Source organism: Streptomyces coerulescens (assembly GCF_042657965.1).
GTDB classification, from domain to species: Bacteria; Actinomycetota; Actinomycetes; order Streptomycetales; family Streptomycetaceae; genus Streptomyces; species Streptomyces coerulescens.
The window spans coordinates 1-113551 of the sequence record NZ_JBHSKM010000019.1 but is presented as its reverse complement, the minus strand read 5'-3'; the positions used below and the strand labels follow the sequence as shown (position 1 = coordinate 113551).

The following is a 113551-nucleotide window of genomic DNA, read 5'->3' as shown; positions in this document are numbered from 1 at the left end:
GCTTCACCGGCAGGAACGGGGCCAGACGCGCTGCCATCGTCCTTCTCATGTGGCCATCCGTTTGAGGAGTTCCTCGTGCTCGTCGTCGGAGACCTGCTGTCCGGAGGCCGGCAGCAGCTGCGGAATGCCGTCGATGATCGGGTAACGGCGGTGCAGGCGCGGGTTGTACAGCGCCTCGCTCGCCTCCTCGGTGTCCTTCTCGGGGTCCTTCTCGGCCGGGGTGTCCGGTACGACGAGGTGCAGTGGTCCCTTGTCGAGCGGGCAGGCCAGGATCCGCAGGAGCGGGTCGTCGGGTTTCATGGGGGTGTCAACTCCTTGGCACCGATCGAGGGTTGCGGGGGTGGAGCGGGCTGCCGGTCGTGCCGGGGCATCGACATCAGTACGGTCAGGGCGAGCGCCGTACCGGCCACCCGCAGCGCCAGCCGCAGCGGGTCCTCGGGCAGCGCCTCGCCGAACGACAGCGTGCCGAGCACGGCCGTGTACACACAGGTCACCGTCGTGCACACCGGCACGATCAGCGAGGCCCGGCAGCGCTGCAGCGCCGCCTGCGACAGCACCAGACCGAACGCGCCGGTGAAGAGCAGGAGATACGGGTACGGCGAGCGCAGCAGACCGAGCACCGCACCGCCCAGCCCACTGGTCGTCAGATGGCTCGACACCCCCTTGATGGCGAGGGAACTGACCCCGTACAGCAGCCCCACCGCCACGCCGTACTCGACGCCGGTCGTCGGCAGCCGGTGCCGGTGCCGGGCCCTGCGCTCGGCGGAGCCGTACAGCCATACGCCCGCCGCCAGCGACGGCACGCACACCAGCAGGATCAGCGGATACGGGGCCTCCTGGCCGACCGTCTCGCCGCCGGGCCCTTCCCGCAGCGACAGCACGACCATCAGCAGCGCGGCGAGGATCGCACCGAGCGCGTACCGCTCCCGCCCGCTGGTCTCCTCGCCCAGCAGCCGCGCGGACAGCAGCACCAGCAGCACGAGCCCGGAGACGAAGATGCCCTGCGCGGCGGCGATCGGCAGGGTGCGGTAGACCACGAGCTGGGCGGCGAAACCGGCGGCGAGGGCGAGCGAGCCGCCGATCCACAGCGGGCTGCCGAGCACCAGACGCAGCAGCCGCGCGGGCCGGCGGATCGTCACCTCCGGGAGGGCGGTGAGCGCCCGTTTCTCCAGGACGAAACCGAGGCTGTACAGGGTGTTCGCCAACAGGGCCGCGGCCACTCCCCACCACATGGTCCCCCCTAGGTCCGCCGCGCGTGCAGAAGCAGGATCGAGGCGAGCGACGGTCTGGCACAGGCCAGCCGGTCGAGCGGGCGCAGCGCACGCGGTACGCCGTGGAAGGGCGCCCCCGCCAGCCGTACGACCTCGAAGCCGGACGCGGCCACGAACTCCCGCAGCGCACGGGCGGTGTAGAGCCGGAGGTGGCCGACGACCTCGCGCCCCGGCCTGCCGTGGATCGCCCGCAGGCTGACCTCCGAGAACACCGGCTGCACCCCTGCCGCCAGCAGGACGCGGTTGTACCAGGCGGCCAGGTTCGGGGTGGACAGCATCAGATGGCCGCCGGGACGCAGCACCCGGCGGATCTCGTCCAGGGCGGCGTCCGGGTCGACGAGGTGCTCGATCACCTCGCTGAACAGCACGGCGTCGGCGGAGCCGGTCCGCAACGGCAGCCCGCCGTCGGTGAGTTCACCGCGCACGGCGTACGGGATCCGGGTGCGGGCCCGGCGCAGGGCGTCCTGGGACCAGTCGAGGCCGACGATGCGGTGGCCGGTGAGGAAGGGGGCGGCGGTGGCCGCGGCGGTGCCGTCGCCGCAGCCGATGTCGAGGATCGTGCGTGCCTGTCCGGCGGTCGCCGGGCCCAGGGCTTCGGCGAGCATGCGGGCCTGGCGGCGGCTGCGGGGGGTGCCGGAGGCGACGGGGACGGCGGGGTTCTCGTAGAAGTCGCGGAGGTCCTTCGGGGGTGGGGCGGTCGTCGTCACTCGGTCACCTCCGTGGAGTGCAGGTAATGCTCGAACAGGTCCCGCAGATGGGCGCCGTCGCCGTGGCTGAGCAGGGTCCGCGACCAGCGCAGGGCGAGGTGGAGGCGGCCGGCCGTGGAGGCGGTGGTGACGGTCAGGCCGCGCGGCATCCGGGCCGGCGCCGAGAACCAGACCGCGTGCGCCCGTCCGGCGTCCGCGCCGAAGTCCAGGGGGTAGGGGATCCGGCCGATGTTGCTGAGCAGGGTTGTCGAGGTCCAGGGCGCGGCGGCTCTGCGCAGGCCCCGGGTGAAGGCGGCACGCCAGGCGACGGGCACGACCGGCGCGGTGAGAAGGGCCGCCCCGTGCCCGAGCTGGGGCCGCGGGAGGGACTTCAGAGCACGGGTGCGGGTGGCCGTGCGGTGCAGCAGGGCCGGCATGTCGGCCGGGGCGTGCGCGGCCAACTCCTCCGGGATGAAGGGGACTTCTACGAGCCGGGTGCCGTTGCCGATGGGCATGGTGGCGTCCCGGGGGCGGTCGTCCACGGGCATGGTGATGCGCAGCGGGCGGGGCCGGTCGCCGTGTTCCCGGTTCCAGTGGGCGATGGTCAGGGCCGTGGTGACCATCAGCTGGTCGTTGACCGTGTAGGGGGAGCCCTTGGGGCGGTGCGGGAGGGGGAGTTCGGTGACGAGCATGCCGTTGCCGGGGGACGGCTCGGGGGTGCCGGGCGCCACCCGGGCCGGGGGCGACCAGTTGGACGGAGCCTCCTCTGGCGGCGGCGGGGCCTCCTGCGTACGGACCGGCGCGGCGGCGGGGGAGTTGTCCCGGCCGCCGTAGAGCTCGGCGGCGGTGGCGAGGACGCGGAGGCAGGCGGGGCCGTCGAGGGCGGTGTGGTTGATGGTGAGGAAGAGGACGGTCCCGAGCGGCTCGACCGGCCCGGGATCCCCAGCGGGCGCACCGGCACGCGTCGCACCCACGGCGTCCGTCGCCTCGCTGCCCTCGACCGGCCCGCCCCGCTGGACGACCTCCAGCCTGATCGGCGGCGACAGGGACAACGGCGGCGCCTCGGTGAGCGCCCGCGTCCGCGCGTCCCGCAGGGCGTCCCGCCCCGGTGCCGGAAAACTCACCACCTCCACGTCGGGCTCCGCCGTCAGTTCCCACTCGTACCGGCGCCGGTACCACCGCCCCGGCGCCTCCCGCATCAGAATCCGCGGATGCCGGCCCAGCGCCCGCACGAACGCCGCCCGCAGCCGCCCCTCGTCCAGCCGCCCCGGCAGATGGACCTCGATATGCACTGTCTCCGGCTCCTCCTCCTGAAGACAGTGCCGGGCGACTTCGTCGACGACGGGGAACGGCACGCGAACCGGAGGCCGCAACGGCCCTTCGGCACGGGCGGGTTGCTGAAGTGCGGTCATGGGACCTGACCTTTCCCGGAGCGGTCCTTTCCGTTGCCGGCGGTGGCGTCGGGCGCCGGGGCTGGTGCGATCTCGGGGGCCGGCGGTGGGCACCGGCCCTCGGCGTGGGCCGGTTGGTGGGGTCGGGTCATGGGGCCTGGCCCTTCCCGGTGTTGTCCTTTGGGTTGCCGCTGGGGGCGTCGGGCGCCGGGATGGCTTCGGTCCCGGGGGGCCGGCGGTGGGCACCGGCCCTCGGCGTGGGCCGGTTGGTGGGGTCGGGTCATGGGGCCTGGCCCTTCCCGTTGCCGGTCGTGCCCGTGCCGGGTTCTCCGGTGGGCCCCGGAGGGTCCTCGGGGGCGGTCGCCCGCAGGCGTGGCTTGCGTGGGGCGATGCGTGTCGTCGGTGGGTCGGGGTCGGGTCCGCCGGGGCCGCGGGCGGAGATGGTCGGGCCGGACTCGGAGGTCGATGGCCCGGATGAGGGGCGTGGGTAGCTCGTACCCGGCTCCCACTCACCCTCGGGATCGGTCCCGAGCGGACTACGTCCGCGCACCCGATGCGGCAGCGGCTGCGTCGGCGCCTCCGGAGCCGTGCCGCCACCGCTCGTCGGCGCCCCGGCACTGCCGCCACCGCTCATCGGCGCCCCGGCACTGCCCGCGGAACCCATCGGCACCCCGGTACCGCCCGCGGCGAGCACCCCGGTCGCCCTCTCTCGGACACTCACCACGCCCGCGAACAGGCCGATCAGCGCCAGCACTTGGGCCGTGTGTCCGAACGCGCCGTCCCCGGCGCCCACCGGCTCCCCGGCCCCGATCGCCGCGGCGACCCCCGCCCCGGCGAGGGCCAGGAACGCGAGCGGTACCAGCAGGGCGTGCCTGCGCCGGGCCAGCAGGGCCAGGGCCGGCACCAGCAGGGCGAACCAGCCGGCGACGAACACGGCCACCACCGTCACCGCCACCGTGCCGAGCCACAGCCCCGGCAGCGGTGGTTCGGTCTGCGGCTCGTCGGTGCTTGGCGCCCGGCGGCGCCACAGCACCAGCCCGGCCAGCAGGGCGACGCCGACCGCGCCGCCGATCAGCCCGGCCTCGTAGGTCACCGCCGGCTCGTACGAAAGCTCGACCGTGCCGCCGGCGCCCGCCGGGATCCGCCAGCCCTGCTGCCAGCCGTCCAGCCGGACCGGTGTGAGCTCCTTGCCGTTCAGCGTGGCGTGCCAGCCGTCGTTGAAGTTCTCGTACATCGTCAGATAGCTCGCCGCGCCGGAGCCCACGGTCACCGCGCGCCGGTCGCCGAGCCAGTCCCGTATGCCGAGGTCGCGTCCCGCGGTCGTGGCCTCGGCGACCGTGCCGCGCGTCAGCGTCACCTCGGTCAGCGCGAGCGGCCCGCCGTCCCCGGCCTCCACCCGGTGCTCCCCGGAGTCCAGCCGCAACTCGGTGTCATCACGCCCCTGCTGGCAGAGCGTCACCTCCACTTGGCGGCGTTCGACCAGATCCCCGACCGTCCCGCGCACGCTCGTGCGGTACAGCTCCCCGTCCACCGACACGACCGGCCCCTTGCCGCACGGCAGCGAGAACGGCCGGGAGTCCCGTGGCTGCGGGGTCCGGTACTGATCGAGCGCCGGGACGTAGGCCTCCGTGAGTCCGACCGGCAGTTGCAGGTCCTCGTCCACCACGGGGTTGAAGAGGGTCAGCGGGGCCGTGTCCGTGATGGTGATGTCCAGGCGGTCGGTGGTGATCGGCGGGAAGCGGACGTTGCCGTTCTCATCGACGCCCGCGATCGCCGCACCATCCGGCGAGCTGATGTGCACCTCGGTGGGCCGGGTGGAGAGCCCGCCGGCCGGCGCCAGCACGATCTCGCCGACCGCCTGCTTGCCGGGCCAGCGCAGATGGATCGTGGGCCGGTCGCCCGCGATCCACGCCGTGGTCAGGTCGCCGTCGGTGAGGTTGCGCGGCGACAGCCCCGCACCCAGCCGCGCCGTGGAGTCGGCGGTCGCGACGATCCGGTTGCGCTGGTCCGGCGCCACCTCGTACAGCAGCTCGTCCAGCGCCTCGCCCGCGACCGGCACCGCGCGCGCCCGCATCTCGTACGTCCCCGCGCCCGAGGTGTTGAAGCGCCGGTGCAGACCCGCCTCGGTCCCCGTCGCCGAAAGGCCGGTCGGGTCGGCCGTACGGGAGAGGGAGACGATCTCCGAGGCGGCCCCGGATCCGTCGGCGTCCGTCGGCAGCCGCAGCAGCCGAGTCACCGTCACGTCCGGCAGGGCGATCTCGGAGAAGCCCGCCCCGGTCAGCCCGGCCTGCCGGGCCACGGAGTCCATGATCGTCAGCTTCATCCAACGCGTCCCGCCCGCGGGCGCCTTGACGCGCTGGGCCGTACCGTCCGGCCGCAGGAAGCTGCTCACCGCCCCCTTCTCCGTCTCCACCCGCACCCGCGTCGGCGCCGCCCGCACCGCCTCCTGTGGCAGCGGCGTCACCTTGAACGACGACGGCATGTCGTACGACCCGCCCGCGAAGGCGATCCGCAGCCACTCACCGTCCGGCGAGCCCTCCGAACCCTCTGTCCACGCCGTGTCCGGGTTGCCGTCGAAGGCGTTCACCGGGTCGAACTGCGGCAGATGGAAGAGCCAGCTGCCGTACGAGGACGCCGTCACGGAACGCGCCCCGCGCAGTTCAGCCACGGTCTGGTGGCCGGCGCCCGTGGTGGGCAGGATCTGGTGCGGTTTCTCGCCCGCGTCCTGGGCGGCGTCCGGCGCGTTGCGCTCGTCGCGGGTGTACGTGTACGAGGTGTTGGCGTTGACCAGCCCGAACCGGGTGTCCGCCCGCCGCAGCCCGTCCCCGGTCACCTGCACCTGCGGCGAGCCGAGCCCGGGGTGGTTGTCGCCGGTCAGCACGCTCGGCCGGCCCCGCAACTGCGACGCCAGCGGCAGCAGCGCCTCCGGGCCGCCGGAGACGACGGCCGTGTCGGCGACCGGCTGCAGTCCGGCCTGGTGCGGACGTGGCACGTCCGCGCCGGCCGGCCGGTAGATCTCCACCGCCCGCTGCCGTGGATACAGCCCCTCCACCTGGAGCGGGGTGCCCTCGGCGATCCGTCCGCCGGTCATGACCGGCCCGATGCCGGTCACCCGCTGGTATCCGGACTGCTCCAGGGCCCGCTTCACCGTCGTGGTCGGGACCGAGCCGATCTGGTCGGGGTCGAGGTCGTTGCGGACGACGACGTAGTACACGCCCGCCCGGCTCAGGAAGTCGGCCAGCCCCGGCACCTGGCCCCCGGTCATCAGGGCCTGCTCGACGGCGTCCATCGCGCGCCGGTTGCCGGGCGTGCCGAAGGGGACGTAGTCCCGCTGCGCCCAGCGGGAGTCGGCGAGGACGTCGAGGGGCTGGTCGATGGTGGAACCCCAGGTGTGGATGCCGTGCGCGGTCGCAGGGACGACCAGGGCACGGGCGTCGGGGGAGTACTTCTCCATCCAGTCGGCCGTGCTCTGCCAGTACTTGGGGATCTCCTTGAAGGAACCCGGGTTGAGGATCGAGCCGTTGAGGTACGGCAGCAGCAGACCGGGCAGCACCAGCACGGCCGCGATCAGCGCGGCGAACCGCCGCCCCGGCACCGGCCGCGCCCCGCGCGCCTGCGCCGCCACGCCCACCAGATGGGCGAGGCCGAGGACCAGCGCCAGGGCCAGCCCCGTCTGGAACTTGTAGATGTTGCGGAAGGGGACCAGCCAGCCGTTCAGCCAGTCCTGCACGACCCCGTGGAAGGGCGCGCCGAACGCGCCGCCGTACCCGGCGAGCAGGATCAGCGCCACCGTCACCACGGTCAGCACCAGCCAGCGCCGCTCCGGCATGTCCCGCCGGGCCAGCCCCGCGAGCCCGAGCCCGGCGGCGAGCGCCGAGCAGACGATCACGACGACGGAGGCGGCGACGGTCCAGCCGGCCGGCAGCCACGCCTCACCGAAGTGCAGATAGGCGACCCAGTTCCCGCCGCCGCGCAGCGCCTCCGTCGCCGACATGGTCTCGGTCGTGGTCTGCGAACTCTCCACGTAGGGAAGGAAGTTCTCCCCGTACGTGCCGAGCAGCAGCAGCGGGACCACCCACCAGGCGGTCGCCAGGAGCACCCCCGGCACCCACCAGGCGATCAGCTTCCGCTGCCGTGGCCCGGGCGGACGGGACAGCAGATACAGCCCCACGGGAAGCAGCGAGGCCAGCGTCGAGGCCGCGTTGACGCCGCCCATGAAGGGGATGACCAGCGCCGACCGCAGCGCGGCGACCCGCGCCGTGTACCGCTCGTTCGTCAGCGGCAGCAGCACCCACGGCAGGAACGCGCCCGGCAGCGCGGCGGCGGACGTCGACCCGACGACGATGGTGAAGACGGGCCACAGCGCATAGGCCACGGCCGCCACCAGCCGAGACCCCCCACTGCCCACCCGCAGCCGCTCCGCCAGCCGCAGCGCGCCCCAGAAGGCGACCGACACGATCAGCGACATCCACAGCCGCTCCGCCATCCACACCGGCAGCCGTACGAGATCGGCCAGCCAGTAGAACGGCAGCATCGGCCACAGATAGCCCGCGTACTGGTCCTGGATCCCGCCGAAACCGCCCTCGTCGTGCCACAGTTGCCCGAGGTCGGCGAGGAACTGCCCCGGGTCGACCGTCACACCCAGCTTGGTGTCGAAGGTCTGCCGCCCCGGCTGCGCCGCGAGGAACAGCACGAACACCACGGCCCAGAACCCCAGCAGCCAGCGCCGCGACCGCGGACCCTCCGGCGGGCCCGAGGCGGGCGCGGAGGTGGGCACCGCCGCCGGGGGAGGAGCCTGGACCGTGGTCGTCGTCATGGTGGACACCGCCTGAGGATGAGGAGGAGGTTCCAGGTGGCGAACTCGCGCAGGCCGGGCACCTTCACCACGGTCTCCGCGAGAAACGGCCAGTAGCGGGAGCGCGCCGAGACGACCGTCACGTCGTCGCGGGCACGCACCTGCCGCAGGGTGGTGCCGATGTGCACGGCGAACAGGTTCTCGCCGAGGGTGTGCTTGGCGTCCCGTCCGGTACGCCGCCGATAACGCGCGCGGGCCCGCTCGGCACCGAGGTAGTGCCAAGGGGCCCACTCATGACCGCCCCACGGGGACAGCCAGTTGGTGAACGACACATAGATCAGCCCACCGGGCCGCGTCACCCGCGCCAGCTCACTGAGAAACGTCTGCGGATCGGCCACGTGCTCCAGCACATTGGAGGAGAAGGTGACATCGGCGACGCCGTCCTGGAGGGGCAGCAGATAGCCGTCGGCGACGACGGCCCCTTCGGGCGGCTTCTCGCCGAGTTCGCGCGGGTCGGGCTCGAAGAGATAGGCGTACGCGCCACGCTGCCGGAACTCGTCGGTGAAGTACCCGCCACCGCCACCGACATCGACGACGACCCGCCCGTCGACGGATCCGCCGTAGGCCTCGACCTGATCGACGGCGTCACGGGCGAGCAGCGAGTAGCAGGCTTCGGGGTCGTCCTGTTCACGCATGAACGCCCGGAAGAGAGCGACGGAACGCCGAAGAGAGGGATCCTTCATACGCCGGTCCGGTGGCGCGCCCCAGAAGGGGCGCGGGGAACTGCGCGACCGGCCACGAGCGACCGGCACACGCGACACAGCCTCACCCCTACGGCGTATGGGCGCCACGCGCCACCGCCTCCCCGGCGACCGCCAGGAACTGCCGAACCGTCCGCTCCCACCGATACCGAGCAGCCCGATCCCGCGCGGCCTTCCCCATCAGCTCCCGGCGATGTCCCGACAGGGCCAGCGTGCACCAGGCGGCGGCGAACGACGACTCGCCCCGCGCCAGCACCCCCGTCTCCCCGTCCACGACGGAATCCCGAAGCCCGGGTACGTCGAAGGCGACGGTCGGCGTCTCCCGGGTCGCGGCCTCGGTGACGACGAGTCCCCACCCCTCCACCGCCGACGGATGAAGCAACAGCCACGCCGCACACAGCAGCCGATGCTTCTCCGCCTCGGAGACATGCCCGGTGAACTCGACACCCGGACCGGCGAGCGCCTGCAACCGCCCCCGCTCGGGCCCGTCGCCGACGATGAGCAGCCGGCCGCCGGTGACCGGCCGCACCCGCTCCCACAGCCGTAGCAGCAGATCGATCCGCTTGTACTCCACGAGCCGCCCGACGGCCACGAACAGCGGTTCCGGCGAGCGGTCACCCAGCGGCCCCGGCTCCTCGACCCCGTTGTGCACGACACGGATACGGTCCCGCTCGACACCGATCGCCCGCAGCGCGTGCGCGGTCGACGGCGACACGGCGACCAGCAGACCCTGCTGCTGCGCACCGGTCAGCGCCCAGTGCTCCAGTCTTCGTCCGAGCCGTGCGGCCGGCGCCAGCGGTCCGCCGAACCGCATCTGCCACAGATCGGTGTGCACATGGTTGACCAGGCACAACGTGGGCCCGCGATGCCACATGGGGGCGAAGTACGGCATCCCGTTGCAGACCTCGACCAGCAGATCGCAGTCCCCGACCTGACGGGCGAAGGCGGATCTGGCGCGCAGGTAGTGACCGTACGAGCCGCCGGCCGACACGACCCGGTAGTCGCGGTAGGCCGCGGGGCCACCGCACAGCAGGGTGACCTGGTGGCCGAGCCGGGTGAGGCCGTCGGCGAGTCGGTCGACCAGCAGCTCGGAGCCGCCGGCGGATCGGTTGCCCAGGTCACGATGGGCGAGAAAAACGATTCGGCGCGGTTGTGGGGGGTGCGCCGGGGAGTGCTGCGATGCCCATGGGGGAGCGGCTTGCAGCGGGGAGGGCACGTGCTGGGGCATGGGTGCTCCAACTCGTCTCAGGGTGCGGAACTCAGCGTGGGGGAGGGAGGGTTTGGGTTCCTGTGGGGGAAACGAAGGTTTTCGGACGTCTTACGATCGTTGTGCGTGGGGTGTGGACAGGCTGTGTCCGGGTGGGGTTGGACAGTTTTCGCCCAGCGGATCGCGACGGCTACTCACCGGCGTGACAATTTCCGGCTTTGTTAGAGCTGACGTCACGTCACATTGTGAGCGAGGGCTGGGGCATCTCGACCGTGCCCGGATTTTCCGGTCGCTTTCGCCCGCGTGCCACCAAAACCCCGCCCACCACCGCAAGGGCGAATCCCGCCACAGCCGTCCCGATGGGCAACGTCGTACCCACCAGCCGCAGCTGATCGGTGTCCTGACGCGCCTGCCTTACGGCCTCCTTCTGCGTGGCCGTCGTGAACGCGATCTTCTCGCTGTCCAGCAGCACCGCCGCGTCCTTGTCGCCGCCGGGCGCCCGCAGCGTACGGCGCGGCCCGGTCTGCGCGTAGATCACCCGGCCGGTGCGCTGGTCCACGACCAGCTGGAAGCCATGGTTGGAGTACCACTCCTCGGCCAGCACCTGCGGCCGGTCCGGCTGGTCGACGATGCTGCCGGGCACGAGCCGGGTGCCGACCTTGCGGGGCGCGACCGTGGCGGTGAACCGGTAGCCCGTGTATCCCTGCACCTTCGCGGTGCCGTCGTAGCGCATGGTGACCGTCGTCCCGCCGGTGTTGTCCCACCACTGGTAGGAGCGTTTCTGCACGTCGAACGGGAACTTCAGATAGGCCTCGCCCTCGATGTACGGCTTCTCGCCGCAGCAGTGCACGGGCCTGGTGGTGGTGCGGTCCATCACCCAGCGGTGCGGGGTGAAGTCCAGCGCGTCGTGCGGGTCCGCGGCCGGCAGCGACTTGTCGGTGTCGACGGTGGTGATCACGTCCCAGACGGCGTTGCCGCTGCGCTCGCTCGCCGCCACATCGCCCCGCACCCGCTGGGTGACGGTGATCCGCTGGTCGGGAACGGTCTCGATCTTTTCGGTGTCGAAGACACTCCCGGTGCCTTTGTAAACGGCGGTGGTGTCGATGTCGATGGGGTTCACGGCGGCGCGCGGGGTGACGTACCAGACCAGCAGCGGCGCCAGTACCAGCAGAAACGTGCCGAGGCCCAGCAGGATCAACGAGAGAGGTGAGGCTGTACGGCGCATCCGGCACTCCTGGGGGGTTGACGCACGGTCGATGCTCGGTCGATGCCTGGCCGTTCTTGGGCCGGGAACCGTAGGCGTCCATTGACGGAGTGTCAATGTCTTGACGCGCTGTCACGGCTTGTCGAGACTGGGCCGACAGGCAGGGGTCGGGATCGGGCAAGCGACACCGGGGTGGGGAAACCTCCGGGACCACCGGGACCGCCGGGACCTTCGAGTTCTCCGGAACCGTAGGGACTTTCGGGACCTTCGGACAGGAAGGCTGACCCTGCGATGTCCAGACTGCTCGCCGCCGCGCTGACCGTCGCGCTCGCCGCCGTTCTCGCGGTGGGAGCCGCGCTCGGTGTCGTCGCGCTGCTCGAAGCGACCCCCGACCAGCCGAACACCCCCTTGATCACCTACGAGCAAGCGGGCCAGGGGAGTTGACCGTGGCCGCCACCCGCTCCACGGCCGCGCCCGCCGCCTCCCGCTCGGCCTGGCGTGACGTACCCCGCTTCCAGGTCCGTCGTTTCGCGGAGCTGGCCATGGCCGACGCCCCCGCCCTCGCCGAGGAGATCCTGCGGGAGATCCAGCGCGAGTACCCGCATCTGCCGGTCGTCCTCAACGAGTCGGGCGAACCGATGGCGCTGGTCGGCATACGGCGTGCGATCGAGGTCTTCGTCCAGCATCTGGAGACCTCGGAGGGCCGCCCGAGCATGCCGCCGGGCGTCTTCCAGGAGTTCGGCCGCGGCGAGGGCCTGAACGGCAGATCGCTCGACTCCCTCCAGGCGATCTACCGGTTGGGCGTACGACTGGCCTGGCGCCGTTTCGCCGAGATCGGCCAGCGCGTCGACATCCCGCCGCCCGCGATGTACGAGCTGGTGGACGCCGGTTACGAGTATCTCGACGGCCTCGTCGACCAGTCGGTGCGCGGCTACGCCGAGGCGGCGGCGCGCCAGGCGGGCGAACGGCTGCGGCTGCAACGGCGCCTGATGGAACTCCTGCTCGCCGAGCACACCCGGGGAGATCCGGCGGACGCCCTCTCCGAGCGGGCGGCCCGGATCGGCTGGCCGTTGCCGGAGAAGGTCGCGGTGGGTGTGCTGCTGCGGCCGGCGCGCGAGGCCCTCGCCCCCGCCGTCGGGCAGGGCGTGCTGCTGGACCTGGAGTACGAGCAGCCGCGCATGGTCGTCCCCGAACCGGACGCCGCCGGCCGTCCCGAACTCCTGAACCGGGCCCTGTGCGGCTGGTCCGGGGCGATCGGCCCTCCCGTCCCCCTCTCCGACGCGGCGAAGTCGCTGCGCTGGGCCGAGGCCGCGGTCCGTCTGATGGAACGGCGGCTGCTGCCGGCCGGTGAGGTCCTGTACTGCACCGAACACACCGAGGCGCTGGTACTGCTCCAGCCCGAGGAACTCATCGACGACCTCGCGGTCAGATGTCTGGCCCCGCTGGAACAGTGCGGCCCCACCCACGGCCGGCGCCTGGCGGAAACCCTGCTGGCCTGGCTGGAGACCAGGGGCGGGGCACCGGAGGTGGCGGCCCGCCTGGGCGTACACCCCCAGACGGTCCGCTACCGGCTGCGCCAGATCCGGGAGCTGTGGGGCGAGGAGATGGACGACCCGGACCGGCGGTTCGAGCTGGAACTGGTGCTGCGTGCACAGCGGTTGAGGGGGGCGTTGGGCGAGACGCGCCGTCAGTGAGCGGGTGGCCGCGGAAGCCGCCGAGGCCGGGGCGGGGCACTTGTGCGGGCCGGGCCCGTCACGCATGGTGGCCGTATGTCCGCGAACCCGGAGTTACACATCTGGCTCCAGCCCGTGAAGGGCGAACCCCTCACGCTGCGCACCGGCGACTTCCCCACCCTCGACTCGGCGGTCGCGGCCCTCAACGAGGCCTTCGACGAGTCCCGCACCCTCCGCTTCGAGCTGACCGCACCCGACGACGCCGAGAACGGCTTCGCCCTGGTCAACTTCGCCCACGTGGCGGCGGTGAAGGTGTGGCCGGGGGCGGGGAAGGGGACGGACGACGGCCAGTACCTCTGACCGTCGCTTGACCATCAGCCGCCGAGCCGCGCGGGCTCGGCCGGCTGCGCGGCGGTGCCGGACCGCCGGCCGGTGGCCTCCCGCAGCCTCCGTCCGCGCTTGGTCGGCCCCCAGGGCTTGAGCACGGAGATCACCGTCATGAAGACATACGCCGACAGGGACACGATCGGCCCCATCATGACGTCCCCTGCGTCCGGCAGCGGCCCGCCCGCGGCGACGGCGGCGACCGCGGAGTTCACGCCGGGGCGCAGGGCGAAGACCGTGGCGGTGGTCGTGGCGAGCGTCAGCCAGAACTTGACGTAGACCCACCGGTGCCGCGCCAGCCCCCACTGCGTCCCCAGGGCGAGCACCAGCCCGCTGGCCAGCGTGAGGAACGCGACCGGCAGCAGCAGCCAGTCGGCGAACAGCTTCATGGCCCGCACCGACGCCTCCACGGTCACCGCGGACCCGGTACCGGCCGCGGTGACCCCGAGCGCGAGCAGCCCGAGCGTCAGCCCGACCCAGCTCGCGGAGGCGACGACGTGGACGACGAGGACGGCCCGGCGCGCGGGCCGGCTCAGCCTCTTGGCCGAGGCGGACGACGTGTTCTTCGAAGGCGTGGAAGACATGGACATCACGGTGCCGGTCACGGGCGGCGAGCACGTCTGACAGCGGGAGTAACCGCGCGTACTGAGGTCGGCGTACCTGCCCCACCCCCGCCTGCTCCGCGAGCCGCGCAGGACCGATTACTTACGGCCCCGCCCCCGGTCACCACTGCACCCGGACTGCACCCGGACCCGAAGCAGGAGGAACCCGATGCGCCAACCGACCCCCCACCCCGCCCTGCGCCGACTGGACGTCATGGTCGGCGCCTGGGACCTGTGGGCCGCCGGCCGCACCGTCGGCCCGATCCGCACGGAGTTCGCCTGGACCGAGGGCGGCGCCTTCCTCGCCCAGCGCGCGGACATCGGCCCCGACACCGCCCTCCCCGGCGCCTGGGCCCCGAACGCCCCCTTCCCCACCCTCGCCCTGATCGGCTACGACGACACCTCCGACGAATTCACCGTCCTCTACGCCGACGGCCGCGCCGTAGCCCGCGTCTACCAGGGCACCATGACCGACCGCACCTGGCACCAGTGGCGCGAGGCCCCCGGCTTCCACCAACGCCTCACCGCCACCGTCAGCCCCGACGGCACCACGATGGAGGGCACCTGGGAACGGTCCCCGGACGGGGAGCACTGGACGACGGACTTCGACATGACGTACGTCCGGGTGGGGGAGCGGCGCGACTGAAGGGTTTCGAGCCCGGTCCACGCAGGGCCATTGCCGGGGGAAACGGACTTTGAGTAGCCTGTGTTCGTTATCCCGATCGGCTGTTGAAATATCGAACGCAGCCACATTGACCCAAGGGAAGGGGCCGGACGTGGGACGCCTCGTACCAGCCGTGACGCGGGCTCTCGACATACTGGAGCTCTTCCTCGACGGGGACGGCACGCTCTCCGCCCCCGACATCGTGCGCAAGCTCCAGCTGCCGCGCACCACCGTGCACGAGCTCGTCACCACCCTCGCAGCCCGGTCGTACATCGTCCAGGTTCCGGGGCAGCCGGGACGGTACCGCCTGGGCGTACGGCCGTACCAGCTCGGGAGCCGCTATGCGGAGCAGCTCGACCTCGCGGCCGAGGGGCAGCAGGTCGCGCGGTCCGTCGCCGAGACCTGTGACGAGACCGTGCACGTGGCGATCCTGGAGGGCACGGACGTCATCTACATCGCCAAGGTCGACTCCACGCACGCGGTGCGGATGGTGTCCGCCGCGGGGCGCCGGCTCCCCGCGCACTGCACGTCGGTCGGCAAGATGCTGCTGGCCTCGCTTCCCGAGCCGGAGCTCAGCTCCCGCGTCCCCGACGGGGCCGAGCTCGTCGCCATGACCCCGAACAGCATCACCGACCCGGGCGCCCTGCGAGAGGCCCTCGCCGTGATCCGGGAGCGCGGGATCGCCGTGGAGAGCCGGGAGTCCAACCCGGACGTCTCGTGCGTGGCCGCACCCGTGCGGGACCGCACCGGGCAGGTCGTCGCCGCCCTCTCCATCTCCGTCCCGATGATCCGCTGGAGCGACGAGCGCCGTGCCGAGCTGGAGCAGCTCGCCGCCAAGGGCGCCGCCGAGCTGTCGGAGCGGCTCGGACACCGGAGCGTGGCATGAGCGCGGGCTACGAGGTCGCGGTCCGGGCGGAGGCGGAGCTCGGCGAGGGCCCGACCTGGGACGCGAAGAGCGGTCGGCTGCTGTGGATCGACATCCTCGGGGCGAGGGTGCACACCTTCGATCCCGTCTCCGGGCGGCGGACCGTCCGCACGACTCCGCAGCACGTCGGCGCCGTCAAGCCCCGTGTCGGCGGCGGACTCGTCCTCAACCTCAGGGACGGCGTCGGGCTGCTCGACCCGGACGACACCTTCCGCTGGCTGCACCACGAGCCCGTCCCCGGCCGCCGCGCCAACGACGCCGCCGTCGCCCCCGACGGCTCCCTGTGGGCGGGCACCATGCGCTACGACGAGGCACCCGGCGGCGGCAGCCTGTCCCGCTTCACCGGCGACGGTTCGGTCCAGGTCGTCCTCGACGACGTGGCCGTCAGCAACGGCACGGGCTGGAGCCCGGACGGCAGCCTCATGTACTACATCGACTCGCCCACCCGGCGCGTCGACGTCTTCCGCTACGCGGACGGACGGGTCGGCGACCGGCGGCCGTTCGTCGAGATCGAGGACGGCGCCGGGTTCCCCGACGGGCTGACGGTGGACGCCGACGGCTGTGTGTGGGTGGCCCTGTGGGACGGCTCTGCGGTACGCCGCTACACGCCGAGCGGCAAGCTGGACCGGGTCGTCGAGCTCCCGGTGCCCCGGGTGACCGCGTGCGCGTTCGCCGGACCCGACCTGACCGACCTGTACGTCACCACGGCCCGCGTCGGACTGACGTCCCCGCTCCCGCTGGCGGGCTCGCTGCTCGTCGTCCCCGGCGCGGGGAAGGGCCTGGCCCAGCCCGCGTTCAAGGGCTGAGGCCGGCTACCGCAGCCCCACCGCCTTCAGCTCCTCCACCGTCAACGGCGGCCCGCTCAACGCCGGTTTGAGCGGGCCGACCAGGGCGGCGAGCGCGACGGACGGCGTCAGCAGCACCTCAGCCCCGCGCTCCAGCGACGTCACATCGGTGACCCTCCGGGCGATCCGTCCGTTCCCGGTGGCGGTCTGCAGCAGCCTGCCCACATACGCCGCCACGATCCGGTCGCGCGGGGTGGGACCGTTCGGAGTGGCCCCGGGATAGAAGACGTCCATCCCGAGGGCCAGGTCCCACGCCGCCGCGGCCGGCCGGGCCACCGCCCGCTGGATCCGGCGCGCCAGACCCGGCGCCCGCCGGCCGTGGCGTCGTACCGTGTCCCGCAGGGCGACCGCCTCCTGGGCCGCCACGGACATGCCGTGCCCGTAGATCGGGTTGAGCGCGCACAGGGCGTCCCCGAGCACGGCGAAGTTCTCGGGCCAGGCGGGCATGCGCTCGTAGTAGTGGCGCCGATTGGCGGTCGTTCGGGTGTAGGCCACGTCGGTCAACGGCTCCGCGCAGGAGAGCAGTTCGGCGATGACCGGGTGCCGGAGGTCCTCGCGTGCGTAGCGCAGGAAGTCCTCCGGCTCGACGCGGGGTTCGCCGCCCCGGGAGCCGAAGAGCGTGACGAGCCAGCGCCCGTCCTCGATGGGCTGCAGCACGCCCCCGCACCCCGGTTTCCCGGCGCGGGGATCCGGCTGGACATTGACCACCGGGAAGCCCTCACGAGCCGCCTCGGGTGCCCGGAACACCCGACTCGCGTACGCCACACCGGAGTCGACCTCGCGTCGCCGGACCGCCGGCAGCCCGAGCCCCGTCAGCCAGCTCGCCGCACGCGAGCCGCGCCCCGTGGCGTCGATGACCAGATCGGCGGTCAGGATCCGTTCGAGAGAGACGGAGCGGGAGGTGGAGGGGGAAGGGGACCGGGACGGGGAGGCGGGGGCGGATCGGTGGGGGGCTATCCGTACGCCCCGGACCGCCTCGTGCGTGCCGATCAGCCCCAGCACCTCGGTTCCCTGCAGCAGTTCGACGCGTTCGCAGGCCAGGACCGCCTCCCGCACGCTCGCGTCCAGCAGGTCGCGACTGCACAGCAGCATGTGGTGCGACTCGTCCCACCGCCGGTACCAGCCGTGCGGCGACAGCGCCACCATGTCCGTGGTCACCGGCAGCCGGTGCGCGCCCGCGTCCCGCAGCCGGTCGACGATGCCCGGCAGCAGCCGCTCCAGGGCATGGGCCCCGCCCGACCACAGCTGATGGACGTGCCGCGCCTGCGGCAGGCCCCTGCGCGGCTCGGGACCGGTGGGCAGTACGTCGCGTTCCACGACGGTGACGTGGTCGGCGACGTCGGCCAGCGCGCGTGCGGCGAGCATGCCGGCGAGGGAGCCGCCGAGGACGACGGCGGTGGTGGTGCGTTCAGTCATGTACGGGCACGTTTCCTCTTCGGGCGGCCGTACGGGCACGGACCGCTTGGATCTCGTCGCGGTGGCGGAGGGCGCGGGAGACGTCCCCGATGTCCCGCAGCAGCTCCGCGGTGCCGGTGCCGCCGTCGCTGCCCTCTTCCGGGGCCCGGGTCCTGCGCTCGGCGGCGTCCTGGATGGCGACGGCGGCGGCGATCGCCTTCGCCCGGCCGGGCTCACAGCCGAGTTCGAGCGCGGCGTCGTAGGACCGCCTACTCAGATCCTCGTCGATGTGCCGGGCCAGCGGCAGCAGGACGTCCCGGATGAAGGTCTCCCGCCGGATCAGCCGCAGTTCGGGCGACGCGCGCAGCACGAACGGCAGTCCGTAGCCGTTGACGGACCGCATCAGCAGATACAGCGGCCGCAGCTCGTGATGGGCCAGGCGGACCCGCCAGCGGTCGTGCAGGTACTGGCCCGCGTGCGGCAGGATGAACCCCACCGCGATCAGGATGGCGGACAGAGCGGCGACCGGCGGGGCGAGGTCGGTGCTCAGCCAGTCCAGGTCGTGGCCCGTCCAGCGGGCGGCGACGGCGGTCAGTTTGGCCGCGTCGAAGATCAGGTTGAGCGCGTAGCCGACCCCCAGGCACACCAGCCCCCAGCGCAGCCAGGCGTCGAGTCCGTCGGTGCGCACCCAGTTCCAGATCAGCCGGGACGTGATGAGGACGGCCGTGCAGTGCGCGAGCAGGTAGAGCAGCGTCTCCTCGCGCATGAACGGCGTGTTGGCGTAGTAGGTGTCCAGATCCCGCACCCGCTCCACCGACGCGTCCGCGAGGGCGAAGAGCACCCAGAGCGCGACGATCACGCCGGAGTACGCGAAGACGACGAGGCGCATCACACGGCGGGTCTCGGCACTGCGGTCGGACAGGCCGTTGCGCCAGGCGATGATCAGCAGCAGACAGGACCCGCAGAACGCGGTGATGAGGGAGTACACCAGGGGCGCCGCGATGTTCGGCACGCCCGTGACGCGGTTGACCCATGCGATGGTCGCCGGGGCCGCGAAGACGAACACGCAGCAGGCGATCACCAGCAGGCCGCCGACGGCGCGCAGTAACGGGTCGCGCCACAGCCGGATGATCGTGGGCAGCTTGATCGCCAGGGCGGCGGTCAGCACGACGGTGGGGATCCAGAACGATATGTACAGCCCGCCGAGAACACTGGAAGGGTCCTGTGCCAGCACCGTGTTCACCGCGTAGTCCTCCCGGTCCCGCGATAGCCCAGCGAACGTTGAAGGGGGCCCGGCGCCCCGTCCGTGGCCCGTTCCGCCAGCAACGGCCGGAACGCCGCCGCCAACCGGTGCCCGAAGTCGTCGGCCTCGGCCTCGTCCCGCTGCCGCGAGCCGTTGCGCGCGGCCACCGCGAGGGCCGTGTCCGGCCAGCCGGGACTGCCCGCGAGCGCGTGCGCGGCGGCGCTGCCGTCGGTGTGATGGTGCCGGTGGCCGGCGTGCAGATGCCACAACTCATGGCCGAGGACGACCAGCCGCTGCACCGCCTCGGCCCGCTCCTCGACGATGACCAGGTCGAAGTCCTGGAACTCCACGCACAGTCCGGTCACTTCGATCTCGTCGGGGAACCGTTCGAACCGCAGCTCCACGGGCCGTCCGCCGCGCCGCGCGCTCATCTCCGCGCACAGCGCCTGGCACAACTCGCCGATGTCCACCGGGGGGTGGGCTCCGGCACGCACGGCCGCGCTGAGATCGGAAGCAAGGTCCCGCATCGCGGCGGCGACGGGAGAACGCCGCAGCCGTAACGCCGCCGCGGCCACCCGGGCCGCCCTCCTGCGCGCGCCCGCGATGTCCATCGCACCCCCTGTTCCCCCGCCGTTCGGCAGGCCGTTCGAGCCTACGCGGCGCGAAGTGGTCACGTCATGCGATCCGACGACCGTCGTTCAACCGAGAACCATGCGGTCGGGGGTGAGCCGGGAACGGTTCGTCGTTGCCTGCGGGCCGGTGGGGACCGGTCGCGCAGTTCCCCGCGCCCCTTCGGGGGTTGCTGTGCTCGGTGCCGACAGGCTCGGTCGGAATTCGTGCAGGAGGCATTGACTGGAAAGCGCTTCCATCCTACGGTCCCGTTCGAAGTTACGGGCGTAATTCGATATCTCGAACAGTAAGGGCAGGCAATGGGACGACCTGACCTGAAGCGCAGGCAACTTCTGGCCGCCGCCGGGGGATTGGCGGTGGCCGGCAGCTTCGGCTTCGCGGCACTGGGTACGGGCGCCGACGCGCTCGCCTCCAGCGCCGACACCCGGGTGCGCTACTGGAACCTGTTCAGCGGCGGCGACGGCTCCAACATGATCGCGATGCTGGACGCCTTCCGCGCGGCGAACCCCGGCATCGACGTCAAGGACTCCACCCTCCAGTGGGGCAACCCCTTCTACACCAAGCTCGCCATGGCCGCCGCCGGCAACCGCGCACCCGACCTCGGTGTGATGCACCTCGGCCGGGTCACCGGCTTCTCGCCCGGCCGCCTCCTCGACCCCTGGGACGTCGACCTGCTCGCCGAGTACGGAGTGCGGGAAGCCGACTTCAACCCCGCCCTGTGGCAGCGCGGCGTCATCGACGGCAGGCTCTACGCCCTCCCGCTCGACATCCACGTCCAGCTCTGCTTCTACCGCAAGGACGTCCTGAAGAAGGCGGGCCTGCTCGGCGCCGACGGCCGGCTCGCGCCGGTCACCTCGGCCGACGACTGGTTCGGCGTGCTCAAGGAGGCCAAGAAGGCCACCAGGAAGGGCCTGCAGACCATCGGACTGTGGGTCAACGACCAGAACTTCCAGTGGTGGTTCTTCGTCGCCTTCTACACCCAGCTCGGCGGCACCTGGTTCGACAAGGACAACGCCGAGGTCACCTTCGACACCGACAAGGCCACCCAGGTCCTTCAGTTCCTGCGCCGGCACATCACCGACGGGTACGCGGACCCGGGCATGGGCTCCGTCGGCGCCGAACAGTTCATCAACGGCGCCCCCTTCGCCTGGGAGGGGAACTGGTCCGTGCCGGTCTACTCGGGCGCGGAACTCGACTACGGCGCCGTCCCGCTGCCGCCGGTCTTCGGCGGGCGGGCCACCCACGCCGAGTCGCACGCCTTCGTCCTGCCCCACCGGTCCGACCGGGGCGGCGCCGCGAACGACGGGGCCCACCGGCTCGCCGCCTACATCGTCACGCACGCCCAGCAGTGGGCGGCCGGCGGCCACATCCCCGCGTACACCCCCACCCTTTCCACCGCCTCGTACCGAAAGCTCGAACCGCAGAACGAGTACGCCTCGGCCATGGACCACCAGGCCACCGAGCCGAAGGTGTGGTTCGCGGGCTCCACCGGCATCCTCGCCCAGCGCGTCGGCCCGATCGTCGTCTCCTCGACCATGGGCTCCGCGAAGCCCGACGCCGTCGCCCGCCGTATGAAGAGCGAACTGGCCGCGCTGCTCGCCATGAAGAACCCCATGGACGGCAGGACCGCCGCGCAAGGAGGTACGGCAGCATGACGACCGCCGAGTCCGTCCTCGCACCGCCCCGCGTGACGACCGCCGCCGACAGCGCGACCATCCGCCGCAAGCAGGGCTTCCAGCACGGCGGCTGGTTCGTGGCGCCGTTCCTGGTGCTGTTCACCCTGTTCGTGATCTGGCCGCTGCTGCGCGGCGTCTACCTCAGTCTCACCGACGCCGACATCACCGGCGACGGCGAGAGCTTCGTCGGACTCGACAACTACCGCGAGGCCCTCGACGACCCGCTGATGTGGGACGCGCTCGGCCACAGCGCCTACTTCACGCTCCTGGTCGTGCCCTGCATCACCGTCCTCGCCTTCCTCCTCGCGATGCTCGCCCACCACATAGAGCGCGGCAAATGGCTGTGGCGGCTCTGCTTCTTCGCGCCCTTCCTCCTGCCCTCCACGGTCGCGGGCAACCTGTGGCAGTGGCTGTTCAACCCCGGCACGGGAATGATCAACCACGTCCTCGGCCTGGACACTCCCTGGCTGACCGACAAGTCGTACGCGATGCTCGCCATCGTCATCACCACCCTGTGGTGGACGGTCGGCTTCAGCTTTCTGCTCTACCTCGCCGCGCTGCAGTCCATCCCGGACCACCTCTACGAGGCCGCCAAGCTCGACGGCGCGAACGCCTGGCACCGCACGGTCCACATCACCCTGCCGATGCTGCGCAACATCACCGGTCTGGTCATCACGCTCCAGATCCTCGCCTCGCTCCAGGTGTTCGACCAGGCGGTCGTGATGCTGGACTTCGGCCCCGGACCGGAGAACGCCACCCGCACCTTCGTGCAGTACACCCTCGAAGCGGGCTTCACCAGCTATCGCGTGGGCTACGCCTCGGCGATCTCCGTCATCTTCTTCGTGATCATCGCGGTCGTCGCCCTCGCCAGGATGTGGCTGCTGCGCAACCGTGAGGAGGCCACCCGATGAGTACGGCCGTACAGCCCCGCAGGCCCTGGACCCCGGGCCAGATCGTCCTCACCCTCCTCGGCACGGCGGTCTCCGTCGTCTTCCTCGCGCCCTTCGCCTGGGGCCTGTTCACCTCCCTGAAGTCGGAGACCGAGGCGGTGGAGGTGCCCCCGCACTGGCTGCCGGAGGACTGGACGGGCCAGGCGTGGACGGCCCTGTTCGAGACCGGCAACATCACCGACTGGTTCGTGAACTCCCTGGTCGTCTCGGTCTGCGTGACGTCCGTCGTGCTGCTGGTGAGCGCACTGGCCGGATACGGCTTCGCCCGCACGGAGTTCCGCGGCAAGGGCGTCCTGATGGGTGTGGTGATGGCGGGCCTGATGATCTCCCCCGCGGTCCTCGGTGTCCCGCTGTTCACCACGGTCCAGCAGATGGGGATGGTCGACACGTACTGGGGCATGATCCTCCCCCAATGCGCGCCCGCCGCCATGGTCTACATCCTCTACAAGTTCTTCCAGGGCGTCCCGCGCGAGCTGGAGGAGGCCGCGTTCATCGACGGCGCGGGCCGCTGGCGGGTCTTCTTCACCATCGTCGTCCCCCTGGCGCGTCCGTCGTTGGCGGCGGTGGGCATCTTCACCTTCATCGCGTCGTGGAACAACTTCCTGTGGCCCTACATGGTCACCAACAACCCCGACCTGATGACCATGCCGAACGGCATCGCGACCGTCATGAACTCCTACGGCATCCAGTGGGCCCAGCTCATGGCCGGCGGACTGATGGCAGGGCTTCCGCTGATCGTCGTGTTCGTGTTCTTCCAGCGGCAGATCGTCGCCGGAGTGGCCCATACAGGTCTGGCGGGCCAGTGACAGGTCGCTGCGCGGCCGGGCCGTCGTTCGTCTGCGGGTCAGCTGTGGTTGATCGCGCAGTTCCCCGCGCCCCTTCAGGGCGCCTCCAGTGCACGCACCTTTTCAGGGGCGCGGGGAACTGCGCGATCAGCCCCCACGCACCCGCACCCGCCAACAATTCAGAACCACCCCCTTCGAAAGGCGCACATGCACACCGCCCGCTTCACCCTCGATCCCGCCTTCACCATCGGCGACGTCAACCCCCGTCTCTTCGGCAGCTTCGTCGAACACCTCGGCCGCTGCGTCTACACCGGCATCTTCGAACCCGGCCACCCCACCGCCGACGACAAGGGCCTGCGCCAGGACGTCCTGGACCTGGTCCGTGAACTCGGTGTCACAGCCGTCCGCTACCCCGGCGGCAACTTCGTCTCCGGCTACAAGTGGGAGGACTCCGTCGGCCCCGCCGAGGACCGCCCCCGCCGCCTCGACCTCGCCTGGCACTCGACGGAGTCCAACCGCTTCGGCCTCTCCGAGTACATCGACTTCCTGCGCAAGATCGGCCCGCGGGCCGAGCCCATGATGGCCGTCAACCTCGGCACCCGCGGCGTCGCCGAAGCCCTCGAACTCCAGGAGTACGCCAACCACCCCGAGGGCACCGCCCTGTCCGACCTGCGGGTCTCCCACGGCGACAAGGACCCCTTCGGCATCCGGCTGTGGTGCCTGGGCAACGAGATGGACGGCCCCTGGCAGACCGGCCACAAGACGGCCGAGGAGTACGGCCGTGTCGCCGCCGAGACCGCACGCGCCATGCGGCAGATCGACCCGCACGTCGAACTCGTCGCCTGCGGCTCCTCCAGCCAGTCCATGCCGACCTTCGCCGAGTGGGAGGCGACGGTCCTGCAGGAGACGTACGACCTCGTCGACCACATCTCGCTGCACGCCTACTACTGGCCCGAGAACGGCGACATCGACTCCTTCCTGGCCTCCGCCGTCGACATGGAGTCCTTCATCGAGAACGTCATCGCGACGGCCGACCACGTCGGAGCCCGCCTCAAGTCCAAGAAGAAGATCAACCTCTCCTTCGACGAGTGGAACGTCTGGTACCTGCCCGAGTGGCAGGCGCACGCGCAGACGGTGACGGACTGGCCGGAGGCCCCCCGCCTCCTGGAGGACAACTACAGCGTCACCGACGCCGTCGTCTTCGGCTCGCTCCTCATCGCGCTGCTGCGCCACGCCGACCGCGTCACCGTCGCCTGCCTCGCGCAGCTCGTGAACGTCATCGCCCCGATCATGACCGAGCCGGGCGGTCCGGCCTGGCGGCAGACGACGTTCTTCCCCTTCGCGCAGGCCGCCGAGCACGGCCGCGGCCAGGTCCTCGACGTCCGGGTCGCCTCCCCGACGTACGGGACGAAGAAGTACGGCGAGGCCGATCTGCTGCACGCCACAGCCGTACGCGCCGACGACGGGACGGTCACCGTCTTCGCCGTCAACCGCAGCCGCACCGAAGCCCTGCCGCTCGACGTCACCCTGAATCGCCTCGACGTCACACGGGTCGTCGAGCACAGCGCCCTCGCGGACGCCGACCCGGACGCCCGCAACACCCTCGACGACCCCGAGCGGGTCGCACCGCACCAGGTCGAGGGCACGGCGCTGCAGGACGGCCGGCTCACCGCCGTACTTCAACCGCTGTCGTGGAACATGATCCGGCTGGGCTGACCGAGCCGGATCAGGTGGTGACGGGCCGGATCAGGTGGTGACGGGACGGCTGTCAAGGTCGCCTTGTAGCCGTCCGCCACCGTGTCACCGCGTGCCGTGAGCGTGCCGGGAGCGCCGGCAGACCGGAGGGAATGCCCCCGTTTTCGCAGATGCCGTCGTACTCCGACCGGGTCGAGTCGTCCGGTGTGAATGACTCGCCTTCTGTGTACGGGTCGTCGGTGAGCGTCACGCCCGTGTGCACTCGCACATGGGCGCGTGTCGTGCGCGTGTCGTGCTCTGCGTTTCCCGTCATGTGAAGGAGGTTGATAGGGGCGGCCGCGTAACGGTCTGATGTGCGACTGTGAACGGGCTGAGGGTGCTCCGCTCAACTCGCCGTTAAATGGCTGGAGTTGGACCCTGTCGGCAACTCTCGTGGCTCCTACGATGCGGTACGCCTCCGGCCTTCACAGGAACCCCACTGTTTCTTCAAGGATTCAACTTCTTCAAGGATTCAACGAAGACGCGATGGGGCCGAAACGGGCCGGAGGCGCAGCCACCCCCCATCCCCAAGGAGAGATCCATGGCACGTGGACTCCTGCGCCTGCTGCTGAGCGGCGGCGCGCTCGCCGCTCTGCTCACCGGGGCGTTGCCCGCGCAAGCGTCGCCGGCGTTCGAAGACCCGCCGCCGGACAAGATCGTCATCAAGGTCGCCACCGTGAACGGCTCCGGCTGCCCCCAGGGCACGACGGCCGTCGCGGTCTCCGAGGACAACACCGCGTTCACCGTGACGTACAGCGACTACCTCGCCCAGGTCGGCGGCAACTCCGACCCCACGGCGTTCCGTAAGAACTGCCAGCTCAGCCTGGTCGTGCACGTCCCCGGCGGCTTCACCTACGCCATCGCCAGCGCCGACTACCGCGGCTTCGCCGCCCTCCAGCCCGGCGCGAACGCCATACAGAGAGCCTCGTACTACTTCCAGGGCTCACCGAACACGCAGTTCCGCAACCACCCGTTCAACGGCCCCCTCAACGACAACTGGCAGGCCACCGACGAGACCGACTGGGCCCAACTGGTCTGGGCGCCCTGTGGAGTTCAGCGCAACTTCAACATCAACACCGAGCTGAGGGTGAACCTCGGGTCGTCCTCGCCGAGCAAGGTCAGCTTCATGACCATGGACTCGACGGACGGCGACATCAGCACGGTGTACCACCTCGCATGGAAGCAGTGCCCGGAGAAGTAGCAGGAGCGCACCTGCCGTGCCGCGCCCGCTGGGAAGCGGGCGCGGCACGGTCGGTCGAACCGCTACTTGGAGTCCGCTCGCCCGACGGCGTGCGGGCCGGTGAGCAGTGCCTCGCTCGTCGTGCGCCAGGCGTGGTCGGCGGGGTCGAACCGGGTGCGGAGGTAGGCCGGGACGAGTCGGCCGAGGGCGGCCACGAGCGCGGGGTTCTCGTCGGTGGTCTCGGCGGCGTCGTATCCGGCGATCCCGCCGAGTCCGTGCTCGGCGCCGAACAGGGTGAGCAGGGTCTTGGGGCCGGGGGCGAGCGTGTAGGGGTCGGTGTGCCACTCCGGTCCGATGTCCGTGAAGTGCCGGGAGTCGTCCTTGTCGCCGGCGACGACCAGGGCGGGGGTGGTCATGGTGGAGAAGTCGGACGAGTGGACGAACGAAATGGCCTCCGCCATGGGGCCGTTCAGGACGTCGCCGCCGCCCCGGCCGGGCGCCGCGAGCAGCACGCCCGCGGTGATGCGGGGTTCGAGCAGGTCCACCGCTTCTCCCGTGTCGGGGTCGGCGTTGCGGGCGCCCAGCAGGAGGCCGGCGGTGTGGCCGCCGAGCGAGTGCCCGGCGACGGCGACCCGGGTGCGGTCCACGCGTCCGGCCAGCCCCGGCACGGCGGCCTCGAGCGCGTCGAACCGGTCGAGGATGTGCGTCATGTCCTCGGCGCGGGCGCGCCAGAAGAACGGCGCCCCCGGGGCGTCGGAGACCAGGTGGCTCAGGGTCCTGGAGCTGAGGTGGGTGGGCTGGACGACGACGAAGCCCCGCGCCGCCCAGCGGTCGGCGAGCGGTGCGTAGCCGTGCAGCGAGGAGAGATGGTTCGAGGGGCCGTGACCGTGCGAGAGAAGGATGACGGGCAGGCCGGTCCCGGTCGCCGGCGCGGTGACGCGCAGCTGCAGGTCGACGGGGCGTCCGGGAACGGACAGCACCACCGGGCCGTACGACAGCACGGGTGCGGCCGGGTCGATGGCGGTGTTCTGTGTGGATGCGGGCATGACGCGTTTCCCTTCCGGGGCGGGCAGGGTGGTCGAAGGCGCCCGGCTCGACTAACCTGAACCGGAACGTTGCTCCATTTAGTATCCGGAACGCTGTTCCGCTTTGTCAACGGCGCCAGAGGAATGCCTGATGTCCACCGAGAAGCCGGCCGGGAAGACGCCGGCCCGAAACAAGCGGGCCGACGCGCAGCGCAACCAGCAGACGCTGCTCGCCGCGGCCGCCGAGGTCTTCGTCACCTCGGGCGTCGACGCGCCGATCCGCCAGATCGCGGCCAAGGCGGGGGTCGGGATGGGGACGATCTACCGTCACTTCCCGACCCGGGCCGACCTTGTGACCGCCGTCTACCGCCACCAGATCGAGGCGTGCGCCGAGGCCGGCCCTAGGCTGCTGGCCACCGCCGACTCCCCGTACGCCGCGCTCCGCCAGTGGATCGACCTCTTCGTCGACTTCCTGGTCACCAAGCATGGACTCGCCGCTGTGCTGCACTCCGACAGCGCGGGCTTCGAGACCCTGCACACCTACTTCCTCGACCGCCTGCTCCCCGTCTGCACCGACCTGCTCGAAGCAGCCGCCACCGCCGGCGAGATCCGCTCCGGCATCGAGGCCTACGAACTCATGCGCGGCGTCGGCAACCTCTGCATCGGTGCGGACAGCGACCCCCGCTACGACGCCCGCCGGCTCGTCGAACTCCTCGTCACGGGACTGCGCCGACCGCTCTGACCGGTTTCGGGCGAACCGATGGCGGCACGGTCCAACGGCTCTCTAGCGTGGGGCACATGACGGACCATCGGATTGAACTGGCCGACGCCGTGCAGGCGGTACGGGACGAACTGATCACCGCCGCGGCCCGTTCGTCCGGGCAGGATGTGATCTTCGAAGTGGGCGACATCGAGTTGGAGTTCGGCGTCGAGCTGCGCAAGGACGTCACCGGTGGAGTGAAGGTGAAGGCGTGGGTCGTCGAGGCGGGTGCCGACGGCGGCGCGGGCTCGACCCGTACGCATCGGGTCGCCATGACGCTGAAGGCGCTCGACTCCCGGACCGGGCAGCCGTGGAAGGTGCGCAGCGAGAACCGGGGCAGCGTCGGGCGCTTCGGCGAGGGTGACAACGGGCGGTGATCGGGGAGCAGGCCCTGCAACGGGCCGTCGTGGTGTGGGGGAACGGACAGGGCAGCGGTGTGCTGCTGGACCAGCGGACAGTGCTCACGGCCTGCCACGTTGTCGCGACGCACGAGACCGTCGAGGTGGTCCACCCGTCGTCGGGCAAGCTGGTGCCCTGCCACACCGCCTGGGCGAACCAGAAATACGATGTCGCAGTGCTGGTCGCCCTCGATGACGTGATCAGCGTCGAGAGCGCCGCGCCCATGGGCCGTCTCCGGCTCGGCAAACTCGGCACCGACTCTCCCCTCCCGCACTGCCAGATCGTCGGCTTTCCTGAGATCCAGCGCTATGGGGAGCTGGGCGAGGACCTGGAGTACGACCAGTACCGCGTCACCGTGCTACCCATGGCCGGACGGATCAAGGGCGCCCTCACCTGCCAGCTGGACCAGCTGGCCGCCGACGAGGGGGCGCACCGGAACTCACCGCTGAGCGGGCTCTCCGGCGCTCCGGTCTTCGCCGGGCCGGTGCTGCTCGGCGTGGTGACCCAGGTGCCCCAGGGCCGTCACCACCTCAGGATCGAGGCGGCGCCGATGACGGGCATCATCCGGGAGGGCGCCATGGGGTTCCTCCACAGTCACCTGCAAACGGTCGTGGAAGTAGACCCCCGGGACGGGACCTTCGAGAGCCGGTATGCGAAGGACCTGAGTTCCCAGTACCGCAAGACGGAGATCTTCGGCATCGAGGAACTCGGCCGCAGCGAGTCCCGCTGGGACCTCGACACCGCCTATCTCAGTCTGCGAGCCGAAGCCGCCGTCTACCCGTCGTCGTTCCCCGGCCCGCGTCGGCACGGCCCGCCCTGGGACAGAGCTCAGCGCATCGAGAACCTGCTGACCGACCGCCCCCTCGCCCTGCTGCGCGGCGAGGCGGGCGCAGGCAAGACGACCCTCGTGTGGTGGCTCGCCGCCCATGCCGCCAACGGCACGCTCACCGACGATCTCGCCGAACTGAACGGCCTGGTCCCGTTCGTCGTCCCGCTGCGCGAGGTGCACGCGCGCGGCGGACGCTTTCCCACGGTTTCCGAGCTCCTGTCCGCCGGACGGGTCAGCACGGACGGTCAGCCCGACGGCTGGGCTCGCCGGGTACTGGAAGCGCAGCGCGGACTGCTCCTGGTCGACGGCCTGGACGAGGTTCCGGCGGAGGAGCGGGAGGAGGCCCGGCGGTGGCTGTGCGCGCTCCTGGACCGGTATCCCGGCACCCGGTGTCTGGCCACCGTGCGCCCCAACGCGGTCGAGGAGCGGTGGCTCAGGAGCGACGGCTTCGCCGAGCTGACCCTTCTGCCCATGAGTGACGACGACATCCGCACCTTCGTGCGGGCATGGCACAACGCGGCGCGTCTGGAATGCCGCGATGAACACGAGCTTCTGACCTCCCTGGAACTGGATCTGGCCCACCACCTGGAGCGAAACCCCGCGCTGCGCGACCTCGCCCGTACCCCGTTGCTGTGCGCCGTGATCTGCGCGCTGCACCGCCGTCGCCGAGGGCTGCTGCCCACCACACGCTGGCAGCTCTACCGAGCCGCGCTCGCCATGCTCCTCGGGGGCCGGGACGCGGGCCGGGGCGTACGCAACGCCGATCACGTCCGGCTGGACTCCGACGAGCAGCACACCCTCCTCCAGCGGCTGGCCATCTGGCTCGTCCGCATGGGGCTCCAGCAGCTGACACATACTCAGGCCGTCCGCCAACTGGCCCTGGCCATACGGGACATGCCACAGGTCCAGGAACACGGGTCGCCCGAGAAGATTCTGCGCTTCCTGCTCGACCGCAGCGGACTGCTCCAGGAACGGGCGGACGACGCCATCCAGTTCATCCACCGCACCTTCCAGGACTTCCTGGCGGCCAAGGAGTTCCACGAGAGCGGCTACCTGGAGGAACTCCCGCAGCACGCCCTCAGCGAGAACTGGCAGGACGTGATCGTGCTGGCCGCCGGGCACGCCTCCCGTCCGGCCGCCGGCCATCTCGTCACCGACCTCCTGGGCCGCGGGGACGCCGCCGAGGACCGCGCCGAGCTGTACCGTCTCTACGCCCTTGCCGCACGGTGTGCGCTCAACGTCCAGTCGCTGAACTCCGGCCTGATGGACATGGTGAAGGACCGGGTCGGCTCCATTCTGCCGCCCCGGGACCGTGAGGAGATCGAGGACCTCGCGGGCCTGGGCGACTGGGTCGTTGGACTGCTGCCCGACGCGGAGGAACTGCGCGACCGAGTGGCCCTGAACACCGTACGGCTCCTCGGCCGTGTACGCAGCGCCAAGGCCCGGCAGAAGCTACGGCAGTGCGCGGCGCATCCGGACCCGGCCGTCCGCAGCGAGGTCGCCAAGGCCTGGGACCTGCATCCGGTCGAGGACTACGCCGCCGAGGTCCTGGACGGCGCCCACCTGCCCGACCTCCTCGTCGACAAGCCTGCCCAGTTCCTGCGACTGTCGCGTCTGGGGTCCGTCACCAAGCTCACCGTGCGCGGCTCGTACATGGCGGAGGAACTGGACGCCCAGCTCCCGCCCCAGCACCTCGAATCGCTGGCGATCTGGGACAACGAGGCGATCGAAACCCTGGACTTCCTGCGCGGCCGACCCGATCTGAGGGCCCTCGAACTCCAGGACTGCCCGGCCCTGCGGGACTTCTCCGCCGTGCGGGACCTCCACCTCACGGCGCTGAGGCTGACCGGCGTCATCCAAGGAGGCATCGCCCCGCATCCCGGCGTACGCCACCTGGAGGCGGGCATCGAGAACGTCGGATGGCTCGGAGACCTGGAGACTTGGCCGAGTCTGCGGGCGCTGACGGTCGAGGGGTACTGTCGGAACCCGCTCTGGATCCTCCGCTCCGCGCGCAACGCACCCCAGCTCACCAGAATCGCGCTGGGCATCGACTCGCTCCGCGAACTCCAGCCCGTCGACCCGCTCCCCCGCATCGAGCGGCTGATGCTCACCGGCTTGTGGGACTACCGGGACACGGGGGAGCTGCGCCGCGTCTTCCCCGGCCTGAGAAGGCTGGCCCTGGGACTGAGCGGCACGCCGGGCACGCTCGACCTACGAGAACTGCACGGCATGCCCGACCTGCGGGTGGAGCTGTGGAGTTCAGGCCCGAGCGACCCCGACCTCGTGGGACCGGAGACCTTCGGCGAGAGGCTGCGGTTCCATCAACTCCCGCACGCGTAGGGGAGGAAGCCGGTCCAGGTGGCCGTCGCTGCTCGGTGTTCGCGCGACCCATTGACGCGCAAGGGGTTCGATTCTACGGTCCCGTTCGAACTTGCGAGCACTGTTCGATATTTCGGTCAGCCTGTCACCCCCACCGCAAGGAGGACCACCCGCATGAGCCGCACCAAGCGCACTACCCTCCTCGCTCTCCCCCTCGCCACGCTTCTCGCCCTCGTCCCCTCCTCGGCCTCGGCCTACCCCAACCCCGGCCGGGTCACCGGCGATGTCGTCACCCACGACCCGACGATGATCCGCACCGCCTCCGGCCAGTACCTGCTGTACGCCACCGGCGGCGGCATCGCCCACAAGACCTCCGGCGACCGCACCGCCTTCAGAAACGGCGGCGATGCCTTCGCCGGCCGCCCCGGCTGGTGGTCGGCGTACTCCTCCGTCCCGGAGGCGTGGGCGCCGGACATCTCGTTCCACGGCGGGAAGTACCTGATGTACTACTCCGTCTCGAAGTTCGGCTCGAACACGTCCGCCATCGGCCTCGCCGGCTCCACCACCGGCCGGCCGGGGAGCTGGACCGACTACGGCACCGTCTACACGTCCGGCTCGTCAAGCGACTACAACGCCATCGACCCGAACCTCTTCGTCGACGACGACGGCAAGTGGTGGCTGTCCTTCGGCAGTTGGTGGACCGGGATCAAGATGATCCAGATCAACCCCGCCACCGGAAAGCAGCTCTCCTCCAACACCACCCGCTACTCGCTCGCCTCCCGCCCGACCGGCACCAAGGCCGTCGAGGCCCCCTTCGTCGTCAAGCGGGGCGGCTACTACTACCTCTTCGCCTCCTACGACACCTGCTGCGCCGGCACCGGCAGCACCTACAAGGTGAAGGTCGGGCGGGCCGCGAGCGTCACTGGGCCGTATTACGACCGCAACGGCGTCCCGATGATGAACAACGGCGGGACGCCGGTCCTGGAATCCCACGGCAGCGTCATCGGCCCCGGCGGTCAGTCGATCATGAACGACGTCGACGGCGACCTGATCGTCTACCACTACTACGACGGCAACGACAACGGCACGCCCAAGCTGGGCATCAACTTGTTGAGCTGGAGCACCGGTTGGCCGATCTCCTATTGACCCCGAGATCTGCGACGCCCTCAGGGGCGCGGGGAACTGCGCGACAAGCCACGACGGCGCAGTACTCGCCACCCCCACAGCACCCGTATGGCGAGTAGGCGCTACCCGGCCTGCATCCCTGCCGCATTCGGCCAGCTCTGGCTGTTCGGCCAGCCGGTGGCCGGCGCCGGGGTCAACCCCGGCCCCGTAGTACCCCGCACCTGCGCCGCCGTAAGTCCGCCACGGGCCGGTACCCCCGGCGGCGTGGGCCCGCTCGGCGGCACCACCGCCGCAGCCGGTGCCACGGGCGACGGGAACGTCATCGGCGCCGGGGCGGCGGGTGCGGGGACGGGTGCCGGCGCGGGCATGGGCATGGGAGCGGGAGCGGGAGCGGGAGCCGGTGCCGCGGCCGCCGCCGGGGCCACCGGAACCGGCGCCGGCATCGGCATGCCGCCCCCCTGCGGCACCGCCTGCGGCTGCGGCGCCGCGGGCATCGGCGCCGCCATGGCCTGCGCGGCAAGCCCCGGCGTACCGGCGCCGTTGGTGGAGCTGACCAACCGGTCCACGGCCGCCGTACCCGAGCTGTAGTTGGTCCCTGTACCCAGCTCGGGTACGGCGGCTCCCCTCCTGGACCCGTAGAGCACCTGCTCCAGGCCGGACACCAGGCGACGCACGTCCACCTGGGGGCGCACCACGAGTCGCAGGAAGCGGCTGGACGAACCGATCTTGTTGCCGCACTCGCGGACCAGGATCCGGTGCTCGGTGAGCAGCCGGTCGCGGACCACGGTGCCCTCGGCGCCCACGGGGAGGCGCACGAAGAGGAAGTTGCCCTGCGACGGGTAGACCGTCAGGCCGGGCAGCTGGGCCAGGTGGCTGGCCATGTCGAGGCGGTCCCGGCGCACCTGGTGCAGGCTCTGCGCGTACTCGGCGCCGTGGTTCTTCAGCATGAACACCACGTGCTCGGCGAACGCGTTGAGGTTCCACTTCGGCAGCATCGAACGGACCATGCCGGCCAGGGCCGGGTTGGCGACGAGGTAGCCGAAGCGGATGCCGTGCAGGCCGAAGTTCTTGCCGAGGCTGCGCAGCACGATCACGTTCGGGCGCAGCATCGCCTCCTGAACCACCGACGGCTCCTGCTCGGCGTCGGCGAACTCCAGGAACGACTCGTCGATGATGACCAGGTCGAGGTCGGCCATGGCGTCCATGAACTGCACGAGCGCGTGCTTGTGGAGGTAGCCGCCGTCGGGGTTGTTGGGGTTGCAGATGACCGCCACCCGGGTCCCCCTGGCCCGGATGAACTCGGCGTACTGGGCGAGGTCGAGCGCGAAGCCGCTGGACTCCTGGAGCGGGAACATGTCGACGCGCTTGCCGGTCTCCATGGGCTGGTCGGTCCAGCGGCCGAACGTGGGGACGGGGATGGCGAGGGACTCCCGGACCATCAGGTGGTCGATCCAGGTGATCAGCTCGGTGGAGCCGTTGCCCATCGCCACGCACTGCGGCGGAAGCTGGAGCAGGCTGCACAGTTCGGCCGTGATCGTGTCGGCGCTGCTCGGGTAGAAGGTGATGATGTCCCGCAGCTTCCCCGCCATGTCCTGGAACATCTCGGGGGTGGGGAAGTACGGATTGCAGGGAATGCAGAAGTCCACCGGACCGGCCCCGTCGCCGCCCTCACGCGTCAGCGCCGCCATCGACGGGCTGTGTGCCGCGGTGCTGCGGAACAGCGAGGTGACGTTGTCGGCCATGGAACCTCCGTATGGGGCGGGCCCGGTGGGGACGACCGGGCCCGTCGTCTTTGGGTGGCCCGCGCGGGGGAGCACGGGCCGCCCTTACATACGGAGACTGGGGTGGCGCTGTTCAACAACTGAGAAACCGCTGAGAACTTGTGTGCCACCTGTGAAGAACCGTCGTATGGGACTTACCTGCTGAACGAGTGGACCGTCGTCGACCGGTACGTCTGACCGGGTCGCAGCACCGTCGACGGGAACGACGGCTTGTTCGGCGAGTCCGGGAAATGCTGCGTCTCCAGGCACAGCGCGTCCCCCTGCCGATAGACCTTGCCGCCCGTGCCGACGAGCGTGCCGTCAAGGAAGTTGCCGGAGTAGAACTGCAGGCCCGGCTCGGTGGACGCCATCCGCAGGGTGCGGCCCGAGGAGGGGTCCTTCAGGGTGGCGATCCACTCGGGGCGCGGCGAGATGCCCTTGTCGAGCACCCAGTTGTGGTCGATGCCCTTGCCGTACAGCAGCTGCTGGTGTGCCTCGCGCAGGTCCTCGCCGATGCGCTTGCTGCGGCGGAAGTCGAAGGGGGTGCCCGCGACGGGGGCCAGCTCACCGGTGGGGATGAGGCCCGAGTCGACGGGGGTGTAGCGGGAGGCGTCGATCTTCAGCTCGTGGTTCTCGATCGTGCCGCTGCCCTCGCCCGCGAGGTTCCAGTAGACGTGGCTGGTGAGGTTGACGACGGTGGCCTTGTCGGTGGTGGCCGCGTAGTCGATACGCCAGTCGCCGTACTTGGTGAGGGTGTACGTCACCTTCACCTTGAGCGTGCCCGGGTAGCCCATCTCGCCGTCGACGGACGTGTAGTACAGGTGCAGGCCGACGTCGGAGCCCTTGGTGAACGGCTCGACGTCCCACACCCGCTTGTCGAAGCCCTTGGCGCCGCCGTGCAGGCTGTTCGCGCCGTCGTTGACGTTGACCTGGTACGCCTTGCCGTCGAGGGTGAACTGCCCCTTGCCGATCCGGTTGCCGTACCGGCCGATCAGCGCCCCGAAGTACGGGCTGGAGGCGACGTAGTCCTCGATGTTGTCGAAGCCGAGGGAGACGTTGGCGTAGTGGCCGCGCCGGTCCGGGATCTCCAGGGACTGCACGACGCCGCCGTAGGAGAGGACCTTCATCCGCGTGCCGCCGTTGGCCAGCGACCAGCTGTACACCTTGGTGCCGTCGGCGAGCTTGCCGAAGAGCGACTTCACCGGCGTCCGGCCTCTTGTGGCGTGCGCGCTGCCGATGGTCGCGGCGGTGATCCCCGCCGCCGCGGCGCCGGCTATGACCGTACGTCTGCTCATGTCCATGTGCGGCTCCTGCTCAGGAAGTTGAACTGGAAGTGGAAGGGCCCCGCCTTTCGGCGGGGCCCTTTGGACCTACGAACCGACCTTGCGCTTGTTCCACACGTCGAATCCGACCGCCGCCAGGAGCACCAGGCCCTTGATGACCTGCTGCCAGTCGGTGCCGATGCCGACGAGGTTCATGCCGTTGTTCAGCACGCCCAGGACCAGGCCGCCGATGATCGCGCCGAGGACCGTGCCGACGCCGCCGCTCATCGACGCGCCGCCGATGAACGAGGCCGCGATGGCCTCCAGCTCGAAGTTGAGGCCGGCCTTGGGAGAGGCCGCGTTGAAGCGGGCGGCGAAGACCAGACCCGCCAGGGCCGCGAGCATGCCCATGTTCAGGAAGACCAGGAAGGTGACCTTCTTGTCCTTCACACCCGACAGCTTGGCCGCGGGCAGGTTGCCGCCGATCGCGTAGATGTGGCGGCCGATGATCGCGTTGCGCATGACGTAGCCGAAGCCGACGAGCAGCACACCCAGGATGAGCAGCACGATCGGGGCGCCCTTGTAGCTGGCCAGCAGCAGGGTGAGGGTGAGGATGGCCGCGCCCAGCGCCACCAGCTTCAGCAGGAAGAGGTTGAACGGCGGGACGTCGAGGTGGAACTCCTGCTGGCGGCGGCGGTCACGGAACTCCTGGAAGACCACGAACGCGATCATCGCGAAGCCGAGCAGCAGCGTGAGGTTGTGGTAGTTCGTGTTCGGACCGACCTCGGGCAGGAAGCCGTTGGCGACCTTCTGCAGGCCCTCCGGGAACGGGCCGAGGGTCTGCCCTTCCAGGAAGATCTCGGTGAGACCGCGGAAGATCAGCATGCCCGCGAGGGTCACGATGAACGAGGGTATGCCGCCGTACGCGATGAAGAACCCTTGTGCCGCGCCGGCCAGCGCGCCCATGGCGAGGCAGAGGATGACCGCGACGGGCCAGGGCAGATCGTTCTTGACCATGAACACGGCGGCCATCGAGCCGATGAACGCCGTCAGTGATCCCACCGACAGATCGATGTGGCCCGCGATGATCACCAGCATCATCCCGATCGCGAGGATCAGGATGTAGCTGTTCTGCAGCACCAGGTTGGAGACGTTGCGCGGCAGCAGCAGGTCGCCGTTGGTCCACACGGCGAACAGCACCACTATCAGGCCGAGGGCGAACAGCATGCCGTACTGCCGCATGTTGCGGCGCATGCCGTCCATCACCAGCTGGAGCAGGCCGCCGCCCGCGGCCCCTCCGCTCTTCCCCGGCGGCGCGGGGGCCGGGCTCTTGGCGGTCACATCCGTGCTCATCGGGTTACCTCTTTGTCCTTTGTCATCTGACGCATCAGCGATTCCTGCGAGGCCTCGGCCCGCGAGAACTCACCGGTCAGCCGCCCCGCGGCCATCGTGTAGATGCGGTCACACATGCCGAGCAGCTCCGGCAGCTCGGAGGAGATGAAGACGACCGCCTTGCCCTGGGCGGCCAGCTGGTCGATGACCGTGTAGATCTCGTACTTGGCACCGACGTCGATGCCGCGCGTGGGCTCGTCCAGGATCAGGACGTCCGGGCCCGCGAAGATCCACTTGCTCAGGACGACCTTCTGCTGGTTGCCGCCGGACAGCTTGCCCACCGGCTCGAAGACGGTCGGCGCCTTGATGTTCATGGACTTGCGGAAGCCCTCGGCGACCTGCCGCTCCCCGTGCTCGTCGACCACGCCCCGCTTGGCGACCTTGCCCAGCGCGCTGAGCGAGATGTTGCGGTTGATGGTGTCGATGAGGTTCAGGCCGTAGTGCTTGCGGTCCTCGGTGACGTAGGCGATGCCGTTCCTGACCGCCTCGGGGACGGTCTTCGTACGGATCTCCTGGCCGTCCTTGAGGACCGTGCCGCCGTGGTAGCGGCCGTAGGTCCGCCCGAAGACGCTCATCGCCAGCTCGGTGCGGCCGGCGCCCATCAGGCCCGCGATACCGACGATCTCGCCGCGCCGCACCTGGATCGACACGTCGTCGACGACCTTGCGCTGCTGGTCGATCGGGTGGTGCACGGTCCAGTTGCGGATCTCCAGGGCGGGAGCGGCGCCCGCCTCCGGCTCGTGCGGCGTGCGGTCGGGGAAGCGGTGCTCCAGGTCCCGGCCGACCATGCCGCTGATGATCCGGTCCTCTGTGGTCTCCGGGGCCTTCACATCGAGGGTCTCGATGGTCTTGCCGTCGCGGAGGATGGTCACCGAGTCGGCGACCCTGCGGATCTCGTTGAGCTTGTGGGAGATGATGATCGAGGTGATGCCCTGCTTCTTCAACTCCAGGATCAGATCCAGGAGTTTGCCGCTGTCCTCGTCGTTCAGAGCCGCGGTCGGCTCGTCCAGGATGAGCAGCTTCACCTTCTTCGACAGCGCCTTCGCGATCTCCACCAGCTGCTGCTTGCCCACGCCGATGTCGGCGACGCGGGTGTCCGGGTGGTCGGAGAGACCGACCCGGCGCAGCAGTTCCGTGGCGTGCCGCAGGGTCTCCCGCCAGTCGATGAACCCGCCCTTGGCGTGCTCGTTGCCGAGGAAGATGTTCTCCGCGAGGGAGAGGAACGGCGACAGCGCCAGCTCCTGGTGGATGATGACGATGCCGCGGTGCTCGCTCGCCCGGATGTCCTTGAACTCGCAGACCTCGCCCTCGAAGAGGATGTCCCCCTCGTAGGTGCCGTGCGGGTGGACGCCGGAGAGGACCTTCATCAGGGTCGACTTACCGGCGCCGTTCTCCCCGCAGATGGCGTGGACCTCGCCCTGCCGGACGGTCAGCGTGACGTCCGACAGCGCCTTGACGCCGGGAAAGGTCTTGACGATCGAGCGCATTTCCAGGACGGGTCCCGCCATGGTCGTGCCTTCCAATCAGAGTGGGCCGGCGGTTACTTGAGGTCGCTTTCCTTGATGTAGCCGGAGTCGACGACCTCCTTCTGGTAGTTGGTCTTGTCGACCGCGACCGGCTCCAGCAGGAACGCCGGGACGACCTTCGATCCGTTGTCGTAGGTCTTGGTGTCGTTGACCTCGGGCTTCTTGTCGTTGAGCAGGGCGTCGACCATGCCCGAGGCGACCTTGGCGAGCTCGCGGGTGTCCTTGTAGACGGTCATCGACTGCTCGTCGGCGATGATCGACTTCACCGAGGCGACCTCGGCGTCCTGACCGGTGACGACCGGCAGCGGCTTGCTCTTGGAGCCGTAGTCGTCCGACTTCAGCGCCGAGAGGATGCCGATGGAGATGCCGTCGTACGGCGAGAGGACCGCGTCGACGCGCTCGCTCTTGTAGGCCGAGGTCAGGATGTCGTCCATGCGCTTCTGGGCGGTGCCGCCGTCCCAGCGCAGGGTGGTGACCTGGGTCAGCTTGGTCTGGCCGGAGCGGACGACGAGCTGCTTCTTGTCGATGTAGGGCTGCAGGACCTTCATCGCCCCGCCGAAGAAGTAGCGGGTGTTGTTGTCGTCGTTGGAGCCGGCGAACAGCTCGATGTTGAACGGGCCCTTCTTGGAGCCGTCCTTCAGACCGAGCTTCTCGACCATGTAGGTGGCCTGGAGCTCGCCGACCTTCTCGTTGTCGAACGACGCGTAGTAGTCGACGTTCTCGGTGCCGAGGATCAGGCGGTCGTAGGAGATGACCGGGATGTTCGCGTCCTTGGCCTGCTGGAGGACGTTGTTCATCGACTTGTTGTCGATGGCCGCGACGATCAGCGCCTTGACGCCCTGGGTGATCAGGTTCTCGATCTGCGAGACCTGCTGGTCGGGGTCGTCCTCGCCGTAGACCAGCTTGGTCTTGTAGCCCTTGGACTGAAGGTCCTTGACCACGTTGTTGCCGTCGGCGATCCAGCGCTCGGAGGACTTGGTCGGCATCGCGATGCCGATGGTGGCGCCCTCGGAGCTGCCCGAGTCCTCCTTGGAGCCGCCCTCGCCGCTCTGGCCGCAGGCGGTCAGGGTCAGCGCGAGGGACGCGGCGGAGGCTATGGCGGCGAGTGCGGCTCTGCGTGTACGCATGATCATCATCCTTGATGTGGGTGAGCAGGGCTCGGTCTGGGCGATTGCGAGGACGCGTGTCGAGGGCTGTTCGGGTAGCGGTGAGAGTAGACCGAGGGTGTGTGGGATTGTGTTCGACTGCGTCTTCTTCTGTGAAGGGGGTTTGTCCGGAACGTTATGCGGGAGTTTCGAATCGCTTCAGCGTCCCGGGCAGCCGTGAACCGAGAGGCGCCATGTCGCCGTCAGCTCCGTGCCGTGCGAGCAGGTCCAGTGCCAGCCGGCCGCGCCGTACGCGTTCCCGGGCGGTGGCCAGCGTCAGGTCCCGCATGTGGTGTCCGTAGGGGTAGATGCCGGGGGCCTTGGAGAGCCCGAACTTCAGATAGATCGGTGCGCCGCGCCGGATCAGCTCGGCGACCTCGTACATCCGGACATAGCCGCCGAGGTCGTCGGGGGCCTCGATGTACATGTCCATGGGGGCGGCGGAGACCCGCCGAATCTCGGTGAGGTGATCGAGGGTGAGATCGCTCGGCACGTTGATCGAGTCGGCGCCGAGGTTCTCGTGGAGCGCGTAGGCGGCCGGGTTGACCGGGCCTATCAGCGCGCTCACCTTGAGCGTCGTGTCGGCCGGAATGAGGCCTGCCAGGCGGGCCCGGTGCAGTGTCCACAGCACCCCCTCGTCGGCGACGAGCAGGCACTTCACGCCCAGCTCCGTGGCCCGTACGGCGTCCTCGACACAGCCGGCGACGGCGTCGTGGCCGCGGGCGCGCAGTCCGGCACCCCGTGAGTCGGTGCGCGTGGAGCCGCCGATGTCCCAGGTGCCGCGCGGGCCGGTGAACAGGCAGAGCTCGATGTCGCGTTCGTTCGTCGCGTCGACCATCTCGGCGATCTCGGCGTCGGTGAGCATCCACACGCCGCTGCCCTGGCTGATCCGGTGGATCGGCACGTCCAGCAGCGAGGCTTCCTTGAGGACGACGCCGAGCGCTTCGGGACCCTCGCACGAGGGGATCTCGGTGCGCCAGCGGCCGCCGCCCGGGAACGTGTGGGGCGAGGCGTCGGCGGGGGAGAGGTCGGGCGCACCCAGGCCGAGGGCGGCGAGCACCTGCTCACCGGGTCGGCGGGCTGCGGAAGCGTCGGTCACAAGCTGTCCTTCTGGTTCGAAATTTCGGACGAGGTTCGCGGCTCAAGGCGTGCGGGGCTTGGGTGTACGCCGGTACGGGGACCGTCAGGTTGCCCCCGTACCGGCGTACGTCTAAGGACGGAGCAGGACCTTGCCCACTTTCGGATCGCCGGATCCGACGAGCTCGATCGCCTGCGGGAACTCCGTCAGCGGCAGCTCGTGCGTGACCAGCGGCAGGGGATCGAGCAGCCCGGCCGCGAACACGCGCACCGTGTGCGCCCAGGCGTCCGGCGGCGCCCCGAAGACGGTGTGCACCTCCAGCTGCCGTACGACGAGATCGGTCGGGTCCAGCCCCTGCGCGCCCGGCGCCGGGATCCCGGTGAGGGCCAGCCGCCCACCGCGCCGCAGCAGGGCGGCGGAGACCCGCGCGGCGTCCGCGGACCCGGCGGTCTCGATGACGACGTCGAAGTCGTCGGGGAGTTCCTGGTCCTTGGTGCGGAAGTCCGTGGCGCCGTACTGCCGCGACAGTGCCTCGCGGTCGCGTCGCGTGCCCACGACCAGCAGCTCACCCGGCGAACCCGCCCTCAGGAACTGGACGGCGAACATCCCGAGTGTCCCGGTGCCCACCACGGCCACCCGCTCACCCGGCAGCGCGTTCGCCTTGATCGCCGCGGCGGCGATACAGGCGGCCGGCTCCAGAAGGGCGGCGGCGGTCAGGTCGCAGTCGTCCGGCAGGACGTGCAGCAGCCGGGCGGGGAGCGTCAGGGTGGCCGCCATGGCGCCGGGCTGGGTGAACCCGGTCTCCTCGTAGCCCGCGCCGCACAGCGTCGTCTCACCGGCGTGACAGCGGTCGCAGACCTGGCAGTTGCGGAAGCCCTCGCCGACGACCTTGCGGCCGACGAGCGAGCCGGGCACCCCGGCGCCGACCGCCGCGATCGTCCCGGACCACTCATGGCCGGGCGTGAGCGGGTAACGGACGTACCCCTCGGGCCGGTTGCCCTGGTACACCTCGCGGTCGCTGCCGCAGATGCCGACCGCGTGGACCCGTACCAGCGCCTCACCGGCCTCCGGCTCGCGCGGTGTGTGCGCGGCGAGCCGGTGCTCGCCGGGCGCCTCGATGACGACGGCGGTGCTCACTGCTCGGCGCCCTTCGGCCTGCGCTGCTCCCAGCCCTCGGCCCACAGGTCGAAGCGGGCCTGCTGCTGCGGGAACTCGGCGGCGGCGTCGGCGTCGAACTCCACCCCGAGGCCGGGGGCGTCGGAGAGGTGGAAGCAGCCGTCCTCCGGGTTCACCTGCGGCGCGCCCTTGACGACCTTCTTGATCTCCGCGTCGGCGAAGTCGTTGAAGTGCTCCAGGATCTTGAAGTTCGGGGAGGTGAAGCCGACCTGGAGGGAGGCGGCCGTGAGGACCGAGCCGCCGACGTTGTGCGGGGCGACGAGCACGTAGTGGGTCTCGGCGGTGGCGGCCAGCTTCCGCGTCTCCCAGATACCGCCGATGTGACCGACGTCGGGCTGGATGATGTCGGCGGCCTGGCTCTCGAAGAGCTCGCGGAACTCGATGCGGTCGTGGATGCGCTCGCCGGTGGCGACCGGGATGTCGACCTTGGCGGCGACCTTCTCCAGCGCCTTCAGGTTCTCCGGCGGGCAGGGCTCCTCCAGCCAGGCCGGCTTGAAGGGGGCGAGCTCGTGCGCGAGCCGTACGGCGGTGGCGGGGGAGAAGCGGCCGTGCATCTCCAGCATCAGCTCGGCGTCGGGGCCGATGGCGTCCCGCACGGCCTCGATGAGGGACACGGCGTAGAGGGTCTGCTCGTGGTCGAGCTCGAAGTGCCCGGTGCCGAAGGGGTCGATCTTCAACGCCCGGTACCCGCGCTCCATGACCCCCTGGGCGGCCTTGTGGTACGCCTCCGGAGTCCGCTCCGTCGTGTACCAGCCGTTGGCGTACGCCTTCACCTTGTCGGTGACCTTGCCGCCGAGCAGCTGCCAGACCGGCACCCCGAGGGCCTTGCCCTTGATGTCCCAGCAGGCCATCTCGATCACGGCGATACCGGACATCACGATCTCGCCCGCGCGGCCGTAGTCGCCGTACTTCATGCGGCGTACGAGGTCCTCGACAGCGAACGGGTCCGAACCGAGAATGTGGTTGGCCTCGGCCTCCCGCAGATAGCCGATCAGCGCGTCGGTGTGGCCCAGCATCCGGGTCTCGCCGACTCCGGTCAGCCCTTCGTCGGTGTGCACCTGGACGTAGGTCAGGTTGCGCCACGGCGTCCCGACCACGTGTGTGCTGATTCCGGTGATGCGCACGGCAGTTGCCCCTTGCTGCGTCGTCGGCTCAATTTGTCGTCACATCCGAGCGTGTTCGATATTTCGTCAGACGTTCGAAATGCTGACGTGACAGTAGGGAGATGGCGGTGGGGGTGTCAATGGGTCGCACGCATAACGGTTTCGACACTGCTTTCGATACGGATTTCGGGCGGCCCGTAGCGGAGCGTGGAGGGCGTCTCTGGCGTGTCGTGGCATATCCGTCAACTCGCCATGCGGGAAAGGTTTGTTTCCTACAGAACTTTCACAGCTGTGACTAGGAACTGTGCGTCTGCGGAACCTAGTCTTCCCGCGTCATGGACTACTGCCACCCGTGCCGACGGCACCTGAATGGCGCCCTCGCCTGCCCGGGGTGCGGCGCCACGGTCGAACAACCCCGGGTGTACGCGGGTGCTCCGAACCAGGCGTATCCGCAGATGGCCGAACGGCCCACGGCGGCGGGGGGCCAGGGCGCGTACGAGGGGTACGCGGGCGCGGGGCAGTACGGCGGCGGGTACGGCGCGAACGCGTACGGCGGGCACGCCTACGACGGCCGGTACGACGAGCGCCACGACGAACCGGTCGCTCAGCGGGCCGAGTCGGCAGCGGACACCGAGGACACCGCCCCGGAGGCCGAGCCGGTCGCCGCGGACGCGCCGGTCGGCGGACGGGCCGCGCGTCGGGCGGCGCAGCGGCGCGGCCGGGGACGCAGGCGCGGCCACGAAGAGCCCGGCGCGTACGCCGAGGACGACGAGTACGCCGAGCACGAAGCCGCCGGGCACGACGAATCCGCCGGGTACGACGACGAGGACGACGCGGACGACGTGGACCCGGACGAGGAGTCCGGGGCGGGCGGTGCGAGCCGTCGCGATCGCAAGGCCGCCGCGCACCGGCGCCGCCGTCGCCGGGTGTTGCTGGTCACCGCGGGGTTCGTCCTGGCCGCCGGCGGCCTGAGCCTCGCGGAACTCGGCATGGACGCCCCGGGCAGGAACTCCAGGCCGGCCGCCGCCGGGGACGAGTCGGCGGAGGGCGCGGCGGAGTCGGAGGTGTCGCCCTCGCCGGACACCACGGACGGGACCACCGGCGCGGGCGCTGGCCAGTCGTCGAAGGACCCCTCGGCCTCCCCGTCGGTCTCCAAGTCCCCCAAGGACAAGGACAAGAAGGACGAGGACGACAAGACCCCGACGAAGGACCCCCAGTCCTCGACGGCGGGCGGCGGCTCCGGCCCGTCCACCCCTGACCCGGCGCCCACCCCCACGTCCGCCGGGGACCCGACCCCGACGACGGAGCCGACCACCTCGGACCCGACCCCGGACCCGTCACCGTCGGAGACGTGCAACCGGTTCCTGTGGTGGTGCACGTGAGGTCGTAGTTCGGGTGCGGGCCGGTGGGGGCTGGTCGCGCAGTTCCCCGCGCCCCTGAAAGGGCGCTGCGGCAACGCCCCTTCTTTGGGGGCGCGGGGAACTGCGCGACCAGCCACGACGCACCCGCAGACACAATCCGGCCATGGTCACCATGCCAGCCGCCCCAGCGCCCGCCAGTCCACCGGAGGTCTCGCCTCGGGTACCCCCGGCCGGTCGCGCGGTACGCGCACGCGCAGGGCGCCCGGCATGACGCGGCACACCACGGGGGCGGGCAGCTCCAGGGCCTCGCCGTCGACACCGACCGGGACGTCGGGCGCGTCGGCGTGGACGACCACCTCCTCCGCAGCCAGTGAGATCAGTCCGCGCGACTGCTGGCCGCGCAGCAGCCCGGCCGCCTGGGCGGCGTTGTCGACGCTGACCCCGAGGACACCGAGGGCGCCGGAGTCCAGCCGGGGCCGCCGGCCCAGACCGGCGGCGTCGCCGAGGCCGTACGGGTTGTTGCTGATCAGCACCCCCTGGGGAGCCTCGATGGCCACCTGCCCCGCCCGCACGGTCAGCCGGGGGCCCATGTGATGGGTGAGCAGGTCGGGGAGCTCTCGCAGGACGGTGCGCACCTTGTCGTCGCGGTACGCGGGGCTGCGCACCACCGTCGCGTACGCCCCGAAGGACGCGGTGTTCACGAACACGCGCTCACCGATGAGGCCGAGGTCGACGCGGAGTTCGACCCCGTCGGTCAGCGCGTCGAGGCACTTCGAGGGGTCGTCCCGGTCGAGGCCGAGGTCCATGGCGAAGTGGTTGCGGGTGCCGGCGGAGATCACCATGAACGGCAGACCGTGCCCGGCGGCCACCCCCGCCACCAGCGCCTGGGTGCCGTCACCGCCCGCGACCCCCAGCAGGTCGGCCCCCTCGGCCACGGCCCGGCGGGCGAGCTCCTCGACGTCCTGGGGATGCTCCGGGTCGAGCACGACGACCTCGGCGCCCCGGGCCCGGGCCTTCGCCACGAGGTCGAACCTGCCGACCTTTCCGCCGCCCGAGCGGGGATTCATGATCAGGTACGGCGCCTTGGGCGGGGGCGTCGAACGCTGCCGCCGCTCCGGGCGCCCGGCGTCCGCGGCGAGGGCGGCCCGCCCGATCAGCGCGGCCACGGCCCACAGGGCGAGGGCCGACAGCACGGCCCACAACAGCCCCACGATCGCGTAGGCCAGCAGCACCGCGCCCGGTGTCAGCAAGGCGAGGGCGGCGGCGAGCACCCGCACCAGGCCCCGCCGGGAGAGGGTCCACCACAGCGCGGCAGCGGTGACGACGAGCCCCGCAAGACCGACGCCCAGCAGCCCGAGGCTGCTGACCCCGGCCGCGGCCAGGACCAGCGCGAGCGCACCGGCGGCGACGAGCAGGGCCAACCGCGCCGCCCATCGCCCCGCCGGGGCCCGATCGGCCGGGCCGGACGCCTGACCGAGCCTCCGCTCACCGCCCACGGACACATCCCACCGCTCACCCCTCGGCCCCACATCACCTGCACGGGGTGATCCGCCGGGGGATGTGCCGCGGCGGGTCATCCGGCGTCCGCGGGTTCGCCGTGGCTGGTCGCGCAGTTCCCCGCGCCCCTGGGGCACTGCAGAACCCGCCACCCGATTCGCCGGCCCAGGCCAACCGTCCTCGTCAGCCGCGGTTCAGCAACGCCTCAGGGGCGCGGGGAACTGCGCGACCAGCCACAGCGGACCGGCACCCGAACGACGGCCTACTGCGGCACGTCCCCCCGCGGCCCCTCCAGCGAAGCGCCCAGCATCCGCCGCAACAGATCCCGCAGCGCCAGCCGCTCCTCCTCGGACAGCCCCGCAAGCGGCTCCCGCGCGAACCGCAGCGACTCACGCAGCCCCCGCGCCACCGTCCGCCCCTCCTCGGTCACCGCCGCCAGCTTCACCCGCCGGTCCGCCGGATCCGGCCGCCGCTCCACCAGCCCCCGCGCCTCCAGCCGGTCCACGATCCCGGTCACGTTCGACGGCTCGCACCGCAACCGCTGCGCCAGCTTGCGCATCGGCAGCGCCTCCAGCGACAGCAGGCTCAGCAGCCGCGCCTGCGCCCCGGTCAGCGTGTGCTCGGCGGCGGCCTCCTCGTACTCCTCGTGGTAGCGGGCCACGACCGCGCCGATCAGATCGACGACTTCGAGGGTCAGTTCATCCGGACGGCGGGTCTTGTGTGGAGTGGCCATGCTCTCAGGGTACTCCCGTTACTTGACATCCTGAAATATTCAGGAGCATGGTTGTTTCAGACACTGAAGTAAATCTGGCAGTACCTCTCTCGCAGTACACGGAAAGGCGCACCCCCCATGAGCAACCGCGAATGGCACCTCCTCTCCCGCCCCGTCGGCTGGCCCAAGGCCGAGGACTTCGCCCTGGTCGAGACCGAGGTGCGGACGCCCCGCGAGGGCCAGGTGCTCGTACGGAACAAGTACCTCTCCGTCGACCCGTACATGCGCGGACGCATGTCGGCCGCAAAGTCGTACGTCGCGCCGTTCGAGCTCGGCAAGGTCATGCAGGGCGGTGCCGTCGGCGAGGTCGTCGCCTCCAACGCCGAGGGCTTCGCGGTCGGCGACCACGTCCTGCACTTCCTCGGCTGGCGCGAGTACGCGGCCGTGGACGCGCAGAACGCCGTCAAGGTCGACCCGGACGCCGCGCCCCTGTCCACCTACCTCGGCGTCCTCGGCATGACCGGCCTCACCGCCTACGCCGGCCTGTTGCGCACCGCTTCCTTCAAGGAGGGCGACTCCGTCTTCGTGTCCGGCGCCGCCGGTGCCGTCGGCAGCCAGGTCGGCCAGATCGCCAAGCTCAAGGGTGCCTCGCGGGTCATCGGCTCGGCCGGCTCCGACGAGAAGGTCAAGCTCCTGGTGGAGGAGTACGGCTTCGACGCCGCGTTCAACTACAAGGACGGTCCGGTGGGCGAGCAGCTGCGCGAGGCCGCTCCCGACGGCGTCGACGTCTACTTCGACAACGTCGGCGGCGATCACCTGGAGGCGGCCATCGGCTCCCTCAACCAGGGCGGCCGTATCGCCGTCTGCGGGATGATCTCCGTCTACAACAACACCGAGCCCGCCCCCGGCCCGAAGAACCTCGCCCGCCTCATCGCGACCCGCGGGCGCATCGAGGGCTTCCTGGTCGGCGACCACTACGACCTCCAGCAGCAGTTCGTCCAGGAGGTCGGCCCCTGGGTCGCGTCGGGGCAGCTCAAGTACCGCGAGACCGTCGTCGAGGGCATCGAGAACAACCTGGAGGCGTTCCTCGGGGTCCTGCGCGGTGACAACACCGGAAAGATGATCGTCAAGCTCTGACGGTCCGGGGCGTCTTCTGCGATTTTCCGGTATGCGGTAACTTCTTTCCGAAACCGTCGTCGATCGTGGGCGCGAGTCGCGGCGGACCGAGGAGGAGAAGACACCGCATGTCCAGCACCCCCATTGGTCGTTCTGAAGTCCTGTACACGGCCGTCGCCACCGCCGAGAACGGCCGCGACGGCCGGGTCGCCACCGACGACGGCAAGCTCGACGTCGTGGTGAACCCGCCGAAGGAGATGGGCGGCAGCGGCGCCGGCACCAACCCGGAGCAGCTGTTCGCGGCCGGCTACAGCGCCTGCTTCCAGGGCGCCCTCGGCGTCGTCGCCCGCCAGGAGAAGGCCGACATCTCCGGCTCGACCGTCACCGCGAAGGTCGGCATAGGCAAGAACGACGACGGCTTCGGGATCATCGTCGAGATCTCGGCGGCCATCCCGAACGTCGACGCCGCCACGGCCAGGGACCTGCTTGAGAAGGCCCACCAGGTCTGCCCGTACTCGAAGGCGACGCGCGGCAACATCAGCGTGACGCTGTTCTGACGCCGTTCGTTGCGCAAGCGGAGGCCGCACCCCTGGACGTGGGGTGCGGCCTCTGTCGTCGTCCGTCAGCCCGCCAGGGCCGCCCTGTGCACCGTCCTGACGAACCGCTCGTTCTCCGGCGCCGCCCCGCCCGGACAGGCGAACCGGCGCCGGGTGTAGCCGTAGGCGAGCCCGCCGCGGGGGTCCGCGAAGGCCTGGGAGCCGCCCGCGCCGCTGTGGCCGAAGGAGCCCGCGCCCAGGTACGGGTAGACGTAGTCGGAGATCGCCTGGAAGCCCAGGCCGAAGGACTTGTGGATCCGGGCCACCAGGTCGTAGCCGGTGGAGTGGATCTGGCCGACCTCGGCGATCGTGTCCGGCTTCAGCAGCGGCGGGCGCTCGTCCACCTCGCTGATCGCCGCCGCGTACATCCCGGCCAGCCCGCGCGCGGACGCCACGCCACCCGCCGAGGCCGGCCCGCTCGCGCGCACGGCACGGGAGTTGGGGTAGTCCACGAGCTCGCCCGCCCCCGGCACATGTGTGTTGTAGGCGATCGAGGCCAGTGTGTGCGGCCCCGTCGGCGTCGCGTCCAGCACCGCCTGCTGCTCCGGCGTCGGTGCCATCGGCTGCACGGAGCGGTAGCGCGGCTCCAGCGCCTCGGGGAGTCCGAGGTGGAACTCCAGGCCGTACGGCGCCCGGATCCGCTCCTCGTACACCTCCTGGAGCGTACGGCCGGTGGCCCGGCGTACGACCTCGCCGACGAGCGCGCCGATGACGAACGCGTGGTAGCCGAAGGCCGTGCCCGGCCGCCAGAACGGCCGCTGGTCGGCGAGCCGCTCGGCGATCGCGCGGTCGTCGGCCAGCTCGGACCCGGTGAACCCGGCGTCGAGCCCGACCACCCCGGCCCGGTGCGAGAGCAGATCGCGCAGGGTCAGGCCGCCCTTGCCCTCGGCCCCGAACTCCGGCCAGTAGTACGTGACCTTCCGGTCCGGCTCCAGCGTGCCCTCCTGGACGAGCAGCGCGACCACGAGGAACGCGGCGCCCTTGGTGGAGGAGAACACACCGTGCAGGGAGTCGGCCTCGCAGCCGTCACCGGCCCACAGGTCGACGACCTTCCGGCCGTGCACATAGGCGCACAACTGTCCCTCGTAGTCGGGAAGTTCACCTGCCACGAAGGCGGCGAACTCCGCGCGTACCGGCTCGAAGCCGTCCGCGACCGTGCCGTGGATCTCTTGCGTCATCCGCTCTCCTCATCTGCTGGCGCCGGCCTGGGCTTCCCGAGATCGGTACGGCGAGGTGTACCTGTTCGACTCAACCGCAACAAGAGGCAGTCGGTGTCACGGATGCCCCGGACGGCGCAACTCCGGGCAGGCGGAGGGGGCATGCTGTGGGCACCGGGTGTGTGCGAGCGACCCACGAAGGGGAGATCCCATGGCAACGATCCCTCCGCTGCCCAGCAGGGACGATGTACTCCGCATGGCGCGCAGCACGACCGACATCACCGGCCAGCTCCTGGACACGGCCGGGAACCTCACCCGGATCGCGCTCAACACCTTCGACCCCAGGGACGGATCGGGCGCCGAGGTGCTGCGCGTCCTGCGGCAGACCACCGCCGAACTGGCCGAGGCCAGCGCCTCCCCGCAGGCCCAGGAGGCCTTCTACCGCATCGTCGAGACCCTGACCCGTCTCGGTACCAGCGGGGCGCCCCTGGCCGTCCACCCGGTGAGCGAACCGGCACAGGCCCTGCTGGCGGCCCTCGGCGACAGCCTGCTGCCGGTGCTGGACGCGGTGGAGCCGGCGATCGAGGAGTTCGCGGCGGCGCTCGGCGAACTCGTCGAGGCGACCTCGCCCCTGCTGCCCGCGACGGCGGGCGTGGCAGCGGGCGCACTGCTCGCCCTGACGCCGCTGCTGCGCGGCGCCGCCGAGGTGCTGCGCGAGTCGTCCCCGGAACTGCGCCGGATCGCGGACGCGCTGACGGCCGCGCTGGCCCCGCTGATGCCGCTGCAGGTCGCCCTCGCCGAGCGGGCGGCCGCCGCCGGCGCGAACGTCGTCCGCGCCACCCTGCCGCCGCTGGCCGACCTCACGGAGGCAGCGGCGGCCACGGCCAAGGCCGCCCGCCCCGCCCTGATCGCCGGCGAGGAACTCCTCGTGGCCGGGCTGGAACGCCTCCAGCCGGTGCTGCTCGCCGGGGCCTCGCACGCGGGACGCCTGGCACGGGGCGTCGCGATACGGGTGTCCGCGGCGGTGAACCCGGCGGCGGAACCGGGGGTCGTGGTGGCCATGAGCCCGGCGTAGCGGCCACGGTGACCCGGCCCCGAAGCGGCTGTGACTGAGGTGTGACACGCCCCGACTAGAGTGCGGTGCATGCGCGATCTCGGTGCCGGTTTCAGGTATTTCCTCAAGGGCCAGCGATGGGTGGCCCGGCACGGCAAGCAGTACGGCTTCGGACTGATCCCGGGCCTGATCACCCTGGTGCTCTACGCGGGCGCGCTCGTCGCCCTCGCGCTCTGGGGCCAGGACTTCGTGTCCTGGTCCACGCCGTTCGCCGACGACTGGTCCAGCCCCTGGCAGGGCCTGTTCCGCGGCTTCCTCACCGCCGTGCTGTTCACCCTGGGCCTGCTCCTGTCGGTCGTCACCTTCACCGCCGTGACGCTCCTGATCGGCCAGCCCTTCTACGAGAACCTCTCCGAGAAGGTCGACCGGGACGTCTCCCCGGACGGCACGGCACCCGAGTCCGGCCTGCCGCTCTGGCGCGAGCTGTGGATCTCGGGCCGCGACAGCCTGCGGATCGTGCTGCGCGCCGTCCTCTGGGGCGTGCTGCTCTTCGCCCTCGGCTTCGTCCCGGTCGTCGGGCAGACGGTCGTACCGGTGGTCGGCGTCGTGGTCACGGGCTTCTTCCTCACCGAGGAACTCACCGCCGTAGCCCTCCAGCGCCGCCGCGTCGAACTCCGCGACCGCCTCACCCTCCTGCGCTCCCGCAAGACCCTGATCTGGGGCTTCGGCACGCCCCTCGCCGCAGCCTTCCTGATCCCCTTCGTCGCGGTGTTCCTGATGCCGGGCGCGGTGGCGGGGGCGACGCTGATGGCGCGGGAGCTGCTGGGTGAGGAGACCCGGGAGGAAGCGGCGCCCGCGCCCGACCGGCAGAGCGTCAGCTGGTGACCGGGCTGCCGGCCGCCACCTTCAGGATCGTCCGTACCTGGGCGATGATGTCCAGCCGGTTCCGCACGAACTCGAGGTCGGTCACCGACCCCGTCGCCGGGTCGGTGTTGCCCGCCCCGAACTGCAGCACCGGCGTGTGCACATGCCCGCCCGGCAGCGTGTCGTGCAGCCCCAGCCGGTCCCGCAGCAGCGTCGCCCGGTAGGCGATCTCGTTGGACAGGTAGTCCCCGCCGCCCCCGGCCCGCGCGGTCGAGCCCGGCGTCGGCCCGTCCGGCCGCACGACGGCCTGTGTCCCGCCCGCCGGGATCTCGGTCACGCTGGTGTTGTCGTACACCGGGAACCGCCCGGTGTCCGCGGCGACGATCTCGGCGTACGGCAGCGTCGTGGTCGTCCACTGCGGCTGCGAGGCCGGGTCGTCGACCGGCACGGTCCCGGTGCGGGAGACGTTCTCGTTGTCCCCGAAGCCGCCCCGCCAGGCCCCGTTGGTCCGCTCGACGTCGAACCGCCCGACCCGGCCCTGGCTCACGGTCGTGAACAGGTCGGCCTGCTTCAGATACGGCCGCAGCGTCCGCTCCACCGTGCCGTCGGCGAAGTCCCGCCAGCGCACCGGGAACACGGCCGTCTCGACCCGGGCCGGCCCGTCCGGCGTCTCGATCACCGTGCCGTCGAGGGCGAGCGCGGTGGCCCCGGACGGGTTGGAGATACGGATGTCACGGTCGAGCGTGAACGGATCGAAGCCGGTGAGCAGGATCCGCCCGACCCCCTTGCCGTGCGGGAGCCGGATGTCGCTCTGCCCCCGTGAGGTCCGCTCCAGCGCGTCCAGCAGCGCGCCCCGCTGCCCGTCGCTCAGCCCGAACCCCGGCTCGAACGTCCGCACTTCGCGCGTCATCGCCAACCGCGCCCAGTACAACGGCCGGTCGTCGTCCCGGCTGAGGTCACCCCCGGCCGGCCCTCGCCCCTGCGCCCGGTCGACGGCTCTGCGCCACAGCGCCGACCCCGTCCGCTCGACGACATGGCGGGCCTGCGCGTACGAGTGCGCCGCCCCGAGGTCGCGGGCGAACCGCGCGGCCGGGGCGTCGAATCCGGAGCGGCGCAGTATCTCCTGGGGCACGGCCCTGTCGAGCCGTTGCTCCTCGACGGTCGGCGGCGCTGCTTGAGTCCCGGCGGCAGCGGTACCCGCCGTCGGGGCCGAGAGTCCGGCCAGCAGGGCCAGTCCGAGGACGCCGATCCGAACACGTATGGAATTCAAAGGACTTCCGGTCCTTCCGTCACGGTGGGGGCGCATCAAGTGCGTCGTGCGGGACGCCGGAAGTATCGCGTGACGGGAGTGGTCTACGCCATGGCGCCGGACATCTTCACTGCCGTGCACCGCCCGCGCCGGGCCGCCCACGGTCAGTCCGTCCCTTCCCGCCTCTCTCCCAGCAGGGTGAGGAAGTCCCGGAACGCGCCCGGCATGTCCACCGACTCCGGGTCCAGGAGCCACTGGTACTGCAGACCGTCCATCACGGCGACCAGCAGCGGAGCCGTACGCTCCGGGGTCAGTCCGTTCGGGAGCCGGTCGCCGTACTCGGCGCGCAGCATCTCCGCCATGTTCGCCCGGACCTGGAGATAACGCCCGGTGAAGTAGGCGCGCGCCGGATGACCCTCCGTCACGCTCTCGCCGAGCAGGGCCGAGAAGGTCTGGATGATGCCGGGCCGCATCGCGTTGTACTCCACCAGCGAGGCCAGCAGGTCCATGCGCCAGCGCGTGTTGGGCACCGCGTCCCACTGGTCCCGCTCCTGGAGCACGGCGACGAGCAGCGCGTCCTTGGTCGGGAAGTAGTGCAGCAGCCCCTGCTGGGTGAGCCCGACCCGCTCCGCGACCGCGCCCAGGCTCGCCCCCCGGTAACCGCGTTCGGCGATCACCTCCAGGGCCGCCCGCACGATCTCGGCGCGGCGCTCCTCGCTCCTGACCCTCGCGTTCATGGCGTCACCGTACGACATCGACGTACCCCGAATATTACAGCAAGATAACGAAACCTACCGGTCTACAGGTGACCGATGCAGGATGGAGGCACACCAGGCACGCGACGAGGAGGCACCGCCATGGCGGGAAGGCGCACCCAGGACGATGAAGCACGTGAGGCGGTCGTCGAGGCGGCCCTCGCCCGGCTCGACCTCGACGCGAAGGCGCGGCTGCTCTCCGGCCAGGACATGTGGACCCTGCCCGCGCTCCCCGAGATCGGCCTGAAGTCCCTCGTCATGTCCGACGGCCCGATCGGCGTCCGGGGCGTGCGCTGGACCGCCGACGACCCGTCCGTCGCGCTGCCCTCGCCCACCGCGCTCGCCGCGACCTGGGACCCGGCCCTCGCCCGCCGCGCCGGCACCCTCCTCGCCCAGGAGGCCCGCCGCAAGGGCGTGCACGTGCTCCTCGCCCCGACCGTCAACCTCCACCGCTCCCCGCTGGGCGGGCGCCACTTCGAGGCGTACAGCGAGGACCCGTATCTGACGGGGACGATCGGCGCGGGCTATGTGAACGGCGTCCAGGCCGGCGGCGTCGGCACCACCGTGAAGCACTTCGTCGCCAACGACGCCGAGACCGACCGCTTCACCGTCGACAACACCGTCAGCGAACGCGCCCTGCGCGAGCTGTACCTGGCGCCCTTCGAGATCATCGTCGAGAACGCCCACCCCTGGGGCATCATGACCGCCTACAACACGGTCAACGGCACGACGATGACCGAGCACCACCACCTCGTGAACGAGATCCTGCGCGGCGAATGGGGCTTCGACGGCTTCAACGTCTCCGACTGGACGGCCGCCCGGTCCACCACCGGCGCCATCGGGGGCGGCCTCGACGTCGCCATGCCGGGTCCGCGCACGGTGTACGGCGAGCCCCTCGCCCTTGCCGTGCGGAACGGCGAGGTCGCCGAGGCCGAAGTCGACGAAGCCGTCCGCAACGTCCTGCGGCTCGCCGCCCGCGTCGGCATCCTCGACGGCGCCGAGCCCGTGGTCACCGACCTCCCCGAGACCGTCGACGGCCGTGCCCTGGCCCGCGAGATCGCCCGCCGCTCCTTCGTCCTGGTCCGCAACGACGGCGCCCTCCCGCTGCCCCCGAACGGCACGGTCGCCCTCATCGGCGCCGCCGCCCGCGACGCCCGCGTCCTCGGCGGCGGCTCCGCCACCGTCTTCCCCGCCGCCGTCGTCTCCCCGCTCGACGGCCTCACCGCCGCACTCCCCGAGGGCTCCCTGACCTACGCCGTCGGCGCCGACCCGAACACCGAACTCGCCGTCGCCGACAAGGGCTTCGAGCTACGCGCGGTGTGCCGGGACACGGCCGGCGACGTCATCGGCACGGGCTCCGCGCCAAGCGGCCACATCCAGTGGATGGGCTCCGACCTCCCCGAGGGCGTCACCCACGAGGCCCTGCACTCCGTGGAACTGACCGGCACCTTCACCCCACGCGAGACCGGCGCGCACACCTTCGGCATCAAGGGCTTCGGCGGCTTCAAGCTCGTCATCGACGGCACCACCTACTACGACGACGTCCAGCGCCCGGCCAAGGACGACCCCTTCATCACCTTCTTCGGCGCACCCGTACCGCGCGCCCAACCCGAACTCACCGCCGGCGAACCGGTCGAGGTCTCCCTCACCCATCTCGTCGAGTTCCCCGAGGACGTCCCGATGAAGGTCGTCGGTTTCACGCTCGCCCACCAGGAGCCGCAGCGCGACCCCGACGAGCTGATCGCCGAGGCCGTCGAGGCAGCCCGCCGCGCCGACACGGCCGTCGTCGTGGTCGCCACCACCGACCGCGTCGAGTCCGAGGGCTTCGACCGCACGGACCTGAGGCTCCCCGGCCGCCAGGACGAGCTGGTGCGGGCCGTCGCCGGCGCCAACCCGAACACCGTCGTGGTCGTCAACTCCGGCTCCCCGGTGGAACTGCCCTGGCGCGCGGACGTCGCCGCCGTGCTGCTGAGCTGGTTCCCCGGCCAGGAGGGCGGCGCCGCCCTCGCGGACGTCCTCACCGGCACGCACGAGCCGGGCGGCCGGCTGCCCACCACCTGGGGATCCCTGGCCGACGCCCCGGTCACCGAGGTCGTCCCCACGTCCGGCGAGCTGCCGTACACCGAGGGCGTCTTCATCGGCTACCGCGCCTGGGAGAAGGACGGCCGGCTCCCCTCGTACCCCTTCGGGCACGGCCTCGGCTACACCGACTGGACGTACGAGTCCGCCGAGGTCAAGGGCGGCACGGTCACCGTCCGCGTCCGCAACTCCGGTGAGCGCGCCGGGCGCGAGGTCGTGCAGGTCTGTCTGGCGCCGAGCGAGCCGGACGCCGACCGGCCGGCGCGGTGGCTCGCCGGGTTCGCCGCGGTGGAGGCGGGGCCGGGGGAGCGGGGCGAGGCCGTCGTCGAACTGCCACGCAGGGCGTTCGAGGTGTGGGACGAGAAGACCAATTCGTGGACCTTTGTGAAGGGTTCGTACGAGATCCAGGTGGGGCGCTCGATCGCGGACCGCAGGCTCACGGCGACGATTAACGTCTGACCCGGGAGAAGTACCCAGGAACAGCCCCGGTCCAGGACCCTGACAACACCTGGACCGGGGCTCGTGGGTTTCGCCGCAGTTCAGCGCGCCGAGAAGCCGTACACCGTCTCCGACCGGAACACCTCGCCCGGCCGCAGCACCGTGCCCGGGAAGTCCGGCCGGTTCGGGGAGTCCGGGAAGTGCTGGGTCTCCAGCGCGATGCCGTCGCCCGGGGCGAACGGCTCGGGCAGATGGTCGGCGGTGTAGAGCTGGAGGCCGGGCTCGGTGGTCGCCACCGTCAGCGCCCGCCCGCTCGACGGGTCGTACAGCTCGGCGACCTCCTGCGCGCTCGCCGTCACGCCCTTGTCGAGCACGAAGTTGTGGTCGTACCCGGAGCCGACCTTGCGGGCCTGCCGGAAGTCGAAGCGGGTGCCCTCGACCTCGTCCAGGGCGCCGGTCGGAATGAGGTCCGCGTCGACCGGCGTGAACCGGGAGGCCGCCAGCCGCAGTTCGTGGCCGCCCGCGCCGCCGGACCCGGCCCCGGCGAGATTGAAGTAGCTGTGGTTGGTCAGGTTCACCACGGTCGGCGCGTCCGTCACCGCCTCGTACGTGATCCGCAGCGCCCCGCCGGCGTCCAGCGTGTAGGTCACCGAGACCTCCAGCCGGCCCGGGAAGCCCTCCTCGCCGTGCGGGCTGACCCGGTCGAGCCGCAGCCCGTGCTCGACCGGGGTCACGTCCCACACCCGCTTGTCGAAGCCGCGCGCGCCGCCGTGCAGGGAGTTGGGCGGGGTATTCGGCTCCAGCGCGTACGTCAGGCCGTCCAGCGGGAAACGGCCGCCCGCGATCCGGTTGGCGTACCGCCCGATGAGGGCGCCGAGATAGGGCCCCGGGTGGGTCAGATAGTCGTCGAGCCCGGCGAAGCCCAGCACCACGTCCGCCCGGTGCCCCTCCCGGTCCGGCGCCTCGAGCGACTGCACGATCCCGCCGTACGACAGCACCCGCACCCGCACACCCGCGCGCTCCAGGGTCCAGCGGTGAACCTCGGTGCCGTCGGAAAGTGTGCCGAAGTGTTCGCTCATGAGCGGAACACTAGTTCGTCACCGTCCGGTAGGCGATCTCGGCCAGCCGTGCCTGACCGTCGACACTCGGATGGAACCAGTCCCACCGGCTCAGCTGCCCGGTGCCGAACCGGAAGTCGTACACCGCGCCGTCATCGAAACGACACCGGCGGTCCTTCTCGCAGACCTCTTCCAGCACCTCGTTGTACGCCTCGACCCGCCCCTGCACCGTCGCGCGCCGCTGGTTGGACTGCGTGGTCAGGGAGTCGGGGTCGCTCAGCATCGACGGGCAGATGCCGAGCTTCCACACCTGCTTGCCCATCGGGTCCGTACGCCCCTGTTCCCACAGCCGCTTCAGGTTCGGCACGCTCGCCACGAACACCTGGGTCTTCGGCAGCGACTCCCGCAGCGTGCTCATCGCGTCCTCGAACTGGGTCCGGAAGTCGGCCACCGAGGTCATCGCGTCGACCGACGCACGGCAGGCGTCGTTCGCCCCCGCCATCACCGCCACCAACTCCGGCCTGCGGGTCGCCGCCTGGGCCATCTGCCCGGGCACGTCCGCCATCCGGGCCCCGGTCACCGCGTAGTTCCAGCTGCTGCGGGCCGCCTTCGCCTTCCCCAGCAGCCGTACCGCCAGGCTGTCGACCTGCGGGCTGCTGCCGGTCGCCCAGGAGACCTCCGGACAGTCCGAAAGCACCGAACAGGCGTCGAAGCCGGTCGTGATGGAGTCACCCACGGCCGCGATCGAGGCCGGGGAGCGGTCCCAGGCCGGCGTCGGCCTCGGCGACGGCCGCGCGCTCCTCGCCTCGGTCCCGGACGGCTCCGGAGAGTTCCCGCCCACGGCGTCACACCCGGCGACACCCACAACGGCCGCACTCACGACGGCGAGAACAGCGCGCGAGACGTGCCGCCGCTTCCGCATGCCCGGTCCATCCCCTCACTCGGCGCTGTCACCGTTTCCAACCCATGACAACGCGCGAGGGTTCCCACCCCGCTCATGCAACGGCTCACACCCGTACAAGCGTCCCCCTGGGTGAATGGCGGGCGTTTGACGGCACCTGGACGGACGGTACGTCACACTCCTTGCGCCGCCGCACGGTAGCCTCGCCATCAACGTGGTCGCCCGGCCACTATCGTCCGCCAGTTCGCAAGATGTCCGCTCTGCCCGGAGGTCCCGGTGACGACACGTGGAGTTCTGTACGTGCACTCCGCGCCGCGCGCGCTGTGCCCGCATGTCGAGTGGGCCGTCGCCGGGGTGCTCGGCACGCGCGTCAACCTCGACTGGATCCGGCAGCCCGCCGCGCCCGGCACCTGGCGCTCGGAGTTCTCCTGGCAGGCCGAGGCGGGCACGGCCTCCAAGCTGGCCTCCGCCCTGCGCGGCTGGCACCTGCTGCGCTTCGAGGTCACGGCCGAGCCCTGCCCCACCGCCGAGGGCGAGCGCTACAGCTGCACCCCCGAACTCGGCATCTTCCACGCGGTGACCGGCATCCACGGCGACATCCTCATCCCGGAGGACCGCCTGCGCGCCGCCCTGGCCCGCTCACAGCGCGACGAGACGGACCTGGAGGCCGAGATCGCCAAGCTCCTCGGCAAGCCGTGGGACGACGAACTGGAACCCTTCAGATACGCGGGCGAAGGCGCCCCGGTCCGCTGGCTGCACCAGGTCGTCTAGAGAGACCTGGCGAGCAACGCCCTTGTTCTTCAGGGGCGCGGGGAACTGCGCGATCAAGCCCCACCGGCTCGCACCGGGCCGACAACAGACAGCGAAACGGCGAGTGGCCCGCCCCCAACCCGGGGTGCGGGCCACTCGCCGTTCACGGCAAGAAATCAGACCGTCCTGAACGCCAGCACAACGTTGTGCCCACCGAACCCGAACGAGTCGTTCAGCGCGGCGATCCGCCCCTCGACGGGCAGCTTCCGCGCCTCACCGCGGACGACGTCGGCGTTCGCCTCGGCCTCCGGGTCCAGGTTCTCCACGTTGATGGTCGGCGGAGCCACCCGGTGGTACAGCGCGAGCACGGTCGCGACCGTCTCCACACCACCGGCGCCACCGAGCAGATGACCGGTCATCGACTTGGTCGCGGACACCGCGAAGTGGTCGGCGTCGTCCCCGAACACCTTCCGCAGCGCCTTCAGCTCGGCGATGTCACCGGCCGGCGTCGACGTCGCGTGCGCGTTGACGTGCACGATCTCCGCCGGGTCCAGGTCATTGCGGTCCAGCAGGTTCTGCAGGGCGTGGCTGATGCCACGGCCTTCCGGCTCCGGCTGCACGATGTCGTGCGCGTCGGCGGAGATGCCCTGCCCGACCGCCTCGGCGTACACCCGGGCCCCGCGCTTCGCGGCGTGCTCGGCGGACTCCAGGACGATCACACCGGCGCCCTCACCGAGGACGAAGCCGTCGCGGGCGACGTCGTAGGGACGCGACGCGCCCTGCGGGTCGTCGTTGTTCTTGGACATCGCCATCATGTTGCCGAACGCGGCGATCGGCAGCGGGTGGATGGCCGCCTCCGTGCCACCCGCGACGACGACGTCGGCGCGGCCGGTGCGGATCATCTCGATGGCGTAGCCGATGGCCTCGGCGCCCGAGGCGCACGCGGATACCGGCGTGTGCACGCCCGCACGGGCGCCCACGAGCAGGCCCACGTTGGCCGAGGGGCTGTTCGGCATCAGCATGGGCACGGTGTGCGGGGAGACGCGGCGAACGCCCTTCTCCTTGAGCACGTCGTACTGGTCGAGCAGGGTCGTCACGCCACCGATGCCGGAGGCGATGACCGCGCCGAGGCGGTCCGGGTCGACGTTCCGGTCCTCGCCGGCCTTGGCCTCGAAGCCCGCGTCGGCCCACGCCTCCTTGGCCGCGACCAGCGCGAACTGCGCCGAGCGGTCCAGCCGGCGGGCCTGCGGCCGCGGGATGACCTCGGTCGGCTCCACGGCTACGGGCGCGGCGATACGGACCGCCTGGTCGGCGGCCCACTCCTGCTCCAGGGGCTTGACGCCGGACTTGCCGGCGATCAGGCCCTCCCAGGTAGAGGCTGCGTCGCCACCCAGCGGTGTGGTTGCGCCGATACCGGTGACGACCACGGTGCGATTGGTCGGGCTCACGGGAATTCTTTCTCCAACGGATACGAGGATTCAGCGGCGCCACCGCCGGGTGGCGGGGCAGGCAGCCCCAGGGGGATCGGAGGATCAGCCCTGGTGCTTGAGGATGTAGTCGGTCGCGTCGCCCACGGTCTTGAGGTTCTTGACGTCCTCGTCGGGGATCTTGACGTCGAAGCGCTCTTCGGCGGCGACGACGACCTCGACCATGGACAGCGAGTCGACGTCCAGGTCGTCGGTGAAGGACTTGTCCAGCTGGACGTCCTCAACCGGGATGCCGGCGATCTCGTTCACGATGTCGGCGAGACCGGCGACGATCTCTTCCTGAGTGGCGGCCATGTCGGCGCTCCTTCGTAGATATCTCAGAGGGTTTGGCGCCCGCCGCGGCAGCGGCAGGTGGTGCGTTTCCCGTGCCGGCTCACATGATCCGGCACGGAGTGCCTAGGGGAGAGTAACGACCGTCGCGGCGTACACGAGACCCGCCCCGAATCCGATGACGAGCGCGGTGTCGCCGCTCTTCGCCTCGCCGGTCGCCAGGAGCCGCTCCATCGCGAGCGGGATCGAGGCGGCCGAGGTGTTGCCGGTGGTGCGCACGTCGCGGGCGACCGTGACGTGTTCCGGCAGCTTGAGTGTCTTCACCATCGAGTCGATGATCCGCTCGTTGGCCTGGTGCGGAATGAAGACGTCCAGTTCGTCCGGGGTGATCCCGGCCGCGTCCAGCGCCTGCTGGGCGACCTTCGCCATCTCGAACACGGCCCAGCGGAAGACCGCCTGGCCCTCCTGGGTGATCGCGGGGAACTTCTCGACCGAGCCCTCGCGGTAGTCCGTCCACGCCACGGTCTGCTTGATCGTCTCGGACTTGTCGCCCTCGGAGCCCCAGACGGTCGGGCCGATGGCGGGCTCCTTGGCGGGGCCCACGACGACCGCCCCGGCGCCGTCACCGAACAGGAAGGCCGTCGCGCGGTCCTCCAGGTCGGTCAGGTCGGACAGTCGCTCGACGCCGATCACGAGGACGTACTCCGCGGAACCCTCGACGATCATGCCCTTGGCGAGGGTGAGGCCGTAGCCGAAGCCCGCGCAGCCGGCCGAGATGTCGAAGGCGGCGGCCTTGTTCGTGCCGAGCTTGTCGGCGATCTCGGTGGCCACGGCCGGGGTCTGCTTGAAGTGCGACACGGTCGAGACGATCACGCCGCCGATCTGCTCGGCGGAGATCCCGGCGTCGGCGATGGCCTTGCCGGACGCCTCGATCGACATCGCGGCGACGGTCTCCTCGTCGTTCGCCCAGTGCCGCGTCTCGATGCCCGAGCGCGAACGGATCCACTCGTCGGACGAGTCGATCTTCTCCAGGATCACCTCGTTGGGCACCACACGCGTGGGGCGGTAACCGCCCACGCCCAGGATGCGCGCGTACGGGTGGCCCTTGCTGGGCTTCAGCTTCGCCATGCTCCGGGCTCCTTGTCAGGCGTGCTCTGCGATGAGCTCGCGAGCAGCGTCCAGGTCGTCGGGGGTCTTGAGAGCCAGGGTCTTCACACCCGGCAGCGCGCGCTTGGCCAGACCGGTCAGCGTGCCGCCCGGGCACGCCTCGATCAGGGCCGTGACGCCGAGCTCCTTGAAGGTCTCCATGCACAGGTCCCAGCGGACCGGGTTGGCGACCTGCCCGACGAGCCGCTCCAGCACCTCGGCGCCGCCGGCCACCGTCCTGCCGTCCTTGTTGGAGACGTAGGTGACCTTCGGGTCGGCCGGGCTGAGCTCCTTGGCGGCCTCGGCCAGCGCGTCGACCGCGGGGCCCATGTGATGCGTGTGGAACGCGCCGGCGACCTTCAGCGCGACGACCTTGCGTACGCCCTCGGGCTTGTCCTCGTTGAGCGCGGCGAGCTGCTCCATGGTGCCCGCGGCCACGATCTGGCCGGCGCCGTTCATGTTCGCAGGGGTCAGACCCAGCTTCTCCAGGTGCGCGACGCTCACCTCGGGGTCGCCGCCGAGCAGCGCCGACATGCCGGTCTCGGTGATCGCGGCGGCCTCGGCCATCGCCAGACCCCGCTTGCGCACGAGGGTCAGAGCGGCGGTGTCGTCGAGGACGCCCGCGTAGGCGGCGGCGGTGATCTCACCGACGCTGTGGCCGGCGACGGCACCGGGGGCAATGTCACCGAGTGCCGCGGCGGACAGGAGGCCGGCCGCGACCAGCAGCGGCTGCGCCACGGCGGTGTCCCGGATGGCGTCGGCGTCGGCCTGCGTCCCGTAGTGGGCGAGGTCCAGTCCGATGGCGTCCGACCAGGCACCGAGGCGGTCGGCGGCACCGGGCAGTTCGAGCCAGGGGGTCAGGAAGCCGGGCGTCTGGGCGCCCTGGCCGGGAGCGACGAGTACGAGCACTCTCACACTCTCTCTTGGGGACGGGCAGCGCCGCCCGTGGGGACAAGGACGAAGAACACGAGGGGGTTTTGTGGGGCCCCGACAAAAGCCTAGAGCTGAAGATCGCCGTCGACCAGACGCCCCAGGATCAGCGCGATCCGCAAAGTGAACGCGGAGCGTACATCGGACGGCGACCAGCCGGTGACGTCAGTCACACGTCGAAGCCGGTAGCGCACGGTGTTGGGATGCACGAACAGCATCCGCGCCGCACCCTCCAGACTGCTCGCCTGTTCGAGATAGACGGAGAGCGTCTCCAGCAGAGCGGACCCGGCCTCCTCCAGCGGTCTGTAGATCTCCTCCACCAACTGCTCGCGCGCACTCGGATCGCCCGCGATGGCACGCTCCGGCAGCAGATCGTCGGCGAGCACCGGCCGGGGGGCGTCCTGCCAGGCGGAACACGCCTTCAGCCCGGCCGCCGCGGCCTGCGCGGACCGCGTCGCGGCCAGCAGATCCGGTACGACGGGGCCCGCGACCACGGGACCGGCGGCATACGGCCCGATCAGCGACTTGGCGACCGCGAGCGGATTGTCGCTGCCGCCCGCGATCACGACCAGCCGGTCCCCGAGCACCCCGGTCAGCACCTGGAGCTTCGCGTGCCGGGCGGCCCGCCGGATGGCCTCCACGGTCAGCTCGCTGTCCCCGTCGGGCGCCGTCCCGAGCACCACGCACACATGGTCAGGAGAGTTCCAGCCGAGCGCCGCGGCCCGTGACACGGCCCCCTCGTCGGCCTCGCCGCTGAGGACGGCGTTGACGACGAGCGACTCCAGACGCGCGTCCCAGGCACCGCGTGCCTCGGCGGCCTGGGCGTAGACCTGCGCGGTGGCGAACGCGATCTCCCGGGCGTAGACCAGCAGTGCCTCGCGCAGCACGCTCTCGTCGCCGGGCGCGGCGACCTCGTCGATCGCCGACTCCATGACCTCGATGGTGGTGCGCACCATCTCCACGGTCTGGCGGAGGGTAATGGCGCGGGTCAGCTCGCGGGGCGCTGTTCCGAAGACGTCGGTGGAGATGGCCTGGGGCGCGTCGGGATGCCGGAACCACTCGGTGAAGGCGGCGATACCGGCCTGGGCGACGAGACCGATCCAGGAACGGTTCTCCGGGGGCATCGCCCGGTACCACGGCAGTGTCTCGTCCATCCGCGCGATGGCCTGCGCGGCGAGGGAACCGGAGGATTTCTCCAGCCGCTTCAGGGTCGCCGAGTGGGCATGGACGTCGTGCGCGGCGGCGGGGGACTTACGGGCTTCGGGTTCGGGCACGGGGACAAGACTGCCTTATCCGGACGCGAGTGCGTGCCGGAGGGTCGCGGCTGAGGCCCCCGCGGTGCGGCTACCGTGGTCCCCGTGATGGATGTACGGCGCGCCGCGGAGCGCTATCCGGGAGGGGATCCGGCCTCGGGCATCGAGTCACGCCACGCCTTCTCCTTCGGCCCGCACTACGACCCCGACAACCTCCGCTTCGGCGTGCTGATCGCCTGCAACGAGGAGCGGCTCGCGCCCGGCGCCGGCTTCGACGAGCACCCGCACAGCCACACCGAGATCGTGACCTGGGTCGTCGAGGGGGAGCTCACCCACCGCGACTCCACCGGTCATGAGACCCGGGTCGGCCCCGGGGACGTCCAGCGGCTGAGCTCGGCGGGCGGCGTGCGGCACGTCGAGCGCAACGACGCCGATACGCCCCTGACCTTCCTCCAGACCTGGCTGGCCCCGCTCACGCCGGGCGGCGAACCGGCGTACGAGATCGTCCACGGCATCGCCGACTCCACGCCGTACGCCGTCCCGGAGGCGGGCGCCCTGCTGCATGTACGCCGGCTGGGCGCGGGGGAGCGGACGGCCGTGCCGGACGGGGCGTACCTGTATGTGCATGTGGTGCGCGGTGCGGTGCGCCTGGACGGCGAGGAGCTGGGCGCGGGGGACGCGGCGCGGATCACGGATGCCAAGGACGTGGAGGCCGTCGGGGTGAGCGCGGCGGAGCTGCTGATGTGGGAGATGGCCGGGTAGCGGGTGTGACGGGTGAGGTTCGAGATGCCCAAGTGGTCGGGGCAGCGTCAAATGGAGGTCTGAACCCGCCCGGCAGAGAAGAGCCGAGCCCATGGCAAGACGCGAGACCGAGGGGGGACGGGGCGACGCCCCGAAGAAAGGGGGGCTGCGACGGCTCGGTGAGTGGTGTGCCCACCACTTCGTGATCGTGATCGTCGCCTGGGTCGTGGCGCTCGGTGTGCTCCAGGCTCTCAACCACATCCATGGCGGGGAGTACTCGGACAACTTCGCCCTGTCCGACGTGCAGTCCGAGAAGGGCCTCGACGTCCTCAAGGCACACGATCCGCAGGCCGGGGGCTACAGCAGCCAGATCGTCATGCACGACGCGGACAAGCCCCTGACCTCGTTCGGCTCACAGATGTCGACCACCGTCTCCGACCTTCAGAAGCTGCCGCACGTGCTGAGTGTGCAGAACCCGCTGGAGGCCACCTCCTCGAAGGTCGGGCCGCTGTCCTCGGACGGCAAGACCGGCTACATCACCATCCGCTTCGACGAGCAGCCCTCCCTGCTCGGCGACAGCTATCTGAACGGCGTCGACAAAGCCGTGGAGCCGCTCAGACAGGCCGGCGTGGACGTCGAGTACGGCGGATCGCTGGGCGAGCTGGAGCGGCCCGCCGGCAACGACCGGATCAGCGAGGCGATCGGGTTCGGCGTCGCCATCGTCGTCCTGCTGATCGGCTTCGGCAGTGTGATCGCCGCCTTCCTGCCGCTGATCTCCGCCCTGATCGCCGTGGTCGGCGGACTGGCCTGCCTCGGGCTGCTCGCCATCGCGTTCACCTTCGCCACGGTCTCGCCCACCCTGGCCACGATGATCGGCCTCGGCGTCGGCATCGACTACGCCCTCTTCCTGCTCACCCGGCACCGGCAGAACCTCATGGACGGCTCCGACCCCGTGCGGGCCGCCGGTCACGCCGCCGCCACCTCGGGACGCGCGGTCCTGGTCTCCGGCACCACGGTGATCGTCGCCCTGATGGGCCTGTGGGTGTCCGGCGTGAGCTTCATCGGCCTGCTCGGCGTCGCCGCGGCCGTCACGGTCGTCTCCGCCGTCCTGGGCGCGCTGACCCTGGTCCCGGCGCTGCTGGGGCTGGTCGGCCGCAACGTCGACCGCTGGCACGTGCGCAGGCCCATCGCCGAGACCGAGGCCGGGGGCGACACCTCCCAGGGCACCTGGCACCGCTATGCCAAGCGCGTGGAGCACCATCCCTGGCGGTATCTGTCCGCCGGCGTGGTCACCGTCGTGGTGCTGGCCATCCCGGTCTTCTCGATCCAGCTGGGGCACATCGGCGACGGCGCCGACCCCACGTCCTTCACCGACCGGCGCGCCTTCGACCTGATGACGGACGCCTTCGGCGCGGGCTCCAACGGGCCGCTCACCGTCGTCGTGGACCAGACGAACGTACCGGAATCGCAGCGCTCGGACCTGGCCTCGAAGACCCAGCAGGCACTGAACGACGCGTCCGGGACCTCCTTCGTCAGCCCGCTGCAGCCGACGCAGGACGGCGACGTCCTGGTCGGCACGGTGTACTCGTCGGTGTCCCCGCAGAACAAGGACACCACCGACCTCGTCAACCGCCTCTACGACCACACGCTCCCCGACGCGGCCTCCGGCACCGACGCCAAGGGCTACGTCACCGGGACCACGGCCGCCCAGGTCGACTTCCGCAACATCGTCGCCGAGCGGCTGCCGCTGATCATCCTCGTCGTGGTGGGCCTGGCCTTCCTGATCGTCCTCGCGGTCTTCCGCGGCCTGCTGGTCGCGGTGAAGGCGGCCGTCCTCAACGTCCTGTCGATCGCGGCCTCGTACGGCGTGGTGGTCGCCGTCTTCCAGTGGGGCTGGGGCGGGCCCGCGCTGGGCGTGCACGGCAAGGTGCCCATCGAGAGCTATGTGCCGATGATGATGTTCGCCATCATCTTCGGCTTGAGCATGGACTACGAGATCTTCCTGCTCTCACGGGTGCACGAGGCGTGGCTGCGCACCGGGAACGCCGAGGACTCGGTCGCCCACGCGCTGGAGATCACCGCCCGGGTGATCACCTGCGCGGCGCTGATCATGGTGAGCGTCTTCGCGGCCTTCATCATCAGTGACAACATCGTCGTCAAGATGCTGGGCCTGGGACTCGCCGTCAGTGTGCTCATCGACGCCACGGTGGTCCGGCTGCTCATGGTGCCCGCCGTGATGACGCTGCTGGGCAAGCACGCCTGGTGGACGCCCCGCTGGCTGGACAGGATCCTGCCGCACATCGACACCGAGGGCGCCGGCGAGAAACTCGGCGCGCTGCCGGAGCCCGGGTCGCCCCGGGACAAGTGACCGGGCCTACAGCCCGGCCAGCACCGCGTCCGTGAACGCCGGCCACACCTCGACCGCCCACGGCCCGAACGCCCGGTCCGTCAGCGCGACGCAGGCCGCGCCCGCCTCGGGGTCGATCCACAGGAAGGTCCCCGACTGCCCGAAGTGCCCGAAGGTGCGCGGCGAGGACGAGGCGCCCGTCCAGTGCGGGGCCTTGCCGTCGCGGATCTCGAAGCCGAGGCCCCAGTCGTTGGGGTTCTGGTGCCCGTACCCCGGCAGGACGCCCTTGGTCCCCGGGTACTGCACGGTCATCGCCTCGGCGACGGTGCGCGGGTCCAGCAGCCGGGGCGCCTGCACCTCCGCCGCGAACCGCAGCAGGTCCTCGACACTCGACACGCCGTCCTTGGCCGGGGAGCCCTCCAGCGAGGTGGCCGTCATGCCCAGCGGCTCAAGGACCGCCTGCCGCAGATACTCCGCGAACAGAATGTCCGTCGCCTTCGCGACATGGTCCCCGAGCTGCTCGAACCCCGCGTTGGAGTACAGCCGGCGCTCCCCGGGCGGAGCCGTCACCCGGTGCTCGTCGAAGGCCAGCCCCGAGGTGTGCGCGAGCAGATGCCGCACCGTCGACCCCTCGGGTCCGGCCGGCTCGTCGAGCTCGACCGCGCCCTCCTCGTAGGCGACGAGCACCGCATAGGCGGCCAGCGGCTTGGTGACGGAGGCGAGCGGGAAGCGGTGCGCGACCGGCCCATGGGTGCCCAGTACGGTGCCGTCCGCCCGTACGACACCCGCCGCCGCGGTGGGCACGGGCCAGTTCTCGATCAGTGCGAGGCTGCTCAAAGACATGCGCTGAGCCTATGCGGCTCTCAGATATGGCCGCATCGAGGGCAACGCCCCCAGGGGCGCGGGGAACTGCGCGACCAGCCCCCACGGCGCGGCAGCCCAACCGACACCCTGACCGGGCACTTCCGGTTTTCTTACCGTTCCGGCTTGCTTGGAGCGCACTCCAAGGTCATAGCGTTGAGGTCATGACGGTGATGGAGACCACGAGTACCAGGACCGACAGCTGCGCCGCCCCGCCGCACCCCCACCGGCGCCCGGCAGGCCAGGACAGCTACACGATCAGCGAGGTCGTCGCCTTCACCGGTCTGACGGCCCACACCCTGCGCTGGTACGAGCGGATCGGTCTGATGCCGCACGTCGACCGCTCCCACACGGGCCAGCGCCGCTACAGCAACCGGGACCTGGACTGGCTCGACCTCGTCGGCAAGCTGCGGCTGACCGGCATGCCCGTCGCCGACATGGTCCGGTACGCCGAGCTGGTGCGCGAGGGCGACCACACCTTCGGTGAGCGCTTCGAACTCCTTGAGACGACCCGGCGTGATGTCCTCGCCCGGATCGCCGAGCTCCAGGACACGCTCGCCGTGCTCGACCGGAAGATCAGTTTCTACGCGGACGCCGGGCGTCTGTACGAGCAGGAGAAGACGGAGAAGGCTGGATGACCGACAGCAGGATCGCGACGGCACGACTGGGCGCAACCGGACCCGAGGTCGGTGTCCAGGGCCTCGGCTGCATGGGCATGAGTTTCGCGTACGGCCCCTCGGACGCGGACGAGTCCAGGGCGACCCTGGAGCGGGCCCTGGAGCTGGGCGTCACGCTGTACGACACGGCGGACGCGTACGGGGCGGGCGAGAACGAGACGTTCCTCTCCCCGTTCTTCCGGGCCCACCGCGACGAGCTGGTGATCGCCACGAAGTTCGGTCTGGCGATCCACCCGGACGACCCGACCAAGCGGATCATCCGCAACGACGCGCCCTACATACGCCAGTGCGTCGAGGCGAGCCTGAAGCGCCTGGACGTCGAGGCGATCGACCTCTACTACATGCACCGCCGCGATGTGAGCGTCCCCCTGGAGGAGACCGTCTCCCTCATGGCGGACCTGGTCCGCGAGGGCAAGGTCAAGCACCTGGGCCTCAGCGAGGTGACGGCGGCCGAGCTGCGCACCGCGCACGCCGTGCACCCGATCGCCGCCGTGCAGTCCGAGTGGTCGCTGTTCAGCCGTGACATCGAGGCCAAGGTGGTGCCGGCCGCCCGTGAACTGGGCGTGGCCCTGGTGCCGTACTCCCCGCTGGGCCGCGGCTTCCTCACGGGCTCCTTCGCCAAGGCCGAGGACCTCACGGCCGGCGACTTCCGCCGCCAGCAGCCCCGCTACACCGGCGAGAACGCCGCGGTCAACGCCGCCCTCCTGGCCCCGATCCGCACGGTCGCCGAGGCCCACGGAGCCACGCCGGGCCAGATCGCCCTGGCCTGGGTCCAGCAACGCGCCGCGGTCCACAACCTCCCGATCATCCCGATCCCGGGCACCCGCAAGCCGTCCCGCGTCGAGGAGAACACGGCTGCGACCCGGATCGTCCTGACCGAGGAGGAACTGGCGCTGCTGGAGCCGCTCGCATCAAAGGTGGCCGGAGACAGGTACGCAGACATGCGCTTCGCTTCGGCCGGCCGAGAGTAGGAAGACCCGCCGGGGCGGAGAGGCGCGGCCTTCCGAGGCAGGGAGACGCGGCGCTCAGAGGCGCCGGGATCTGCAACTCCCCAAGGGGCGCGGGGCTGTATCGATATGCGGCTCCGCCGCGTGGGCGTGACCAGCCCCCACCGACCCGCAGCCGCCGACACACCGCACATACCCCGGCAGACGCGGAGCGCTAAAGCTCCGCCAACAACTCCGCCTTCTTGGACGAGAACTCCTCGTCCGTCACGAGCCCCGCTTCATGCAGCTCGCCCAGATGCCGGATCCGCTCCGCGATGTCGGCCGGATCGCGCCTCGGCGCACTGGCCGGCACCGCGGCGACCGGCCCACTCCTGCGGACCGCCGAGAGAACCGCCGCCGCAAACGGCAACGACTCGTGCACCGGCCCGTATCCGAGCCCGAACACGACGGCCGCCGGATCCTGATCCGCCTGCGCGGGCTGCGCGTCCGCCGAGTCCCGCCGCAGCAGCCGTAGATGTCCCTCGAACACCTCCGGCGACCGCCACTCCACGCCACTCAGCTCGGCCACGGGGAAACGCTGATCGCCGGCCTTCCACTTCGCCGAGGACGCACCCGTCCAAAACCACCTGAAACGGACCATACTGCCGTCAAAGTATGCTTTCGCGTCATACGCCTTGAAATGCATCGGCGCATCCGGCGCCCCCACGAGGAACTCCTCGGCCGGCCCGGACTCCGTCAGCTGCGCCCGCAGTTCGTCGCCGTAGTACTCCGCCAGAGTCTCCCGCTCCGCCGGCAGCACCAGCCGGTACGGATCGCCGCTCTCCTTCAACTGCCCGGCCGCCGCCTCCAGCAGCGGATCCGCGCCAGGCCTGGGCTCGATGCGCAGCGCCACGGTCCCGCGTCGGCCCGGCGTGAGCGTCACACCGGCGATCGCCGCAAAGGGAACACGACGCTCACCCAGCGCCTGAAAGAGCTTAGGTGTTCGAATCCCCCGTTCGTAACGGATGAGCACGGAGTCGGACTCGAACTCCCAGGCGGCATGAAATCCGGCCAGTACGTCACCCATGCGGCTCATCGTATGCGGCACGTGCTCCTCCGTCGCCACCCCGCGCACACCGCAATTCCTGCGCCTCTACGCGCGTCCGGCCGGTGCCGTGTCGGACAAACCCGCCCGACAGGCCTCGGCATCCTGCGCGCAGCGCACCGCGTGGTACGCGCCAACCCCGATCTCGGCGAAGTTCGCCACACTCTCCGTACCCGGCTCGAAATAGCCGCCGTGGCCCTTCGCGTCCCACGCCGACAGCACCCGGGCGCCGAACGCCGAGGACACCGGGTCCTCGCCGTGTCCCAGCCCGCCGACCTCCAGATACGGCACGTCCTGCACCCAGTCGTCCGCGTCCCGCATCGCCCACACATTCGCGGACGTACCCAGCTGGGAGGCCTTCGCGACCCGCATCCCGGGGCTGCCCGCCACCGCTATGTCGGCCACCCGCCGCGGCAGCTCGGGTGCGGCGAGGCCGCACAGCACCGAGCCGTAGCTGTGGCAGAAAAGGGAGACGGGCGAGCTGCCGGGCAGTCCCCGCAGCAGCGCGTTGAGACGTACGGCACCCGACTGGGCCCGCATCGCCGTGGCCGAGTCGATGCCGAGCCCGTTCGGCGCGGTGTAGTCGGCCCAGGCGATCACGGCGGTGCGCGTGGTCGGACCGGCCTCGCGCTCGGCCGCGTACAGCGACTCGGCCATGCCGACCGGTGCCGTGTACTTGCGGTTGGTGCGCTGGAAGGTGAGCAGGTCGGTGTCGACACCGGGGACGACGACCGAGATCCGCTCGGCCCTGGTCAGATCTCCGAACACCTCGGCGGCGCGCCCGGAGCCGTCCGGGTCGAAGGCGAGGATGTGCCGGTCCGGGTGCATCATCGCCTCGAAGCGGTGCATACGGCGGCCCGCCTCGCGCTGCCCTTCGGGCGTGAGCCCTTTGTCGTGCATGCGTTTGCGCTCGACCTTGCGGGCGTCGTCGAGTGCGACGCGGTTCGCGCGGTAACGCAGTTCGACCGGCGCGCCGTTCATGTTGCCCACCGCGAGCGAATAGCGGTCGACGAGGGTCGTGCGCTGCGCGTCGGTGAGCGAGGCGAAGAACCGGGCGAGCCGCGTGGGGGAGGAGTCCGCGGCCGGCAGCCGATGCCCGGCGATACTGCCGTGCTCCCAGGCACTGAGCGAGGCCTGGAGCGGAGCGGTGCTGCGATGGTGGCGCAGAGCGGTCCAACCGGTGGTCGCCAGCATCACGAACACCACGGCCAGCGCGAGAAGAGCGCGCCAGACGTTCAGTTGCGGGGAGGTATCGAAGGAAGTCACTGGGAGGACACACTAGGAGAACGGGAGGGTCTCGCGTTAACCAAGTGACAGGTATCACGTTTCGATCACAGCGCTGCGAACACGCCCATGACCTCAGCGTGTTCGCCAGCTGTCGCTGAGTGCGGGGCCCACCTGCTCGAGATACGAGACGGTCAGTGCCCGCATCGCGTCGAGGCTGAAGTCCTCTCCCGTGCTCCACTGACGCTCGGTCAGCCGCATGACCCCGCCGAACACGGCCACCGTCAGGCGCGGCCGCGGATCCGTTTCGAGGTCGACACCCTCGCGCTCGGCGAGGATGACGGCGATGGCCTCCTCGACCTCGACGGACTTGCGCAGATGGGCGGCGAGCAGCACAGGTGTCGACTCGACGACCTGGTACATGCGCAGATACAGCTCCACCGGCGCGACGGCCTCGATCACGTCGTTCAGCGTGTCCCAGCCCTCCAGGACCGCCTGCCGCAGCGCCTCCATGGGCGGCTCGTGGAGCGGGCGGGCGCGCACCGCGTCCAGGAAGTGCGCCACCGTCATGTCCTGGAGCGCGAGTGCGGCCTCCTCCTTGCCGGCGAAGTAGCGGAAGAAGGTGCGCTGCGACACGTCGACGGCCGCGGCGATGTCGTCGACGGTCGTGTGCTCGTAGCCCTGGCTGGTGAAGAGCTCCAGCGCGGTACGCAGCAGCGCGTCCCGGGTGCGCTGCTTCTTGCGTTCGCGCAGTGTTTCCATAGGTGTCAGTTACCGACTTGTGAATTGGTTTGTCAATTGTCAGCGGCTGTCATTAACCTCGAACACATGACTAGTCAGACCACCATCGACAAGACGGGGTCGGGGGGCGACGCGCCGGCACTCCCGGCGGACGCGACACCGGGCAAGGGACTGCGCGGGCACCCTTGGTTCACCCTGATCACCGTCGCGGTCGGGGTCATGATGGTGGCCCTCGACGGCACCATCGTGGCCATCGCCAACCCGGCCATCCAGAAGGACCTCGGCGCCACCTTCGCCGAGGTGCAGTGGATCACCAACGGCTACTTCCTCGCCCTCGCGGTCTCCCTGATCACCGCGGGCAAGCTCGGTGACCGCTTCGGGCACCGCCAGACCTTCCTGATCGGCGTGGTCGGCTTCGCCGCCGCCTCCGGTGCCATCGGCCTGTCCGACAGCATCGCGCTGGTCGTCACCTTCCGTGTCTTCCAGGGCCTGTTCGGCGCGCTGCTGATGCCGGCCGCGCTCGGCCTGCTGCGCGCGACCTTCCCGGCCGAGAAGCTCAACATGGCCATCGGCATCTGGGGCATGGTCATCGGCGCCTCGACCGCCGGCGGTCCGATCCTCGGCGGTGTCCTCGTCGAGCACGTCAACTGGCAGTCGGTGTTCTTCATCAACGTGCCGGTCGGCATCCTCGCCGTCGTCCTCGGCGTGCTGATCCTGCTCGACCACCGTGCGGAGAACGCCCCGCGCTCCTTCGACATCCTGGGCATCGCCCTGCTGTCCGCCGCGATGTTCTGCCTGGTCTGGGCGCTCATCAAGGCCCCCGAGTGGGGCTGGGGCGACGGCAAGACCTGGGCGTTCATAGCCGCCTCGGTGATCGGCTTCGCACTCTTCGCCTTCTGGGAGACGAAGGTCAAGGAGCCCCTGATCCCGCTCGCGCTGTTCCGCTCGGTCCCGCTGTCCGCGGGTGTCGTGCTGATGGTCCTGATGGCCATCGCGTTCATGGGGGGCCTGTTCTTCGTGACGTTCTACCTCCAGAACGTCCACGGGATGAGCCCGATCGACGCCGGCCTGCACTTGCTGCCGCTCACCGGCATGATGATCGTCGGCTCCCCGCTCGCCGGCGCGATGATCACCAAGTTCGGCCCGCGGGTCCCGCTGGCCGGCGGCATGGCGCTCACCGCGATCGCCATGTACGGCATGTCCACGCTTGAGACGGACACCGGCAGCGGCATCATGTCGGTCTGGTTCGCCCTGCTCGGCCTCGGCCTCGCGCCGGTCATGGTCGGCGCCACCGAAGTCATCGTCGGCAACGCGCCCATGGAGCTGTCCGGTGTGGCCGGCGGACTCCAGCAGGCCGCGATGCAGATCGGCGGCAGCCTCGGTACGGCCGTCCTGGGCGCCGTCATGGCCTCCAAGGTCGACAGCGACCTCGCCGGGAACTGGACGGACGCCGGGCTCCCGGCGCTCACCCCGGCCCAGGAGGCCCAGGCTTCCGAGGCGGTCCAGGTGGGTGTGCCTCCGGTCGCACCGGGCACTCCGGACGCCATCGCCGCGAAGATCACGGACGTGGCGCACGACACGTTCATCTCCGGCATGAGCCTCGCCTCCCTCGTCGCCGCCGGTGTGGCGCTCGTGGCCGTCGCGGTCGCGTTCCTCACCAAGCGCGGGGAGAACGCGGAAGCGGGAGCGGGCGCGGCGCACATCTGACGCGCCCGAGGCGCCGGTTGGACTCGTCGGGAGGGATCCGGGCGTTGGTTCCCCTATCAGGGTGACAACGCCGAAGATCCCTCCCGATCGGCATTCGCCGCAGGTCACAGTGGGTCAAGCCAGGGCCTGCGGCGCGCTGCCGGAGGGGGTCAGCGCGCCGGGGCCCGGACATCGAGGCATGAAGCGCGTGCCGGGGGTACCCGCCAAGTCGAACGCCGACTCAGGGAGTTGACGATGGCAGGCTTCGGACACAGCACGCGCAGGCACCCCCGCTCACGTGGCCGGACGTGGTCACGGACCGGGCCGGACCGCGCGACTCTGGGGATCATCGGAGCCATCTGCGCGATCGCCGGTTTCTTCGTGCTGGGCATCATCCTCGGCCCGGTGGCGATCGCCTGCGGCTGGCTGTCCATGGGCCGCACCTGGTCCGGAGCCCGCCCCGTCCCGGCGTTGGTCGCGGTGGTCCTGGGTTCGATCGACACACTGCTGGCGATCATCTGGCTGGCGGGCGCGACCTCGCCGGGCGGCGGGTTGTTCTGAGCCGTTCTGGTGAACTCCGGTGCGGTAGCGCGCCCTGAAGGGGCGCGGGGAACTGCGCGTCCGGCCCCCACCGGCCCGCAGATGCATCACAGTCCTCGGGGCTGTACGTCCGAGGGCGGCTGCGGGTCCCTGGCTGATCGCGCAGTCCCCCGCGCCCCTGGGGCCGGCACGTTCACGTCGGCCCCAGCCACCGCACCCCCGGACAGCGCCGCGACCTCCGCCCGCAGTGCCCGGACCTCGTCCGTGAGCAACCGAATCGCCTCGGTCTGGCGGCGCTCCTCGACGTCGTCCTTCTCGAAACGGGCTATGAACCACGCGGCGATGTTCGCGGTGACCACACCGAGCAGGGCGATCCCGGAGAGCATCAGCCCGACGGCGAGCATCCGCCCCACCCCCGTGGTCGGGGCATGATCGCCGTACCCCACGGTCGTCATCGTCGTGAACGACCACCACACCGCGTCACCCAGCGTCTTGATGTTCCCGTTGGGCGAGTCCCGCTCGACGGAGAGCACGGCCAGGGAGCCGAACATCAGCAGCCCGACCACCGACCCCGCGACATACGTCGTCAGCCGCACCTGCGAGGCCATCCGGGCCCGTTGCCCGACGAGCAGCAGCGTGGAGACCAGCCGTAGCAACCGCAGCGGCTGCAGCAGCGGCAGCAGCACCGCGCACAGATCCAGCCAATGCGTCCGGACGAAGTCCAGCCGCCGCTCGGCGAGCGCCAGCCGGACCACGTAGTCCAGTGCGAACGCCCCCCACACCACCCACTCCACGGCGAGGCACACGTCCACCACCGCGCGGCTCGCGTCGGGCCGGACGATCGGCACCGCATAGGCCACCGCGAACGCCAGGGCCAGACCGAACAGCGGCCGTTGGGTATGCCGTTCCCAACGGATCTGCGCCACCGCTTGCTTCATGCGCGCATCGTAGGAAATGTGAAGGGGCGGTGCGCCCGCAGGTCACCCACCGGCACACCACCCCATGACGACGGCCGGCGCTACGCGTCGCCGCCCGCGGCCCCCGGGTCCGCCGCCGACACATCGAGCAGCTGGTAGCGGTCGATCGCCTGCTTCAGCGCCGACCGGTCCACCTTCCCCTCCTTGGCCAGCTCGGTCAGCACCGCCACCACGATCGACTGGGCGTCGATGTGGAAGAAGCGGCGGGCCGCGCCACGGGTGTCGGCGAAGCCGAAGCCGTCGGCGCCGAGGGACTGGTACGTCCCGGGCACCCAGCGCGCGATCTGGTCCGGCACCGAGCGCATCCAGTCGGAGACGGCCACGAACGGCCCCTCGGCCCCGCTCAGCTTCCGCGTCACATACGGCACCCGCTGCTCCTCCTCGGGGTGCAGCAGATTGTGCTCCTCGCACTCCACGGCGTCGCGCCGCAGTTCGTTCCAGGACGTCGCCGACCAGACGTCGGCCTTGACGTTCCACTCCTCGGCGAGGATCTTCTGCGCCTCGACCGCCCACGGGACTGCGACACCGGAGGCCATGATCTGCGCCGGGATCGACCCCGAGGTGCCCTCGGCGATCCGGTGGACGCCCTTGAGGATGCCCTCGACGTCGACGTTCTCCGGTTCGGCCGGGTGCTGGATCGGCTCGTTGTAGACGGTGAGGTAGTAGAAGACGTCCTCGCCGTGCGGGTGCTCGGCGTCGCCGCCGTACATCCGGCGCAGACCGTCCTGCACGATGTGCGCGATCTCGTACGAGTACGCCGGGTCGTAGGCGACACAGCCCGGGTTGGTGGAGGCGAGCAGCTGCGAGTGGCCGTCCGCGTGCTGCAGTCCCTCGCCGGTCAGGGTCGTACGGCCGGCGGTCGCGCCCAGTACGAATCCGCGCGCCAGCTGGTCCGACATCTGCCAGAACTGGTCGCCGGTGCGCTGGAAACCGAACATCGAGTAGAAGACGTACACCGGGATCAGCGGCTCGCCGTGCGTGGCGTAAGCCGAGCCCGCCGCGATCAGCGAGGCCGTGCAGCCGGCCTCCGAGATGCCGTCGTGCAGCATCTGGCCCTGCGGCGACTCCTTGTACGCGAGCAGCAGATCGCGGTCGACCGACTCGTACTGCTGGCCGAGCGGGTTGTAGATCTTCGCGCTCGGGAAGAACGAGTCCATGCCGAACGTGCGGTACTCGTCCGGCGCGATCAGCACGAACCGCTTGCCGATCTCCTTGTCCCGCATCAGGTCTTTCAGGAGCCGGACGAACGCCATGGTCGTGGCGATCGACTGGTGACCCGAGCCCTTCTTCACGGTCGCGTACGTCTTGTCGTCCGGCAGCGCCAGCGGCTGGGAGCGCACCACACGCGTCGGGACGTAACCGCCGAGCCCCTTGCGGCGGTCGTGCATGTACTGGATCTCCTCGGAGTCGCGCCCCGGGTGGTAGTACGGCGGCGCCCCGCTCTCGAGGTCCTTGTCGGCGATCGGCAGGTGCAGCCGGTCGCGGAAGCGCTTGAGGTCGTCGACCGTCAGCTTCTTCATCTGGTGCGTGGCGTTGCGGCCCTCGAAGTTGGGGCCGAGCGTCCAGCCCTTGATCGTCTTGGCGAGGATCACCGTCGGCTGGCCCTTGTGCGCCTTGGCCGCCGAGAACGCCGCGAAGACCTTCCGGTGGTCGTGACCGCCGCGGCCCAGGTGCAGGATCTGGTCGTCGGTCATGCCCTCGACCATCGCGCGCAGCCGCTGGTCGTCGCCGAAGAAGTGGTCGCGGATGTACGCGCCGGTCTCGGTGGCGTACGTCTGGAACTGGCCGTCCGGCGTGGTGTTCATCCGGTTGACCAGGACGCCGTCCCTGTCCTGCGCGAGCAGCGGGTCCCAGGTGCGGTCCCAGATGAGCTTGATCACGTTCCAGCCGGCGCCGCGGAAGATCGACTCCAGCTCCTGGATGACCTTGCCGTTGCCCCGCACCGGACCGTCGAGGCGCTGGAGGTTGCAGTTCACCACGAACGTCAGGTTGTCCAGGCCCTCACGGGCGGCGATGGACAGCTGGCCGAGCGACTCCGGCTCGTCCATCTCGCCGTCGCCGAGGAACGCCCACACATGCGACCTGGAGGTGTCCGCGATACCGCGCGCCTCCATGTAGCGGTTCATCCGCGCCTGGTAGATCGCGCCGATCGGGCCGAGGCCCATCGACACGGTCGGGAACTCCCAGAAGTCCGGCATCAGCCGCGGGTGCGGGTACGAGGACAGGCCGTACGGCGCCTTCGACTTCTCCTGGCGGAAGCCGTCCAGGTTCTGCTCACTGAGGCGGTCGAGGAGGAACGCGCGCGCGTAGATGCCCGGGGAGGCGTGACCCTGGAAGAAGACCTGGTCGCCGCCGTCGCCCTCGTCCTTGCCGCGGAAGAAGTGGTTGAAGCCCACGTCGTACAGCGAGGCGGAGGACGCGAAGGTGGCGATGTGACCGCCGACGCCGATGCCGGGGCGCTGGGCCCTGGACACCATGACCGCGGCGTTCCACCGGGTCGCGTTGAGGATCTTGCGCTCGATCTCCTCGTTGCCCGGGAAGAACGGCTCGTCCCTGGTGGCGATCGTGTTGACGTAGTCCGTGCTGCGCATCTCGGGCACGGCCACGCGCTTCTCACGCGCACGCTCGATCAGCCGCAGCATCAGATAGCGGGCCCGCTCCCGGCCGCGCTCGTCCACGGCGGCGTCGAGGGAATCGAGCCACTCCTGGGTTTCCTCGGGATCGAAGTCAGGAACCTGACTCGGAAGGCCGCCAATGATGATCGGGTTGCGATCTGATCCGGAAGCCACGCTGTTCCTTACCTGTCAGAGGGCCGTATTTCTGGGTGTCTGCACCGCTCCCCATCGTGTACCTCGGGGCGCCAAACGTCATCTCTACTGTGAGGTAACCGGCGCTTCGTGAACGGTGGAGTACCCACGCATGGTTCCCAAACGCACAAAGGGGGCAGATTGGTGTGGTGCGCGTCACCTTGAGACCATGAGGGTGTGCCTGGAGTTGCGGTGACACGTTCAGGATCGTCACCGTTTCGGCGGTCTGAACGGCCGGGTACTTGCGCGATCCGTCCCGCCCGTGTGGACTACGGCCAATGCTTCGCGCACGCGCGTGGCTGAGTTATTCCCAAGACATGATCAGGAGGCAACCCGTGAGCGCGACCGCGGACCACGCGGAGGAGCGGACGAGCCCTGCCGTCAGGCTGGGGTTCCAGCCCGAGCAGGTGGTCCAGGAGATCGGCTTCGACGACGACGTCGACCAGGAGCTCCGCGAGGCCATTGAGGAAGTCATCGGCGGCCAGCTGGTGGACGAGGAGTACGACGACGTCGCCGACGCCGTGGTGCTGTGGTTCCGCGACGAGGACGGCGACCTGACGGATGCGCTGGTGGACGCCACCACGTACATCGAAGAAGGTGGCTCGATCCTGCTCCTCACGCCGAAGACCGGCCGTGACGGCTACGTGGAGCCCAGCGACATCTCTGAAGCCGCGACCACGGCGGGTCTGTCGGCGTCCAAGAGCGTCAGCGTCGGCAAGGACTGGAGCGGCAGCCGTCTGGTGACGCCCAAGGCCGCCAAGTCCAAGAAGTAACCGGTGGCTGTGCCGGGTCGGGCCGAGGAGCCCGGCCCGGCCTCCTGCGCGGGGCGCGGTGGCCGCTGCATAGGGTGGGTTCCACCCGAACAGCCCCACCGAAGGGACATTCACGACGATGGCGATCCAGGTCGGCGACAAGGCCCCCGACTTCGAGCTCAAGGACAACCACGGTGCCACCGTGAAGCTCTCCGACTTCCGTGGTTCGAAGAACGTCGTCCTGCTCTTCTACCCCTTCGCCTTCACCGGTGTGTGCACCGGCGAGCTGTGCGAGGTGCGCGACAACCTCCCCAAGTTCTCCGACCGCGACACCCAGGTGCTGGCCGTCTCCAACGACTCCATCCACACCCTGCGCGTCTTCGCCGAGCAGGAGGGCCTGGAATATCCGCTGCTCAGCGACTTCTGGCCGCATGGCGAGGTCAGCCGCGCCTACGGCGTCTTCGCGGAGGACAAGGGCTGCGCGGTGCGCGGCACCTTCGTCATCGACAAGGAGGGCGTCGTCCGCTGGACCGTCGTCAACGCCCTGCCGGACGCGCGCGACCTCAACGAGTACGTCGCGGCGCTGGACACCCTCTGATCCCTCTGGTGACCGACACCTGTGATTCTTCGGCACCAAGCCATGCGAGCCACGGGAACCCGTCACTAGGATCGACACGTTGATCCGATATCAAACGCACGGCGGGGCTCCCCGCCCCTGGACACCAATGGAGGACTCGTGGGAGTCAGCCTCAGCAAGGGCGGCAACGTATCACTGAGCAAGGAGGCGCCCGGCCTGACCGCGGTCATCGTCGGTCTGGGGTGGGACGTCCGCACCACGACGGGCACGGACTTCGACCTCGACGCCAGCGCGCTGCTGCTGAACAACACGGGGAAGGTCGGCAGCGATGCCAACTTCGTGTTCTTCAACAACCTCAAGAGCTCCGACGGCTCGGTGGAGCACACCGGCGACAACCTCACCGGTGAGGGCGAGGGCGACGACGAGCAGATCAAGGTCAACCTCGCGGGCGTCCCGGCCGACATCGAGAAGATCGTCTTCCCGGTCTCGATCTACGACGCCGAGAACCGCCAGCAGTCCTTCGGCCAGGTGCGCAACGCGTTCATCCGCGTCGTGAACCAGGCCGGCGGCGCCGAGATCGCGCGCTACGACCTCAGCGAGGACGCGTCCACCGAGACCGCGATGGTCTTCGGTGAGCTGTACCGGCACGGTGCGGAGTGGAAGTTCCGCGCCATCGGCCAGGGCTACGCGTCGGGCCTGCGCGGCATCGCGCAGGACTTCGGTGTGAACGTCTGAGTTCAGCGACCGAGATGTGATCGTCCGGGACATCACTGGCCGAGTCAGGCGCCGTACCCCTCGGGTGCGGCGCCTGACGGTGCCCCCTTCGGGGTAGTGCAGGACAACCAAAGAAGCATCACGCGGGGAGGACCAGCATCATGGGCGTCACGCTCGCCAAGGGAGGAAATGTCTCCCTGTCCAAGGCCGCACCGAACCTCACTCAGGTGATGGTCGGGCTGGGCTGGGACGCGCGCTCCACCACCGGAGCCCCCTTCGACCTCGACGCCAGCGCGCTGGTGTGCAGCAGCGGTCGGGTACTGGGCGATGAGTGGTTCGTCTTCTACAACCAGCTCAAGAGCCCGGACGGCTCGGTGGAGCACACCGGCGACAACCTCACCGGCGAGGGCGACGGCGACGACGAGTCGATCCTGATCGACCTGTCCAAGGTGCCGGCCCAGTGCGACAAGATCGTCTTCCCGGTCTCCATCCACATGGCCGACGAGCGCGGCCAGACCTTCGGCCAGGTCAGCAACGCGTTCATCCGCGTCGTGAACCAGGCCGACGGTCAGGAGCTCGCCCGCTACGACCTCAGCGAGGACGCCTCCACCGAGACCGCCATGATCTTCGGCGAGGTCTACCGCTACCAGGGGGAGTGGAAGTTCCGGGCGGTCGGACAGGGGTACGCGTCCGGACTCCGCGGCATCGCACTCGACTTCGGGGTCAACGTCTCATAACGCGATATGAGCAAAACCCGGGCCCCGGTGGGGGGCGAAGGGCGGCCGACTAGACTTCGGGTTCAAAGTCTTCGTAAAGCCGAGTGCGGCGCGCGGGAGCCCCGTACACACAGGATTGGGTAGCCAGTGGTTCTGAAAACCTTCGGCTGGTCGTTCGCGGTCACCGCGCTCGGCCTGGTTGCAGCGGTCCTCTTCGGGGGGTGGACCGCCCTCGGCATCGTGGCGATCCTCTCCATCCTCGAGATCTCGCTGTCGTTCGACAACGCGGTGGTCAACGCCGGGATCCTGAAGAAGATGAATGCCTTCTGGCAGAAGATCTTCCTCACCATCGGCATCCTGATCGCCGTCTTCGGTATGCGGCTGGTCTTCCCTGTCGTCATCGTCGCGATCAGCGCGTCGCTGGGGCCGATCGAGGCGGTCGATCTCGCGCTCAGCGACAAGGACCGCTACCAGGAGCTCGTCACCGACGCCCACCCGGCGATCGCCGCGTTCGGTGGCATGTTCCTGCTGATGATCTTCCTGGACTTCATCTTCGAGGACCGGGACATCAAGTGGCTGGGCTGGCTGGAGCGCCCGCTGGCCAAGCTCGGCAAGGTCGACATGCTGTCGGTCTGCATCGCGCTGATCGTCCTGCTGATCTCCGCCCTGACCTTCGCGACCAACGCCCACCAGCACGGCGGCGCGCACGTCGACAAGGCGGAGACGGTCCTGCTCTCCGGCATCGGCGGCCTGATCACGTACATGATCGTGGGCGGTCTCTCCGGCTTCTTCGAGGACCGGCTCGAAGAGGAGGAGGAACGCGAGCACGAGGCGGAGGAAGCGGCCGAGCGCGCAGGCAAGCCCCGCTCCGCGGTCGCCCTGGCTGGCAAGGCCGCGTTCTTCATGTTCCTCTACCTCGAGGTCCTGGACGCGTCCTTCTCCTTCGACGGGGTGATCGGCGCCTTCGCCATCACCAACGACATCGTCCTGATGGCGCTCGGCCTCGGCATCGGCGCGATGTACGTCCGGTCGCTGACCGTGTACCTGGTCCGCCAGGGCACCCTCGACGACTACGTCTACCTGGAGCACGGCGCCCACTACGCGATCGGCGCGCTCGCCATGATCCTGCTGGTCACCATCCAGTACGAGATCAACGAGATCATCACCGGCCTGATCGGCGTCGTCCTGATCGGCTGGTCCTTCTGGTCCTCGGTGCGCCGCAACCGCGCGCTGGCGGCAGCGGAGGGAAAAGCGGCGGCCTCGGACGAGAAGACTGAGGTCTCGTCCGGGGTGTGACACCCCCGTAGGTGAGGAACGCTCTCGACGGGGCGGCCGGACGTCCGGCCGCCCCGTCGGTATTTCCAGTGAACGCGGGGCTTAGTGGGACGTGGGGGCGGAATGGGCTTCTTGGACGGGCTCTGGCGTGGCCGGGCGGCCGAGTTCGACTCGGGCAGCGCCTCGTCGAACTCGATCGAACTGACGAAACGGCACGACCGGGTCTCGCTCACCAAGCAGGGCGCGGCGACCGGGCACCTGCGGATCAACCTGACCTGGCGGATGCGGACGTCCGACATCGGGGGCTCGCAGCGGGAGAGTCTGCTGCGGCACCCCTTCAAGGCGCTCAAGCCGCCGGAGGTGCTCGGGCACAGCCAGAGCATGGTCAACGTCGACCTCGACCTCGGGGCGCTGTACGAGCTGACCGACGGGACGAAGGGCGTCGTCCAGCCGCTGGGCGGGTTCCTCGGCGACGTCAACGCGCCGCCGTTCGTGAAGCTCAGCGGGGACGACCGGTTCGGGTCGGCCTCCGGCGAGACGATGTACGTCAACCTCGATCACCGGGAGAACATCAAGCGGCTGCTGGTCTTCGTGTACATCTACGACCAGACGCCGGCCTTCGACCGCACACACGCCATCGTCACGCTCTATCCCAGCAACGGGCCCCGGATCGAGATCGGCCTGGACGAGCGGCACCCCCAGGCCCGGTCCTGCGCGGTCGTGATGATCGAGAACGTCAAGGGAGAGATCTGGGTCCGACGCGAGGTGAAGTTCGTGTACGGGTTCCAGGCGGAGCTCGATCGGTTGTTCGGGTGGGGGTTGCAGTGGGGGCGCGGGTACAAGTCCAAGGCGGAGCGCTGACACTGGGTCTTGGTCGATTCGCCTGAGAGCTCGGGGCCACTTGTCGCGGTGCGACTGCCGGTTTGTTGTGGCTTGTCGCGCAGTTCCCCGCGCCCCTAAAGGGGCGCTCCGGTCAGCGTCCGATGAATTGGGGCCCCTGGGGCGGCAGGCGGAAGTCCGGGGCTGCCACCGTCGTCACCGGGGGCGGATAGCCGTAGCCGGACTGGGCCATGGCCGGCTGGCTGGTGGGCTGGGGGTAGCCGTACGCCGGCTGCGTCGCGGGGGGCTGCTGGGGGTAGCCGTACGCGGGCTGCGGCGGGACCGTCGTGGTCGGCTGCTCCGGGGGCAGCGGCTGGGAGATCTCGGGTGTCTGCGCGTGGTCGTCCAGGGTCTCCGACTCGTCCACCGAGATGCCGTAGTCCGTGGCCAGGCCCTTGAGACCGTCCGAGTAGCCCTCGCCGAGCGCGCGGAACTTCCAGCCCTCGCCGCGACGGTACAGCTCGCCGCAGATCAGGGCCGTCTCCTGGCCCGTCTCCGGCTTGATGTCGAAGTACGCCAGCGGATCACCCTCGGGGGCCGTCGCGTCGTACAGCAGGATGCGCAGGTCCCGTACGCGGTGGAAAGGGACGCCGTCCGCCGATGCGACCACCAGAATCTGGCCGACGCCGGACTCGACACCGGCGAGATCTGTCTGGATCGTGTCGGTGAGGCCCTCGGCGAGTCGCTTCTTGCCGAGCCGCCAGACCTTCCCGGAGGGGTGTCGGGGCTGGTTGTAGAAGACGAAGTCCTCGTCGGAGCGCACACGACCGTCGGGGCCGAGGAGCAGAGCCGAGGCGTCGACATCCGGGACCCCCTGCCCGGGCGTCCAGCGCAGCACGGCGCGTACCGTCGTGGCCTCGAGCGGGACGTTCGACCCCTTCAACATCGCGTGCGTCATGCGGTCATCCTGCCCTCTCCGTCCTGGTCACGACAACGCGGGGTGCACACGTCGTGCTCGGTCGTGTTTGTGTGCGTTACCAGAAATTCATGCCCGTCGGGAACCCCTGACATGGGTATCTACGTACTATTACCGGCCACCTGTGAACCGGTTACAGGTGCCACTCGATCTCCACGGGGGAGTTCTATGCGTCATTTCGGGCACATCGCCCCGGAGGTGCGGCAGCGTCTGTTCCACCAGGAACCGTGCGAGTTCAGCGCCGACTCTCCGGCCCGGCTGCTCTCCGCGGCTCTGGGCGCCACGCTCTACAGTCCGGCCACGCGGCCGCGGCTCGCCGACGACATCGTGAAGCAGACCGGACGCGGCGTGGTCTCGATGGTGCTGTGCCTGGAGGACTCGATCGGTGACGAGGACGTCGCGGAGGGCGAGGAGAACCTCGTCCGGCAGTTCGCCGACCTCGCCGGACGCGACGGCACGGACGGTCTGCCGCTGCTCTTCATCCGGGTCCGCACCCCCGAGCAGATCCCCGATCTCGTGCGCAGAATCGGTCCGGCGGTACGGCTGCTGTCCGGATTCGTACTGCCGAAGTTCACCGAGGAACGCGGTATTCCGTTCCTGGAGGCCCTCGCGACCGCCGAGGCGCACAGTGGCCGCCGGCTGTTCGCCATGCCGGTGCTTGAGTCGCCCGAGCTGCTCTACCGCGAGTCGCGCGTGGAGACCCTGGAGGGCATCTTCCGCGCCGTCGACAAGTACCGGGACCGGGTGCTCGCGCTGCGCCTCGGCGTGACCGACTTCTGCTCGTCGTACGGCCTGCGCCGGGCCCCCGACATGACGGCGTACGACGTCCAGATCGTCGCCTCCGTGATCTCCGACGTGGTGAACATGCTGGGCCGGGCCGACGGCACCGGGTTCACGGTCACCGGGCCGGTGTGGGAGTACTTCCGGGTGCAGGAACGTATGTTCAAGCCCCAGCTGCGCCGCAGCCCCTTCCTGGAGGGCCAGGCCGAGGAGCTGCGCGAGGCCCTGATCGAGCACTCCATGGACGGCCTGCTGCGCGAGATCACGATGGACCACGCCAACGGCCTGCTCGGCAAAACCTGCATCCACCCCTCCCATGTGCTGCCCGTGCACGCGCTGTCCGTGGTCAGCCACGAGGAGTTCAGTGACGCCGAGGACATCCTGCGGCCCGATCGCTGCGGTGGGGGTGTACTCAGATCGCAGTACACGAACAAGATGAATGAGGTGAAGCCGCACCGGGCCTGGGCCGAGCGGACCATGCTGCGGGCCGAGGTGTTCGGTGTGGCCAATGAGGACATCGGCTTCGTGGAGCTGCTCGCCGCCGGGATCCCGGCCTGAACCGGGCCGACCGGCTTCGATCCGGCCGACCGGCTTCCACCGGCTGACCGGCTTCTATAACCAAGGGACGCATGAACAAGGCAGTGAACGACGGGGTCTGGTCCGGGAGCTGGGTCGCCGAGCGGCTCGGGGTCCGGCTCGAGGGCGACGACGAGCTCACCGGGATGCTGGGGCTCGCCCTGCGGCGCAACCCCAAGCGGGCCCATCTGCTGGTCTCCAACGTGCTCGGCAAGCACGTCCCGCAGTCGCCCTCCGTGGTGTACGGCGCGGGCTTCGCGCTGGGCCGCCGGGTGCGGGAGCTGCTGGGCGCGGCGGAGGCAGCCAGGGCGGTCGTCCTCGGCTACGCGGAGACGGCGACCGGGCTCGGGCACTCCGTCGCCGACGGTGTCGGCCTGGCCCCGTATCTGCACTCCACCCGCCGGCCGGTCGCCGGGGTCGCCCGCGCGGGCGGCTTCGAGGAGTCCCACTCGCACGCCACGTCGCATCTGCTGCTGCCGGAGGATCCGGCGCTGCTGGTCGGGGACGGGCCGCTGGTCCTGGTCGACGACGAGTTCTCGACGGGGAACACGGTGCTGAACACCGTGCGCGATCTTCATGAGCGGTATCCACGGCGGCGGTATGTCGTGGTCGCGCTGGTGGACATGAGGTCGGCGGCGGACGCGGGGCGCCTCGCGGAATTCGCCGGTGAGATCGGTGCCCGGGTTGATCTGGTGGCGGCCGCTACGGGGACTGTACGGCTGCCGGAGGGGGTGTTGGAGAAGGGGCAGGAGTTGGTGGCGCGGTACGAGGCGGAGAGTGCCGGGGCCGGTTGTCTGTCGTCTGCGGCGCCGTCGGGGCCGGTCGCGCAGTTCCCCGCGCCCCCCAGCAGCGGCGCTACCGCTGAAGCAGGCCAGGAGGGCAACGCCTCAGGGGCGCGGGGAACTGCGCGACCAGCTCCCACCGGCCCGCACCCGGACGGCGACCCCGTCGGCCCCCGTGCCACCCGCATAGACCTGCACTGGCCCCCCGGCCTCCCCGACGGGGGTCGCCACGGCTTCACCCCCGCGCACCGGGCCCGGCTGGAGGCCGCCCTGCCCGACATGGCCGCGCGGCTCGCCGAGGCGCTGCCCGAGGGTGCCCGGCGCGTGCATGTACTGGGCTTCGAGGAGCTGATGTACACCCCGCTCAGGCTCGCCCGCGAGCTGGAGCAGGTCGCCGAGGGCGATATCGAGGTCCGCTACTCGACCACCACCCGCTCGCCCGTCCTCGCCGTCGACGACCCCGGCTACGCGATACGCACCCGCCTGGTCTTCCCGGCCCACGACACCCCGGCCGACGGCCCCGGCGAGCGCTACGCGTACAACGTCGCGGGCGCCGGCTTCGACGCCGTCATAGCCGTCGTCGACTCGGTCGCCGACACCCCCGAACTGCACGCCCCCGACGGCCTCCTGGCCCGGCTGGCCGAGCACACCCCCCACACCCTGCTCGCCGTCGTGCCGTCGTACGTCCCCGGGCCCCTGGCCCTTCCCGAAAGGCACCCGATGCTGCCCGAGCCCCTCCGCGGCCCCGCCTTCTCCTCGTACGCACCCGAAGAGGTCGGCTGGCTGCTGCAGGACCTCTCGGACGTGACGCTGGAGGCGCCGACGGAGGAGCGTGAGGAGGCCATCCAGAGTGGCGGCGCGCACTACGCGGAGTCGCTGCCGGTGGAGTACCAGCCGAGCGAGCAGTACCAGGAGCTGTTCCAGGCGGCCCTGGCGGAGTCGGCGGCCCGTCTCGCGCAGGCGGCCGGTGCGGTGACGGAGATCGTGCTGGCGGAGCGCTCGCCCCGCCCGGTGCTCGTCTCACTGGCCCGCGCGGGCACCCCCGTCGGCGTCCTGATGCGCCGCTGGGCCCAGTTCCGGCACGGTCTCGAACTGCCGCACTACGCCGTCTCGATCGTGCGCGGCCGCGGCATCGACGCCAACGCCCTGCGCTGGCTGGCCGCCCACCACGACCCGCGGGACGTCGTCTTCGTCGACGGCTGGACCGGCAAGGGCGCCATCACCCGCGAACTGACGGCGGCGGTCAGGGAGTTCGAGGCGTCCGACGGCATCACCGGCTTCGACCCGGAGATCGCCGTACTGGCCGACCCGGGCTCCTGCGTGCGGACGTACGGCACCCGCGAGGACTATCTGATCCCGTCCGCGTGCCTCAACTCCACGGTCTCCGGCCTGATTTCGCGCACGGTCCTGCGCTCCGACCTGGTCGGCCCGCACGACTACCACGGTGCGAAGTTCTACCGCGAGCTCGCCGGCGCCGACGTCTCCGTGGCCTTCCTGGACGCCGTGTCCGCACGCTTCCCGGAGGTCGTGGACGCCGTGGACGCGACCGCCAAGGAGCTGCTGTCCGGCGACCGCGAGCCGACCTGGGAGGGCTGGGCGGCCGTCGAGCGCATCAGCGAGGAGTACGGCATCCACGACGTGAACCTCGTCAAGCCCGGCGTCGGCGAGACCACGCGGGTGCTGCTGCGCCGGGTGCCCTGGAAGATCCTTGCGCGGGCCGGAGCCGGCGCCGACCTGGACCATGTACGCCTGCTGGCCGAACAAAGGGGAGTACCGGTGGAGGAAGTGGCCGAACTGCCGTACACCTGCGTGGGGTTGATCCACCCCAAGTACACGCGGGGCGCGACGGGTGCCGACGGCCGGGCGGTGAACCTCTGATGCCGGTGCTGGTGGCGAGCGACCTCGACCGTACGCTGATCTACTCCGCCGCGGCCCTCGCGCTGACCATGCCGGACGCGCGGGCGCCGAGGCTGCTGTGCGTGGAGGTGCACGAGAGCAGGCCCTTGTCGTACATGACCGAGACGGCGGCCCAGCTGCTGACCGACCTCGGCGACGCGGCGGTGTTCGTGCCGACGACGACCCGGACCCGTAAGCAGTACCAGCGCATCAACCTGCCGGGCCCCGCGCCGAAGTACGCGATCTGCGCCAACGGCGGTCACATCCTCGTCGACGGCGTCGCCGACCAGGACTGGAGCGCTCGGGTCGCCGCCCGGCTGGCCGAGCAGTGCGCGCCGCTCGCGGAGGTGCAGGACCACCTGATGGCGTCGGCGTCCCCGGCGTGGGTGCGCAAGCACCGCATCGCCGAGGACCTCTTCGCCTACCTGGTCGTCGAGCGCGAGCTGCTGCCCGAGGAATGGGTGAAGGAGCTCGCGGTGTGGGCGGAGAACCGCGGCTGGACGGTCTCGCTCCAGGGCCGCAAGATCTACGCCGTCCCGAAGCCGCTGACCAAGAGCGCCGCCGTGCGCGAGGTGGCCCGCCGCACGGGCGCGGATCTGACCCTGGCCGCCGGTGACTCCCTCCTGGACGCCAACCTGCTCCTGGCCGCCGACCGGGGCTGGCGCCCGGGCCACGGAGAACTGGCGGACGCCGACTGGACGGCCCCGGCGATCAGCGCGCTGCCGGAGCGGGGGGTGCTGGCGGGGGAGCGAATCCTCCGGGAGTTCCTGAAGGAAACCCGCACAGAAGCGCCCCGTTAGGGCGCGGAGCGCCGTAAGGGGCGCGGGGAACTGCGCGACCAGCCCCCACGCACCCGCAGAAGACAACGCACCCGGCCTACCTAGCCACAACAGCCCCCACCACAACACCCACCGCCCCCGCCGCCGGCAGGCTTGGCCGCGGGGGCGGACGCCGTCCCGCCGACGGCGACCGTCGACAGCAGCTTCACCGTGTCGTCATGCCCGGCAGGGCAACTCGCCGGCGCGGACGACTCCGCCATAGGTCGGCTCATCTCAAAGGTGTCGCCGCAGCTGCGGCAGCGATATTCGTAGCGAGGCATGGTCACAGGTTAATCGGCATGACCGGTTACACACCCCTCTGCGGTCGTTTGCGATCGACACTGTCTGATACCGGTGTGGAGAAATTGAAAAGAGCACTGCTATTTTTCGATCGACACGAGGAGCCGTAAGGCCGGGGGAACAGGGGGCGCGCTGCCGTTGACCACGGCGGCCATGCCCTTCCTCGTGGGCACGACCGAATGCGGGGAGGGGCGCAGCCGTGACCAGGGCTGGGCAGGAGCCGGACGAGACCATGCGGTTAAAGGTCCCCGCGCTCCCGCCGGACGAGACCGTGCAATTGCGGACGGTCGAGGCGGGTTTATCCCGCAATTCGGGCGACCTTTCGGACAAGGGCCGATTCCGCCCACCGGGGCGCCGCCGCAAAGCCGCGCGCTTTGCCGCCCTGTCCCGCCTCAGAGCGGCGACGGGCCAATGGGCCGCGCGTGTCGCGCCCCACGTCCGCCGGCTGCGCCCCCGGTACCCGCGCCCCGGCCGCACCGGCTGGCGCCGCTGGATGCCCTCGTGGCGGCAGTGGCTCGGCGGCGTGCTGACGTTCCTCGGCCTGACCACCGTCGCCCTGGGCGTGGCCTACGCCGCCACCGACATCCCCGAGAACCTCAACTCGTACGCGACCCAGCAGGACAACGTCTACTTCTGGTCCGACGGGACGCCCATGGCGCGCACCGGCTGGGTGCGGCGCCAGGACATGCCGCTGAAGGACATACCCGAGGACGTCCGCTGGGCGGTGCTCGCCGCGGAGAACGCGAGCTTCTACAGCGACCCCGGTATCTCGCTCAGCGGCCTCGGCCGGGCCGTGTGGCGCACCTTCGGCGAGGGCGACACCCAGGGCGGCTCCACCATCACGCAGCAGTACGTCAAGAACGTCTATCTCAACCAGGACCGCTCGGTCGGCCGCAAGTTCACCGAGGCCATGCTCGCTCTCAAGCTCGACAACCGGATGAGCAAGGACGACATCCTGGAGGGCTACCTCAACACCAGCTGGTTCGGCCGCGGGACCTACGGCATGCAGCGCGCCGCCCAGGCGTACTACGGCAAGGACGTCGGCGAACTCGATGCCGGCGAGGCCGCCGTCCTCGCCTCCCTCCTCAAGGGCGCGGCCCTCTACGACCCCGCGCTGAGCAAGGCCAACCACACGCGGGCCGTGGAGCGCTGGTCCTGGATCCTCGACCGCATGGTCGACATCGGCCGGCTGTCACCGGCCGAGCGGGCGAAGTACAAGACCTTCCCCGAGCCGTTGAAGCAGGCCCGGGGCTACGACACCGGCAAGCAGAGCGACTACCTGGTGGAGCTGGCCGCGCAGTACGCCAAGAAGGCCGCCCATCTGACGGACCAGCAGTTCGACCTCGGCGGCTACCAGATCTACACGACCTTCGACCGCAAACGGGAGACCGCGCTCACCGACGCCGTGACCGAGGCCCGCGCCAAGGCCCGGAAGAAGGACGCGGCCACCGCGAAGGCCGCGCACTACGGCGCCGCCTCCGTCGCCGCCGACGGCCGCATCCTCGCCGTGTACGGCGGCCCCGATCACCGTGAACAGGGCTACAACGAGTCCAACGCGACCACGGTGCCCGCCGGTTCGGCCTTCCTGCCCTTCGTCTACGCCTCCGCTCTCCACCACGGCGTCCACCGCACCCGCGACGACGGCCCGACCGAGGTCACCCCGGAGACGCTGTACGACGGCGACGACGGGGTGCCGGTCATGACGCCCGAGGGGCCGTACTGGGATCGCAGCGGCAAGCGGGTCGCCGCCCGCAACGACGGCCGTAAGGACTACGGGCGGATCAGTCTGCACCAGGCGCTCGCGCTGTCCGTGAACACACCCTTCATGCAGCTCGGCATGGACACCGGCCTGGACAAGGTGCGCCGGACCGCGGAGGCGGCCGGGCTGCTCTCCTCCAGCTTCGGCCCGCAGGTGCCGGCGCTGTCCCTGGGCAGCGCCACGCCCAGCGCGATCCGCATGGCGAGCGGGTACGCGACGTTCGCCGCCGCGGGCACGCACGTCGAGCCGTACTCGGTGGCCCGGATCACCCGTAACGGCTCCAAGGTGAAGCTGGCGAAGCCCGTCTCCCGCCGTGCGGTGCCGGCGAAGGTGGCCGAGCAGGTCCAGTCCGCGCTCAGGTCCGCCCACCGCCTCGCCCATCCGGCCGGCGCGGCCGCCACCTCCCGGGTGGCGGGGAAGACCGGCACCACCCAGGACGACACCGCCGCCTGGTACGTCGGCACGGCGTCCGCCGTGTCGACGGCCGTCGTGGCCTACCGCATCGATCTCACCAAGAGCCTCGAACCACTGCCGCTGAAGGGCATCGCCGGCACCCCCGCCGACAGCGTCCCGTACGACATCTGGTCCGGCGCCCTGGGCCTCGACTGACCCGCCACCCCGCGCCCGGCCTCCCTCGACCTCCTCACCCCCACCCCTCACCCCCACCCTCTCGACCCCCACGCCCCCCAACCCCACCCCCCTCGCAGATTGAGCCGCCCATGATGTCTCCGTCCGGACGCCGTCGCCGCCCCCGCGCACCCCGTCGCAACCCGCCGCCGGGCATGCTGACCCTGGCCGCCCTGCTCGTCGTCGCGTCCCTCGTCGGCGGCTATCTGGTCCTCAACCGCACGGGCAACACCGCCCCGACCGCGTCCTCGGGCACCTCCCGGCCCGGCGCCGGCGGACGCGCTTCGGCCGAGCCGAGCGGTGAACCCGAGTGGGACGGCCGGACGAAGGTCCTCGGCGACGGTTCGACCTCCTACACCGGCCCGCAGAAGGGGCAGTTGAAGCCCGAGCCCCTCAAGCCCGGTCAGAAGCCACCCCAGTTCGTCGTCTTCTCCTGGGACGGCGCGCTCCAGGGCGACGACGAACTCTTCTCGCACTACCGGGAGATGGCGAAGAAGTACGACGCCCATATGACCTTCTTCCTCACCGGCATCTACCTCCTGCCCAAGAGCAAGAAGGACCTCTACTCCCCGCCCCAGCACACCAGGGGCTCGGCGGCCATCAGCTTCCCCACCGACGACCACATCCGCACCACGCTGGAGCAGCTCGGCAAGGCGTGGGAGGACGGGAACGAGATCGGCACCCACTTCAACGGCCACTTCTGCGGCGCCAAGGGCGGCGACGACTGGAGCGTGGCGGAGTGGAAGAGCGAGATAGACCAGTTCTACGACTTCGTGGAGCGGTGGAAGACCAACACCGGCTACACCGACCTCGCCCCGCTGCCGTTCGACTTCCGCAAGGAGGTCACCGGCGGCCGCGCCCCCTGTCTGGAGGGCCAGGCGAACCTGCTGAAGGCCGCCAAGAGCTACAAGTGGCGCTACGACGCCAGCTCCACCGGCGACTTCCAGATATGGCCGGCGAAGAAGAACGGCATCTGGGACTTCCCGCTCCAGATGCTGCCGTACGAAAAGGGCGACTTCCAGGGTCTGTCGATGGACTTCAACTTCCTCTACAACCAGTCCGACGGTGAGACCGACGGCGACCCGGCCCGGCACGCCGAGTGGCAGCAGGAGACCCTCGACACCTATATGGCCGGCTTCAACCGGGTCTACTACGGCAGCCGGGCCCCGCTGTTCGTCGGCAACCACTTCGAGGAGTGGAACGGCGGCATCTATATGAAGGCCGTAGACCAGGTCATCGAGAACGTGTGCACGAAGAAGGACGTCGAGTGCGTGTCCTTCAAGGAGCTCGCCGACTGGATGGACGTACAGAAGCCCGAGACGCTCCAGCGGCTGCGCGGTCTTGATCCGGCGCAGTCGCCGGACTGGCCGACGGTGGTGAAGTAGCCGGCCGAAGCTTCAACTACCCCCGGGTTCTTCACAGTTGAGGAGAAGGTGTAAACATTCCTTGCCCGGGTTCGACCACCCCGGGCAAGGAGAATCCCCGTGAGATCAAGAGCACCGAAGCCTGCGCGTCGCCGCGCCACCATAGTCGCGGCCGCCGTCGCCTCGATCGCCGCCTCGGCGGCACTGCTGCCCACCTGGAACGCCGGCGCCACGGTCGTCGACGACCCGACGGTGGACGCCGGGACCCGGGCCACCTTCCAGCGGCTGGCGGACGCGGTCTTCACCGACCGCACCCAGGCACTCGTCGGTGGCGAGCGGAGCGCGCGGCCGCTGACCGACGGCTTCTCGGGCGAGGTCCGTCTGTCCTCCCGCACCGCCCGCGGCGAGGATGCCGCCCTCACCACGCTCGAGCAGCGCAAGGACCACCTCGCGCAGCTCGGCGAGAAGTACCGGAAGGCCGACACCGCCGTCACCCTGGACGCCACCCGCGTCACGGGCCGTACCGCCAAGGCCGCCGTCACCGAGACCACGACCCTGACCTACGCCAGGGTCCGCGGCGACGAACCGCGGACCACCGGCTTCCAGGCCCACCACGAACTCACCTTCACCGCCGACCGGAGCGGCGACTGGCAGCTCACCGGCATCCGCGACACCGACCAGGGCATGGCCGTGAACACGCTCGCCAAGCCGTCCGTGAAGGCGCCCACGGTCGACGACACCATGCCGTCGGCCCCGCGCGCCGCGACCACCTACCCCGCCCCGGCCAAGCCCAAGACCCTCACCGGCACCGCCCTGGACTACAAGGCCATGGCGGCGTACGCGGAGAAGTACTGGAAGAACTACAACCAGGACTACCCGGACTTCAACGGCCAGGGCGCGGGCGGCGACTGCACCAACTTCGTCAGCCAGTCCCTGAAGGCGGGCGGCTGGAAGCACGTCCCGGGCTATGTGTACGACTACACCAAGTGGTTCGGCAACGCCGACATCCAGTCGCACTCGTTCATCGGCGTCAACGAGTGGTCCTGGTTCGCGCAGAACTCCAAGCGGACCACGCCGCTCGCCAACGTCTACCAGATGGACGTCGGTGACGTGCTCCAGATGGACTTCGACAAGGACGGGTCCAAGGACCACACGATGGTCGTCAGCTACCGCAGCCCGCAGGGCGTGCCGTATCTGACGTACCACTCCACCAACACCTACCGGCGTTCGGTGGCGAGCATCATCGCGTCGTACTCGAACGCGGCGTTCTACGCCTACCGCACCTGATCACCCCGGGACGGAGGCGGTTCGGCTCAGTGAGGCTCAGTGACCGGCCCCGCGCTCCTCGCGGATCCGGGAGACCACCCCGGCCACGGTCTGCCGTACCGCCTCCGTCTCGGTCAGGAAGTGCCAGTAGTCCGGGTGGCGGCCCTCCAGGGTGCCGATCGCCCGCTCCAGCCGCGCCACGGACTCGTCCAGGGGGCGCGCGTGCCGCGGATCGGGCGTGTTCCGCCCGGCCATGGCCAGCCGCTGGGCGTCCCGGATCGCGAACCGGGTCCGGTCGATCTCCTGCTGCGGGTCCTTCTGCACGGCGTTCAGCCGGCGCAGCCGGTCCCCGGCCGCCGACACCGACTCGTCCGTGGTGTTCAGCAGCGCCCGGACCGTGGACAGCAGCGCGGTGGCGTCCGGCCAGCGCTGCTCGTCGCGCGCGGCCTGCGCCTCCCGCAGCTTCCTCTCCGCCTGCCGTACGTTCTCCCCGGCCACGTCCGGGACGCCCTGGAGGTCCTGCCAGCAGGCCGCCGTGAACCGCCGCCGCAGCTCGCTCAGCACCGGTTCCACCTGCCCGGCACGGGTGGTCAGCGCCTGTGCGCGGGTCCGCAGCGACACGAGCCGGTGGTCGATCTCGGCCGCCTTCTCCGGCAGCCGCTCCGCCTCCACCCGGACCGCTTCCGCCTCCCGCGCTACCCGCTCGGCGCGCTCCAGGGTCTGCGGGACGCCGTGCTGGCCCGCGCCCTGGTTCAGCTTCGTCAGCTCCGGGGCGAGGGTCGCGAGCCGGGCCGCGAGGTCGTCCGCTCTCAGCCCCGATGTGCGCACGGTGTCCAGTGCGTTCGACGCGGCGAGCAGGCCCTGCCGGGCGCGCTCGACGGCCGGGGCGAGCCGGGCCAGCTGGGTCTCGGCCTTGCCGAGCAGCGGGCCGAGACCGTCCGCGAACCGGTCCAGCTCGCGCCTGACATTGTCGAGGTCGTCCTTGGCCTTGGCCAGCTCCGCACGGGCGCGGGCCGCGGCCGAGGCCTCCAGGTCGTCGCGGTCGAGGTCGTGGGCGTCGACCGCGTTGATGTACTGGTGGCTGACCTCGTCGATCCGCCGCCCGAGCGCGTCGAAGTCGGTGATCGCCCGCCGGGCGGCCGGGGAGTCGTCCACGGCCGCGATCGTCTCGATCGAGATCCGCAGATCCCGCTGGGCCGTGTCCAGCTCGTAGAACGCGGCGGCCGCGGCGTCCTTCGCGGCCTGCGCCTCGGCCCGCTGGCTCTCGGCCCGCCCGCCGAACCAGCGCCGGGTGCCGCCGCCGGCGAAGGCGGCGGGCAGGGCGAGGGCGACGACCAGGGGGAGGGCGAGAAGCGTGAGGGTGTCGGTGCCCCGCGTGAAGCGGCTCCGCCCACGCGGCGCTGACGGCGATTCCGGCTGTCGAGGTGTCGCCGTCACATCCCTCTCCCGTGCTGTCATTCACCCTGCCCGGTGTCATTCTCCCACCGGTTTAGGACGAACACACGGGCCGGTTAGTTCGCGGTTCGCACCGTGACTTTTCCGTCGCCGGTGCGGGCGGAGACCACATGGGAGCTGCTGTCGTCGCGCGGGACGGACACATCCACCGATCCGTCGCCGGTCTCGGTCGTCACGCGGTACGTGGCCCGGGGCAGCTCTATGGTGACCGCTCCGTCGCCACTGCGGGTCTCCACCCGGTCCGGCACGCTGCCCAGTTCGAGCACCACCGACCCGTCACCGGCCTGAGCCTTCACCTGACGTGAGGAGACGTCGGAGACCCGCACCGACCCGTCACCCGTCTTCAGGTCCAGCGGCCCGCTGGAGTCGGTGACGGTCACCGAGCCGTCCGCCGTGTGCACGCTCAACGCGTCCTCGAACCCGCGCGCCCGCACGCTGCCGTCCCCGTCCTCGACCTTCACGCTGACTCCGCGCGGTACCTCGATGCGGTGATCGGCCGAGCAGTCGGCGACCACGCCGCTGCACTTCTCCCGCAGCACCAGCCGGTCATCCTTCATCGACCAGGTCACCTTCGGGTCCGACCCGACCGCGACGGACCCCTGGAACCACCGGGTGACCTCCACCGTGCCGGCCTTGTTCGAATCGGCGGCGACGATCTCCAGCGCCGAGTCGTCCGAGTCGATGGTCAGCGTCCGCCCCTGCAGGGGGAACGACCGGTGCTCGGGGTCCTTGTCGTCATGGGCGGTGGCCCCACAGGCGGCGAGGCCCGCGACGAGCGCCACGACCACCCCGGACACGGCGACGACGCGGGCTGGAACGGAACGGGCCATGACGATCTCCCCCTGAGAGTCCCCTGGGCCGACCTCTTCGGCCCAGGGCTGCGACGGTGCTTCGACCGTACGGATCCCGGGCCCGGCACGGGATCCGGGCCGCTCCCGGATCCATGGTGGGGATAACCCCAGGTCTTCCCTGACCTTCGGCGGAACTGGTTTGCGGGACACGGCCCCGGGCAAGGTAGGCTGTCGACTCGTTCTCGGGTGCGTAGCTCAGGGGTAGAGCGCCTGCCTTACAAGCAGGATGTCGGCGGTTCGAAACCGTCCGCGCCCACCAGTGACAATCCCCAGCTCAGCTGGGGTTTCGCGGCCCTCGGAGTGATCTCCGGGGGCCGTTCTCGTGCCGTCCCACCCCACGGAAGGCCCGGCCGCGAACGGGCGCGGCCGGGCCGGCCTGCGACGGTCAGTAGTTCCCGTTGGAGATCATGTCGCCGTCACTGCCGTACACGGTCACCAGACCGTTCTTCGACTCGTAGCAGGACGCGAAGGCCGACGCGATCAGCTTGGCGTCGCCGGCGTTCTTGCTCAGGAACCCGCCCTTGTAGTCGGTGAAGACTTCGGCGGCGTCGAGAATGTCGTTGCTCTTGTCGGTGCCGGTCACCTTGGTGACGTGGTCGACGGCGGCCTTCTCGCTGTCCGTGCCGGACTTGGCGACGCAGTCCTTGAACTGCTCGGCCTGGCTCTTGTCCTCGGCCGGCTCTTCCTTCGCGGGTTCGTCGGCGGCCTGTTCCTCCGCGGCCTTGGGCTTGTTCGAGGTGGCGGCGACGGCCTTGTCCTTGTTGCTGCCGTCGGTGGAGTCGTCTCCGCCGCCGGCGACGGCGGCGATCACGATGAGGCCGACGAGGACGGCTCCCGTGATGCCGAGGATCTTGCCGATGCTGCGCTTCTTCGGCGGTTGGGGCGGGGGACCGCCCCAACCGGGCTGCTGCGGATAGCCGTAGCCGGGCTGCGTCGGCTGCTGCGGTGGCCCGTATCCCGGCTGCTGCGGGTACTGCTGGCTCATGTGCCCCCCTTGGCGCAATTTGCTTGAGGGGTGAACATATCTGATGTGTGGAATGTGTGAAGGCGTTGCGATGATTCTGTGACCTGCATGAGTCGGCGTCAGATGACGGCGAAGGCCCGCACGATGACGGGCCCTGGACGTGGTCGGGTGCGGTTCTGCACGCGTCCCGGTTCTGAACTCACCTTCATGTGCGGGCTGTTCGGCCGTGCGTTTCAGGTTGCCTCGGGGGTGCGGTGGGCGTGCTTCAGCTTTGTGCGGGCGTCGATCCGGTCCGCGCCCGCCATCTCCGACCAGAACCGGTGGCCGCTGACGAACACCGCGAGTTCGTGCTCGCGCCGCCGGAGCTTCTCCACCTCGGCCTGCTCGTCCTCCGTCCAGCCGGGGGAGGCCGGGCGCTCGACCTTGCGCCAGCCGTTGTCGTCGTTGAATCCGTCCAGGGGTACGACCGACCAGGGCAGCCGCTTCAGCAGGGCCGACAGCTCGGCCCGGACCTGATGCAGCTCCTCCTGACCGGCGAGCAGGTCACTCGGAAAGTCATAGGGCGTAGCCACGCCGCAATGCTACGCCTGTTCGATTTTGGGTGGCGAGTGTCTTTGGGTGGTTCATGCGAACGAGTGTGTGGGTGCATGATCGGTGCGGGCGGGGCGGGACACAGTCAGGCCGAGGGAGGGGCGGATGGACGGTCCGAGCGGCGGCCTTCGGCTGGAGCGGGGCACGACGGGGTTCTTCAGGATCGGCGACCCGGACATACGGCGGACCGATCCCAGGGCATGCCGTACGGCCTGGTACGCGGCGGCCCGAGCCGCCGACGGACGCGTCGCGGAGTTCGAGAACCGGCAGATCGCGCAGACCTTCCACACCGCCACGATCGACCGCCCGGACGGCCGCCACTGCGCCCTGTTCCAGGCCTACTCCCCGCTCGTCGCGTTCGTGGACGAGCCGCACGACTGGTACACCGACCAGTTCCGGGAGCCCCCCGCCTGGGCCGCCGGCCTCGGCGGCTTCGGGTTCACCGTGCTGAGCGCGGCGGTGCTGCTGTCCCCCCTCTCCACGGCGGACACATCCGCCCTGTCCGCCGTGGAGAGGCAGCAGATCGACTACTGGCGACCGGAGACCGTCGGCGCCGTGCTCTTCAACTCCTGGGGCTGAGGCGATTCCTGGGACTGAGGCAATTCCTGGGACTGAGGCGTCGCTCGGGCCCTAGTGGCCCGCGGCCCTCAACTCGCCCACCAGGCGGGTCGCCACGGGCACCGGAATGCCGTGCCGCTCCGCCGCGCGCAGCAACGCGCCGCCGATCGCGTCCAGTTCGAGGGGGCGGCCCGCCTCGGCGTCGCGCTGCATCGAGGACTTCGTGGTCGCCGGGAAGGCGTCGTAGCGAGCGAGGGCCTGGGCCGGGTCGGAGGGGCCGCCGCAGGTGCTGCTGACGGCTGTCGCCTCGTCGACGAGGGCCAGCAGCTCCTCGCGGTGCCCGGTGCGGATGTCGCCGACGGGGAGGGCGTAGCGGGTGGTGAGCAGGGCGAAGGGCGCCAGCAGGGACATCTTCGCCCAGAGCGTCGCCGCCTCGTCGGCGTGCACCCGGGTCGTCGGGCCGGCCGCGTCGAGGACCTGGGCCAGGGCGGCCAGGCGGTCGTCGGGGACCGGGTCACCGGTGAGGTCGATCTCGGCGAAGGGGGTGCCGTGCTCGATCTCCCCCGGAGCGACCCGGGTCGACTCCGCGCGGATGGCGGCGGGCGCCACCCGGTCCCGGCGGTACCGGGTACGCAGGAGCTCGGGGTGTTCGACGCCGTTCAGGAACGGTACGACCAGCCCGTCGCCCAGCACGGTGGGCGGGACGCGGGTCAGCGCCGCGTCGAGGGCGGTGGCCTTGACCGCGATCAGGCAGGCGTCGACGGGTTCGCGGAGCTCGGTGTCGGCCTCGACCGGGGCCGTGAAGTCCCCGAACAGGCCGCTGCGGACGTGGATCCCCTTCGTGCCAAGGGCCTGCGCCGTCTCGTCGCCGGCCAGGCAGATGACACGGTGGCCGGAGCGGGACAGCAGCGCGGCGAGCAGTCCGCCGATGCCGCCAGGGCCCAGTATCGCCACGGTCATTCCGTCGTTCGCGGGCATGTGCATCCTCTCGTCGGTCGGCCCCACTCCCTCAGCGGTGGCCGCCATGGACGTGATCATGGCAGACGGGCACCCTCCCGAGGGAGACTGTTCGACATGTGCCGCAGTATCAAGACACTCCGTCCGCCCGTGTTGCCCGAGGAGGCGACGGAGGAAGAGATCCGGGCCGCCGCCCTCCAGTACGTGCGCAAGGTCTCGGGCTTTCGTGCCCCGGCCGCGCACAACAGGGAGGTCTTCGACCGAGCCGTGGCCGCCATCGCCGAGGCCACGGCCGAACTTCTCGACGGGTTGGAGGTGCGAGGCGCCCCCGCGACGGCGCGCAGGGCCGAGGCGGGGTAAGCGGGGTCGTCTGCCGGGTGCGGGCCGGTGGGGGCCGTTCGCGCTGTTCCCCGCGCCCCTGGGTTGGCGGCCGCCTGCCCGGCCTTCAGGGGCCGCGGGGAACTGCGCGACCAGCCACGGCCAAACCCGCAGTCGCCGTCGGGCCCGCAGTCCCGAGTTCTCAGGCGCCCCGTTACGCCGAAGGCTCCCGCCGAACCAGATACGTCGCCCCCGCCCCCGCCGCGAACAGTGCCGCCACCGACACCGCCGTGGCCAGCCAGGTCGCGCCCAGCCACTGGGCGCCGAAATAGCCGAGGGCCACGCTGTAGACGGCCCAGGCCAGGCCCGCCAGGGCGGACCAGGGGAGGAAGTCGCGGACGCGGCGGTGGGTGGCGCCGGCGCCGAGCGAGACCACCGAGCGGCCGGCCGGAGCGAAGCGGGCCAGGACGACCAGGGCGCCGCCGCCCCGGGCCAGGGCCGCGCCGAGACGTTCCTGCGCCGCGGTCAGACGGCGGGAGCGGGCGATCGCACGGTCCAGCCGGGCTCCGCCGCGCCAGGCGACCCGGTAGGCGACCAGATCGCCGAGGACGGAGGCCGTCGCGGCGCAGAGCGTCAGGGCCAAGATGTCCGGAACCTCGTCCGGGACCGCCCCGGTGGCGGCACCCGAACCCGCGGCTGCGGCCGTGGCCGCCGTGATCACCAGTACGCCGCTGGGCAGTACCGGAACGAACACGTCCAGCAGCACCGACACCGCGACCACGACATAGATCCATGGGCCCGCTGTCAACGCGCCCACGTCCTCGATCCCCTCGAGCACCGCAACTCCCCGTTTACCCCCGTGGCCAGACCGTGCCGCGACGTCCTGGGGGAGCGGCAGGGGCGGCCTATGACAGCCATACAGCGTACGCCGGGGGTGTGACAGGAGATCCATCGGGTGCTCGTGTGTTCGGCACAGCATGTTCACCCGGCCGAGGGGCCGAGCGCCGGGAGCATGCGCGACGGCGCCCGTACCCGCGGGGTGCGCGGGCACGGACGCCGTCGGGTGGGCCCCGGTCCGGAGGCCGGGCGGTCAGGCCGCGACCGGCGTCTGGTCCGCCGCCGTACCGCTCTGTGCCGCGGAGCGCTTGGTGAACAGCCGGTCCAGGCCGAAGGCGCCGGAGCCGGTGAAGATCAGCAGGAACATCGCCCAGCAGTACATGGCGGCGCCTTCACCGCTGTTCTCGATGGGCCAGAGCGCCTGCGGCTGGTGGACCTTGAAGTACGCGTAGGCCATCGCGCCGGAGGATATGAACGCCGCGGCACGGGTGCCGAGGCCGAGCAGGACCAGGCTGCCGCCGACGAGTTCGATCACCGCGGCGTACCAGGCGGGCCAGGCGCCGACGTCCGGGGTCTCGCCGCCGAAAGTGCCGAAGAGCGAGTTGGCGCCGTGGCAGGCGAAGAGCAGGCCGACGACGATGCGGAACAGGCCGATGGCATACGGCTGGGCGCTGTTGAGGCGTCCGGTCATGTGGGGGGCTCCCTCGGTCTGGGGCGGCCGGTGCCGGTGGGCAACGACCAGGGGACGGAAAGTGAACGGCGGGCCCCACGTTAGGCTGGCCTAATCAATGCTTGCAAGTTCAACATTTGGCCACACTTGCGCCCCGGCATCCCCTTCCGTCCCGGGAATCACGGCACGTAGTGCCGCCCTGGCCACCGCGTCCGCATCCGAAAGAGTGACCGAATCCACACCCGGCCGAGCCCCCGCGGCCGTCACCCAGTGCACCCCCTCCGTCGGCACACCGAACGCGAACCGCCGTGCGTGCGCCCGCCCCTGAGCGTCGATCAGCCGATACGGCCGCTGCGTCACATCCAGTCCGCCGGTCTCGTAACCCTCGACCGTGTGCGGCCTGCACTGCCCCGTCTTCAGCAGCCTGGCCAGCAGTTCGTCCGCGGTGCGGCGCAAGTCCGGTTCGGGCAGCCGGGCTTCGACGAGCGTCGTCGCGCGCACCAGTGAGCCCGGCACCGCGGGGGAGTGCGCCACCCATGCGTCCGCCTCCTCCCGCACTTCCAGTCGTGGCCCGAGCACCTCCACCACATCCGCCTCCATCAGGGCCACCAGCTCCTCGACGCGTCGCCGCGGCGGGCCGATGGACAGAAAGGCGTTGAGCGGGGTGTACCAGCGGTCCAGATGGTCCCGGCGCGAGGTGCCGGTGAGACCGGCGTGGTCGACGATCAGGCGCAGTTCGTTGCGCAGGTCGCGCAGCACGTCCAGGGCCGACTTCAGCGGGCCGTGCACATTGCCCCGGGCGGCCTGGGCGGCGTCCTCGCGCAGATACGCCAGCAGCCAGTCGCGCCACCGGCCGGGATCCGGGAAGTCGCACTCCGCATACGGCCGGGAGACCCGGTCCCAGCTCCAGCGCTCGCCCGGCGGTATCCCGAACTCGTCGAGCAGGCACACCTCTTGGGGGTCGCGGTGCGGGACGGCCAGGAAGCGCTCGGTGAATTCCGGTCGCCCGGCCGCCGGTATCAGCGCCGCGTAGAACACCGTCTCCACCTCCTTCGCCACCAGCGGCCATATCTCCGCGAGGAAGTCCGGCGCCTCGCCCGAGTCGGCGCGCTTGCGGAAGCCGGCGATCACCTCCGGCGTCAGGGCCAGTGGGAGATGGCGGCCGTACGGCCCCTTCGCGTTGTCGCCGCGGGCCTGGTACGGGATGCCGCGCCGCGAACCGGCGTACAGACGCGGCTCGTCGCCGGAAGGAACGTAGGCGAGACCCCCGGCCCCCCGGACGAACCGTCCGCCGCGGCCCGTCGTCAACAGGGCCATGTGGTCGAAGAAGTTGAGGCCCAGACCGCGCAACAGCACCGGTTCGCCCGGGGACACGGCGGACAGGTCCACGTCGGCCGGGTTGGCGGGCGCCACGTACCGCAGACCGTGCCGTTCGGCGTGGGCGGCGAGGCGGCGCAGGCCGGAGTCGGCGGACGTCGGCAGATGGCCCTGCGCCAGCACCACGGCGGACAGGCCGGGCAGCACACGGCCGTCGTCGAGGGTGAGGGCCTGGTGGCCGTCGGGCGCGTCGTCGAGCCGTACCGCACGCGCCGCGTACGTCTCCACGCGCACCGCCGGCGGCGCCTCGCGCACGACCTTCGCGAACACCCACTCCAGGTAACGGCCGTACTGGGCGCGGGTCGGGTACTCGTCCGGGCCCAGCTCGCCCGCCGCCCACTCGTACAGGCTGGGGCCGGGCCGGATCGGGCCCGAGCAGTCGACGCTCTCGTCGGTGAACAGGGTCACCTGTGAGGACACCGTGTTCATCAGCAGCTCGGGCGACTGCGCGGTCCGCCACACCCGTCCCGGGCCGGGCGGCGCCGGGTCGATCACATGGACCGTGAGGCGCGCGCCGGGCGGCAGGAGTTCGGGAGCGCAGGCGCACAGGCGTTCCAGGACGCTGGTGCCGCGGGGTCCGGCACCGACCAGGGCGACGGAGACCGGGGTCGGTGCGGAGGGCGGTGCGGTCAAAGGGGTGACTCCCGGGCGTGTGGGGCGCGTTGGAGCGAACCGTCTCCGCGGAAGCGGACGGTCCGGCTCATCATGCCGTCGGCAGCGAGGTGAACTTAGCCCGGGGGTCGGTGAGTGTGGGATGCATCACGAGCATCACGCGAGCATCACGTAGCACGCCGGTCACAAGCGGTCGGAACGGTGTGAATACGGGGCGAGTTCGGACTCTGTGGGGGATCCTGCGGGTTCGTTGCCGGCTGCGGGCGGGTGGGGGCCGTTCGCGCAGTTCCCCGCGCCCCTGAAGGCCGGCCTGGCGGCCGCCTACCTCAGGGGCGCGGGGAACTGCGCGACCAGCTCTCCACAACCCGCAGCCGCCAACCGGCCCGAACCCCCGAGCTCTCAGGCGCAGCGGCCCACCCTCACCGCGTGAGTTCCGTCTCCGCCACCGTTTCCAGCCGCGCAGCGCCCCGCGCCTGCTCCAGCCGCAGCCGCGCCGACCGCCTCCCCAGGGTCAGCGTCATCAGCTGGTTGCCGAACCACGGTCCCCCCGTCCGACGCCAGTCGATCGGCGGCTTCGGGCAGCCCCCGTGCCCCGCGAACCGCCGCCCCAGCACCCGGGCGAACCCGCTCCAGCCGAAGCGGAAACCGAGCCGGATCGCGAGCGGGATGGCGTTGTGGACGGGCGAACAGGTCAGCTGCAGGACCCGGGCGTCGGGCCCGGTGCCGTCCGGCCAGGCCGGTTCGGCGATGTACGCGTGATGCACGTCCCCCGACAGGACGCACACCGTCGCCGGTGCGTCCGGCCCCGAGCCGGCCTCCGCGATCAGCTCCGTCAGCGCGTCGAAGGACGACGGGAACGCCGCCCAGTGCTCCAGATCGGCCCGCCGCCGCAGGTCCTCGCCGAACCGCGCCCAGCGCTCCCCGCGCTCGCCCCGGCACAGGGCCGCGTTCCACGCCTCGGCGTCGTGCACCAGGTGCGGCAGCAGCCAGGGCAGGGACGTACCGATGAGGAGGTGGTCGTAGGAGCCGGGGGCGTCGAGGGCCTGCTCGCGCAGCCACCGTGCCTCGCCGGGGTTGAGCATGGACCGCGCCTCCTCGTCGAGGACGCGGGCCGCCCGGGTGTCCACCATCAGCAGCCGCACCCGGCCGAAGTCGCGCCGGTAGCTCCAGCGGACCGAGGCCGGGTCGGCGTCCGCCTTGCACGCGAAGGAGCGCAGCTCGTCGGTGCCGTCGGGGGCCTCGCGCACCGCGGCGAAGAGCGGGTCGGCGGCCAGCTCGGCCGGGGACAGGTTCCCCAGGTGCTGGTGGACCCAGTACGACATCAGCCCGCTCAGCAGGCGCTCGCGCCACCACGGGGTGGCCCGCATGTCGGCGAGCCAGGCGGCGGAGGTGTTCCAGTCGTCTATGACGTCGTGGTCGTCGAAGATCATGCAGCTGGGCACGGTGGACAGCAGCCAGCGCACCTCCGGGTCGAGCCAGGACTCGTAGTAGAGGCGGGTGTACTCCTCGTAGTCCGCGACCTCGTTGCCCGGCGGTTCGCTCAGATCGCGCCGGGCCGCCAGCCAGCGCCTGGTCGCCTTGGAGGTCTCGTCGGCGTACACCTGGTCACCCAGCAGCACCAGCACATCCGGCCGCTCGCCGTCCGGGTCGGCCGCCATCCGGGCGGCCAGCGTGTCCAGGGCGTCCGGCCCGACCGGGTCCTCCTCGTCGGCGGGCGGCGCCGCCCAGCGGCACGAGCCGAAGGTGAGCCGTACGGGATCGCCCTCGATGGGGGTACGGATGACGGAGGCCGGGAAGGGGGAGTCGGCGAGCGGCCAGACGTCCATGCCGTCCAGGAGGACCTCGTACGGTGTGGTCGTCCCCGGCGTGAGGCCGGTCACCGGCACGAGCGCGTAGTGATGGCCGGCGATCTGGAAGGTACGGGCCTCACCGCCGGCCCCGTCCGCCGCGCGCACCCGGACGGTGCACGGACGGCTCGTCTCGACCCACACGGTGGCGGACGAGCCGTCGACGTACCTCAGCAGTGGACCCAGGCGCAGTTCGGCCACGTGATCGCCCTCCTCCATCGCCCCGTACGGTACGGAACGACGGAGGAGAACGGGGAGGTTCCCCAGGTCACGGTTTGCCGAACTCCGTCAGGAACGGGGACGGGCGGTTCAGCAGCTCGCGAGGTGGTTCGTGAGGGCGGACTTCTCCGCCGAGTCGACCGAGAGGCCGTAGTAGTACTTCACCTGCACCCAGGCGCGGACGTACGTGCAGCGGTAGGCCGTGCGCGAGGGCATCCACTGGGCCGGGTCCTGGTCGCCCTTGGCCTGGTTCACGTTGTCCGTGACGGCGATCAGCTGCGGGCGGGTCAGGTCGTTGGCGAAGGACTGGCGCCGGGAGGTGGTCCAGCCGTCGGCGCCGGAGTCCCAGGCCTCGGCCAGGGGGACGAGGTGGTCGATGTCGAGGTCGGAGGCGGCGGTCCAGGTGGCGCCGTCGTACACGGAGTACCAGCTGCCGCTGACGGCGGCGCAGGAGGAGTCCTGGACGACGTTGGAGCCGTCGCGCTTGAGGACGACCTCACGGGTGTTGCAGGAGCCGGACTGGGTGATCCAGTGCGGGAAGAGGTCGCGGTCGTAGCCCGTGCGGTCCTCGGTGGCCACGGTGAGCTGGGCGAGGTAGCCGCGGGCGGTGGCGGCGCTGACGGGGGTGGGGAGTGCGGCGGAGGCGGTCGGAGCGTTGAAGAGTGCGACGGAGGCTATGAGGCCGCTGAGGGCCGCGAGTATGCTGACCCGTCGACGCGCGTAGAACTTCGACATGCTGACTCCCTTGAGGGGTGGGGGTGTTGGCGAGCGAGCGAGGGAATGCTCGCCACGCCGCGTTGCGGGGAGGTGTGCGTCGGGTTAGAAGTTAATGACGCGTTCATGACACGACAAGGTTGAGGGTGTGACTTTCTTCCTGTGAATCGGTCGATGGGTCGTTCGGCTCCGTCCCGTACCATGGGTGACGCAGAAGGGGAGTAGCTCTTCGCCGGACCGTCGACATACTGCTCAGCTCGTCTGAGCCGGCGCCCGGAGGCGGACCTCGTTCATGGGGTCGGCCAGCGAGACCTTCGGCAAGCAGTGCACGCCTGTGCCGCACGGCACGGGTGCTCAGTGTGCTGCCGTGCCGAGGTGTCGTAGCGCAGTGACATCGCTCTCGGTGGGGCAGCCCCGACCGATTGAGAAACCTTGATCAGCTTCACCGTGACAGCCGTGGTCTTCGGCGTCGTCTTCCTCGCCGAACTGCCCGACAAGACCGCACTCGCCGGGCTCGTCCTCGGTACCCGCTATCGCGCCTCGTACGTCTTCGCGGGCGTCGCCGCCGCGTTCGCCGTGCATGTCGCGCTGGCCGTGGCGGCCGGCAGTGTGCTGACCCTGCTGCCGCAGCAGATCGTCCACGCGCTCACCGGTGTGCTCTTCCTCGGCGGCGCCGCCGTGCTGCTCATGAAGAAGGGCGAGGACGAGGAGGAGATCCGCAAGCCGGAGAACCAGTCGTTCTGGAAGGTGTCCGGGGCCGGGTTCATGCTCATCCTGGTCGCCGAGTTCGGTGATCTGACGCAGATCATGACGGCGAACCTCGCCGCGCGCTACGACGATCCGCTGTCCGTCGGCCTCGGCGCGGTGCTCGCGCTGTGGGCCGTGGCCGGGATCGGCATCGTGGGCGGCAAGGCGTTGATGAAGCGGGTGCCGCTGGAGCTGATCACCAAGGTGGCGGCGCTGGTGATGCTGGTGCTGGGCGCCTGGAGCCTGTGGGAGGCGATCGTCGGCTGAGCCGGCGGCCGGCCGCGGGGCTGAACGGCCGGCCGCCGAGCTGAACGGTCGGTGAACGGTTTCTGGAGGCGGTGGCGCGATCGGGGCTGTGTTTTGTACCGTAGAGAAACAAAGTGGCTCCCGCCCGTTTTCCCTGACCGGCGGGCGGGACCACCTTGTCCTTCCGGGGGCGACCCCTGTGCCCCCCCGGTGCCCCTCGCCTTGGAGCTGCCGAATGACGGCCACCGCCGCGCCCACTGTGCTCACCGCCCGTGCCCTGCTGCTCGACATGGACGGCACCCTCGTCAACTCGGACGCCGTCGTGGAGCGGATCTGGCGTCGCTGGGCCGAGCGGCACGGGCTGGACGGCGACGAGGTGATGAAGATCGTGCACGGACGCCAGGGGTACGCCTCCATGGCGGTGCTGCTGCCCGACCGGCCGATGGAGCAGAACCACGCGGACAACGCGCGCATGCTCGCCGAGGAGACGGCGGACATGGACGGCGTCGTACCGATTCCCGGGGCGCCGGAGTTCCTGGCCTCCCTGCGGGAGCTGCCGCACGCGCTGGTGACGTCGGCCGACGTCGCGCTGTCCACGGCACGGATGGCTGCCGCCGGGCTGGACCTGCCGGAGGTGCGGGTGACCGCGGAGTCCGTGGGCGCCAGCAAGCCCGACCCCGAGGGGTTCCTGAAGGGGGCCGCGGAGTTGGGGGTCGCGCCGGAGGACTGTGTGGTGTTCGAGGACTCCGGGGCCGGCATCGAGGCGGGGCGCTCCGCGGGGATGCGGGTTGTGGGGGTCGGGGGGAGGGCCGGGTTTCATGGGCCGGATGTGCTGGTGAGGGACCTGCGGCAGGTGCGGGTCGAGGCGGGGGCCGGGGGTGGGATCCGGGTGGTCATCGCCTGAGGGGCGGGGGCTTCGGGGTCGCCGGGCGGGTGCGGCTGGCATGTGGCTGGTCGCGCAGTTCCCCGCGCCCCTGAAGGCCGGCCTGGCGGCCGCCAACCTCAGGGGCGCGGGGAACTGTGCGAACGGCCCCCACCGGCCCGCACCCGCCCGGCGACCCTGAGGTCCGAGCTCTCGGCGAACTGCCTCAGGGTTCAGTCGTTTCCGACTCCAGCCGCTCCCTGGTCTCCAGGTCGTACACCCCGTACTCCTCCGGCTGGACCCCCCGCGCCCACTGGTACCGGGCGACCGCGTCCTCCACACCTTCGTTGTAGTTGCCCCGTGCCTGCCGCGTGTACAGACCGAGCTGGGTCAGACGGAGTTCGAGTTCCGTGACCTCGGGACCCCGGTCGCCCCGGCTCAGGACCTCGGGCGCGGGCCCGCGTTCGGCAGGGGACTCCTCCTCGGAGCCGGCCGCCGCCTCGGTGGTGGACGGGGTCTTCGAGGGCTCCTTCGAGGGAGTCGGCGTCGGTGACGACGTCGACCGGGTCGGGGACGGCGACTCGGTCGGGCTCTCCGTCGGTGACGCGGAGACCGGAGGCGCCGCCGACGGGGTGGCCGTCTCGCTCGGGGCGAGGCTCGTCTCCGGCTCGCTGCTCGACGGGGCCGGGACGCTCGCCCGTACGTCCTGCGGGAGCGCCGTCTTCCGGGCCGGTGCGTCGTAGGTGAACATGCCGCTCGCCAGGCCCGCCGCCGTCATCACGGCCACGACGGCTCCGCCCGCGCCCAGCAGGATCGTGCGGCGGTGCCGGGAGGATGGGCGCCGGGTGTCGTCCCGGTCGTCCCAGTGGTCTTGGTCGTCCCGGTCATCCCAGTCGTCCCGGTCGGAGTCGCCCGCCGGGGCCGTTGTCGGCTCGAACAGGCTCAGGTCCTGGGCGTTCGGGGTCGTGGCCGTGGACGCCAGCGGGGTCGGGAGCGTCGGTGCCCCGTCGGTGGCCGGAGGTGCGGGCGGCGCCGGCTGCTGCTGCGGATCCACCTGGCGCAGCTGCATCGTTTCGGCGGCGTTGTCGCGCTCCAGCTCCACGTATGGCCGTATGCGCAGCGGATCGAAGTCCCCGGCCGCTGCCGCCTCGGCCGTACGGGCCTCTCTGAGGGCCTCGGACGCGCGCTCGCCGCAGCCGCACGACGGGGTGTTGTCGGTCGCTCTCGGCGCACCGCACTCCGGGCAAAGGTGACCATTCGGGCTACCCGGATCCTGTGCATCCCCGGCGCCTCCGGTGCCCCTCGGCTGTGTCACGCGTTCGTCCCTCCCTCGCGAACTCCCCAGATTATGCAGACGTTCCTCACGCTCTCTCCCCAAGCCCCCGGAAGGGGCGATTCCAAAGGGACTCGACAGGCCATAACGGGGCACAGCGATCACGATGGAGGGGGTAACGAGACCTTCGGGAGGTCTTCATGGCCGGGGACGCGCACGGTATGACGGGAAATGTGCGTGACGCACAGCCCCCGGAACGGCGCGCCGCGGCGCACGAGAACGTGCCCGGCAACGTCCTCGTGTCCATCGGCGCGCTGCTCCTGGGGATGCTGCTCGCCGCGCTCGACCAGACGATCGTCTCCACCGCGCTGCCCACCATCGTCAGCGACCTCGGGGGGCTCGAACATCTGTCGTGGGTGGTGACGGCCTATCTGCTGGCGTCCACGGCCGCTACGCCGTTGTGGGGCAAGCTCGGTGACCAGTACGGGCGGAAACGGCTGTTCCAGATCGCGATCGTGATCTTCCTCGTCGGGTCCGCCCTGTGCGGCATGGCGCAGGACATGGCACAGCTCATCGCCTTCCGGGCCGTTCAGGGCGTCGGGGGCGGCGGGCTGATGGTGCTGTCCATGGCGATCGTCGGGGACATCGTGCCGCCGCGCGAACGAGGCCGGTACCAGGGGCTGTTCGGTGCCGTGTTCGGGGCCAGCAGTGTGCTGGGGCCGCTGCTGGGCGGGGTGTTCACGGAGCATCTGAGCTGGCGGTGGGTGTTCTACATCAATCTGCCGGTCGGGGTTGTCGCGCTCGCGGTCATCGCCGCGGTGCTGCGGATTCCGCGCAAGGCGACCCGTCATGTCATCGACTACCTCGGCACGTTCCTCATCGCGTCCGTCGCCACATGTCTTGTGCTGGTGGCGTCCCTGGGCGGCACGACCTGGGGGTGGGGGTCGGTGGAGACCGTCGGGCTGGCGCTGCTGGGGCTGGTGCTCGCCGTCGCGTTCGTGTCGGTGGAGCGGACGGCCGCCGAACCGGTGCTGCCGCTGCGGTTGTTCCGGGTGCGGACCTTCACGCTGTCCGCGGTCATCAGCTTCATCGTCGGGTTCGCCATGTTCGGCGCGATGACCTATCTGCCGACGTTCCTGCAGGTCGTGCAGGGCATCAGCCCGACCGTGTCCGGTGTGCACATGTTGCCGATGGTCGTCGGCATGCTGCTGGCGTCCACCGGGTCCGGGCAGATCGTCAGCCGTACCGGACGCTGGAAGGTGTTCCCGATCGCCGGGACCGGGGTCACCGCGCTGGGGCTCCTGTTGCTCCATCAGCTGGACGTGGACAGCTCCACCTGGGAGATGAGCGTCTTCTTCTTCGTGTTCGGGCTGGGGCTCGGGCTGGTCATGCAGGTGCTCGTGCTGATCGTGCAGAACGCCGTGTCGTACGAGGATCTCGGCGTCGCGACGTCCGGGGCGACGTTCTTCCGGTCGATCGGGGCGTCGTTCGGGGTCGCGATCTTCGGCACGATCTTTGCGAACCGGCTGGACGACAAGCTGGTGGCGGCGTACCGGGGGGTGCGGCTGCCGGAGGGGGTCACGCTGGAGGGGCTGGAGGCGGATCCGCGCGGGATCGCCGAACTGCCGGAGGCGTTGCGGCCGGCGGCGTTGCAGGCGTACGCGTCGTCGATCACCGATGTGTTTCTGTACGCGGCGCCGGTCGCGTTGGTCGGGTTCGCGCTGGCCTGGTTCCTGCGGGAGGACAAGCTGCGGGGGTCGGTCACCGCGCCCGATGTCACCGAGACGCTGGCCAGCAATCCTGTCGAGCGGTCGTCGTACGACGAGGTGTGCCGGGCGTTGTCGGTGCTCGGGACGCGGGAGGGGCGGCGGGAGGTGTACCGGACGATCACCGAGCGGGCGGGGTACGACCTGTTGCCGGCGGCCAGTTGGCTGTTGCTGCGGATCAAGCGGTACGGGTGGGTGGAGCCGGGGGTGCTGGCCGAGAAGAGTTCCGTGCCGTTGACCGTGATCCTCGATGCGGCTCGGCAGGTGGAGGGGCGGGGGCTGGCTGTCCGGGAGGGGCTGGATCTTGTGTTGAGTGAGCGGGGGCGGGAGGTGGCCGAGCGGCTCGCCCGGGTTCGGGAGGAGTCGTTGGCGGAGTTGCTGGGGGACTGGTGGGGGCCTTCTCGGCCTACTGATCTGGTGCAGTTGGTGAAGGAGCTGAATGGGGAGTTGTGTGGGTCTGATCGGGAGCAGCCGGGCGGGGGGCCGTGATGCCTGCGGCGGCCCGCTTGTCTGAGTGGGGGTGCGTGTAGCGCCTGCGGTGGTTTGGTGGGTCGGGGACGTGCCGGGGGGTGTCCGTCCTCGGTCGGGCGGTTGCCGTCGGGCAGGGAGGGGGCGTTTCTTGACGCCCGCCGCTGCGGGCGGACACCCCCCGGCACGTCCCCTTGCCGCCGTACGCGGCCGACTCGTGGCGCCGGGCGACTGCCACCCCCTAGGGGCGCGGGGAACTGCGCGACCAGCCACGGTGGACCCGCAGGCGGCGTGCGCACGTGCTCACGCGGTGTCCTTGCGGGTGAAGGTCAGGTGGGTCACTCCGCTGGGGGAGGCGACAGTCTCGATCTCGTAGTCCTGGTCCAGGTCCTCCAGGCCGTCCCAGAGGCGTTCACCTCGGCCCAGGAGGATGGGGGTCACCGTGATGTGCATGTGGTCGACGAGCCTCGCGGCCAGGAAGTCGCGCAGGACCGTGACTCCGCCGCCGATGCGTACGTCCTTGTCGCCCGCGGCCTTGCGCGCTTCGGCCAGGGCCTCGGCGGGGGTGGCGTCGAGGAAGTGGAAGGTGGTGCCGCCCTCCATCTCGATCGACGGGCGCGTGTGATGGGTGAGGACGAAGGTCGGGGTGTGGAAGGGCGGGTTGGGGCCCCACCAGCCCTTCCAGTCGGGGTTCTCGTGCCAGCCGGGGTAGCCGAACTTGCCGGCACCCATGATCTCGGCGCCGATGTTGGGGAGGAAGCGGCGGGCGAACGCGTCGTCCAGGCCGCTCGATCCGCCGGGCCGGCCCGTGTTCTCGTGCCACCAGCGGGTGGCGAACATCCACGGGTGCAGCCGTTCACCGGCGTGGCCGAACGGTGCTTCCCGGCTCAGACCCTCACCGGTGCCGAAGCCGTCGAGCGAGATCGAGAAGTTGTGGACGCGGGCGAGGGACATGGTGACTCTCTCCTTGTTGTGCCGGGTGGGCGGGTCCTTCACCATGACGTCGATCGGGGTGACGGTGAATCGACACGTCGGGGAGAGATTTTTATGCGTCCGTCCGGTGGTGCTCGCGCCACTGGCGTACGACCTCTTCCACGTCGTACGGCTTGCGGCCCAGGGGAGGGCCGGGCGGTGGCTTCAGGAGCATGTCGCGGATCTTGGCGTTGACATCCGTGATGATCTTGCGGGCCGCTCGTTCGGAGGGTGCCGCGTGGGCTGCGGTCAGGGCGTCCTCCGCCTCCTTGCGCAGGGCCAGCGCCGGAGGCAGGACCGACAGGCCCTCGCGGGCCATCTTGCGTTTGACCCACCACAGTTCGTCGTACGGAGCTTCCAGGTCGGTCGGCAGTGGTTCACCGGTGCCGGGCAGCCTGTCGAAGTCGCCGCGTGCCTGCGCGTCGTGAATCTGCTTGTCGACCCAGGACTCGAACGGGACGCCGGGGGGCTTTCGCTCGGTCATGAGTTCATTGTGCCGGACGCGGCAGTGCCGGGCGATTTATCATGCGGCGTCGGCGGCCGAACGGCCTCCGTAAAGGACGTTTCAGGAGGGGCGCTCGTGCTCGAACTCACCATGGCCGCCGTGTCCGCGGCGGACGAGGGTGCCACGGCCGGCATGCTCATGGCCGATGCGCCCAGCGAGCCGGGCGCCGTGCTGCGGGTGGGCCGCGACAAGCAGGTGTGCCGGCTCTCGACGCCGGACGACTGGCTGTTCGTGTCCCGGATCCATCTGGAGTTCCTTTGCGGGCCGGACGGCGGGTGGCAGGTGAGCTGGCTGCGTGGCTCGCAGGCCGAGCCGTCCAGCGAGGTGCGGGTGAGTGTGGGGGAGTACGTTCAGCCGATCGCGTACGGCGGGACCGTGCCGCTGCCGAGGGGCGGCAGTGGCGAGATCGTCATCCATGATCGGACCGCCCCCCGCAGCGTCAATGTCGGCTTCTATCACGAGGCCTGAAGCCCGTGCGCTAGGTGTACTCGGTCATGACTTTGGTGACAGTCGGGTGATCGGTGGCTGGCCGCCGAGCGC

101 protein-coding genes, 1 tRNA gene and 1 pseudogene (1 of these 103 cut by a window edge) are annotated in these 113551 nt (G+C 70.6%); 48 read left to right on the top strand and 55 right to left on the bottom strand.

Features of this window, described 5'->3' with window-relative positions; all coding sequences use genetic code 11:
- From ACFPQ9_RS23675 to pgfA, 9 genes are all read right to left on the bottom strand, one after another.
- Positions 1-49, bottom strand: partial view of an FkbM family methyltransferase gene (locus ACFPQ9_RS23675; RefSeq protein ID WP_380856610.1) — the start only. It extends 779 nt beyond the left edge of the window; 49 of the gene's 828 nt are visible here — the first part of the coding sequence; the start codon lies at positions 47-49; the stop codon falls past the left edge of the window.
- Positions 46-300 carry a Trm112 family protein gene (locus ACFPQ9_RS23670; RefSeq protein ID WP_380856607.1) on the bottom strand — a complete coding sequence of 85 codons (255 nt, stop codon included), beginning with the start codon at positions 298-300 and terminating at the stop codon, positions 46-48. The genes ACFPQ9_RS23675 and ACFPQ9_RS23670 overlap by 4 nt, the downstream gene beginning before the upstream one ends.
- A complete protein-coding gene (locus ACFPQ9_RS23665; protein ID WP_380858620.1) occupies positions 297-1220 on the bottom strand; it encodes a hypothetical protein in 924 nt (307 codons plus the stop codon). The genes ACFPQ9_RS23670 and ACFPQ9_RS23665 overlap by 4 nt, the downstream gene beginning before the upstream one ends.
- Positions 1221-1240: 20 nt before the next feature.
- Positions 1241-1978, bottom strand: coding sequence for a class I SAM-dependent methyltransferase (locus ACFPQ9_RS23660; protein WP_380856604.1), 738 nt, complete (start codon positions 1976-1978; stop codon positions 1241-1243).
- Positions 1975-3369: a condensation protein gene (locus ACFPQ9_RS23655; protein WP_380856601.1), complete on the bottom strand. Its 1395-nt coding sequence runs from the start codon at positions 3367-3369 to the stop codon at positions 1975-1977. The genes ACFPQ9_RS23660 and ACFPQ9_RS23655 overlap by 4 nt, the downstream gene beginning before the upstream one ends.
- A gap of 259 nt (positions 3370-3628) precedes the next feature.
- The gene (locus tag ACFPQ9_RS23650; protein WP_380856598.1) at positions 3629-8164 is read right to left on the bottom strand and encodes an alpha-(1->3)-arabinofuranosyltransferase; all 4536 of its coding nucleotides are present in this window, start codon (positions 8162-8164) and stop codon (positions 3629-3631) included.
- Entirely contained in the window at positions 8161-8886 is a 726-nt protein-coding gene (locus tag ACFPQ9_RS23645; protein ID WP_380856595.1) for a class I SAM-dependent methyltransferase, read from the bottom strand. The genes ACFPQ9_RS23650 and ACFPQ9_RS23645 overlap by 4 nt, the downstream gene beginning before the upstream one ends.
- 88 nt (positions 8887-8974) lie before the next feature.
- Positions 8975-10132 (bottom strand): glycosyltransferase family 4 protein, encoded by a 1158-nt coding sequence (locus ACFPQ9_RS23640; RefSeq protein WP_380856592.1) that lies wholly within the window; start codon positions 10130-10132, stop codon positions 8975-8977.
- 217 nt (positions 10133-10349) lie between these two features.
- On the bottom strand, positions 10350-11336 hold the full coding sequence (gene pgfA, locus ACFPQ9_RS23635) for a cell envelope lipid trafficking protein PgfA (protein WP_380856589.1): 987 nt from the start codon (positions 11334-11336) through the stop codon (positions 10350-10352).
- Between the two features lie 270 nt (positions 11337-11606).
- On the opposite strand from pgfA, the gene ACFPQ9_RS23630 reads away from it, so the two are divergent.
- The 3 genes from ACFPQ9_RS23630 (at position 11607) to ACFPQ9_RS23620 (ending at position 13348) form a co-directional block, all read left to right on the top strand.
- Positions 11607-11759: a hypothetical protein gene (locus tag ACFPQ9_RS23630; RefSeq protein ID WP_167348315.1), complete on the top strand. Its 153-nt coding sequence runs from the start codon at positions 11607-11609 to the stop codon at positions 11757-11759.
- A gap of 2 nt (positions 11760-11761) precedes the next feature.
- A complete protein-coding gene (locus tag ACFPQ9_RS23625) occupies positions 11762-13009 on the top strand; it encodes a PucR family transcriptional regulator (RefSeq protein ID WP_380856586.1) in 1248 nt (415 codons plus the stop codon).
- 75 nt (positions 13010-13084) lie between these two features.
- A complete protein-coding gene (locus tag ACFPQ9_RS23620; protein WP_380856583.1) occupies positions 13085-13348 on the top strand; it encodes a hypothetical protein in 264 nt (87 codons plus the stop codon).
- Positions 13349-13362: 14 nt separating this feature from the next.
- Here the strand turns inward: ACFPQ9_RS23620 and ACFPQ9_RS23615 are convergent, their stop codons facing one another.
- The gene (locus ACFPQ9_RS23615) at positions 13363-13956 is read right to left on the bottom strand and encodes a DUF2269 domain-containing protein (protein WP_380856580.1); all 594 of its coding nucleotides are present in this window, start codon (positions 13954-13956) and stop codon (positions 13363-13365) included.
- 187 nt (positions 13957-14143) lie between these two features.
- On the opposite strand from ACFPQ9_RS23615, the gene ACFPQ9_RS23610 reads away from it, so the two are divergent.
- The 3 genes from ACFPQ9_RS23610 (at position 14144) to ACFPQ9_RS23600 (ending at position 16369) form a co-directional block, all read left to right on the top strand.
- Entirely contained in the window at positions 14144-14620 is a 477-nt protein-coding gene (locus tag ACFPQ9_RS23610; protein ID WP_380856577.1) for a hypothetical protein, read from the top strand.
- Positions 14621-14750: 130 nt separating this feature from the next.
- Complete coding sequence (locus ACFPQ9_RS23605) at positions 14751-15524, top strand: IclR family transcriptional regulator (RefSeq protein ID WP_380856574.1); 774 nt, start codon at positions 14751-14753, stop codon at positions 15522-15524.
- Positions 15521-16369: an SMP-30/gluconolactonase/LRE family protein gene (locus ACFPQ9_RS23600; protein ID WP_380856571.1), complete on the top strand. Its 849-nt coding sequence runs from the start codon at positions 15521-15523 to the stop codon at positions 16367-16369. Before ACFPQ9_RS23605 ends, ACFPQ9_RS23600 begins: the two co-directional genes overlap by 4 nt.
- Positions 16370-16375: 6 nt before the next feature.
- Here the strand turns inward: ACFPQ9_RS23600 and ACFPQ9_RS23595 are convergent, their stop codons facing one another.
- Genes ACFPQ9_RS23595 through ACFPQ9_RS23585 form a run of 3 tightly spaced genes read right to left on the bottom strand, consistent with a single transcriptional unit; the run spans position 16376 to position 19657 of the window.
- Entirely contained in the window at positions 16376-17824 is a 1449-nt protein-coding gene (locus ACFPQ9_RS23595) for an FAD-dependent oxidoreductase (RefSeq protein WP_380856568.1), read from the bottom strand.
- The gene (locus tag ACFPQ9_RS23590; RefSeq protein ID WP_380856565.1) at positions 17817-19046 is read right to left on the bottom strand and encodes an MAB_1171c family putative transporter; all 1230 of its coding nucleotides are present in this window, start codon (positions 19044-19046) and stop codon (positions 17817-17819) included. The genes ACFPQ9_RS23595 and ACFPQ9_RS23590 overlap by 8 nt, the downstream gene beginning before the upstream one ends.
- Positions 19043-19657, bottom strand: a complete 615-nt coding sequence (locus tag ACFPQ9_RS23585; protein WP_380856563.1) for a toxin-antitoxin system, toxin component family protein — start codon at positions 19655-19657, stop codon at positions 19043-19045. Before ACFPQ9_RS23585 ends, ACFPQ9_RS23590 begins: the two co-directional genes overlap by 4 nt.
- Before the next feature lie 318 nt (positions 19658-19975).
- Between ACFPQ9_RS23585 and ACFPQ9_RS23580 the strand changes: the two genes are divergently transcribed.
- The 5 genes from ACFPQ9_RS23580 to ACFPQ9_RS23560 all read left to right on the top strand — a co-directional run bounded on the left by ACFPQ9_RS23580 (position 19976) and on the right by ACFPQ9_RS23560 (position 26022).
- Positions 19976-21331: an extracellular solute-binding protein gene (locus ACFPQ9_RS23580; RefSeq protein WP_380856560.1), complete on the top strand. Its 1356-nt coding sequence runs from the start codon at positions 19976-19978 to the stop codon at positions 21329-21331.
- The gene (locus tag ACFPQ9_RS23575; RefSeq protein ID WP_380856557.1) at positions 21328-22263 is read left to right on the top strand and encodes a carbohydrate ABC transporter permease; all 936 of its coding nucleotides are present in this window, start codon (positions 21328-21330) and stop codon (positions 22261-22263) included. The genes ACFPQ9_RS23580 and ACFPQ9_RS23575 overlap by 4 nt, the downstream gene beginning before the upstream one ends.
- Positions 22260-23108 carry a carbohydrate ABC transporter permease gene (locus ACFPQ9_RS23570; protein WP_380856554.1) on the top strand — a complete coding sequence of 283 codons (849 nt, stop codon included), beginning with the start codon at positions 22260-22262 and terminating at the stop codon, positions 23106-23108. Before ACFPQ9_RS23575 ends, ACFPQ9_RS23570 begins: the two co-directional genes overlap by 4 nt.
- 186 nt (positions 23109-23294) lie before the next feature.
- Entirely contained in the window at positions 23295-24803 is a 1509-nt protein-coding gene (gene arfA / locus ACFPQ9_RS23565) for an arabinosylfuranosidase ArfA (RefSeq protein WP_380856551.1), read from the top strand.
- Between the two features lie 559 nt (positions 24804-25362).
- Positions 25363-26022 (top strand): DUF4360 domain-containing protein, encoded by a 660-nt coding sequence (locus ACFPQ9_RS23560; RefSeq protein ID WP_380856548.1) that lies wholly within the window; start codon positions 25363-25365, stop codon positions 26020-26022.
- Between the two features lie 62 nt (positions 26023-26084).
- On the opposite strand, the gene ACFPQ9_RS23555 is transcribed toward ACFPQ9_RS23560, so the two are convergent.
- The gene (locus tag ACFPQ9_RS23555; protein ID WP_380856545.1) at positions 26085-27047 is read right to left on the bottom strand and encodes an alpha/beta hydrolase family protein; all 963 of its coding nucleotides are present in this window, start codon (positions 27045-27047) and stop codon (positions 26085-26087) included.
- 130 nt (positions 27048-27177) lie between these two features.
- Here ACFPQ9_RS23555 and ACFPQ9_RS23550 point away from each other — a divergent pair, with 130 nt between their 5' ends.
- The 4 genes from ACFPQ9_RS23550 (at position 27178) to ACFPQ9_RS23535 (ending at position 32479) form a co-directional block, all read left to right on the top strand.
- Positions 27178-27768, top strand: a complete 591-nt coding sequence (locus ACFPQ9_RS23550; RefSeq protein WP_380856542.1) for a TetR/AcrR family transcriptional regulator — start codon at positions 27178-27180, stop codon at positions 27766-27768.
- Between the two features lie 56 nt (positions 27769-27824).
- Positions 27825-28163 (top strand): trypco2 family protein, encoded by a 339-nt coding sequence (locus tag ACFPQ9_RS23545; RefSeq protein WP_380856539.1) that lies wholly within the window; start codon positions 27825-27827, stop codon positions 28161-28163.
- Complete coding sequence (locus ACFPQ9_RS23540) at positions 28160-31354, top strand: NACHT domain-containing protein (protein WP_380856536.1); 3195 nt, start codon at positions 28160-28162, stop codon at positions 31352-31354. Before ACFPQ9_RS23545 ends, ACFPQ9_RS23540 begins: the two co-directional genes overlap by 4 nt.
- A 153-nt stretch (positions 31355-31507) precedes the next feature.
- Positions 31508-32479 (top strand): arabinan endo-1,5-alpha-L-arabinosidase, encoded by a 972-nt coding sequence (locus ACFPQ9_RS23535; RefSeq protein WP_380856533.1) that lies wholly within the window; start codon positions 31508-31510, stop codon positions 32477-32479.
- Positions 32480-32580: 101 nt separating this feature from the next.
- Here the strand turns inward: ACFPQ9_RS23535 and ACFPQ9_RS23530 are convergent, their stop codons facing one another.
- From ACFPQ9_RS23530 to ACFPQ9_RS23495, 8 genes are all read right to left on the bottom strand, one after another.
- Positions 32581-34200 (bottom strand): pyridoxal phosphate-dependent aminotransferase, encoded by a 1620-nt coding sequence (locus ACFPQ9_RS23530; protein ID WP_380856530.1) that lies wholly within the window; start codon positions 34198-34200, stop codon positions 32581-32583.
- Positions 34201-34373: 173 nt separating this feature from the next.
- Entirely contained in the window at positions 34374-35519 is a 1146-nt protein-coding gene (locus tag ACFPQ9_RS23525; protein WP_380856527.1) for an aldose epimerase family protein, read from the bottom strand.
- 69 nt (positions 35520-35588) lie between these two features.
- Positions 35589-36833 carry a multiple monosaccharide ABC transporter permease gene (gene mmsB / locus ACFPQ9_RS23520; protein WP_380856524.1) on the bottom strand — a complete coding sequence of 415 codons (1245 nt, stop codon included), beginning with the start codon at positions 36831-36833 and terminating at the stop codon, positions 35589-35591.
- Positions 36830-38380, bottom strand: coding sequence for a multiple monosaccharide ABC transporter ATP-binding protein (gene mmsA / locus ACFPQ9_RS23515; protein WP_380856521.1), 1551 nt, complete (start codon positions 38378-38380; stop codon positions 36830-36832). Before mmsA ends, mmsB begins: the two co-directional genes overlap by 4 nt.
- A gap of 32 nt (positions 38381-38412) precedes the next feature.
- Complete coding sequence (gene chvE / locus ACFPQ9_RS23510; RefSeq protein ID WP_380856518.1) at positions 38413-39525, bottom strand: multiple monosaccharide ABC transporter substrate-binding protein; 1113 nt, start codon at positions 39523-39525, stop codon at positions 38413-38415.
- Positions 39526-39679: 154 nt separating this feature from the next.
- The gene (locus ACFPQ9_RS23505; RefSeq protein ID WP_380856515.1) at positions 39680-40642 is read right to left on the bottom strand and encodes a glycosyltransferase family protein; all 963 of its coding nucleotides are present in this window, start codon (positions 40640-40642) and stop codon (positions 39680-39682) included.
- 111 nt (positions 40643-40753) lie between these two features.
- The gene (locus tag ACFPQ9_RS23500) at positions 40754-41758 is read right to left on the bottom strand and encodes a zinc-dependent alcohol dehydrogenase (RefSeq protein ID WP_380856512.1); all 1005 of its coding nucleotides are present in this window, start codon (positions 41756-41758) and stop codon (positions 40754-40756) included.
- Positions 41755-42921 carry a mandelate racemase/muconate lactonizing enzyme family protein gene (locus ACFPQ9_RS23495; RefSeq protein WP_380856509.1) on the bottom strand — a complete coding sequence of 389 codons (1167 nt, stop codon included), beginning with the start codon at positions 42919-42921 and terminating at the stop codon, positions 41755-41757. Before ACFPQ9_RS23495 ends, ACFPQ9_RS23500 begins: the two co-directional genes overlap by 4 nt.
- A 314-nt stretch (positions 42922-43235) precedes the next feature.
- Here ACFPQ9_RS23495 and ACFPQ9_RS23490 point away from each other — a divergent pair, with 314 nt between their 5' ends.
- Positions 43236-44282: an SCO2400 family protein gene (locus ACFPQ9_RS23490; protein WP_380856506.1), complete on the top strand. Its 1047-nt coding sequence runs from the start codon at positions 43236-43238 to the stop codon at positions 44280-44282.
- Between the two features lie 146 nt (positions 44283-44428).
- On the opposite strand, the gene ACFPQ9_RS23485 is transcribed toward ACFPQ9_RS23490, so the two are convergent.
- Together ACFPQ9_RS23485 and ACFPQ9_RS23480 are read right to left on the bottom strand one after the other, a co-directional pair.
- A complete protein-coding gene (locus tag ACFPQ9_RS23485) occupies positions 44429-45757 on the bottom strand; it encodes a diacylglycerol/lipid kinase family protein (RefSeq protein ID WP_380856503.1) in 1329 nt (442 codons plus the stop codon).
- 263 nt (positions 45758-46020) lie between these two features.
- A complete protein-coding gene (locus ACFPQ9_RS23480; RefSeq protein ID WP_380856500.1) occupies positions 46021-46491 on the bottom strand; it encodes a MarR family winged helix-turn-helix transcriptional regulator in 471 nt (156 codons plus the stop codon).
- A gap of 117 nt (positions 46492-46608) precedes the next feature.
- Between ACFPQ9_RS23480 and ACFPQ9_RS23475 the strand changes: the two genes are divergently transcribed.
- Together ACFPQ9_RS23475 and ACFPQ9_RS23470 are read left to right on the top strand one after the other, a co-directional pair.
- Entirely contained in the window at positions 46609-47607 is a 999-nt protein-coding gene (locus tag ACFPQ9_RS23475) for an NADP-dependent oxidoreductase (RefSeq protein WP_380856497.1), read from the top strand.
- 107 nt (positions 47608-47714) lie between these two features.
- Positions 47715-48143 (top strand): organic hydroperoxide resistance protein, encoded by a 429-nt coding sequence (locus tag ACFPQ9_RS23470; RefSeq protein ID WP_380856494.1) that lies wholly within the window; start codon positions 47715-47717, stop codon positions 48141-48143.
- A gap of 65 nt (positions 48144-48208) precedes the next feature.
- On the opposite strand, the gene ACFPQ9_RS23465 is transcribed toward ACFPQ9_RS23470, so the two are convergent.
- Positions 48209-49360, bottom strand: a complete 1152-nt coding sequence (locus ACFPQ9_RS23465; RefSeq protein ID WP_380856491.1) for a serine hydrolase domain-containing protein — start codon at positions 49358-49360, stop codon at positions 48209-48211.
- A gap of 190 nt (positions 49361-49550) precedes the next feature.
- On the opposite strand from ACFPQ9_RS23465, the gene ACFPQ9_RS23460 reads away from it, so the two are divergent.
- Both ACFPQ9_RS23460 and ACFPQ9_RS23455 read left to right on the top strand, forming a co-directional pair.
- Positions 49551-50414: a hypothetical protein gene (locus tag ACFPQ9_RS23460; RefSeq protein ID WP_380856488.1), complete on the top strand. Its 864-nt coding sequence runs from the start codon at positions 49551-49553 to the stop codon at positions 50412-50414.
- Positions 50415-50483: 69 nt separating this feature from the next.
- Positions 50484-51278 (top strand): EI24 domain-containing protein, encoded by a 795-nt coding sequence (locus tag ACFPQ9_RS23455; RefSeq protein ID WP_380856485.1) that lies wholly within the window; start codon positions 50484-50486, stop codon positions 51276-51278.
- Here the strand turns inward: ACFPQ9_RS23455 and ACFPQ9_RS23450 are convergent.
- Both ACFPQ9_RS23450 and ACFPQ9_RS23445 read right to left on the bottom strand, forming a co-directional pair.
- Complete coding sequence (locus ACFPQ9_RS23450) at positions 51268-52527, bottom strand: pyroglutamyl-peptidase I (protein ID WP_380856482.1); 1260 nt, start codon at positions 52525-52527, stop codon at positions 51268-51270. The two genes, ACFPQ9_RS23455 and ACFPQ9_RS23450, sit on opposite strands and share 11 nt — an antisense overlap.
- 143 nt (positions 52528-52670) lie before the next feature.
- Positions 52671-53261 (bottom strand): TetR/AcrR family transcriptional regulator, encoded by a 591-nt coding sequence (locus tag ACFPQ9_RS23445; protein ID WP_380856479.1) that lies wholly within the window; start codon positions 53259-53261, stop codon positions 52671-52673.
- Between the two features lie 102 nt (positions 53262-53363).
- Here ACFPQ9_RS23445 and ACFPQ9_RS23440 point away from each other — a divergent pair, with 102 nt between their 5' ends.
- A complete protein-coding gene (locus ACFPQ9_RS23440; protein WP_380856476.1) occupies positions 53364-55799 on the top strand; it encodes a glycoside hydrolase family 3 protein in 2436 nt (811 codons plus the stop codon).
- Between the two features lie 80 nt (positions 55800-55879).
- On the opposite strand, the gene ACFPQ9_RS23435 is transcribed toward ACFPQ9_RS23440, so the two are convergent.
- On the bottom strand, positions 55880-56857 hold the full coding sequence (locus ACFPQ9_RS23435) for an aldose epimerase family protein (protein ID WP_380856473.1): 978 nt from the start codon (positions 56855-56857) through the stop codon (positions 55880-55882).
- A 10-nt stretch (positions 56858-56867) separates the two neighbouring features.
- The gene (locus ACFPQ9_RS23430; protein WP_380856470.1) at positions 56868-57758 is read right to left on the bottom strand and encodes an SGNH/GDSL hydrolase family protein; all 891 of its coding nucleotides are present in this window, start codon (positions 57756-57758) and stop codon (positions 56868-56870) included.
- A gap of 255 nt (positions 57759-58013) precedes the next feature.
- On the opposite strand from ACFPQ9_RS23430, the gene ACFPQ9_RS23425 reads away from it, so the two are divergent.
- Positions 58014-58508: a DUF3145 domain-containing protein gene (locus ACFPQ9_RS23425; protein ID WP_030955030.1), complete on the top strand. Its 495-nt coding sequence runs from the start codon at positions 58014-58016 to the stop codon at positions 58506-58508.
- A gap of 155 nt (positions 58509-58663) precedes the next feature.
- Here the strand turns inward: ACFPQ9_RS23425 and fabF are convergent, their stop codons facing one another.
- The 5 genes from fabF to fasR form a co-directional block, all read right to left on the bottom strand.
- Positions 58664-59935: a beta-ketoacyl-ACP synthase II gene (fabF, locus tag ACFPQ9_RS23420; protein WP_380856466.1), complete on the bottom strand. Its 1272-nt coding sequence runs from the start codon at positions 59933-59935 to the stop codon at positions 58664-58666.
- 84 nt (positions 59936-60019) lie between these two features.
- On the bottom strand, positions 60020-60268 hold the full coding sequence (locus ACFPQ9_RS23415; RefSeq protein WP_004001566.1) for an acyl carrier protein: 249 nt from the start codon (positions 60266-60268) through the stop codon (positions 60020-60022).
- A 102-nt stretch (positions 60269-60370) separates the two neighbouring features.
- Positions 60371-61372 carry a ketoacyl-ACP synthase III gene (locus ACFPQ9_RS23410; protein ID WP_380856460.1) on the bottom strand — a complete coding sequence of 334 codons (1002 nt, stop codon included), beginning with the start codon at positions 61370-61372 and terminating at the stop codon, positions 60371-60373.
- Between the two features lie 15 nt (positions 61373-61387).
- Positions 61388-62299: an ACP S-malonyltransferase gene (locus ACFPQ9_RS23405; RefSeq protein ID WP_380856457.1), complete on the bottom strand. Its 912-nt coding sequence runs from the start codon at positions 62297-62299 to the stop codon at positions 61388-61390.
- A gap of 89 nt (positions 62300-62388) precedes the next feature.
- Entirely contained in the window at positions 62389-63594 is a 1206-nt protein-coding gene (gene fasR, locus ACFPQ9_RS23400) for a fatty acid biosynthesis transcriptional regulator FasR (protein WP_380856454.1), read from the bottom strand.
- 87 nt (positions 63595-63681) lie between these two features.
- On the opposite strand from fasR, the gene ACFPQ9_RS23395 reads away from it, so the two are divergent.
- From ACFPQ9_RS23395 to ACFPQ9_RS23385, 3 genes and pseudogenes are all read left to right on the top strand, one after another.
- Positions 63682-64335 (top strand): pirin family protein, encoded by a 654-nt coding sequence (locus ACFPQ9_RS23395; protein ID WP_380858618.1) that lies wholly within the window; start codon positions 63682-63684, stop codon positions 64333-64335.
- 91 nt (positions 64336-64426) lie between these two features.
- Positions 64427-65566 (top strand): annotated as a pseudogene (locus tag ACFPQ9_RS23390) (MMPL family transporter); the annotation flags it as partial.
- Positions 65567-65707: 141 nt separating this feature from the next.
- The gene (locus ACFPQ9_RS23385; RefSeq protein ID WP_380858615.1) at positions 65708-66682 is read left to right on the top strand and encodes an MMPL family transporter; all 975 of its coding nucleotides are present in this window, start codon (positions 65708-65710) and stop codon (positions 66680-66682) included.
- A 6-nt stretch (positions 66683-66688) separates the two neighbouring features.
- Here ACFPQ9_RS23385 and ACFPQ9_RS23380 read toward each other — a convergent pair whose 3' ends face one another.
- Complete coding sequence (locus tag ACFPQ9_RS23380) at positions 66689-67504, bottom strand: serine hydrolase domain-containing protein (protein WP_380856451.1); 816 nt, start codon at positions 67502-67504, stop codon at positions 66689-66691.
- A gap of 182 nt (positions 67505-67686) precedes the next feature.
- Here ACFPQ9_RS23380 and ACFPQ9_RS23375 point away from each other — a divergent pair, with 182 nt between their 5' ends.
- Both ACFPQ9_RS23375 and ACFPQ9_RS23370 read left to right on the top strand, forming a co-directional pair.
- Positions 67687-68160 carry a MerR family transcriptional regulator gene (locus ACFPQ9_RS23375; protein ID WP_380856448.1) on the top strand — a complete coding sequence of 158 codons (474 nt, stop codon included), beginning with the start codon at positions 67687-67689 and terminating at the stop codon, positions 68158-68160.
- Positions 68157-69170 carry an aldo/keto reductase gene (locus ACFPQ9_RS23370; protein ID WP_380856445.1) on the top strand — a complete coding sequence of 338 codons (1014 nt, stop codon included), beginning with the start codon at positions 68157-68159 and terminating at the stop codon, positions 69168-69170. The genes ACFPQ9_RS23375 and ACFPQ9_RS23370 overlap by 4 nt, the downstream gene beginning before the upstream one ends.
- Positions 69171-69360: 190 nt before the next feature.
- Here ACFPQ9_RS23370 and ACFPQ9_RS23365 read toward each other — a convergent pair whose 3' ends face one another.
- The 3 genes from ACFPQ9_RS23365 to ACFPQ9_RS23355 all read right to left on the bottom strand — a co-directional run bounded on the left by ACFPQ9_RS23365 (position 69361) and on the right by ACFPQ9_RS23355 (position 72216).
- On the bottom strand, positions 69361-70221 hold the full coding sequence (locus tag ACFPQ9_RS23365; protein WP_380858612.1) for a DUF4429 domain-containing protein: 861 nt from the start codon (positions 70219-70221) through the stop codon (positions 69361-69363).
- 57 nt (positions 70222-70278) lie between these two features.
- Positions 70279-71496: an alpha/beta hydrolase gene (locus tag ACFPQ9_RS23360; RefSeq protein ID WP_380856442.1), complete on the bottom strand. Its 1218-nt coding sequence runs from the start codon at positions 71494-71496 to the stop codon at positions 70279-70281.
- A gap of 93 nt (positions 71497-71589) precedes the next feature.
- On the bottom strand, positions 71590-72216 hold the full coding sequence (locus ACFPQ9_RS23355; protein ID WP_380856439.1) for a TetR family transcriptional regulator: 627 nt from the start codon (positions 72214-72216) through the stop codon (positions 71590-71592).
- Positions 72217-72282: 66 nt separating this feature from the next.
- Between ACFPQ9_RS23355 and ACFPQ9_RS23350 the strand changes: the two genes are divergently transcribed.
- Together ACFPQ9_RS23350 and ACFPQ9_RS23345 are read left to right on the top strand one after the other, a co-directional pair.
- On the top strand, positions 72283-73902 hold the full coding sequence (locus ACFPQ9_RS23350; protein WP_380856436.1) for an MFS transporter: 1620 nt from the start codon (positions 72283-72285) through the stop codon (positions 73900-73902).
- Positions 73903-74136: 234 nt separating this feature from the next.
- Positions 74137-74442 (top strand): small hydrophobic protein, encoded by a 306-nt coding sequence (locus tag ACFPQ9_RS23345; protein ID WP_380856433.1) that lies wholly within the window; start codon positions 74137-74139, stop codon positions 74440-74442.
- 86 nt (positions 74443-74528) lie between these two features.
- Here the strand turns inward: ACFPQ9_RS23345 and ACFPQ9_RS23340 are convergent, their stop codons facing one another.
- A complete protein-coding gene (locus ACFPQ9_RS23340) occupies positions 74529-75359 on the bottom strand; it encodes a potassium channel family protein (RefSeq protein WP_380856430.1) in 831 nt (276 codons plus the stop codon).
- An 80-nt stretch (positions 75360-75439) separates the two neighbouring features.
- Positions 75440-78187 (bottom strand): pyruvate dehydrogenase (acetyl-transferring), homodimeric type, encoded by a 2748-nt coding sequence (aceE, locus tag ACFPQ9_RS23335; protein WP_380856427.1) that lies wholly within the window; start codon positions 78185-78187, stop codon positions 75440-75442.
- A 353-nt stretch (positions 78188-78540) separates the two neighbouring features.
- Here aceE and ACFPQ9_RS23330 point away from each other — a divergent pair, with 353 nt between their 5' ends.
- The 6 genes from ACFPQ9_RS23330 to ACFPQ9_RS23305 all read left to right on the top strand — a co-directional run bounded on the left by ACFPQ9_RS23330 (position 78541) and on the right by ACFPQ9_RS23305 (position 83100).
- Positions 78541-78978: a DUF3052 domain-containing protein gene (locus ACFPQ9_RS23330; protein ID WP_380856424.1), complete on the top strand. Its 438-nt coding sequence runs from the start codon at positions 78541-78543 to the stop codon at positions 78976-78978.
- 118 nt (positions 78979-79096) lie between these two features.
- The gene (locus ACFPQ9_RS23325) at positions 79097-79555 is read left to right on the top strand and encodes a peroxiredoxin (protein ID WP_380856421.1); all 459 of its coding nucleotides are present in this window, start codon (positions 79097-79099) and stop codon (positions 79553-79555) included.
- Positions 79556-79693: 138 nt separating this feature from the next.
- Positions 79694-80269 (top strand): TerD family protein, encoded by a 576-nt coding sequence (locus tag ACFPQ9_RS23320; RefSeq protein WP_030944541.1) that lies wholly within the window; start codon positions 79694-79696, stop codon positions 80267-80269.
- 140 nt (positions 80270-80409) lie between these two features.
- Entirely contained in the window at positions 80410-80985 is a 576-nt protein-coding gene (locus ACFPQ9_RS23315) for a TerD family protein (RefSeq protein WP_189696773.1), read from the top strand.
- 126 nt (positions 80986-81111) lie between these two features.
- Positions 81112-82260: a DUF475 domain-containing protein gene (locus ACFPQ9_RS23310; protein WP_380856416.1), complete on the top strand. Its 1149-nt coding sequence runs from the start codon at positions 81112-81114 to the stop codon at positions 82258-82260.
- Positions 82261-82362: 102 nt separating this feature from the next.
- A complete protein-coding gene (locus ACFPQ9_RS23305; RefSeq protein ID WP_380856413.1) occupies positions 82363-83100 on the top strand; it encodes a TerD family protein in 738 nt (245 codons plus the stop codon).
- Between the two features lie 112 nt (positions 83101-83212).
- Here the strand turns inward: ACFPQ9_RS23305 and ACFPQ9_RS23300 are convergent, their stop codons facing one another.
- Positions 83213-84016 (bottom strand): TerD family protein, encoded by an 804-nt coding sequence (locus ACFPQ9_RS23300; protein ID WP_380856410.1) that lies wholly within the window; start codon positions 84014-84016, stop codon positions 83213-83215.
- Between the two features lie 186 nt (positions 84017-84202).
- Here ACFPQ9_RS23300 and ACFPQ9_RS23295 point away from each other — a divergent pair, with 186 nt between their 5' ends.
- From ACFPQ9_RS23295 to ACFPQ9_RS23285, 3 genes are all read left to right on the top strand, one after another.
- Entirely contained in the window at positions 84203-85372 is a 1170-nt protein-coding gene (locus ACFPQ9_RS23295; protein ID WP_380856407.1) for an HpcH/HpaI aldolase/citrate lyase family protein, read from the top strand.
- A 71-nt stretch (positions 85373-85443) separates the two neighbouring features.
- Positions 85444-88050 (top strand): phosphoribosyltransferase, encoded by a 2607-nt coding sequence (locus ACFPQ9_RS23290; RefSeq protein ID WP_380856404.1) that lies wholly within the window; start codon positions 85444-85446, stop codon positions 88048-88050.
- A complete protein-coding gene (locus ACFPQ9_RS23285; protein WP_380856401.1) occupies positions 88050-88868 on the top strand; it encodes an HAD family hydrolase in 819 nt (272 codons plus the stop codon). Before ACFPQ9_RS23290 ends, ACFPQ9_RS23285 begins: the two co-directional genes overlap by 1 nt.
- A gap of 80 nt (positions 88869-88948) precedes the next feature.
- Here the strand turns inward: ACFPQ9_RS23285 and ACFPQ9_RS23280 are convergent, their stop codons facing one another.
- Positions 88949-89167: an FmdB family zinc ribbon protein gene (locus ACFPQ9_RS23280; protein ID WP_380856398.1), complete on the bottom strand. Its 219-nt coding sequence runs from the start codon at positions 89165-89167 to the stop codon at positions 88949-88951.
- A gap of 251 nt (positions 89168-89418) precedes the next feature.
- Here ACFPQ9_RS23280 and ACFPQ9_RS23275 point away from each other — a divergent pair, with 251 nt between their 5' ends.
- The 3 genes from ACFPQ9_RS23275 to ACFPQ9_RS23265 all read left to right on the top strand — a co-directional run bounded on the left by ACFPQ9_RS23275 (position 89419) and on the right by ACFPQ9_RS23265 (position 94223).
- Positions 89419-91554, top strand: coding sequence for a transglycosylase domain-containing protein (locus ACFPQ9_RS23275; RefSeq protein WP_380856395.1), 2136 nt, complete (start codon positions 89419-89421; stop codon positions 91552-91554).
- Positions 91555-91664: 110 nt separating this feature from the next.
- The gene (locus tag ACFPQ9_RS23270; protein ID WP_380856392.1) at positions 91665-92957 is read left to right on the top strand and encodes a polysaccharide deacetylase family protein; all 1293 of its coding nucleotides are present in this window, start codon (positions 91665-91667) and stop codon (positions 92955-92957) included.
- Positions 92958-93056: 99 nt separating this feature from the next.
- Entirely contained in the window at positions 93057-94223 is a 1167-nt protein-coding gene (locus tag ACFPQ9_RS23265) for an amidase domain-containing protein (RefSeq protein ID WP_380856389.1), read from the top strand.
- Between the two features lie 36 nt (positions 94224-94259).
- Here ACFPQ9_RS23265 and ACFPQ9_RS23260 read toward each other — a convergent pair whose 3' ends face one another.
- Positions 94260-95639 carry a hypothetical protein gene (locus tag ACFPQ9_RS23260; protein WP_380856386.1) on the bottom strand — a complete coding sequence of 460 codons (1380 nt, stop codon included), beginning with the start codon at positions 95637-95639 and terminating at the stop codon, positions 94260-94262.
- A gap of 74 nt (positions 95640-95713) precedes the next feature.
- Positions 95714-96487 (bottom strand): DUF4097 family beta strand repeat-containing protein, encoded by a 774-nt coding sequence (locus tag ACFPQ9_RS23255; RefSeq protein ID WP_380856383.1) that lies wholly within the window; start codon positions 96485-96487, stop codon positions 95714-95716.
- Between the two features lie 205 nt (positions 96488-96692).
- Between ACFPQ9_RS23255 and ACFPQ9_RS23250 the strand changes: the two genes are divergently transcribed.
- Positions 96693-96767: transfer RNA gene (locus ACFPQ9_RS23250), tRNA-Val, on the top strand.
- A gap of 126 nt (positions 96768-96893) precedes the next feature.
- Here the strand turns inward: ACFPQ9_RS23250 and ACFPQ9_RS23245 are convergent.
- Entirely contained in the window at positions 96894-97493 is a 600-nt protein-coding gene (locus tag ACFPQ9_RS23245) for a hypothetical protein (protein WP_380856380.1), read from the bottom strand.
- A 212-nt stretch (positions 97494-97705) separates the two neighbouring features.
- Complete coding sequence (locus ACFPQ9_RS23240; RefSeq protein WP_380856377.1) at positions 97706-98044, bottom strand: hypothetical protein; 339 nt, start codon at positions 98042-98044, stop codon at positions 97706-97708.
- A gap of 124 nt (positions 98045-98168) precedes the next feature.
- Here ACFPQ9_RS23240 and ACFPQ9_RS23235 point away from each other — a divergent pair, with 124 nt between their 5' ends.
- On the top strand, positions 98169-98642 hold the full coding sequence (locus ACFPQ9_RS23235) for a hypothetical protein (RefSeq protein WP_380856374.1): 474 nt from the start codon (positions 98169-98171) through the stop codon (positions 98640-98642).
- A 51-nt stretch (positions 98643-98693) separates the two neighbouring features.
- Here the strand turns inward: ACFPQ9_RS23235 and ACFPQ9_RS23230 are convergent, their stop codons facing one another.
- A complete protein-coding gene (locus ACFPQ9_RS23230; RefSeq protein ID WP_380858609.1) occupies positions 98694-99599 on the bottom strand; it encodes a ketopantoate reductase family protein in 906 nt (301 codons plus the stop codon).
- Positions 99600-99695: 96 nt separating this feature from the next.
- Between ACFPQ9_RS23230 and ACFPQ9_RS23225 the strand changes: the two genes are divergently transcribed.
- Complete coding sequence (locus tag ACFPQ9_RS23225; RefSeq protein WP_380856372.1) at positions 99696-99938, top strand: DUF2277 domain-containing protein; 243 nt, start codon at positions 99696-99698, stop codon at positions 99936-99938.
- Between the two features lie 172 nt (positions 99939-100110).
- Here ACFPQ9_RS23225 and ACFPQ9_RS23220 read toward each other — a convergent pair whose 3' ends face one another.
- From ACFPQ9_RS23220 to ACFPQ9_RS23200, 5 genes are all read right to left on the bottom strand, one after another.
- A complete protein-coding gene (locus ACFPQ9_RS23220; protein ID WP_380856369.1) occupies positions 100111-100734 on the bottom strand; it encodes a DedA family protein in 624 nt (207 codons plus the stop codon).
- Positions 100735-100986: 252 nt separating this feature from the next.
- Entirely contained in the window at positions 100987-101424 is a 438-nt protein-coding gene (locus ACFPQ9_RS23215) for a DoxX family protein (protein WP_380856366.1), read from the bottom strand.
- A gap of 90 nt (positions 101425-101514) precedes the next feature.
- Positions 101515-103413, bottom strand: a complete 1899-nt coding sequence (locus ACFPQ9_RS23210) for an FAD/NAD(P)-binding protein (RefSeq protein WP_380856363.1) — start codon at positions 103411-103413, stop codon at positions 101515-101517.
- Between the two features lie 398 nt (positions 103414-103811).
- A complete protein-coding gene (locus tag ACFPQ9_RS23205; protein ID WP_380858606.1) occupies positions 103812-105440 on the bottom strand; it encodes an alkaline phosphatase D family protein in 1629 nt (542 codons plus the stop codon).
- Positions 105441-105548: 108 nt separating this feature from the next.
- Positions 105549-106193, bottom strand: coding sequence for an HNH endonuclease family protein (locus tag ACFPQ9_RS23200; protein WP_380856360.1), 645 nt, complete (start codon positions 106191-106193; stop codon positions 105549-105551).
- A 411-nt stretch (positions 106194-106604) separates the two neighbouring features.
- Between ACFPQ9_RS23200 and ACFPQ9_RS23195 the strand changes: the two genes are divergently transcribed.
- Positions 106605-107186 (top strand): TMEM165/GDT1 family protein, encoded by a 582-nt coding sequence (locus ACFPQ9_RS23195; protein WP_380856357.1) that lies wholly within the window; start codon positions 106605-106607, stop codon positions 107184-107186.
- 214 nt (positions 107187-107400) lie between these two features.
- Entirely contained in the window at positions 107401-108069 is a 669-nt protein-coding gene (locus tag ACFPQ9_RS23190) for an HAD family hydrolase (RefSeq protein ID WP_380856354.1), read from the top strand.
- A gap of 184 nt (positions 108070-108253) precedes the next feature.
- Here the strand turns inward: ACFPQ9_RS23190 and ACFPQ9_RS23185 are convergent, their stop codons facing one another.
- Positions 108254-109129 carry a peptidoglycan-binding protein gene (locus ACFPQ9_RS23185; protein ID WP_380856351.1) on the bottom strand — a complete coding sequence of 292 codons (876 nt, stop codon included), beginning with the start codon at positions 109127-109129 and terminating at the stop codon, positions 108254-108256.
- Between the two features lie 371 nt (positions 109130-109500).
- Here ACFPQ9_RS23185 and ACFPQ9_RS23180 point away from each other — a divergent pair, with 371 nt between their 5' ends.
- Positions 109501-111555, top strand: a complete 2055-nt coding sequence (locus ACFPQ9_RS23180; RefSeq protein WP_380856348.1) for a DHA2 family efflux MFS transporter permease subunit — start codon at positions 109501-109503, stop codon at positions 111553-111555.
- Positions 111556-111837: 282 nt separating this feature from the next.
- On the opposite strand, the gene ACFPQ9_RS23175 is transcribed toward ACFPQ9_RS23180, so the two are convergent.
- The gene (locus ACFPQ9_RS23175; RefSeq protein WP_380858603.1) at positions 111838-112488 is read right to left on the bottom strand and encodes a dihydrofolate reductase family protein; all 651 of its coding nucleotides are present in this window, start codon (positions 112486-112488) and stop codon (positions 111838-111840) included.
- 91 nt (positions 112489-112579) lie between these two features.
- Positions 112580-112990 carry a DnaJ family domain-containing protein gene (locus ACFPQ9_RS23170; protein ID WP_380856345.1) on the bottom strand — a complete coding sequence of 137 codons (411 nt, stop codon included), beginning with the start codon at positions 112988-112990 and terminating at the stop codon, positions 112580-112582.
- A 96-nt stretch (positions 112991-113086) separates the two neighbouring features.
- Here ACFPQ9_RS23170 and ACFPQ9_RS23165 point away from each other — a divergent pair, with 96 nt between their 5' ends.
- Entirely contained in the window at positions 113087-113479 is a 393-nt protein-coding gene (locus tag ACFPQ9_RS23165) for a hypothetical protein (RefSeq protein WP_380856342.1), read from the top strand.
- Positions 113480-113551: the final 72 nt, after the last annotated feature.

Bases quoted from the DNA above. Each gene is read 5' to 3' on its own strand.
- ACFPQ9_RS23460 (WP_380856488.1), top strand. From the start codon at position 49,551: ATGGCAACGATCCCTCCGCTGCCCAGCAGGGACGATGTACTCCGCATG.
- ACFPQ9_RS23200 (WP_380856360.1), bottom strand. From the start codon at position 106,193: ATGTCGAAGTTCTACGCGCGTCGACGGGTCAGCATACTCGCGGCCCTC.
- ACFPQ9_RS23555 (WP_380856545.1), bottom strand. From the start codon at position 27,047: ATGCCCGCATCCACACAGAACACCGCCATCGACCCGGCCGCACCCGTG.
- ACFPQ9_RS23580 (WP_380856560.1), top strand. From the start codon at position 19,976: ATGGGACGACCTGACCTGAAGCGCAGGCAACTTCTGGCCGCCGCCGGG.
- ACFPQ9_RS23235 (WP_380856374.1), top strand. From the start codon at position 98,169: ATGGACGGTCCGAGCGGCGGCCTTCGGCTGGAGCGGGGCACGACGGGG.
- ACFPQ9_RS23280 (WP_380856398.1), bottom strand. From the start codon at position 89,167: ATGCCTCGCTACGAATATCGCTGCCGCAGCTGCGGCGACACCTTTGAG.
- ACFPQ9_RS23585 (WP_380856563.1), bottom strand. From the start codon at position 19,657: ATGGACATCGCGGGCGCGCGCAGGAGGGCGGCCCGGGTGGCCGCGGCG.
- ACFPQ9_RS23645 (WP_380856595.1), bottom strand. From the start codon at position 8,886: ATGAAGGATCCCTCTCTTCGGCGTTCCGTCGCTCTCTTCCGGGCGTTC.
- ACFPQ9_RS23445 (WP_380856479.1), bottom strand. From the start codon at position 53,261: ATGTCGTACGGTGACGCCATGAACGCGAGGGTCAGGAGCGAGGAGCGC.
- ACFPQ9_RS23670 (WP_380856607.1), bottom strand. From the start codon at position 300: ATGAAACCCGACGACCCGCTCCTGCGGATCCTGGCCTGCCCGCTCGAC.
- ACFPQ9_RS23170 (WP_380856345.1), bottom strand. From the start codon at position 112,990: ATGACCGAGCGAAAGCCCCCCGGCGTCCCGTTCGAGTCCTGGGTCGAC.
- ACFPQ9_RS23615 (WP_380856580.1), bottom strand. From the start codon at position 13,956: ATGTCTTCCACGCCTTCGAAGAACACGTCGTCCGCCTCGGCCAAGAGG.
- mmsB (WP_380856524.1), bottom strand. From the start codon at position 36,833: ATGAGCACGGATGTGACCGCCAAGAGCCCGGCCCCCGCGCCGCCGGGG.
- ACFPQ9_RS23465 (WP_380856491.1), bottom strand. From the start codon at position 49,360: ATGACGCAAGAGATCCACGGCACGGTCGCGGACGGCTTCGAGCCGGTA.
- ACFPQ9_RS23410 (WP_380856460.1), bottom strand. From the start codon at position 61,372: ATGGCGAAGCTGAAGCCCAGCAAGGGCCACCCGTACGCGCGCATCCTG.
- ACFPQ9_RS23455 (WP_380856485.1), top strand. From the start codon at position 50,484: ATGCGCGATCTCGGTGCCGGTTTCAGGTATTTCCTCAAGGGCCAGCGA.
- ACFPQ9_RS23430 (WP_380856470.1), bottom strand. From the start codon at position 57,758: ATGCGGAAGCGGCGGCACGTCTCGCGCGCTGTTCTCGCCGTCGTGAGT.
- ACFPQ9_RS23315 (WP_189696773.1), top strand. From the start codon at position 80,410: ATGGGCGTCACGCTCGCCAAGGGAGGAAATGTCTCCCTGTCCAAGGCC.
- ACFPQ9_RS23230 (WP_380858609.1), bottom strand. From the start codon at position 99,599: ATGCCCGCGAACGACGGAATGACCGTGGCGATACTGGGCCCTGGCGGC.
- ACFPQ9_RS23550 (WP_380856542.1), top strand. From the start codon at position 27,178: ATGTCCACCGAGAAGCCGGCCGGGAAGACGCCGGCCCGAAACAAGCGG.
- ACFPQ9_RS23255 (WP_380856383.1), bottom strand. From the start codon at position 96,487: ATGGCCCGTTCCGTTCCAGCCCGCGTCGTCGCCGTGTCCGGGGTGGTC.
- ACFPQ9_RS23640 (WP_380856592.1), bottom strand. From the start codon at position 10,132: ATGCCCCAGCACGTGCCCTCCCCGCTGCAAGCCGCTCCCCCATGGGCA.
- ACFPQ9_RS23650 (WP_380856598.1), bottom strand. From the start codon at position 8,164: ATGACGACGACCACGGTCCAGGCTCCTCCCCCGGCGGCGGTGCCCACC.
- ACFPQ9_RS23290 (WP_380856404.1), top strand. From the start codon at position 85,444: ATGAACAAGGCAGTGAACGACGGGGTCTGGTCCGGGAGCTGGGTCGCC.
- ACFPQ9_RS23600 (WP_380856571.1), top strand. From the start codon at position 15,521: ATGAGCGCGGGCTACGAGGTCGCGGTCCGGGCGGAGGCGGAGCTCGGC.
- ACFPQ9_RS23300 (WP_380856410.1), bottom strand. From the start codon at position 84,016: ATGACGCACGCGATGTTGAAGGGGTCGAACGTCCCGCTCGAGGCCACG.
- ACFPQ9_RS23270 (WP_380856392.1), top strand. From the start codon at position 91,665: ATGATGTCTCCGTCCGGACGCCGTCGCCGCCCCCGCGCACCCCGTCGC.
- ACFPQ9_RS23620 (WP_380856583.1), top strand. From the start codon at position 13,085: ATGTCCGCGAACCCGGAGTTACACATCTGGCTCCAGCCCGTGAAGGGC.
- ACFPQ9_RS23535 (WP_380856533.1), top strand. From the start codon at position 31,508: ATGAGCCGCACCAAGCGCACTACCCTCCTCGCTCTCCCCCTCGCCACG.
- ACFPQ9_RS23630 (WP_167348315.1), top strand. From the start codon at position 11,607: ATGTCCAGACTGCTCGCCGCCGCGCTGACCGTCGCGCTCGCCGCCGTT.
- ACFPQ9_RS23215 (WP_380856366.1), bottom strand. From the start codon at position 101,424: ATGACCGGACGCCTCAACAGCGCCCAGCCGTATGCCATCGGCCTGTTC.
- ACFPQ9_RS23490 (WP_380856506.1), top strand. From the start codon at position 43,236: ATGGACTACTGCCACCCGTGCCGACGGCACCTGAATGGCGCCCTCGCC.
- ACFPQ9_RS23415 (WP_004001566.1), bottom strand. From the start codon at position 60,268: ATGGCCGCCACTCAGGAAGAGATCGTCGCCGGTCTCGCCGACATCGTG.
- ACFPQ9_RS23570 (WP_380856554.1), top strand. From the start codon at position 22,260: ATGAGTACGGCCGTACAGCCCCGCAGGCCCTGGACCCCGGGCCAGATC.
- ACFPQ9_RS23180 (WP_380856348.1), top strand. From the start codon at position 109,501: ATGGCCGGGGACGCGCACGGTATGACGGGAAATGTGCGTGACGCACAG.
- ACFPQ9_RS23295 (WP_380856407.1), top strand. From the start codon at position 84,203: ATGCGTCATTTCGGGCACATCGCCCCGGAGGTGCGGCAGCGTCTGTTC.
- ACFPQ9_RS23285 (WP_380856401.1), top strand. From the start codon at position 88,050: ATGCCGGTGCTGGTGGCGAGCGACCTCGACCGTACGCTGATCTACTCC.
- ACFPQ9_RS23610 (WP_380856577.1), top strand. From the start codon at position 14,144: ATGCGCCAACCGACCCCCCACCCCGCCCTGCGCCGACTGGACGTCATG.
- ACFPQ9_RS23435 (WP_380856473.1), bottom strand. From the start codon at position 56,857: ATGAGCGAACACTTCGGCACACTTTCCGACGGCACCGAGGTTCACCGC.
- ACFPQ9_RS23595 (WP_380856568.1), bottom strand. From the start codon at position 17,824: ATGACTGAACGCACCACCACCGCCGTCGTCCTCGGCGGCTCCCTCGCC.
- ACFPQ9_RS23325 (WP_380856421.1), top strand. From the start codon at position 79,097: ATGGCGATCCAGGTCGGCGACAAGGCCCCCGACTTCGAGCTCAAGGAC.
- ACFPQ9_RS23370 (WP_380856445.1), top strand. From the start codon at position 68,157: ATGACCGACAGCAGGATCGCGACGGCACGACTGGGCGCAACCGGACCC.
- arfA (WP_380856551.1), top strand. From the start codon at position 23,295: ATGCACACCGCCCGCTTCACCCTCGATCCCGCCTTCACCATCGGCGAC.
- ACFPQ9_RS23545 (WP_380856539.1), top strand. From the start codon at position 27,825: ATGACGGACCATCGGATTGAACTGGCCGACGCCGTGCAGGCGGTACGG.
- ACFPQ9_RS23190 (WP_380856354.1), top strand. From the start codon at position 107,401: ATGACGGCCACCGCCGCGCCCACTGTGCTCACCGCCCGTGCCCTGCTG.
- chvE (WP_380856518.1), bottom strand. From the start codon at position 39,525: ATGCGTACACGCAGAGCCGCACTCGCCGCCATAGCCTCCGCCGCGTCC.
- ACFPQ9_RS23175 (WP_380858603.1), bottom strand. From the start codon at position 112,488: ATGTCCCTCGCCCGCGTCCACAACTTCTCGATCTCGCTCGACGGCTTC.
- ACFPQ9_RS23480 (WP_380856500.1), bottom strand. From the start codon at position 46,491: ATGGCCACTCCACACAAGACCCGCCGTCCGGATGAACTGACCCTCGAA.
- pgfA (WP_380856589.1), bottom strand. From the start codon at position 11,336: ATGCGCCGTACAGCCTCACCTCTCTCGTTGATCCTGCTGGGCCTCGGC.
- ACFPQ9_RS23375 (WP_380856448.1), top strand. From the start codon at position 67,687: ATGACGGTGATGGAGACCACGAGTACCAGGACCGACAGCTGCGCCGCC.
- ACFPQ9_RS23575 (WP_380856557.1), top strand. From the start codon at position 21,328: ATGACGACCGCCGAGTCCGTCCTCGCACCGCCCCGCGTGACGACCGCC.
- ACFPQ9_RS23355 (WP_380856439.1), bottom strand. From the start codon at position 72,216: ATGGAAACACTGCGCGAACGCAAGAAGCAGCGCACCCGGGACGCGCTG.
- ACFPQ9_RS23345 (WP_380856433.1), top strand. From the start codon at position 74,137: ATGGCAGGCTTCGGACACAGCACGCGCAGGCACCCCCGCTCACGTGGC.
- ACFPQ9_RS23525 (WP_380856527.1), bottom strand. From the start codon at position 35,519: ATGGACATGAGCAGACGTACGGTCATAGCCGGCGCCGCGGCGGCGGGG.
- ACFPQ9_RS23530 (WP_380856530.1), bottom strand. From the start codon at position 34,200: ATGGCCGACAACGTCACCTCGCTGTTCCGCAGCACCGCGGCACACAGC.
- ACFPQ9_RS23560 (WP_380856548.1), top strand. From the start codon at position 25,363: ATGGCACGTGGACTCCTGCGCCTGCTGCTGAGCGGCGGCGCGCTCGCC.
- ACFPQ9_RS23275 (WP_380856395.1), top strand. From the start codon at position 89,419: ATGCGGTTAAAGGTCCCCGCGCTCCCGCCGGACGAGACCGTGCAATTG.
- ACFPQ9_RS23305 (WP_380856413.1), top strand. From the start codon at position 82,363: ATGGGCTTCTTGGACGGGCTCTGGCGTGGCCGGGCGGCCGAGTTCGAC.
- ACFPQ9_RS23655 (WP_380856601.1), bottom strand. From the start codon at position 3,369: ATGACCGCACTTCAGCAACCCGCCCGTGCCGAAGGGCCGTTGCGGCCT.
- ACFPQ9_RS23470 (WP_380856494.1), top strand. From the start codon at position 47,715: ATGTCCAGCACCCCCATTGGTCGTTCTGAAGTCCTGTACACGGCCGTC.
- ACFPQ9_RS23365 (WP_380858612.1), bottom strand. From the start codon at position 70,221: ATGAGCCGCATGGGTGACGTACTGGCCGGATTTCATGCCGCCTGGGAG.
- ACFPQ9_RS23395 (WP_380858618.1), top strand. From the start codon at position 63,682: ATGGATGTACGGCGCGCCGCGGAGCGCTATCCGGGAGGGGATCCGGCC.
- ACFPQ9_RS23350 (WP_380856436.1), top strand. From the start codon at position 72,283: ATGACTAGTCAGACCACCATCGACAAGACGGGGTCGGGGGGCGACGCG.
- ACFPQ9_RS23245 (WP_380856380.1), bottom strand. From the start codon at position 97,493: ATGAGCCAGCAGTACCCGCAGCAGCCGGGATACGGGCCACCGCAGCAG.
- mmsA (WP_380856521.1), bottom strand. From the start codon at position 38,380: ATGGCGGGACCCGTCCTGGAAATGCGCTCGATCGTCAAGACCTTTCCC.
- ACFPQ9_RS23440 (WP_380856476.1), top strand. From the start codon at position 53,364: ATGGCGGGAAGGCGCACCCAGGACGATGAAGCACGTGAGGCGGTCGTC.
- ACFPQ9_RS23475 (WP_380856497.1), top strand. From the start codon at position 46,609: ATGAGCAACCGCGAATGGCACCTCCTCTCCCGCCCCGTCGGCTGGCCC.
- ACFPQ9_RS23340 (WP_380856430.1), bottom strand. From the start codon at position 75,359: ATGAAGCAAGCGGTGGCGCAGATCCGTTGGGAACGGCATACCCAACGG.
- ACFPQ9_RS23380 (WP_380856451.1), bottom strand. From the start codon at position 67,504: ATGTCTTTGAGCAGCCTCGCACTGATCGAGAACTGGCCCGTGCCCACC.
- ACFPQ9_RS23385 (WP_380858615.1), top strand. From the start codon at position 65,708: ATGACGGACGCCTTCGGCGCGGGCTCCAACGGGCCGCTCACCGTCGTC.
- ACFPQ9_RS23225 (WP_380856372.1), top strand. From the start codon at position 99,696: ATGTGCCGCAGTATCAAGACACTCCGTCCGCCCGTGTTGCCCGAGGAG.